A 112,142-nucleotide genomic window follows, 5' to 3' on the forward strand; every position below is an offset into this window, starting at 1 on the left:
ACGTGGGCAATTCTGTCATCTTTTTTGCCAGCTGTCCGCGCAACCACGGATCGTTACAGGCCGAGTTGTGGGAAATCGCGAGGAACAGCCCCGGATTGTCGACAGCTTGTTCGCGCGCGACCAGGTCATTGGCCATGCTCAACGCCTGCGCTGCTGCCAGGCCGGAATAGCGACCCGCGAGAACAAATTCCACTTCGCCCAGAAGCAGTTTCTGCAAGGCCTGCGTCAGGTTTGGCGTACGCACGAGGGTCAATTGCTGCTCGGCAAACGAGGCAAATTCCGAGGTCATACGAGACTTTTGCGACACAGCGCCGGGATGTCCGCGAAGGTCATTGGCATGGTTATACACCAGTGCAGAGTCTTTTCTGGTCCAGACCAAATAGTCATTTTTCAATAACGGCGGATGAATGTAATCGAGGGTTTCCAGCTCAGCCACGGTCAACGGCGCATCGGCGAGCATATCCATGCGTCCGCTGCGCACCTCGTCGAGCGCTTGCGACCGCTTGCCGGCGTAGAGCAATTCGACCTTGATCCCCATCTGCCCGGCCACTTCGTGCAACAGATCGGCACTGGCACCGATCAGATTTTTCGGATTTTCCGGATCTTGCCACAGATATGGCGGAGCGTCCGGGCTGCCGGTGACGATCAGGCGCTCGCACTTGCCTGCGGCAAACGACAGCCCTGGCAATAGCGCCAATCCCAGCAGCATCGACCCACCGAACACTCGTCCCACAACCCTCTCCTATCCCATCCGGTTTACAGAAGAATAAAAAAACCCGACCAAAAGGCCGGGCTCTTTATAAGTGAAGCGGCTGGATTAGACCAGCTTCTCCAGCTCGGGGATGGCTTCGAACAAGTCCGCCACCAGGCCGTAATCGGCTACCTGGAAGATCGGCGCCTCTTCGTCCTTGTTGATCGCAACGATCACTTTGGAGTCTTTCATGCCCGCCAGGTGCTGGATCGCGCCGGAGATACCGACGGCGATGTACAGCTGTGGCGCAACGATCTTGCCGGTCTGCCCGACCTGCATATCGTTGGGTACGAAACCTGCGTCGACTGCGGCGCGGGAAGCACCGACAGCAGCGCCCAGCTTGTCGGCCAGGGCATACAGGTGTTTGAAGTTGTCGCCGTTCTGCATGCCACGACCGCCGGAAACGACGATCTTGGCAGCGGTCAGTTCCGGCCGATCGGACTTGGCCAGCTCTTCGCCAACGAAGCTCGAAGTGCCGGCGTTGTGCGCAGCCGCTACAGCTTCAACAGCAGCCGAACCACCCTCGGCAGCAACAGGGTCGAAACCGGTGGCACGCACGGTGATCACTTTTACCGCAGCGTTCGATTGAACGGTAGCGATGGCATTACCGGCGTAGATCGGGCGCTTGAAGGTGTCAGCGCTTTCGACCGAAATGATCTCGGAGATCTGGTCAACGTCCAGCTGCGCAGCAACGCGCGGCAGGATGTTTTTGCCGTTGGAGGTCGCGGCAGCCAGGATGTGGCTGTAGCTTTTACCCAGCTCTGCAACCAGTGGCGCAACGTTTTCCGGCAACTGGTGCTCGTAGGCGGCGTTGTCCGCCACCAGCACTTTTGCCACGCCAGCGATTTTCGCGGCGGCTTCAGCCACGGCGCTCGCGCCTTGGCCTGCAACGAGAACGTGAATGTCGCCGCCGATTTTCACGGCGGCAGCCACGGTGTTCAGTGTGGCCGGAGCCACTACCTTGTTGTCGTGTTCAGCGATTACCAAGATAGTCATGGTCAGATTACCTTCGCTTCGTTTTTCAGTTTCTCGACCAGTTCAGCCACCGACTTGACCTTGATACCCGCGCTGCGTGCAGCCGGCGCTTCGACTTTGACGGTCTTGTTGGTGGAGGCGGTGGAAACGCCCAAAGCGTCCGGAGTCAGCACTTCGAGAGGCTTCTTCTTGGCTTTCATGATGTTTGGCAGGGACGCGTAACGCGGCTCGTTCAAACGCAGGTCGGTGGTGACGATGGCCGGCAGTTTCAGGGAAACCGTCTGCGCGCCGCCGTCAATTTCGCGGGTCACGGCAACGCTGTCGCCGGACACTTCGACTTTCGAAGCGAAGGTGCCCTGACCGTAACCGCTCAACGCGGCGAGCATCTGGCCAGTCTGGTTGTTGTCGCTGTCGATAGCCTGTTTGCCCAAGATCACCAGCTGAGGCTGTTCCTTGTCGACAACAGCTTTCAACAGTTTGGCAACGGCCAGCGAAGTCAGATCTTCAGCGGATTCGACGAGAATGGCGCGATCGGCACCCAGAGCCAGCGCGGTGCGCAGTTGCTCTTGAGCAGTGGCGGGACCAATGGAGACGACGACGATTTCAGTCGCAACACCTTTCTCTTTCAGGCGTACGGCTTCTTCCACTGCGATTTCGCAGAACGGGTTCATCGACATCTTGACGTTGGCGAGGTCAACGCCGGAATTGTCCGCCTTGACGCGAACCTTGACGTTGTAATCAACAACGCGTTTGACAGCTACAAGAACCTTCATGGATTCCTCGTTACTCTCCGGTGAAAAGAAAGCCGCCCGGGCGAACCTGGCGGTTGATACTCATCGGCGCAAGGGCACCTCTAAAAACGCCGGCATGAGTCAAGTGATTACTGCTCATGATCGTGATGACCATTCGTCGTTGGTGACCAACAGGTCACTGCACGTCACGGCGTGTAAACTGCGAGCCTAACTGCGCTGCGCGTCACCTTGTAATGCCATCGCCCTGTCTTTAGAGGTGCTCTTGAAACCTGCAGTCAGCCTACGGCGAGCGCAAAACCGACCGTATCTTGACCGGAACGCCTATTCCGGTCAATACGGCAAAATAGCCGTTCATAAGCCACGGTGACTTTGATTTCTCTGGGCTGGAGCTGATTCAAACAAACGTTTGTATTGGACGCTGTGAGTGGTGTAGATATAATGCGCCACCCAGAGAGAAAGGTGGCTATCGATGGTCCTGTTCTGCGCCCCGCGCAGCAATTCATGGATGCGACACCAAACCTCCAATTAGAAAAAAACTGTTGAGCCTTGAGTAGGAGATAGCCTGTGGAACGCGAATACATGGAATTCGACGTGGTCATCGTCGGTGCCGGGCCCGCTGGTCTTTCCGCCGCCTGCCGCTTGAAGCAGAAGGCCGCCGAAGCCGGTAAGGAAATCAGCGTCTGCGTGGTCGAAAAAGGCTCCGAAGTCGGTGCTCATATTCTGTCCGGCGCGGTGTTCGAACCCCGCGCCCTGAATGAACTGTTCCCGGATTGGAAAGCACTCGGCGCGCCGCTGAACACGCCAGTCACCCGCGACGACATCTTCGTGTTGAAAAATGCCGAGAGCGCGCAAAAGATTCCTGACTTCTTTGTGCCCAAGACCATGCACAACGAAGGCAATTACATCATTTCGCTGGGCAACCTGTGCCGCTGGCTGGCTCAACAGGCCGAGAACCTCGGCGTAGAAATCTACCCCGGCTTCGCTGCTCAGGAAGCGCTGATCGATGAGAACGGCGTGGTTCGCGGCATCATCACTGGCGATCTGGGCGTCGACCGCGAAGGCCATCCGAAAGACGGCCTGTACACACCCGGCATGGAATTGCGCGGCAAGTACACGCTGTTCGCCGAAGGTTGCCGTGGCCACATCGGCAAGCAGTTGATCAAGCGCTTCAATCTCGACAGTGAAGCCGACGCCCAGCACTACGGCATCGGTCTGAAAGAGATCTGGGACATTGACCCGGCCAGGCATCAGCCAGGCCTGGTGGTGCACACGGCCGGTTGGCCGATGGACATCATGGGCAGCGAAAACACCGGCGGATCGTTCCTGTATCACCTGGAAAACAATCAGGTGGTGGTTGGCCTGATCATCGATCTTTCCTACAGCAACACCTTCCTCTCGCCATTCGACGAGTTCCAGCGCCTCAAGCATCATCCGGTGCTCAAGCAGTATCTGGAAGGGGGCAAGCGCGTTAGCTATGGCGCTCGCGCAATCTGCAAAGGTGGCCTGAACTCGCTGCCGAAGATGGTCTTCAAGGGCGGCGCGTTGATCGGTTGCGACCTCGGCACGCTGAACTTCGCCAAGATCAAAGGCAGCCACACCGCGATGAAGTCCGGCATGCTCGCTGCTGAGTCTGTCGCCGAGGCATTGTTCGCCGAGAAGGATGGCACTGAAGAGCTGATCACTTACGTCGACGCGTTCAAAAAGAGCTGGCTCTACGAAGAACTGTTTGCCAGCCGCAACTTCGGCGCGGCGATTCACAAGTACGGCGCTATCGTCGGCGGCGGTTTCAACTGGCTCGATCAGAACATTTTTGGCGGTAAACTGCCGTTCACCTTGCACGACAACACGCCGGATTACGCGTGCCTGAAACTCGCGGCGGACTGCAAGAAGATCGACTACCCGAAACCGGACGGCAAGATCAGCTTTGACAAACTCAGCTCGGTATTCATCTCCGGTACCAACCACGAAGAAGAACAACCTTGCCACCTCAAGCTGACCGACCCGAGCATCCCGATCGGCAAAAACCTGCCGCTCTACGATGAGCCTGCCCAGCGCTACTGCCCGGCCGGCGTGTATGAAGTGGTCACCAGGGAAGATGGCGAGAAGCGCTTCCAGATCAACGCCCAGAACTGCGTTCACTGCAAGACCTGCGACATCAAGGACCCTGCACAGAACATCACCTGGGTGGCACCGGAAGGTGCCGGCGGCCCGACTTACCCGAACATGTAAGTTGAATGGCTGAACATCAAGGCTCCCGAAATCGGGGGCCTTTTTGTTGCCCGCCATTCAAGCAAAAACACAAATCCAATGTGGGATTATGGTGTTTCAGGCGACGCGCTCATCGCCGGGATTACGCTCAAAATAGCGCTTGTACTCGCGACTGAACTGCGACGTGCTCTGATAACCGACCCGATGCGCGACTTGCGCCACGCCCAAACCTTCTGCAACCAGCAATGTCTGCGCCTTGAGCAGCCGCAAACGCTTCAAATACTGCACCGGTGACAGCAGCGTGCTGCGTTTGAAGTGCTCATGAAAAGTCGACGCACTCATATTGGCGCAACTGGCCAGGGTCTCGACGTTCAACGGTTCGGTGTAATGTGCGTGCAGATGATTGAGCGACGCAGCGATCCGCGCAAACTGCCCCTGCTGCTCCACCAGCGCACGCAACACATCGGCTTGCGGCCCGCGGAGGGCCACAAACAGCAGCTCGCGCAAACGGGCCTGGCCCATGATCTGGCATTCCAGCGGATCGTGCAGACAGCGCAGCAACCTTTCGACGCAACCGCGCATGGCATCGTCAAGCACGGCCGAGGTCATGGACTCGGGCGTTTGCGCCTGGATATGGCGCCCCGGTGCCAGGCCCATGGCCAATACCAACTCCCCGAGCAACACGCGATCGATCGCGATGGAGACGCCAAGCATCGGCCCATCCGGAGCGGCGAAAGTCTCGCACTCGAAAGGCACCGGCAATGCCTGAATCAGATAATGCCCGGCGCCGTATTCCAGCGTGCGCGGCCCCAGGTACGCCAACTTGCTGCCTTGGGCGATGATGACCAGGCTCGGCTCATAGATCTGCGGCCCCCGCGCCACATCGCAGCTGGCACGCAACACTTGCACGCCGGGCAACGCGGTCGGCGCGAAGCCGTCGCGCGTGGTGAGCGGCTGAACCAATGAAACCAGGGTGGCGTTGGCATCGAGATGACGGGTCAACAACATGGAAAACTCTGCACTGAAAAAGTCGGGGTGAAGGCATGAAAGCATCATCGCAGGTCTGATGGCCAATGCGACCAATCGACGGCACATCCCGGAGGATTAGGCATGACACCCGTAGGAATCGCCATGGCCGACGCAGGAGATGGCGCCCAGAATTCACCGCCTCACCCGTCACTGCTTCTGCGAGGTTCACCATGTACACCGCTATCGGATATGCCGCCCAGTCGGCCACCACGCCCCTCGCCCCGATGAAATTCGAACGTCGCAGCCCACGCGCCGACGACGTGGCGATCGACATTCTCTACTGCGGCGTCTGCCATTCCGACATTCACCAGGCCCGCAACGAGTGGGGCATTGCCGTTTACCCGCTGATGCCCGGTCACGAGATCGTAGGCAAAGTTACCGCCGTCGGTGCGAACGTCACCCATCACAAAGTTGGCGATCTGGTCGGGGTCGGTTGCATGGTCGACTCCTGCCGCAGTTGCGAAGCCTGCCAGGCGAACCTGGAGCAGTACTGCCTCGAAGGTCCAACCCTGACCTACGCCACCCCGGACCGCGTGGACGGCAGCAACACCATGGGTGGTTATTCCGACAGCATCGTCGTCAGCGAGCATTTCGTCGTACGCATTCCAGAAAAACTCGACCCGGCCAGCGCCGCGCCGATTCTCTGCGCCGGGATCACCACCTATTCGCCGCTCAAGCATTACGGCGTCAAAGCGGGCGACAAGGTCGGCATCCTCGGCATGGGCGGCCTCGGCCACATGGGCATCAAGTTCGCCAAGGCCATGGGCGCGGAAGTGACGTTGTTCACTCGCTCGGCAAGCAAGGCTGAGGAAGGCCGTCGCCAGGGTGCGGACCACGTGATCGTGTCCACCGATGCCGAACAAATGAAGGCCGCTGCCGGTCATTTCGACTTCCTGCTCGACACCATTCCGGTGCAACACGACCTCAATCCCTACCTGGATACCTTGCGGTTCGACGGCGTGCACATTCTGGTCGGCTTGATCGAGCCGATTGAACCACCGGTCCACGCTGGCAAACTGGTGATGAGCCGTCGTGTATTGGCCGGTTCGCTGATCGGCGGGATTGCCGAAACCCAGGAGGTGCTGGATTTCTGCGCCGAGCAGGGCGTCACTTGCGACATCGAAATGCTCGACATTCGTCAGATCAACGAAGCCTACGCCCGCATGATTGCCGGTGACGTGAAGTACCGTTTCGTCATCGACATGGCGACACTGAAGGGCTGATCCTTCAAGCTATCTTCAGCCCCAGCTCCGCCGAAAGCCGGGCTGTGACCCCTTTGATCAGGGGGATCAGCTCGGCCATCTTTTCCAGCGGCATATAGGGCACGGTGCTGGCGATGCTGATGCCGGCGACGATGCGTTTGCCGGCATCGCGGATCGGCGCCGCCACACAGCGGATCGACGGTTCGTTGTCTTCCAGATCGAACGCGTAACCGCCCGCAACATACTCAACCATGCGCTGCTGAAACTGCTCCCAGGATTGTTCCGGATGCAGCGGCCAGAACTGATTTTTCCCACCTGCCGGCAGGCTGACTTCGTACAGTCGCTGCCATTCCTGCTGTGTGTCATCCAGCATCAACGCTTTGCCGATCCCGGTACGCGCCAGCGGCATGCGGTGGCCGACCCGCGAGCGCATTTCCGGGCCGTTGCGCCCAGGGTTCTTGTGCAGGTAAAGCACCTCGTCGCCTTCACGAATCGCCAGGTGAATGGTGTCGCCGGTCAGTGCCGACAACTCATCCAGATAAGGCCCGGCCAAGCTCACCAGCGGCAGTTCTTCACGCGCCTGAAAACCCAGCTCGATCAGCTTCGGACCCAGCAGATAGCCAACTTGCGGCACAACGCGCAGATAGCGTTCGTCCACCAGGCAACTGGCCAGACGATGGGTGGTGCTGCGCGTGGTGCCAATCAGCCGGGCGATTTCCTTGAGATCGCGAGCGCCACTGGCCACGGCCTGCACCACACCCAGACCGCGTAGCAGTGTCTGGGTGCCGGTCGGCGCGGCGTCCTTGGCTACTTTTGGGGCGTCTTCCTGCATATCCTGCCTTTACCGTTGAGCGAGTGAACGGGCGGCATTATGGTCGCCCGAAGGCTGCGACTACAACTTGATCCGTTCGACCTTCCCCACCAGCAACACGTAGGAAAGTGCGCCGATCAGCGCAAGCACCGAAATGTAGGTGATCGCCGGGGCAAACGAATCACCGGTGGCGAGGAAACCAATGACAATCGGCGTGGTAATCGCTGACAAGTTGCCGATGAAATTGAACACTCCGCCGGTCAGTCCCAGTAAACGCGCCGGTGCCAACGTGGACACCAGTGACCAGGTGATCGACGCCAGGCCGTTGCCGAAGAAGGCCAGGGCGAGGAATGCAATCACCAGGGGCGTCGATTCAACGAAGTTAGCGCCGATGATCGACGTGGAGATCAGCAAGCCACCGATGATCGGCAGTTTGCGCGCGAAGCCCACGGTGTAACCGCGACGGATCAAAAAGTCGGAAAAGAAACCCGAGCAGAGCACGCCGACGAAGGCTGCGAGAAACGGCAGCGACGCCAGCAGGCCGGACTTGATGAAGTCCATGCCGCGATATTTCACCAGATAGGTCGGGAACCAGGTCAGAAAAAACCACAGGGTCGAATTGAGGCAGAACTGGCCGAGGTAAATACCCCAGAGTTTGCGTTTACTGAGAACGATGCCGAGGTCTGTCCAGCTGAATTTTGCCTTAGCCTTGGCGGAGTCGGCCTGGATATCGACCAGCCCGCCGCCTTCACGGATCAGCTCGATTTCGGCGTCATTGGCACCCTTGAATTCCCGTGGCTCGCGGTAAACGGCGTACCAGATCACCGCCCAGAGAATGCCCACCGCACCGGTGCTGACGAATACCATGTGCCAGCCGTAATGGTGCTGCAACCAGGCCAGGACCGGCGTCAGAAATGCGAGGCCGACGAACTGCCCCGACGTGTAGAAACCGATCGCCGTGGCGCGTTCGCGCTCCGGAAACCAGGTCGTGACCACGCGGCTATTGATCGGATACGCCGGCGCTTCGAGCGCACCGACGGCCATGCGCAAAACAAACAATGCGATGAAACTGGCGGCGAAGCCGAGCATGACCGTGGCGATCGACCACAGCAATAAAGCGACGCTGTAGAGGATGCGTGGCGGAACGCGGTCAACCAGCCAGCCCCCGGGAATCTGCATGGCGGCGTACGTCCAGCCGAATGCAGAGAAAATCAGGCCGACGTGGATCGGGTCGATTCCCAGTTCGCTGGTCAGCGCCGGGGCGGCAATCGACAGGTTGCTGCGGTCCAGATAGTTGATGACCACGGTGATGAACAACAGCACCATGATGAAAAATCGCTTGCGGCTGGGCGCCACCAACGACGCCTGCCCGGTGAGGGTTTGCGGTTGCATGGGGTGTGCCTCTTTTTGTGTTTATTGAGGTCGATGAGAAATCGAGGGTTGACGCAAATCTCCCGTCCATGGGGATCCAGTGTGGGAGCGAGCTTGCTCGCGATAGCGGTTTTTCATTCAGCATTGACGTCGTCTGACACACCGCTTTCGCGAGCAAGCTGGCTCCCACAGGGGCTCAAAGATGATTCAAAGAACGATCACCACTCGGCAAAACTGCCATCGGCATGGCGCCAGATCGGGTTACGCCAACGATGACCGACGGCTGCGCGTTCGATCACGTACTCTTCGTTGATCTCGATCCCCAGGCCCGGGCCGTTCGGAATCTTCACGAAGCCTTTGTCGTAGTCGAACACCCGTGGATCCTTGACGTAATCCAGCAGGTCGTTGCTCTCGTTGTAATGAATGCCCAGGCTCTGCTCCTGGATAAACGCGTTGTAGCAAACCGCGTCCAGTTGCAGGCACGCGGCCAGCGCAATCGGACCCAGCGGGCAATGCAGCGCCAGCGCCACGTCGTAGGCCTCGGCCATGTTGGCGATCTTGCGGGTTTCGGTGATGCCGCCAGCGTGGGACGCATCCGGCTGAATGATGTCGACATACCCTTCGCTGAGCACGCGCTTGAAATCCCAGCGCGAAAACAGCCGCTCACCGAGGGCAATCGGGGTGCTGGTCAACGGCGCGAGTTCTTTCAACGCTTCGTAGTTTTCGCTGAGCACCGGTTCTTCGATGAACATCAGTTTGTACGGGTCGAGTTCCTTCATCAGCACCTTGGCCATCGGCTTGTGCACGCGACCATGGAAGTCCACACCGATGCCGACGTTCGGGCCCACCGCATCGCGTACGGCGGCGACATTGGCCAGAGCGAGGTCGACCTTTTCGAAGGAATCAAGGAACTGCAGCTCTTCGGTGCCGTTCATTTTTACCGCGGTGAAACCGCGTTCGACGGCCTCTTTCGCGGCGCGCGCGGTGTCCGCCGGGCGGTCGCCGCCGATCCATGAATAGACGCGAATCTTGTCACGCACCTGGCCACCCAACAGGTCACTGACCGACACACCCAAGGCCTTGCCCTTGATGTCCCACAACGCCTGATCAATACCGGCCAGTGCGCTCATGTGAATCGCGCCTCCCCGGTAAAAGCCGCCGCGGTACAGCACCGTCCAGATATCTTCGATATTGCGTGGGTCTTTGCCGATCAGGTAGTCGGACAATTCCTCAACAGCCGCGGCGACGGTGTGGGCGCGGCCCTCCACCACGGGCTCGCCCCAACCGGTCACGCCCTCGTCGGTCTCGACCTTGAGGAAGCACCAGCGCGGTGGAACGATGAAGGTGGTCAGTTTGGTGATTTTCATCTCGTGCCTCTTGTTATAAATGCAGCTTTATCAGATGCGGCGTTTGCAGCGCCAAAAATTCTTAGCGAAGGGCTTTCCAGGCAGCGACATAGGCCTCGGCATTGGTCGCCACTTGCTCAGGTGTCATGCCCGGTTTAAACAGACCGGAACCGAGGCCGAAGCCTTTAACGCCGGCATCGATGAACGCCTGCATGTTGTCCGGGGTGATGCCGCCGACCGGCGCCAGAATCGTTCCGGCCGGCAGTACCGCGAGCCAGGCTTTGACGACAGCCGGGTTCATCTGCTCGGCGGGGAACAGCTTCAGCACATCCGCGCCTTCGGCCAGTGCGGCGAATGCTTCGGTCGGCGTCGCGACACCCGGCGACAGATACAGCCCCGCCGCTTTCGCCGCGCGCAAAACCCTGGCATCGCTGTGCGGCATGACGATCACCTGGCCACCCGCCGCTTTCACCTGCTCGACTTGATCCGGCGTCAACACGGTGCCCGCGCCGATCAGGCAATCGGCGGGCAACGTACTGCGCAGGATGCGGATACTTTCGTACGGCTCAGGGGAATTGAGCGGCACCTCGATGACGCGAAATCCGGCGGCATACAGGACTTCTCCGATAGCCGCGGCCTCTTGCGGACGCAGGCCCCGCAAGATCGCAATCAGACCGTTTTGCGCCAGTGCTTGTTTGAGCATGTCAGACCTCCAGTCAGGTTTAACGGGATGTAGGTGCTGCGACCAGCCCGGCGGCCAGCGCCAACTGCCACAACCCGCGTTCGGTGGCTTGCTCGGCCAGGGTCACGCAGGCGAAACCGCAGGCGTCGAGCGCACGGCGGTAGCGAGTACATAATTGAGCGTTGCCGATCAGAATGATCGAGGGCAGATGCACGGTATCGCGGCGCCGACGCTGGACGGTGGCCAGGGCCAGCAGCTCATGGCCGATCATCAGGCCGGACAGGTAATCGGGCTGGGCAGCGGCACTCAGCTCACCGGTCAGACCCAGGCTGCGGGCGCTGAAAACCGTCGATAGCGGGCCGATCTCACCCTCTGCAGACAGGGCTGTTTGCACACCGCGATCGAAAGCATCGCCGTCGAAGCAAGCACCCCGTTGCTGGGTGCGCCCCAGAATGCTGTGCTCGCTGAGTACGGCGAAGATCTCGCCAGTCATGAAGGTATCGAAATGGACGATGCAGCCGTCGACGACTTCGACCCATTTCGAATGGCTGCCCGGCAGGCCGATCAACAGATCGGCGCCCGCCTCGGCGGCGAGATTCTGCAAAACGCCCAGCACCTGGGTTTCTTCGCCGCGCATGACATTGGGCAAACGCGAGCGCTGAATCACACCCGGCACGATGTGCACATCGACACCGCGAAGGCTACGAACTGTTTGTAAGGACTTTCCGAGATTGGCGACGTTTGCCGGCGTGTCGCAGTAAGCCGCTTCACGCCAGCCCTGAGCGCTGCCGACCATGCCGCAGGCGATCACCGGCAAATCCGGCTGCGCATACAGCCAGTCGCCGCACGCCTCATCGAACGCCAGTTCAAACCCGTCAGCGCACAGCCGACCGTTGATAACGCGCGCGGTTTTCGGCAGCTGCATGATCCCCGAAGACAGCGAACGCTGTTCGAGCACCTGGCCACCCTCGGCGAGTTTGTAAGCACGTAATGAGGTGGTCCCCCAATCGAGCGCGATTAATTGCGCCAGCATCGCTTCACCTGTTTTGTTTTTTGGTCAGTGAGTGAGCCGGACTATAAACCTGAACGAGGAAAAATCTCAATATATAAATGGCTATCCCACATAACGGGATAAAGACAATAAAAAGATCGCAGCCTTCGTCAGCTCCTACGTGTAGTGATGTCCGGCCGCAAGGCGGCGCAGAACAGATCGGTAGGAGCTGACGAAGGCTGCGATCTTTAAACGGCTGTCAAGTGCCGTTGGCAAACTCCCGCAACAACGCCCCGTCCATCCGATACCGCACCCACTCCTCCTGCGGCCTTGCGCCGAGGGACTCGTAGAAGTCGATTGCCGGTTTGTTCCAGTCCAGCACGCTCCATTCGAAACGCCCGCAGTCGTTGGCGCAGGCGATTTTTGCCAGATGGCGCAGCAAGGTTTTGCCCGCGCCGCCGCCGCGTTGTTCGGGAGTGATGTAGAGGTCTTCGAGGTACAGGCAATTGCTGCCGAGCCAGGTGGAATAACTGAAGAAGAACACGGCGAAGCCGATGGGCAGCCCGTCGCGCAGGCAAATCAGACCGTGAGCAGTGGCGCCCTCGCTGAAGAGGCTGCGTTCGATGTCGGCGACGCTGGCGATGACTTCGTGACGGGCACGTTCATAGTCGGCCAGCTCGGTAATGAACCCGAGGATCTGCGGCGCATCGCTGGGAGTCGCCGCGCGGATTTCGATGGTCATGGACGTGCCTTGTTCGATAAGTTGAAAACGCCATACTAAGTCGGCACTCGTCACTTGGGAAATCCTGTGCTTAGCGGGCTTTTGTGTGAGTTTTTTTTGTGGCGAGGGGCCTTGTGGCGAGGGGGCTTGCCCCCGTTGAACTGCGCAGCAGTCCGGTGTTTACCTCAAAAGATACCATGGCCTACTGGGGCGGCTGCGCAACCCCACGGGGGCAAGCCCCCTCGCCACTTAAGCGCGTTCACTGGGGACTGTCAGAAATTTTGTGTTCGGGCATACCCTGAGCGCATTACTCGAGCCCGCGCTGCCGGCAGGGCTAAACCTGGCGGTGGGTCGACCGCGCCAAGCCGGTTCAACAGGTTTGAACCGTTCGTCGATCCTCAGGCACCAATTCCGAATAGAGCCAACCAACGTCAAGTAAGGACATTTAATCAATGGAGACGACACGATGATCTTGTCCAGGCTGACCGCTCTTACATTCGCTACCCTTCTGTCCTCTGCCGCATTCGCTGCCAACACTGCTTCCGGCACCGGTCCGACCAACCCGGTTGGCGGCACTGGCTCTCCGGCCACTCAAAGCACGCCCGGTATGAACACCAACGGCACTGGCGTCGACAGCGGCCTGCCGCCGTCCACCGGTACCGATCCGCGGACGCAAGGCAGTGACCCTGGACGTCAGGGCGGCTTGAATACGCCGGACGCGACTCCCGACAATGCCGGCCCCGGCATCGGCTCGAAAACCACCACGGGTGGTTCGGGTTCAGAAGGTGGCGGTGCCAGCCAGTAATCGCCCACGCGAGTCCATGCACGACCTATCCACAGCCATGAGAGGTAACCATGAACGTTGATAACGACCTGGAAAAAGAAGTCTTGACCCGCTTGCTGCATGCTCACCCGAGCGGTTTGGGCAAGGAGGTCCTGGACAATTACCGGGGTGAGAAAGTCGTGGCCAGCGCCCTCGCCGACCTGCAGGGCCGAGGTTTGATCCAGCACGGCCATGTGACCTGCAACGAGGCAGGCGAGCATTCGCTGAACATGCCGATCAAGCTCAGTGCCGCCGGCGTTGAAGCAGCGCGCAAGCTGGACGCTGATAAATAGCACCTGACGGGTCGCAGCCGCCCGTGGCTGCGACCGCTTGAGTGGCCCACTTATTCTCGTTGAATTTCCGGCCTCTTCGCGAGCAAGCCCGCTCCCACAGATGATCGCGTATTTCAATTCATCGCGATCAACTGCAGGAGCGAGCTTGCCAGCGATGGCAATCCATCAAGCGCCGGATGCTTGTTTGACCAACGCATCAACCTCAGCAGCCACGGGCGCAGTCGCCGGCCCCCATCGGGTCACCGCCAACGCAGCAGCCGCATTCGCTCGCCGTGCCGCCTCAATCACCGGCAATCCGTGCGCCAAACCTGCGACAAATACCCCGGCATGCGCATCGCCCGCGCCGTTGCTGTCCACCGCCACCACCTTGAAGCCCGGCACATGCCGACGCTCATCGCGCTGGCTGATCCAGCAGCCCTGCGGACCGTCGCGAACCACCGACAGCGTATCACTCGGCAAAAGCCCGACCAGACGATCCAGAGCCCCGGCAATGTCCGAAGCGCCGGTAAACCGCAAGGCCTCGACACTGTTGCTGGTCCACACGTCGATGCGCGGCAGCAAGGCCTGCATCATCGGCGCAACCGGTGATTCCACCAGCGGGCCCGGGTCGAACACCACGTTGATTTCAGTCGGCAACGCCAACACCCAGTCCATCAGTGCTTGCGCCTTGCCTGCGTGAAGCAGGCTGTAGCCGCTGACGTAGACGTAGTCGCCCGCCTCCGCTGGCACACTGGCGAGGTCTTCGGCGGTCAACTCGCCTTCGGCGCCGATGTAGGAAATGAAACTGCGCTCAGCCGTCGCTTCCGTCACCGCGACGCACAGCCCAGTGTCCCGCTCGGCGCGGTGGGCAATGCCGACCTGGATACCTTCGGCGTGCATGGCTTCCCGCGCGAGGTCACCAAAACGACCGCTGCCGTGCCGACCGAGATAGACCACCGGCAAGCCATTGCGCCGGGCAGCGGCCATCACGTTGAAGCCGCCGCCCGCTTCGAAACTGGCCGATTGCGCCAACACATCGCCGCCGGATTGCGGCAGCTTATCCACCGCCATGACCAGGTCGATCATGACCTGGCCGGTGTGCAACATCTTAGGCATGAGCATTCTCGACCGCGGCGGCACGACGATCTCTCGCCCCGCCCAACACATAATAAATTCCGCCCGCCACCAGGAACGTCACGATCCAGCCCAAGCCGTTATGGCCCAGCCAGGAATCTGAGAGAAACCCGCGGAACCAGACGTTTTGTTCGGTGGTGCCGATGGTGGTGAAACTGAAACCCAGCACGATTGCCACTGCCCACGCGCCGAATGCACGCCATTCGACCCCGCCGCGATACCAATAGGCGCTGCTCGGACTGACGTCCAGCAGGTCGGTCGGGCTGTAGTAATGACGGTGAATCAGGTCGACAACAAAGATCCCGACCCATGCGGTGATCGGCACTGCCAGCAAGGAAATGAAGGTGATGAAAGGGCCGTAGAAGCTGTCGGCGATCAGCATGAAATAGATCGAACCGGCAAAGATCGCGGCGATGTCGACGACGACCGCGTAGACGCGTTTGACCTTCAGACCGAGGGTCAACGTGGTCAGGCCTGCGGAGTAGACCGAGAGGTTGTTCGACAGCAGCAAGCCGCCGAATGCGGTGATCAGGTACGGCACGGCCATCCAGGTCGGCAGCATGTCGCGGATCGCGATGATCGGGTCGGTGGCCGAGGCCAGGTCATTGTTACCCACCGACAGCAATCCGCCGAGGGTGATCAACAACACCAGCGGGATACCCGCGCCGAATGCAGCCGACGCGACAAGGCGTACGGCCTTGACGCTGCGGTGCTGATAACGCGACATGTCGGCGCCGGCATTCGCCCAACCGATCCCGGTGCCGGCCGCCATGGTCCCGACACCGATGATCATCGCGCTCAGCGGCGCCGGGGTGGCGTTGAACACGGCGCTCCAGTCGATGGTGGCGCAGAGGAAACCGCCGACCAGAATGTTCAGCGCACCGAACACGTAGGTCGCCCACTTCTGAATCACCAGCAGAGTCGCGTGACCAAGGCCGGAAACAGACAGAGTCAGCAGCACGAAGATCGCGATGAAGATCAACGTCAGCACCGGCGCACTTTTCGCTTCGACCGGCGAACCAAACAAAATCGAGCACAGCGATAGCAGGACAAAAGCCGCCGTGGTGGTGTTGACGGTTTCCCAACCCAGGCGCGACATCAGCGACACCAGGGTCGGGCCTATATTGCCGCGCACACCGAAAATCGCCCGCGACAACGTCAGGCTCGGCGCCCGCCCGCGACGGCCGGCAATCGAGATGATCCCCACCACCGCAAACGAACCCGCAGCGCCGAGGATCGCGACGATGATGGCTTGCCAGATCGCCAGGCCGCGAAAGGCTACCAGCGTGGCGCCCAGCGGCAGGCCGAGAATGGAGATGTTGGCGGCGAACCAGACCCAGAACAACTGCAGCGGATGACCGTTGCACTCCGCTTCCGGCACCGGCTCGATGCCACGGGTTTCCAGCTGCCCGGCAGATTGTCCGGTGGTTGATGAACTCATGAAAAATGCTCCTGTTGCCTTTTTTGTGGTTGTGGGCAATTGCGCAAGTCGCAGGATATCGGCGCACCCGGATTTATGTGGCGAGGGGGCTCGCCCCCGTTGGAGCGCGAAGCGATCCCCAGAACCGTGATGTCAAATCATCAGGCATCCTTGGGTACAGAGCGGACGACTGCTTCGCAGCCGAAGGGGGCGGTGCGACGTTTCGCCAAGCCCCCTCACCACAGGGAATCTGTGCAGCTTTGAAGTCAGCGTAGGTCCAGCAAGCCCTGCACCAACGGCTCCAACTCCAGCTCATTGACGGCTTTGACTTGCTCGATCATCTCGACCGGCCAACTCTCAAGACCCAGGCAGGCGCCAAGCATCGCGCCGAGAATCGCGGCGATGGTGTCGGTGTCACCACCGAGACTGGCCGCCATGCACAGCGCTTCGAACGCATTCATTTCGCCGACCGCCACTTGTTGGGCCAGGGCGAACGACACCACGACCGATTCCTGCGACGCCACCGAAGTGCCGATCACGTCGTACAGAAGATCCGCCAACAGTGCCTTGTCGCTGTCGATGCTGATGGTCCGCGCCCAACTGATGCGCGAAGCGATGCGCCCACCGGCAACCCAGTGGCCGTGACTCTCCGCTTGCTGCGCGATGTGCTGACCCAGGTTCAACGCTTCGCCCAGGTCCATGCCGTTGATCCCGGCTGAAACCACCGCGGCGACTGCCGCTGCGCTGGAAATACCCAGCGTGGTGTTGTGGGTGACCTGGCAGGCCTCGATTACAGCAGCGACGAACCGCTGCGGGTCAGCGACATCTGCCGCAATCCCCACCGGCGTAATTCGCATCGCCGCGCCATTGGTGGTGCCATAGCGCCCTGCTTCTTCGGGTGAATGGCCGGCGAGAATCATCTCAATCGCCCGCTTGGTCGATGGCCCGAGCAAGTCCTGTGAGCCCTTGGCTTGCATCGTGGCTTCCCACTCGATCAGGCGCTGAGCGAGCAGCGCAGGTTCGATCTTGCCCGCGCCATCGATCAACAGCTGGCCGACCAGAATCGCCTGTTCGGTGTCGTCGGTAATCGAGCCGGCAGGCATGTTGGTGGCGATTGGCTGATGGGGACCCGCGTCTTGCAGATCCCTGATCTCGCCGAACCGCGCCTTGATATCGGCGCGGCTCATCGATTGCGTCGGCATGCCCAGCGCATCGCCGAGGGCCAGACCGTAAAACGCGCCCAAGGCACGATTGAGCGCAGTCATTGAGGGGTTCCAAATTGCAGATGAAGGCGGAAGTGCACCGGATCGAGCAGGCTTTCGACCAGCTCCATGAATCGATTTTGCCGGTCGTAAGTGGTGCGCAAGGCTTTGAGGAACACCGTGCCCACCGGTCGCCCGAGCAACCTGGCGTCTTCTGCGTTCAAGGGTTCGGCGCCGATCCATTGATCGCCGCGCTCGCCGATGTAGCCATAGGCGGCCAGCGTGATGGTCAGGGAATTGTCGATGAGGCCCACGCGCGGCAAGCTATCCAGGCCTCCGGTGGCCGGCATCAGTGAACGTTCGAGGGAAACCAGCGTGCCGTCGTTGGCGCGGCGCCGACGATCGAGGGTAATGAACTGATCGGTGCCGAAACGCGAAAGCAGGTCGGGACGGGTGACCGCCTCCAGCCGCAGCACCTCGGTGTTGACCAACGCACCGCTGTCGGCGAGGGCCTGCGCCCAACCGCTGCGCTGATCGAGTGCCACGCCATCAAAGGTGACAATGGAACCGACCCCGCTTTGCGTCGCAATGTAGTTGCGCCGCTTCAATTCGGCGAGCGCTTCACGCAACGTGCCGCGGCTGACTTTGAATTCTTGAGCCAACTGATGCTCGCCGGGCAGCAGGAAACCGTCCTCCATGAGGCCGCTTTCGATGCGCCGGATGAGTTCGTCGACCACCCGTTGTTTCTTGTCAAACCGTACCTGTCTAATCATGTACAAAGTGAAGCTGAAACTCGGAGAGTGGGCAAGAAATATTTCAGGGAGGTGACGGGAGGAAGTGGGAGTTCGCGGGTGCGTGGTGGATCAGATTAGCAGCCATCGCGGGCAAGCCACGCTCCCACAGGATAGTGCATTCTGTGGGAGTGTGGCTTGCCCGCGATGGCGTCAGTACAGTCAGCGAAATCTCAGCGTTGCTTGAGGCGATCGATGACAACGGCAAGAAGCAGAATCGAACCCCGAATCACATACTGATAAAACGTATCGATGTTCTTCAGATTCATCGCATTTTCGATGATCGCCAGAATCAGCACCCCGGCAATCACATGGCGGATCATGCCAATCCCGCCGCTCAGCGAAACCCCGCCCAGCACGCAGGCCGAGATCACCGTCAGCTCGAAACCCTGGCCGATCATCGGCTGGCCCGAGGTCATGCGCGACGCCAGAATCACGCCGGCCAACGCACCGATCACGCCATGCACGGCGAAGATGATGATCTTGGTCCGGTCAACGTTCACCCCGGCCAGCAACGCCGCTTCCTGGTTGCCACCAATGGCCATGGTATTGCGCCCGTAGGTGGTGTAATTGAGCAGCCAGCCAAAAAACAGAAAGCAGACGATGGTGATCAGGATCGGCACCGGCACACCAAACAGCTGACCATTGCCGAAGACGAAGAACGATTCCTGCGATACGCCGACCGCTTTGCCATTGGCAAAAATGTAAGCCAGACCGCGCACGATCTGCATGGTCGCCAGCGTGGTAATCAGCGCATTGACCCGCAGCTTGGCAATCACGATGCCGTTGATCAGCCCGACAATCAGGCCCATCACCAGCGCCGCGCCGACACCCAGCAACACGCTGTCGGTATCGCGCATCACCACTGCGGCGACCACGCCGGCACAGGCAATCACCGAGCCCACCGACAAGTCGAAATGACCGGACGCCAGGCAATACAACATGGTGCACGCGGCAATCCCGGTCGTCGAAATCGCCAGGCCGAGGCCACGCATGTTCAGGGGCGAGAGGAAGTTGTCGATCAGCAAGGTGCACAGCACGAAGATCCCGACCGCTGCCAGCAGCATGACCCAGTCGTCGAGGAAACGCCGCAGGTCCAGTGGTTTGCGCGTGGTCGGCAGAGCGTTGTTTTGGGTTGTCATCATAGTCACCTTTCAGTTCGCCACGCCGTCAGCGCGGTGGCGTGGCAAAGCCAGTTGCAGCAGGTTGGATTCGTTGGCCTCGTCACGGGACAGTTCGCCGCGCATCGCGCCCTCGCAGAGCACCAGAATGCGATCGGAAATACCCATGACTTCCATCAGGTCGCTGGACACCACAATCACTGCGATGCCGCTTTCGGCCAGGTTGTGGATGATCTGGTAGATCTCGGCCTTGGCGCCGATGTCGATGCCGCGCGTGGGCTCGTCGAGCAGCAATACTTTCATCGGCATTGATAGCCAGCGGCCGAGAATGGCCTTTTGCTGATTGCCGCCGGACAGGTACATGATTTTCTGCGCAGCGTTCGGCGTCTTCACCTTCAGCGCCTTGATCTGCTTGTCGGCGTTGTCTTTTTCCCACAGGCCGCGCAGCAGGCAACCAAACGTGGAATGGGCGCCGCGTGCGCTGATGTTAATGTTCTCGGCGACACTGGAGAGCGGCATGATGCCCTCCTTCTTGCGGTCCTCGGGACACAGCAGAATGCCGGCCGCGATGGCGTCGCGCGGTGAACGCAGTTTGAGTTCATGACCACGCAATTCGAGGCGCCCGGCGCTGTTGCGCTCCAGACCGCTGAGCATGCGAAACAGTTCGGTGCGACCGGCACCGACCAGGCCAAACAGCCCGAGAATTTCGCCTTTGTGCGCTTCGAAACTGACCGGCTCGCGCAAGCCCGGCCCGAGCAGACCGTCGACCTTGAGCGCCACGGCGCCACGCTTGCGCGGGCGGTAATCGTAGATGTCCTGAATGTCCCGACCGACCATGCACGTGACCAGTTGATCGTGGGTCAGCTCGCTCATGTCCTCGAAAGTGCGTACGTAACGACCATCCTTGAACACCGTCACCGCGTTGCAAATGCGGAACACTTCCTCCATGCGGTGAGACACGTAGAGCACCACTTTGCCCTCGTCGCGCAAACGGCCAATGATCGCCATCAAGCGATCAATCTCCCGCGCCGACAAGCTGCTGGTGGGTTCGTCGAACGCAATAACGTGCGCGCCCCGGGACAACGCCTTGGCGATTTCCACCAGTTGGCGCTGACCGAGGGACAGCCGCCCTACTTTCTCCTGCGGATCGATTTCATCGGCAAGGCCCTTGAGACAAGCCAGCGCTTGCTGGCGCAGAACGCCGCGGTTGATCAGGCCGAAACTGGCCGGCAAATGCCCCAGAAAAAGATTTTCCGCCACGCTCATTTCCGGCACCAGGTGCAATTCCTGATGGATGACCGCCACGCCACTGCCGATGCTGTCGGCGGTGGATTTGAACGCCATGGTCTGCTCGCCGATCTGCAGATCACCGCTGCTTGGCGTGTAAGCACCGCCAAGGATTTTCAGCAGCGTCGATTTGCCGGCACCGTTCTCGCCCATCAAGGCATGAACCTGTCCCGGATGAGCGACGAAGCTGATGCCGTCCAGAGCTTTCACGCCGGGGAAGGTTTTCCCGATCCCGTTGAAGCGCAAGCTGCCTTCGGCGCTGTGCTGTTGTGTTTTCAGTTGCGCGTGCATAACCCACCTCTTCAAACAGATCAGGCAACCCCATCGCCGGGGCTGCCAGTGAAATCAACCGATCCTCAGTTCCACAGGCCGATCTTTTCCAGTTCCTGCTTGAAGTTCTCGCGGGTGATCAGCGTCACGTCGTCCATTGCCGTGTACTTGGGCGGCTCTTTGCCGGTGGTAACCCACTCGTACATCATCTCGGCGGTTTTGTAGCCTTCGATGTGCGGGCTTGGCAGCATCGAGCCGAAGAAGCCACTGTCGGGTTTTTTCAGTTCGCCGATGGCGTCGGTACCGTTGATGCCGATGCCGATTACGTTAGCCGCCTTGAACCCCGCACTTTCGGTAGCGCGCACGCCGCCCAGCACGGTGTTGTCGTTCATGCCGCCGATGATCAGGTTTTTCGCCGCGCCCGGCAGTTTCACCAACGCCGAGTTGGTGGCGTCCATGCTGCCCGGGACATCGAGGGTTTTGAGGGCCGAAAACAGAATGTGATCTTTCGGCATCCCGGCTTCTTCCAGGGCCTTGACCGAACCGTCGGTGCGCTTTTTGCCGGTGTCGAGTTCGTTGTAGGTATTGATCACCGCGTAGGTATCTTTCCAGTCCCAGCCGCGTTTTTTCGCTTCGGTCGCCATGGCGGCGCCTTGCTTCTGACCGACTTCGAACGCAGCCATGCCCAGGTACGGAACGTCTTCCATGAACTTGCCGCTGGCATCGACAAAACGGTCATCGACCGCAATCACCTTCAAACCGTTGAGCTTGGCCTTGGCCATGATCGCCGGGCCGAGGGAAACGTCCGGCGGGCAGATCACGAAGCCCTTGGCGCCATTGGCCGCGAGGCTGTCGATGGCCGAGAGAGTTTTCTCGCCGTCCGGTACAGCGATCTTGATGACGGTAAAGCCTTTGTCCTTGCCGGCCTTTTCCGCGAAAGCCCATTCGGTCTGGAACCATGGCTCTTCAGCCTGCTTGACCAGAAAACCGATCTTCACTTCTTCGGCCGCCAGCAGCGCACTGCTCAGGCTGACCGCAGTGACCGCCAGGGCGGCACAGCACAGGGAACGGATCCCACGACGACGATTCATAAGCTGACTCCTTGTTATTTTTTTTGAGCGTTTATTGTTGGAAAACCGGTGAAACCATCAAGCATGAAGCAAATAGTCATATTGTATGATGATTGGATTTCAGGCGTAGTTCCGCGCCGAAATTCCCTCGCGTCAGTCGTGGTACATGACCGAGCGTCCACCATCGAGGGTGATGCATGAGGCATTTATAAATGGCGCCTCATCACTGGCGAGGAAAACCGCAGTCATGGCCCATTCCATCGATTGCCCGATGCGGCGTGGCGGTCCAGGTCCAGGGCGCGCTGGTGTTCGATTTTCCCAGGGCACGACAAAAACCGGGCATCTGTCGATGTCCGGCCAAGTAGGGGTATGAAAAATCGCTGCATCACTTCACCTGTTTTGTTTTTTTAAGTGTGAGTGCGAGTAACTGAAGGGGCCGACTATAAACCCGACCGCCAAATAATCTCAATATATAATTTTGCTTCCCATATTTTGGGATTCAGTCGGCAAATCGATGACAGATTTTTCCTGCAACGTCGACCCGAATGGACAACAACGCGCCGTCCAGTGGGTGATCAAGCGGGCTGGCGGCACTGGTGATGTACAAGGTTTTCAGGTCGTCGCCGCCGAACACGCAACTGGTCGGGCGGCTAACAGGCAACTCGATCACTCGATCGACGTTGCCATCCGGCGCCAGCCTGAGCAGGCAACTGCCATCCCAGCGCGCATTCCAGATAAAGCCTTCGGCATCCATCGCCGAACCGTCCGGCCCGCCGCGCTCATGCGGGCCGAACCAGACCTGCGCGGCGTCGAGGCTGCCATCGGCGTTGATAAAATGCCGATAGAGCGTCTTGTCCAGGCTGTCGGCGAAATACAGCGTAGTGCTGTCCTCGCTCCAGAGCAGGGTGTTTGGAATGCCCAGTCCACGCAGTAATGGCGTGACGCGGGCATCCCGGTCAATGCGGAACAGGCCGCCCGAACGTTGCACGATCGGCAAATCCTCGCCGCTTTCACCAATGTTGTTTTGCATGGTGCCCAGCCACAGCCGACCTTGAGCATCGCAGCGGGCTTCATTGGCGCGGTTGGCGGGGTTCGGATCGGCGACGCAGAGCAGGGTCAGGCGCGGCTCCAGTCCTGGCGAATCGAGATCAAGGCGATAAACACCACTGCTCAACGTCACCAGTGCATCGCCGCTTTCGCAGGGAATGAACGCTGAGACATGCTCCGGCATCTGCCAGATTTGTACGTTGGCGTCGATCAACCGCAGCGCTTGGTTGCCGGCGATGTCGACCCAGTAGAGTGCCCCGGTGGGCGCGTCCCAGAACGGGCTCTCACCGAGGTGCGCCCGGTGTTCGGTGACTGCGGTCCACTCCATGAAACCTCCTGCGTTGTTCTGTTTTGATGGGGGGAGATTCGACGTTGTCAGCTGGCCTTTCTATCGGCCATGACTTTCGGGTAGAAACGTTTGATCGCCAGGTCCGCATTGTCGATCAGCGTCATGCATGCCCACACACCGCGTGCAGCATCCCGGGCGGCGATGGCGTCGGCCATGTCCTTGTGGATCGGCAGCGTGCGACGCAATTCGTCCGGATCGGCCGCCGACACTTCGAACGACACCGCCAGCAACGCGCCCAATGCGGGGACCATTTGTTCGATGAATTGATTGTGGCTGGCAGCGAGGATGCACTCGTGGAAAAACTGGTCGGCGCGGTTGTAATCGGCGCCGCTTTCCACTGCACGCTCCAGCGCGTTGTAAGCCTGAAGCACCGCTTGCACTTGCTCCACCGTCGCACGTTCGCAAGCCCAGCGCACGGCCATGGGTTCGATGGTGCGGCGCAGGTCCAGCAGATCGTCGACGAAGTTCTCCGGCAAACCGCTGCGAGACAGCCAGCCAACGACTTGCGGATCGAAGAGGTTCCAGCGCCGCACCGGCAGCACGCGCGTGCCGACTTTCGGGCCGACTTCGAGCATGCCTTTGGCAACCAGGGTCTTGATGGCTTCGCGAATGACCGTGCGGCTGACGCCGAGCTGTTCGCCCAGATCGGCTTCGACCTTGATGGTCTCGCCTGGCTTCACCTGGCCTGCCGCAATCCAGCAACCCAGCCAGTCAACCGTCGATGCATGAAAACTGCTGGACATGGGTACCCCAATGTAAGGACGGCACAAAGCCGTTCGCAATGGGTGTCCACGCTAATCATCATATGATTGGGTGTCAAATTGATTTTTCGGGATTATGCGCCGGGATCGAGACCGATCGGGAAGAACTCACCCCCGCTCCATAGGCCGAGCCAGCGCTGCCCATCGATCTCCCGACTCACTGCGATTTCGACCAACTGGTAAAAGACATTTCGATGAATGAGGGCTTCGAGATGGGTGCGGATATGCACATAAGGCGCCGGTTCCTGGGTGACAGGATCAGTCACCACGCGCATGGGGTGTTCGGCACCGGCTTCGGCGGTTTCGTCGACGTTGGTGGTGAACCGTAGAATCTGCTGTTCACCCTCGCCGTCTACTTCCACGGCAATCGCCACAAACGGTGCGTCGTCGACCTTGATGCCGACTTTCTCGACAGGGGTAATCAGGAAATAATCATCGCCATCGCGGCGGATGATGGTGGAGAACAGTTTAACCATTGGCTTGCGCCCGATCGGCGTGCCCAGGTAATACCAGGTGCCGTCGCGGGCGATGCGCATGTCGATGTCGCCGCAGAAGTCGGGATTCCACAAGTGCACAGGCGGCAAGCCCTTGGTTTTGGGGATTTGCCCCAACAGGTCGTTGGCTTTTTGCGCATCACTCATGGCGGACTCCTTTGATTTATCGGTCGCTGATCCCCAACAGGCTGCGAGCGTATTGCTCCAGCGGCGGACCCATCAGGTCTTCGGGCTTTTCATCGTGGAACGTCAGTAAACCGCCACGACTCTTGATACGTGCAGTATCAATCAAATACTGGGTGCTGGTCTCGATCAACATGATTTGAATGACGCCGGTGTCGACACCGAGTCGGTCCACGTATTCCTGATCCAGCCATTCATCCGTGTTGCCGATCCGGTCATCCGACTTGGCGAAACGCGTGTAGAGCAAGTAATGCGCACCCAGTGCTCGGGCTTCACCCATGGCCTGGTCGAGACCTTCCGGGGCGCGGGCGCGGCGGACCATCGGGAAATATTCGATAAAACCGTTGAACGCGGTTTCGGCGATGACGTTAGGTCGCGGATAGGGACTGCCCGGTGGGGCGAAAGCGCCTTGGGCGATGTAAACGAATGAATCCGGCTGAATACGCAGGTTGTTCACGCGACGGCTGTCACTGTGATCGAGCAGGCCCGCGTCGCTCATGTGATAGCGGGTCCCTTCGGCCATGTCGCTGACATTCATGCAGCCACCAAGTGCCAAAACGGCCAGCAGCAAAACCAGGCTACGCATCCTACCCTCCAGAGGCCGGTGACGGAAAACCGGCGAATGGCCATGGAATGCAGCTTCCGCGCCAGTCTTCAGGAGTGCGAACATTTGTGGCGATCAGCCGCCAATAATCTTCATGACGGTCGCACCTCCGGAAAACGCCACTTCCTGCTTGTCGCCCAAGGCTTTCATCAGAAGTCGTTGCAGCGCCGGCAGCGCCTGGTGACGCGGTTTGTCGAGAAGATCGCCGACATAGTGGCGATTGCTCGAAGACAGGCAGCCATGTAACCAGCCCGTAGACGACAGCCGCAGCCGCGAACAGGTCCGGCAAAATGGCACGCTCTCATTGGCGATCACGCCGAAATGGCCCTGCCCGGGAATTTCATAGCGAACCGCCGTTGCGTCGACCGGCGCATCGGCTTGCAGATATTCGTGATGATCGCCGATCAGGCTCAGCAACTGCTGCAGGCTGACAAACTGCTGCAGGAATGCATTGGAGTCGCTGGCCAGATGGCCCATGCGCATCAGCTCGATAAAGCGCAATTCATAGCCGCGCTCCAGGCAATAGTCGAGCAAGGGCATGACCTGATCCAGGTTCTGCCCGCGCAACGGCACCATGTTGACCTTGATTTTCAGCCCCGCCGCTTTGGCCTGGTCCATTCCGTCGAGTACAGTCGCCAGGTCCCCGCCGCGCGCAATGCTGCGAAATGCATCGGCATCCAGAGTGTCGAGCGAGACGTTGATGCGACGGATACCGGCGTCCACCAGCAACGGCAACTTCTTTGCCAGCAATTGACCGTTGGTGGTCAGGCTGATGTCTTCCAGCCCCATTTTGCCGACAGCCGTCATGAAGGCTTCGAGCTTGGGGCTTACCAGCGGCTCGCCACCCGTGATGCGCAACCGTTCGATACCAGCCGCTTCGATCAGGTACGCAACACCACGCGCCATGGCCTCGGCCGACAGTTCATCCTGCGCAGCGACCAGCCGCTTGCCGTTAGGCACGCAGTAGGTACACGCGTAGTTGCAGGCTGAAGTCAGACTGATCCGCAAGTTGCGAAAACGCCTGCCTTGACGGTCAACGATCATGGATCACTCCGGCAAAAGGGAATCGAACGGGTAAAACTTGACTCACAAATCAAGTTTTAGCAAGTCCTATGCCTGAGTATATTCCTGCGGTACTGCGCCATGTAGCAAAATCATGGCGCAATAAGGTCACTGAATGGCTCAGCTGCTCGGGGTATCGGTATCGCGCTTGCGCTTGTTGCCCATGCGCACGCCGATGTCCATCAGGAACTGGAAGAAGCCTTCCTGATCTTCTAGCACGTTGCTCCAGAAAGGCGAGTGATACAGCGCAACAGCGCCGTGTACCAATGCCCATGAAGCGCAGTAATGGAAATACGGCGGCACGTCTTCGAGCTTGCCCTCGCTGATCCGCCCTTTGATCAGCAGTGTCAGACGTTCGAAGTTGGAGGCACGGATCTTGTGCAACTCCTCGATCATCTCCGGTACCTGATTGCCCTTGACCACCTTTTCCTCGAGGCGGTCAAACAAACGGTAGCGTTGCGGATCACGCATGCGGAACTCGAAATAGGCCCGGGACAATGCTTCCTTGTCCTTGTCGACATCGGCCGAGTGCAACAGCTCGTTCAAATCCCGCTCGTAGTCGAGCATCAGGCGCAGATAGATCTCGGCCTTGGACTTGAAGTGCTTGTAGATCGTGCCTTTGCCGATACCCACGGCATCAGCAATCATCTCGACGGTGACACTGTCTTCACCTTGATCGAGGAACAGCTTGAGCGCGGTATCGAGAATTTCCTGCTCGCGGCGGCGAAACTCACGGACCTTACGAGGTTCTTTATGCATAAGAAAAGGTCTGATCGGGTCAAAATTCGAAGCCGCGTATTATGCCTAACTTGCGCCAAAATGCACGGATCATCCGACTATATCTGCGCCTGCTGGTCATTTCCTGCACGAATGACGGTTGATGAGAACAGTTCCGAAGCGCAGGTATTCCAAAATTGTTTAAAAAGCCGACCGGCTAAACTGGACTGCGCGCAATACTGATCAATACTTCAAATGTCGGCGGGGCATCTCCCCCAAGTGCCGCGACGATATTGGTGCCGACGGACCGCGTACCATTGTTTTACTCCTAATGGTCTTAACCCGGATTCACCCCCCAGAACCCGGGTTTTTTTTGCCTGCGATTCGGGGTCCAAAGCCCCGTAGGCGCTGCCGAAGACTGCGCTCTTTTTCCCGACGTTACGACGCCGTCCTGACATGCGCCAGGGGGAACAGCCGCTTGAAGTTTTCGGTGGTCTGCTCGGCAAATTGCTCGAAAGGCTCGCCCCGCAACATCGCCAGAAACTCTGCCACTTCGCGCACATATTGCGGCAGGTTCGGTTTGCCGCGATGCGGAATCGGCGCGAGGTACGGAGAGTCGGTTTCCACCAGCAAGCGATCGGCAGGCACTTTGCTCGCCACATCGCGCAAGGCATCCGCATTGCGAAATGTGACAATCCCGGACAGGGAAATGTAATAGCCCATGTCCAGAGCCGCCTTGGCCATGTCCCAGTCTTCAGTGAAGCAATGCAGCACGCCGGCCTGCGGCAATGCCGCTTCACGCAGCAGATTGAGTGTGTCGGACCGGGCTCCACGCGTATGGATGATCACGGGTTTGCCGGTCTGCTGTGCAGCCTCCAGGTGCAGGCGAAACGACTGCTGCTGCAAGTGCGCCGCTTCGGGCTCGTAGTGGTAATCGAGACCGGTTTCACCAATGGCTACGACTCGGGGATGATCGAGTTCACGCAGCAGCCAGTCCAGCGCCGGCGCAGCGCCGGGTTGCACATCCAGCGGGTGGACGCCAACGGAACAGTCGACATCGTCATAACGCTCGGCAAGCGCTTTGACGTCGGCAGCGTTGTCGACGCTGACTCCGATGCACAGAAAGTGTCCGACTCCGCGGCCACGGGCCGCATCCAGTGCAGCATCCAGGGAGCCGTCGTGGGCGGCGAGGTCGAGGCGATCGAGGTGACAATGGGAATCTACAAGCATAAGAAGACGGCAACTTACATCGTGTGAGTGGGACGGTCGGACTGCAGCGCTCCGGCCAGATGGGTTTCGATGCGACTGCGCGCAGTGTCGTCGCCATCGTTGAACTGCACGCCAACGCCGGCGGCCCGGTTACCTTGCGCACCTTTGGGCGTGATCCAGGTGACCTTGCCCGCCACAGGAATTTTTTCCGCCTCGTCCATGAGGTTCAATAACATGAACACCTCATCGCCCAACTTGTAACTTTTGTTGGTCGGGATAAACAGGCCACCGTTCTTGATGAACGGCATGTAGGCCGCGAAAAGAACGGACTTGTCCTTGATGGTCAGGGACAGAATGCCGTTGCGCGGCCCCTGATTGACGGCTTCATTCATGCTGACCTCCCGTGCAGATGCTTAAAGTCTAGTCACTTCTGGCCGGGCAGAGAAACCCATTGCACCAGCAACGCTTCCAGCAACAGTACCCGGTTGAGATTGGCCTTGCTCATGACTTTCTGACGCTGGGCGAGAATCCAGTCCTGAATGTTCAAGACCTTGTCCTGACCGGACTTCTGCGCCAGGTACTGAATGACCTTACGCATGTCGGCCAGCCCCAGCCCCTCTTCATCCTGGGTGAGTTGATAACGCAGGATCAGGCTCGACCAGTCGCAGAACCAGTCGAACAGCAACAACAGCGGGATTGCATTCCAGCCTTCAGCCAGTTGCGTTGGCGATTGTTGCTGTTTAAGCAATTTTTTCACGCCCTCGACCACCAGTGCGCGCTGTTCGCGCACACCCTGGGTCTGCAGATTGACTGCGGCGAGCGGCGAGCCGGCGGCCAGGGTGAGCAGCTCGACGCGTTCATCGTCCGAGCAGTCCGGCAGCGCTTTGGCCAGCCAGGCAAGGCTCATCGCTTCGCTCGGTAACGGACATGCCTGCTGCACGCAGCGGCTCTTGATGGTTGGCAGCAAACGACTGGTCTGGTGACTGACCAGCAACAAAACCGTATCGCCGGAAGGCTCTTCGAGGCTTTTCAACAAGGCGTTGGCCGCGTTGACGTTCATCGACTCGACCGGCTCGATCAGCACCACTTTGCGCCCGCCCATCTGCGCAGTCTGTACGACGAAACTCACCAGCTCGCGAACTTGATCGACCTTGATCGCCTTGTCGGCTTCTTCCGGTTCCAGAATGTAATTGTCGGGATGGCTACCGGCCTTGAGCAGCAGACAGGATTTACATTCGCCACAGGCATTTTGCGGCGTCGGACGCTGGCACAGCAGACTGGCCATCAAGCGTTCGGCCAGCGCACGCTTGCCAATCCCGGCCGGACCGTGCAGCAGATAGGCGTGTGCATGCTGCTTGCGCCCGGCAAATTGCTGCCATAGCCCGTCCTGCCATGGGTAGGATTCAGCCACGGGTCAGCTCCAGCGACAACCCGCGAACCCTGCCCAGACAGGCATAGGTCGAATCTTGTATTCGTTCTTCAAGGAATGTAAACATGGATTTCATATACGCTCGTCTAACAAAATGTACACCCTATGAATCCCCCCACCGAAGCATTTTTTGGAGCCTGAATTGCCAACCATCATCGGTCTTGCCGCCGTAGCCCGCTCAGGGAAAGACACCGTAGCTTCCATGCTGCTGGAGCACCCGGACGTCTCGACTTTTGCTCTGGCCGACCCTTTGAAAGCGGGATGCCAGGCACTTTTCGGCCTAACAGATGATGAGGCCTGGTCGGACGACTTCAAGGAGAAAGATATCCCGCTCTGGAGAGCGTCACCTCGCCAGATGTTCCAACGGGTTGGAACGGAATGGCTGCGAGATCATAACCCAGAGCATTGGCTATTACGTGCTGATCGGCAACTCAATCATTGCTCGTCAACCCCTGCTCCGACCCGATCTGTGAATACTGCCTCACCTGCTTCGCCAACATGGATGGCGGTCCAGGTGTTTTGGGGGCTTAGCGACGAGCAAACCTGGATTGCAGAAAATCGCGAAACAGTGGACCCCTTCTGGATGCTCACACCGAATCAAATGTTTTCACTTATACAAAAATATCTTGATCGAGACTTTCCAACTTACCAATTAACACGCAAGAGCCGCCCGGTTAAAAAACCAAAGTCAATATCTTGCGACATGTCCGGAAAATCGATCGTTGTAATAAAAGACATACGGTATGAAAACGAAGCCGAATTCTGGCGCAATCACAATGGAATCATTTGGCACATAACCAGAAAAAATGCGGCTGCAGTCAATTACCATTCTTCGGAAGAAGGGATCGACGTTCGAAAAGGCGATGTCGTCATAGAAAACAACGGAACTCTGGATGAACTGAGAGAAAAAACCGAGCGTACATGGAAAGCGCTCGCGGCGATCAAGTGATCAACTGCCAGAGATGAGCCATGACTTGCGAGGCCAGAATCACGCTTTGTGAGATTTAAGCAAGAAGCCATATGGGTCGCCCTTTGAGTATCAGCAGGAAGAAGCCTGCTCCGGTCTTCACTCATTTTGATAAGGAACGCCTCCCATGGCCCTGACTATCCACACCAACTACTCGTCCCTGTTGACCCAGACCAACCTGAACAAGACCAACAACGCCCTGGCCGTCAATCAGCAGCGCCTGGGCACTGGCTTGCGCATCAACTCGGCCTCCGACGATGCCGCAGGCCTGCAGATCGCTACTCGCCTGAGCGCCCAGACTAAAGGCATGGCCATGGCCATGCGCAACGTCAGCGATGCCTCCTCGCTGCTGCAGACCGCAGACGGCGCGTTCGGTGAAATGACTGACATCCTGCAACGAATGAAAGACCTCGCCACTCAATCGGCTAACGGAACCAACAGCGACGATGACCGCAAGTCGATGCAGGCCGAGTACGACGAACTGGGTAAAGAGCTTGGCAACATCATGGAGAACACCGCCTACGCCGGCGAAAAATTGTTCGGCAAGGACGGTACTACCGGAAAATTCGGCGCTGAAATCAAGTTCCAGATCGGCGCCACGGCCGGTGAGACGCTGGACCTGGACGTCAGCGCCGCAGCCGCAGCCCTGGCCACTAGCCTGGATGGATTGTCAAGTCAATACACCACCCCAAGCGGCACCCCGGGCGACGAAATTTCCACCGGCGACGCCGCCAACCTGAAAATCGCTGAATTGGCTGCTGCACTGGATGACGTTGGTGAATTGCGCGGCCAGTTCGGTGCCAACATCAACCGCCTGAACCACACCGCCAACAACCTGGCCAACATGAAAGACAACACCGAAATGGCCCGTGGCCGGATCATGGACGCTGACTTTGCCAGCGAAAGTGCGATGATGAGCAAAAACTCGATGCTGCTTCAGTCCGGCATCTCGATGCTCAAGCAAACCGCGCAAATGCCGAGCATGGTGATGTCGCTGCTGGGCTAAGCCGCACCTGAAGAACCCCAAAAAGCGCCCCCGCCAGCATCCGGGGGCGTTTTTTTGGCCGTGATAAACGAGCCGTAAGCCATGAACTTAGGAAAGTTCTTACATAAAAGCTGAAGTCAAAATGGAAGAATCCTACATCCAATCTGACAACTCTCCTGAGACCCGATGAATACACCCTCTGCGAACATCAAGACCGGCCACACGGAGCAACCGGCCTTTTTCTGCTCGGTGCTGTACAAGCTGACGCTGTTCAAGGGTGACGCAGCTCAGACTATCGACCTGGGGTTCTCAGGGGGCCGCCTGCTTGAGCGGCTGATCCAGGAACCCGGGCAGGTAATTGACCGCGAGACACTGGTCTCCCATGCCTGGAACAATCGCGTGGTCGGACCGGGGAGTCTGAATCAACAGATCTATACCTTGCGCAAGATTCTTGGGGACGAGAAGGATCGCCAGATCATCCAGACTGTTGCGCGACGCGGCTATCGGTTCAATCCCGCATTTGTGCTACCGCCGCAACCTGCCGATAATCACCCCGATGCCAGCGTGGAACCGCCGGTCGGGGACGCACCTGTAGTGGATGTACCTGTCGCGCGCCGAAACAATCGACGGAAGTGGGCGCTAGGCATCACCGCAGCGACGGTGCTAGTGGTCAACTTCTTCACAACCCTGCCGGCGCAATTCCTGGCCAGCCGCCAACAAGTCGGTAAGGACAGTGTGGTGTACGTGGAAAGCCAACAACCACTATTGCAGAAGCTGATCCAGCGCACCCATGGACTCAGCCAGCGGATACTTGATTTGAGTGACAAGCCGGTACAACTGGCAATCGTCGGCGGGGATAGCGGTTACTACCGTATCTACTGCACGCCGCAGGGCGGCGAGAGTCGTGCTATCCGCGTGCAAGACGATCAGATTGAAAACGTCAGTGACAGCCAACTGCGCAAGTGCATGGAATAACGCGCCAACGCTACAGCGCCTTGATGTAGTCCGCCGAACCACCTGAATAACTCACGTGATCATCACTGAACAGCTGGCGATACAAGCCCTCGGCCTGGTGCGTCAGCAGCAGCAATTCGATGCGCCGATTCGCCCCGTTCAACGGATCGTCGGGCAGTAGCGGCATCACGTCCGCCTGGGCGGAGACCTGTAACACCCCCGACAACGGTAGCCCTGCCGCCACCAATACCGAGCGCGCCTGTAACGCCCGTTCACCGGAAAGATTCCAGTTGTCATATGGGCCATTGTCGCGATACGGCGTGGCATCGGTATGTCCACTGATAATCAGCTTGTTCTCGACCCTGACCAACTCCTGGGCCAAGGTCGTCAACAAATTGCGAAAATGCGGGTTGAGGTTGGCACTGCCACGCTCGAACATGAAGCGCTTGGGGTCATCCTTAATCAGAATTCGCAGCCCTTGCGGCACCACATGCACCTCGACGTTAGCCAACGCATCAGCGCGCTCGGCCAGCAATCGCATCAACTCTGCCAATGACTGCAACCGCTCCTGGCTGTCGTACTGCTCGCTCTGCGATGCACCAGGCGTAAATTCCGGGACAGGGGGTTCGACCGACGCCGCCACGCTGTCATCCATCGGCTCCCGGTTGGTGCCGTCGAAGATGCCGGCGCCCAAGTCCAGAACTGAGGATTGGGTGTCACCAATCTGGGCCATACGCTCCGCGTCGGCTTGGGGCTGAATGATCCACAGCACCATGAACAGCGCCATCATTGCCAGAGTGAAGTCGGCAAAGGCGACTTTCCAGGCGCCGCTATGTTCCTCTTCATGGCCCCGCTTGCTACGGCGCTTGACGATGATCTGATCGCTTTTATCGTTACGCCGTCTCATTCAGCACCTCGTCCATCCTCGAAATTGGTGACCCATTTTTCCAGATGTTTGAAGGCCGGCTTGACGTCCTGCTCAATCAGCTTGCGTCCGGCATCCACCGCCAGCAGCGTCGGTTTGCCCGCGACATGGGCTACCAGAGTGGTGCGTACGCATTCGAGTGCCGACAGTTCGGTACGAATTCGCTGGGCCATGGCGTTACTCAAGGGCTCCATCAGGCAATAACAGAAGAAGATTCCAAGGAAGGTCCCCACCAGCGCCGCCGCCACATGCGCACCAATCTCGGCCACGGAACCGCCGATGCTGTCCATTGTGATGATGATGCCCAGAATCGCCGCCAGAATTCCGAACCCCGGCATCGCTTCGCCAACCTTGTGCAGCGAACGCGAAGGCAGCAGAAGGGCGTCGTGCATCGCGTCCAGTTCCTGTTCAAGAAAACCTTCAAGTTCGTGCGCGCTGATTTTGCCCATCGCCATCAAGCGAAAGTTATCGGCGATAAAGGCCATCAGGTTTTTTTCTTGAAGAATCAGCGGGTACTTGATGAACAACTCGCTCTGCTCAGGCTCTTCGATATGCGCGTCCAGGGTCTTGAGGCCACCCACTTCGACGGTTTCCAACAGCTCATACAACAGCATCAACAGTTCACGCTGAAACTGCTCGCCACGGCGCTTGAATGAGAAGACGCCCTTGATCTGAACGCACATTTCAATGAGCACCTCCTTGGGGTTGCCGAGGATCAGGCTGCCAAATGCCGCGCCTACCACAATCAACATTTCGGACGGTTGCCACAGCACACTCATCCCGCCACCGGCCATGGCGAAACCACCCAGCACACAGCCGATAATGATTAATGCTCCTAAAATTTTCTGCACGTTCTAGCTTCTCTTCGTTAAAAAGATGCGGGCCTTGTCAATGGCCTGCTTGCTCAATTGACATACACGGGCATCGCTGATGTCGAGCACCAGGCCGATTTCCTTGAGATTCAATTCATGTTGGTAATACAGCGTCAGCACCAAGCGCTCACGCTCGTCGAGATGATCCAGGGCCTGGGCCAATAGCCGCTCGCTGTGAACACGAGCCTCGACGCAACTGCCGTCATGGCCGAAATCGCGCTCACCATTGAGCAAAAGTGCGTCCAGGCTCTCGATCGCTTCGCCAGCTTCATCTTGCAGATGGGCCTGGTACTGGGCGGCGCTCAAACCAGTGGCCGCCAGCGCTTCGCTCTCGCGGGGCTGGCGTCCCAGTTGACGGGACAATTGACGCAGCAGATCGCGCACCTTGTGTGCTTTCTGCCGCACTTGCCGCGGCCGCCAATCCAGGCGACGCAGTTCATCCAGAATCGCGCCGCGCACCCGCAAGGCGGCAAAGCGGGCAAAATGCTCATCAGGCAGACCATAGCGGCGCAGACCTTCGAGCAGGCCCATCAAGCCGATCTGCTCCATGTCCTCGCGGTCCATCGCCTGGCTGGCTTGCAGGGACAGCTGATTGACGATGCGCTTGACCAGCGGCAGGTACTCTATTAACCACCTCTGTTCAGCGCCCGGCGCCAACAAAGGTGGCCCGGTGACGACCGGGTCGGGGCTATAGACGGCCAGAGAATCGTTCATGGCCTGGACTACTGCACCAGCAACTTGCTGACCAGTATGCTGCGAAACGGCAGGTCAAGACCCTTCGCGGCGAAGTCCTTGCTCAGATCGGCGTCCAGCCGAGCTTGCAGCTCGCTGATGGGCAACACCCGCAGCTCGGCAAACTTGAGCATCGACAGGGAGGCGATAACCGAATTACGCACCATCGGCTCGATCTGTTTGTAGGTACTGGCATGGGCGTTGACATCCACTTGCAGCGCCAGGTCGAGGACGAAGTAATGCTCGCGGTGTTCTCCCGGCAGGTTCACCACGATTTTCTCGATCGGGTAAAACGCGTATTCCGCGATCGTGTGCCGCACCACTTCTCCCGCTGTGGGTTCCAGCTTGGCGACACCGAGGTGGGCGCTGACATAGAGATAGCCGAACACGGCGCTTCCCAGCGTAATAACCGTGTTAATTCCCACAACCAATAAAATGACTCGCGACATTGAAATGACCATCTTTCAGTCCAAATAAGGTTCAGATTCGGGTTTTGCGCCTGAGCGCTACCGGCAGCTAGACCGTGACCAGCACATCGCCGGGGGCGTGTTTTTTCGAATGAATTTCGCCCGGCGCATCTTCGATGGCCTCAGCGATCTCACGCTCATGCCGTTGACGCGAAGAGTCGCGCCCCGAATGGCCTTGGGAGTCGCTGGAAATCTCCACGCTGACCTGCAACGTGTTTTGTTCTACCAACTCCTGGCGCAGGCGGTCGCTGGTGTGTAGCAGCAAGCGAGCAACATCCCCCTGGACGGCCGAAATCTGCACGCTCAAGCGGCCGGGTTCGTGGGTGATGAAAATTTCCAGACTGCCCAGCTCTGGCGGATCCAGGCGAATGGTCGCCTGTTGAAAGCGCTGCTGGACCTGTACCTGTACCGTCTCACGCAGGGCATGCAACATCTGCTCGCCCCAACGCGCCTGCGGTGCCGCTAACTTGAGACCACGTTCCAGCACCGGTGCCTGCGACGCCGTGGCACCCACCAAGGGCGCTGAGAGGGAAGTGACAGGAGGCGCCAGCGGCACGCCCTCACTGGCACTCATGGCGGGGACCTCGTTCGTACTCGGCAGTACCGCCGCAACGGCCTGGGGCGCCAGGCCAACCTGTAGCCACGCACCCAAAAGGCCCGTGGCCTTACGCTGGGGGGGCTGCGCAAGCACCTCTTGCGTTCCCTGCCATGCCTTGTCTGCAGCGACCTTGTGCTCTGACGGGTCGCCCGCTTCTTGCCCGAGGACCATCGCGCCGGCCACCATCGGCATACGCGACAGCAAGCGATCAACCCCTGGCATAGCGTCGGACAAAGCCGGTCGAGCATCGGAGTAGCCCCGAGCCTGCAACTGCACAGCCTGCTGGTTGAGCATCGCGCTCAACCATTGTTGGGGATCCACCCCTGTCTCGTCCGACTCCGGCACGGGTTCATCCGGTGCTGCACAATCGCACCATTGCTGCTGAGGTACAGGCTGCGGTTCTAACGGCAAGAACAACAGGTCGGCGATCCCGTCCGGCGGCTGCGCATCAGTTGGCAGGCCGGGCGGCAACTCGGCGGCCGAGCCAAACCCTGGACTTGAGGAAATCAACGGCACCATGGGCTAGCGCTCCCCCTGCGCACTGTCGACCAGCGAGTAAGCCTGGCGCCCTTCACCAAACTCGGTATGGCGATCAAGAATGGCCTTCAAGCGCATGCACTCATCGGTGCACGAACTGAGGACTTGCCCGTGCAGTTTTTTGAGCGGCGCCAACTCCACCAACGCTTTCTCAGTCAGTGCGCCTGCGTCCCGCAAACGCTGAAGACTTTGGGTAATAAGGGCATTCAGCTCGCCAATGCGCGCCCAGTCTTGCTTGACCTGGGCATCGGCAAGTGGCTGTTGCAGCTGTAAAAGACGACGCAAATCAGCCTCGGGCAGCATGGACGCCCTCCCAACCTTCGCGTATCTGCCCCAACAGGTGCAGGACCTCATCCAGACCAGAGAGTGACAATGAAACACTTACCTCCACCAAGCGATGCACGCAGTAGTCGTAAAGCCGTGACAGCCCTTCCACCATTTCCCCGCCGTTTTCGAAGTCCAGGATGTTGTTGAGTGCATTGATGATATTCATGCACTTCTCCAGCGATTGGCCCTTGAGTTCAAAGCGCTTGGCTTCTATGTGCCCGCGCGTTCGACTGAGTTCGTCCAGCAAGCCGTCGAACAACACAAGGACCAATTCATACGGGGAGGCCGAGCACGCGCGGATTTCCAGATCAACCGCGCGGTAGCTCTCATAGCTTTCATTCATGGGTGCCTCATCCGAACATGCTGAAGGTTTGTTCCATCGACGCCATGACCTGCGCCAGATTGGTGTATTGCTTGAGGTAGCGCTGGTAATGCGCCTGGTACTTGGTTTCCAGGTCTTCGTACTTTTCGTCGACCCGCTGCAACAGGGCGTTGAGGTTGTCTTTTCGCGCCTTCATCGAGCTGGTGCTGCCGCTGGTGTAAGTGGCGAGTTTTTTATCCAGGGTATCGAGCAGGTTGCCTTTGTCGGAGAACAGCTTTTCAAAGGCTTCGGGATTGGCATCGAGCATTTTTTCGAAAGACTTGGTGTCCAGTTTCAACTTGCCATCGGCGCCGGAGACGATGCCGTACTCCATCAACGTCACTCCGCCGAACGGTTCGCGCAGCACCGAGTTGATCATCGCTTTAATCGAGCGGATGCTCGAGTCACCCGCTAACGCCCCGCGCTCACCGTTCTCGCCACCGGAGCCGGTCAGCGTGTCAAACGTGGTGAGGATGTTGTTGATGGCGGTGATGAACTCGTTGAGCTTGTCCTTGGTGGCCGTCTGGTCGCGACTGATATCCACGGTCAGAGGCTTGTCGCCGGCGGCATGGGCCTTGGTGAAGGTCAAACTGACGCCGTCGATCGTGTCCTTGAAAGTGTTCGAACCTTGCTCCAGACGCATGCCACCGGCATCTGCGCCGAGGTAGACCACCGCGTTCTGCGCCTTGGACAGTTCCTTGGCGGAGCCAAGCGCACTTTCCAGCGGACTTCCGGTGGCATCGGTGCTCAATTCGATCCTGGAGTCGGCGCCGGTTTCTTCCGCGGTCAGCACCATGGTCACTTCGCCGCCGCTGCGAACCAGTGTCGCTTTGACGCCCTTGTTATCGGCGTGATTGTTAATCGCGGCGGCGAGTTCTTCCTGGCTCAATTCGCCATCGCCGTTGCCGTCGGCCGCAGCCAGGTCAACGTTGAACTCCACGCCGTTCTGCTTGATGGTCAGGTTACCGCCGTCGGCGGCATCGGTGCCCAAACCACTGAGTGCCACCTGATGACGACTGGCCAGTTGTTCAACAAAAAACTGATAGCTGCCCTCCTTGGCATTGGCGCCTACGGTGGCGCTGGCCATGCCTTCGGAACTGAAAGTGGCGGCGTTGATCACCATGCTTTTGTCAGTACCCTTGAGGCTTTTGACCGCAGCTCCCAATGCCTTGAGTGCAGTATCCAGCGCGGTCACGGCTGCCAGCTGAGCCTTGTACTTGGTCTCATTACGCTGGGCCTGTGCCAGCTCACGCTGTACTTCGTACTCGGCGAGCAGTTTTGCCTGGGACTGAATGTAAGCTGTATCAATTGCCATGTGAGAGATCTCCTTGATTAATAGATAGCAGGACCAATGCCAACCACTAACTAATTGTTTTATAAGTATTTTTTTAAAAAAATGCTGAAACAGACCTTCCGCTTTCAGCGGTCGGGCGGCGTCAGACGGAAGCGCAACTTCCGCCGACAAGGGGTGCGCCGAACCTGTTAATTCAAGGCGACCACGCGCAGTGATTTATTAACCGGGCGACAGCGAGAGATCAGGCAAAGGGAGGAATCAAGCGCAGGCAATGTCAGGTTGCTACTGCCGGTAGATTAGAGGCTGGGGTGGTAGATGCTTTCGGGTTGCTGGTTGAACAGCTGCTGCAAGATATCGCTGTGCATGGCTAACAATTTGCCATTGCGCTCATTAAGTGCGCGGCACCTCATCACCCGCTCCGTCAGGGTGCTCCAGTGCGTTTCCAACAAAGCACTGCGCTCCGGCGCCAGCAACGTGAACAACTGCTCCATCGACCTGGCGTCACCACTCAAACGCACGGCGTGCAATACCTTTGTACGGCGACGCGCGCGCAAGGAGGCGGCATCCACCAGGCTACTGATTTGCTGGTTGGCCAATTCAATTTGCGGGCAATCGCGAGCCATCAACCAGTCGTAAAGGTTGGTCATCAGCCCGGACATCTGCTCATAGCCACTGAGGTCTTCAGCCAGATCCTGTTCAATAACCCGCAGCAATTGCGCTCTTTGAGTCATCGGTCACTGCCGCGGTGATAGGTGAGTATGGCGGCGGCCAGACTGGCGCTGTCAGTGGCCAACTCGCCGTTGACCAGCGCGGCCTTGATCGCGGCCACTCTTTCCAGATCGACTTGGGGCAGTTCGCCGAGGGCAGACTGGATCTGCTGCAGTGCCGGTTTGACCGGCAGCGAACTCGTCACGGCGTCGGCCGGGCCGCTGAGATCGGTCGCTTGCGGGCTCAAGGCCTTGGTTTGGGAGGTATTGGGCAAGCCCATGTGAGGCTGTGGAATGATTTCCATGATGAGGTCCAGAGCGTAGTGATAGTTGACCAAGGCGACCCAACAGGTGACTGCCTTAAATCAAATGTGCGAAGAATATGATTTGTTACGACACCGCCTGATTACGCCACCAGGTCTGACTGGCCAGCCCGTCCTGGATTTTTTGTTCCTGGCGCGACAGTTCGGCCTGCCAGGCCAGTACCTTGCCCTCGATTACATGGGTCAGTACTTTCTCCTGCCGCATCGTCACCAGCAGTTCGTCTTGAATGCGCCGCAGGGTTTGTTCGGCCAGTTTCAACTCCCGTGTCTGCAAATTGGTCATGGCGTGCAGCGTGGCTTTGTACTGCTGCTGATTGTGGCGTTGCAACGGTGTCGTGGTGGCGCTGCTGAACCCGCACAAACGGGCCAGGCCGGCGATATTGTTGCGATAGCGCTGGCAGAGATTCTGTTGGTAGGTAACACGGGCCATGACCTGACGCACCTGAATCCCGCGCAAGTCGGCCAGGCGGCTCAATACTTCGATTCCTTGCTTCATCCGGGCGCCCTCATTTGACGATGCTCTGCAAGGTCGCCACGCACAGGGAGAGTTCAGCAATAGCCCCGACATCCTGGCGCAAAAACCGCTCCAGACTGGGTGCCAGCTTGACTGCACGATCGGTAGCCTGATCCATGCCGGGGGTGTAGCCACCCAACGGGATCAACTCCCTTATCCGCTCATACAGACCGGAATACTCCTTGAACGCCCGCGCAGCACGCTGATGCTTGTGGTCGACCACCTGGCTCATGCAGCGACTGACCGAGGCGGCGACATCAATGGCCGGGTAGTGGCCGACATCGGCCAACTTGCGTGACAACACAATGTGGCCATCGAGAATGGCCCGGGCACAATCGACTATTGGATCCTGCTGGTCATCGCCCTCGGCGAGTACGGTGTACAAGGCGCTGAGACTGCCGGTGGCGCTTTCGCCGTTGCCGGCGCTTTCGACCAACTCCGGTAACATGCCAAACACCGAGGGCGGATAACCCTTGGTCGCCGGCGGCTCACCCAAGGCCAAGGCAATTTCGCGCTGGGCCATGGCGTAGCGGGTCAGGGAGTCCACCAACAGCAATACATCGTTGCCCTGATCACGAAAGTATGCGGCAATGCTGTGGCACAATTCGGCGGCCTTGAGGCGCATCAAGGGTGACTCGCTGGCCGGTGCTACCACCACCACGGCCTTGCGCAAGCCTTCGGGGCCCAGGGAGTGCGTTATAAATTCCTGCACTTCGCGGCCGCGCTCGCCAATCAGTCCGACCACCACCACATCGGCCTTGGTTTGCCGGGTAATCATGCCCAGCAACACACTCTTGCCAACTCCGCTGCCCGCGAACAGCCCCACCCGCTGTCCCTTGCCCAGGGTCAACAATGCGTTGATGGCACGCACTCCAACGTCCAGCGGCTCGCTGACCGGCTGGCGTTTGAGAGGATTGACCTTAGGCAGTTCGACCGACAATGGGTCACGCCCGCTCAACTTGCCCAAGTCGTCCATCGGCTCACCCAGCCCGTTGACCACCCTGCCCAACCATGACTCGTCAATGTGCAGGGCCGCTTCATCGCGGGCGGCAAACACTCGTGACCCAGAACTCAGGCCAACGGGTTTCTTGAACGGCATCAGATAGGTGATCTCGCGATTGAAACCAACGACCTGCGCGTCCAGCAAGCTACCATCCGCCTGCTCGACATAGCAGCGCTGGCCGGTCACCCGCTGACAGCCCAAACTCTCGAGCAGCATGCCGGACATGCGTACCAGGCGCCCACTGACCTTGGCCAGTTGCACGGTCTCCAGCGAACGCAATGCCTCATCCAGCTCGAAGCGTTTGAGCATGACTCACTCCTCCATCAAGTGCAGGTGTTCGGACAACGTTTGCACGCAGGCGTCCAGGCGTTGCTGACATCCAACATCCACCTCGGCCTGGGTGCTGACAATGCGGCACTCTCCCAGCGCCAGCGACTCGTCCGCCACCAGACGCCAGGCCGCAGCCCGGTCGGGAGCCAAATCCTTGATCCGCGCGAACTCCTGCGGGTGCAACAGCACGTGCACGTCTTCGGGTTGCAGCGGCATGCCCGCCAAAGCTTCTTCGACCAACGTTAATAGTTGCGTTGGATTCAGGGTCAGCTCGCAGCGAATCACCTGTTCGGAGACCTTCTTCACCAGCGCCAGCAGTTCCTGGCGCCGCTTGAGCTCAAACTCAGCCATAAAACTGCGCAGCTTGCGATTCACCGACTCCAAGGGTTCGCTGGCTTGATCAAACGATTGGCGGCCTTCAAGCATGCCCTGGACCAGACCTTCACGACGCCCTTCTTCGCGGCCAACGGCAATCCCTTCGCGCTGACCTTGCTCTCGACCCTGGTTAAGGCCTTCCAGGTAGCCTTTTTCGTTGCCTTCCTGGAACCCGTCGGCCACGGCCCGCTGCAATGCGATAGGATCGTCGCTCCACTGCGGCGCTTCACGATCCGGCAACGGCGGAAACCGATAAGGCCGCCAATCAGTGCCCTTCGCATTTACCACTTTGATTGACACACGACAGCCCTCACTCGACGGTTTGCTCACGGAATAACTGCACGGCCAGGCCGCCTTCGGTAGCCATCTCGCGCACCACCCCCATGATTTCCTTGCGCACCTGCTCTACCCGGCTCAACGGTACCGGACCCTGACGGCGGTTCTGCGCTTCCATCTGCTGCATCTGACGCCGAGGCATGGCGCCCTGGATCGCCTTGACCACCGCGGGTTCGGCGCCTTTGAGCGCGACCACCCATTCACTGAGAGGAATGGCCTCAAGCAATGCCTGGAGCACCTCGTCGCTCTGGCGTGAGAGGATGAAAAAGTCATACATCTCATCCTCGATGCGCTCAACCAAGGCGTTGTCGTGAGCGCGCAGAAGTTCAAACATGTGATCGCGGTCGCCCTTGTAGCGGTTCATGATATCGGCGGCCTGCTTGACCCCGCGCACCTGGGAGCCCTGGCTGGAGAGCACCGACAGACTGCGCTCGATCAACAGCTCCAATTCCTTGATCACATCGCCATTGATTTCATTGAGGTTGGCGATCCGGTACAGCAACTCATCCTGACGCCAGCTTGGCATGCTTTCCAGCACCTCACTGGCCATTCCGGGGGGCAAGAAGGCGAGAAATACCGCTTGCATCTGCGCATGTTCCATGGCGATCAGGGTGCCAAACTGTTTGGGATCGACCCATTCGAGCCTGACCATTTTGGCGCGAATTTCCTCGCCGTAGATGCTGTCCAGCAGACCACGGGTGATCTCGTTGCCCAATGCCTTGCCTAACATGCCTGACAAGTAGCTACGCGAAGCCCCCTTGATGCTGCTCTGCTCTTTGTAGTCTTCGAAAAAACGGCTGATGACCTCCGACACCATGGGCTGCTTGACGTTGTTCAAGCGCGCCATTGCCTGACTGATGGTGACAATTTCTTCACGGGAGAAATGCCGCAACACACCAGCCGAAACGCTGTCCCCCATGCTCAACATGAGAATTGACGCCTGCTCGAGGGAGCTCATCGACCGATTCTGCGGCGTGCGTGCCCGCAATTCCTGCATGACGTCAGTTGTGCGAGGGGAAACTGGTTTCATTGCGACCTATCCATTGTTTGAGCACTTCCGATACACGTTCGGGATCGTTTTGAGCAAGCATCTGCAAATGCTCGACTTGCAACTCCAGGCCCGAGCCCGGCGCCGGGAGGCGAATTTCAGAGAGCGGATTGATGGCGCCAAGCGTATGGCCAAATGTGCTGTCCTTGCTCGAGGCCAGAGCTTGGGAGGACGGCTGATTGTCCAGATTCAGCGCCGCCTGTTCACCACCCTCCAGCGTTGCTGGCCCCTCGACACCTTTTATCAGGCGACCGAGTGCCGGACGTACCACCAAGAGCAACAACAGCAGGCTAACCAGAGCAACCACGCCAAGTTTGACCAAGTCATAGAACTGGTCGTTTTGCCACCAGTCCGGTTCAGTCCGGGTCAGATCGGTAGGCGCGAACGGGAAAACGCTCAAGGTCAACACATCGCCGCGCTCGGGGTTGAAGCCCACCGCGCTTTTGAGCATGGCCTCAAGCTGAGCCCGGGCCGACGGGGGCCAGCCGCCCTCTTCGGCGTCACTGGCATTCAACACCACGGCAATGCTTTGGCTACGCAGGTTGAAAGCAGAATGCTTGACGTGGGTGACGCTCTGGTCGTAATCGAGTTTGCGCGTGGATTCCTTGCGCACAGATGTCGCGCCCTTGTCAGCGGTCTGTGCTTCGCTGCCTTTGGCCGGTGCCTGGCCGCCGGCCGGTGGCACCGGGCGATTGCTCAAGGAGCCGGGAACACCAATGGCGAGTCGGTCGAGAACGCTTTCATCCTGCAGCACTTCACTGCGCAAGCGCGGGGAGTCACCAAACGCCTGGAGGGTTTCTTCCTTCTGGCTGAAGTCGATATCAGCCGTGACGCTGATCCGGTAGTTGCCCATGCCAAGGATCGGTGCCAGCACTTGCTCGACATTCGCCGAGGCTTTCTGCTGGTAGTCATCCACTACTTGCCAACTCTGCACCGGGCCGCCGCTGGCGTTGAGGCCACGGGACAACAGCACGCCGTACTGGTCGACCACGCTGACATCAGCCACCTGCAACCTGGGCACGCTATTGGCGACCAGATTGACGATTGCCCCCACCTGCTCGGGATTCAATTGGTAGCCGGAACTCATTTGCACCATGACCGACGCCTTGGCCGGGTCGCGATTGCTGACCACAAAAGAATTGCTTTCCTGCAAGGCCAGATGAACCCGGGCGTTATCGATGCCCTTGAGCGCCATGATAGTGCGTGCAAGCTCGCCTTCCAGACTGCGCTTCAAACGAATGTCCTGGACAAACTGGCTCGTGCCCAGTGGTTCATCCTTGTCGAACAAGCCGTAACCTACTGGCACCGCTACATGCACGCCCTTGGCGCTGAGCAGCATGCGCGCGCGACCCAACTCGGTTTCGCGCACCAGAATCTGGCCGCTCTGCGGGTGCAAATGGTAGGGGATCTGCTCGGCATCCAGCACCTGCATCACCTCCGCCGCCGGGTAAGGCTCGCCGGCGCCATACAATGGGCGCATCGCGCCCAGGTCACGCCACAGGTACATCACTATCCCCACCGCCAGCAAAGCGGCGGCCGCTGCCATTACCCCCAGCCCGATGCGCGGGTCCAGCTTCAGCCCACCCAGTCGGGACCTGACTTTATCGTTGATTTCTTGCAGCACGTTCAGCACTCACTTTCGGTTACAACGGCATTCTCATCACGTCATCGAATGCCGTGGTCAATTTGTTTCGCACTTGCAGCAAGGCACTGAAGGCCACACTGGCCTTTTGGCTTTCGATCATCGCGCCGGCCAGGTTGTCACTCTGGCCGCTGTCCACCGCCGCCATGGCGCGGCTGGCGATATGCTGCTGAGCATCCACTGCACGCATGGCTTCATCGAACGCCGTGACGATCCCGCCCTCGGGCATCGGGTGAAATAGCGCTGCCGGCTGGATGACCGGCTGTTGCATCAGGCTTTTGGCCTGTTCCATCTGATCTAGCAAATGTTGCTGGACGTTCATGATTGAACTCACAGGTATGTCTCCACGCAGGGGGAATGCCAAAAGGCTGAAACGTCAGAGCGCCGGTACTGGCACACCCTGCTCGCGCATCGCACTGAGGCGATAACGCAGCGCGCGCGGGGTCATGCCAAGGCTCTGGGCGGCCTTGGTTTTATGGCCGTTGAATTTACGGATGGTGTCGAGCACATGCTGGTATTCGGCCCACTTGCCAGTGGCACGCAGGGCGGTCTTGCCCTGCGTAGCTGCCATGTCCACCGAAGGCGCCGGGCACGTGGCCAAGCCCAGGTCATGGGGCTGGATAAACAGACCCTTGCGCAAAACCAGGGCCCGCTGCAGTGTGTTTTCCAGTTCGCGCACATTACCTGGCCAAGTGTGCTGCAACAGCGCCTGGCAGGCGGCCGGGGTCAACAGGCATTCTTCATGTTCGTGTGGCGCGTATTGGGTAATGAAACGCCGGGCCAGCGCCAGCACATCCTCGGGGCGCTCGCGCAGCGGGGTGATATGCAGGGGCAGCACGTCAAGCCTGAACATCAGATCTGCACGGAAACGCCCTTCGGCCACCTCGACCGATAAATCGCGGTTGGTCGCCGCGATCACCCGCACGTCGAGCTGCGTTTCGCGGGTGGCGCCAAGGCGCTCGACCCGTTGTTCCTGGAGCACCCGCAGCAGCTTTGCCTGCAAGCCCAACGGCAACTCGCCAATTTCATCGAGTAGCAGAGTACCTCCGTTGGCCAGCTCGAACTTGCCCGGCTGGGCACTGATGGCGCCGGTAAAAGCGCCTCGCTCATGACCGAACAACAGCGACTCGAGCATTTGCTCGGGAATCGCCGCGCAGTTGACGGCAATGAACGGTGCTTTGTCTCTGGCGGCAAACCGATGGATATAACGGGCCATCATTTCCTTCCCCGTGCCGGTTTCACCGGTAATCAGGATCGGCGCACGGGTCGCTGCAACGCGCTGGGCCATCGCCAGCAGGCGCCGGCCTGCCTGGGAACAGGAGACAAAACTTTCCTGGGCAGCCACAGCACCTTCCTGACGCAGCAACAAGGCACGGATCTGTGAGGCGCTGAACGGCGCCAGCAGGTAGTCCACGCAACCACTTTCCAACAAACCAGCGGCGCGATCCTGTTCGGCGTATTCGACAATCGGAATGACGCTGATATGCCGGGCTCGGCGAATCAGGGCGTCGGTCTGCAAGCGCAAGGTGTGAGTGGAAAAGGTGCTGACGAACACAAACACGACTGTGGCTTTGGCCAGTGAAGGGCCTTCCAGCTGCGCGCAACTTTCATAACAGGCGACTGGCCGATTCTGCTGTTGCAAACTTTCGATCAGTGTCTGATAGCCACTTTCCCGGGAATTGCCAATAACGATCACCCCCGATAGTTCTTTGCGAACTTTCGGCTCGACGATACTGTAGTTAAACACTTGATTTACCGGTCTCACGGTTTATACCTGCCATAGGGATCGCCACTTTCGAGCGTCGGAACAACCGTGCCCAAGTACCATTGAGTGCACTTGTACACAGTTCCCAACTGTTCACCGCGTGAATTTGCCTGGCCAGCCATAGACGACCAGGCACTTGGAAGCCCGCGTTCTTGCGATGAAAAAAACTCTAATCGCTGGGCCGGCACAGCGGAAATCAGTAATCCTCAAAACTGTTCAAAATTTCTCTCAAACGACGATTTGACACCTTTTGATTTAACAGCGAAGGCCCCGGTTTCTATACTCGCCGACTCTTAGCTGTTCACCCGTCTGCCTCGCCGTTTACCTCGCAGGCCACCCACGGGTCAATGATGATTCCAGGATTCGAATCACCTGCCCCAATCGCCAGGAACAGTTAGCAAGAATGCAAAACGGCGAAATTTCAGGAATACAGTACTCACCATGAATGGCCATAAGAAAGTTCTGCATCGGGTGCCTGCCGAGCAACTCACGTTTTTGAAACCGCAGAAACTTGGGCGGCACTACCATAAAATTCCGGCTTATATAAAGGAACTGACCGGCAAATACCCCGCCGTCATCAGTGATTACGTGCTGACCCATTACCGTATCAATATAGAACTGTGCGAAGTTCGTATAGACGAAAATTTCAGCGCTACGCCGGAATGCCGCTATCGCTCGGCAATCGGCAAGATCGGTTTCAGCATTGATCGGCCGTTGCTCAGCGAATTGCTGGAAAGTTATTACGGTGGCACCACCCTCCCCTCTCAGGACGCACCACCGGTGAGCACCTCGGAAGATCGCATGCGTGCACGGCTGGGTGTCGACATTGCGAAGATCTGGACGCGGATCATGCTCGGCGGCGTGGCGTTGCAGCACATTGACGCTTCAGTCAGTGCCTATGAAGAAATCCACTGGGGCTATCGCGTCGAATTTTCCTATCGCAGCCAGGCCAGCGGCAGCGTGTCCTGTATCTGTCTATACCTGGACGGCGCCGTCATTGACGAGCTCACTCGAAAGGTGAGCGATGCAAACCCTGCCACGGCTGCCGAACCCACGGTGCAGCGAATTCACGATCTGCCCGTACAACTTCACTGCATCCTGGCCAGAGCCCAAATGCCACTGGGCAGCGTGCTGGCCCTTCGGCCCGATGACATTGTGCTGATGCGGTTACTGGATCGCTGCGAAGTCCATATCAAACAGCAAAAGCTGTTCCACGGGGCCATTTCCGAAAGCGACGGTTCCCTGTTCCTAACTTCCCTGGATAGTGTGAAAAGCCAATGACCACCTCCGTTTCCGATGCCGCCTTCGACGACTTGCTCAACGACCCCGACCTGGGCTTTGAGGTCGAGACAACGCCAGCCGTTGCGGAGCCCATCGCCCCATCGCTGCCCCAGCAGGACTTGAAGTTTTTCGGCAATATTCCGGTAAATGTCACCCTTGAAGTCGCATCGACGGAAATCTCCCTGCGCGAACTGATGGACGTCGATGCGAGTAGCGTTATCGTTCTGGACAAGCTGGCCGGTGCCCCGCTGGACGTCAAAGTCAACGGAGCGCTGTTTGCCAAGGCCGAAGTGGTGGTAGTCAACGGCAACTACGGCCTGCGGATCGTCGAACTGAGTGGCTCGAACTTGAGTGACCTGGCCGGATGAACAGGTTCACGCGACACCTGATCGTCTGTCTGGGAATGCTGGCCCTGTCGCTTCCACAGTACGCATGGGCCGCGGGGGGAGATATTGCGCTCTTCAATCTCGATGACAGTGAAACCGGTCAGGTGTTGAGCATCAAGCTGCAAATCCTGATCATGATGACGTTGCTGGGCTTTTTGCCGGCCATGCTGATGATGATGACCTGTTTCACCCGCTTTATCATTGTCCTGGCCATCCTGCGCCAGGCCATGGGCCTGCAGCAAAGCCCACCCAACCAGATACTGATTGGCATCGCCCTGTGCCTGACGATGCTGGTGATGCGGCCGGTCTGGCAAGAGATCTACCATGACGCGTACGAGCCCTTCCAGAACGATGCCATCTCCATGGACCAGGGCCTGCAAGTAGCGAAGAAAAGTCTCAGCCGCTTCATGCTCGCGCAAACCCATAAAGCTTCACTGGAAACGATGGTCACCCTGGCCGGTGAAGAGCTGCCGGCCAACCTGGACGACCTGGACTTTTCCCTGTTGCTGCCCTCATTTGTGCTGAGCGAAGTGAAATCGGCGTTCCAGTTGGGGTTCATGATTTTCTTGCCGTTCCTGGTGATCGACCTTGTGGTCGCCAGTGTGCTGATGGCGATGGGCATGATGATGCTGTCGCCGATGATGATTTCCCTGCCGTTCAAACTGATGGTGTTTGTATTGGTGGATGGTTGGACGCTGCTGATGGGGACGCTGACGTCCAGTATCCAGCCGTTTGGGGGTGCCTGATGCTGACTCCTGAAATTGCCGCAGGCCTGGTCAGCAATGCGATCCTGATTACCGGGCTGATCGTTTGTGTGCTGGTGGTGCCAAGCCTTTTGGGTGGACTGGTAGTGAGCGTGTTCCAGGCGGCCACGCAAATCAACGAACAGATGCTGAGCTTTTTACCCCGGCTATTGATCACCCTGGGTATGCTGATTTTCGGCGGCCACTGGATAATCCGTACCCTCAGCGACCTGTTTGTCGAAACCTTCAAGCAAGCCGGTAAGCTGGTGGGTTGACCAGATGCCCGCCTCCGAACCCCTGATGCAAGCCAGCCAATACCTGCATGCACTGCAAGGCTACTGGTGGCCGTTCTGCCGGCTGATGGCGGTGTTCAGCACCGCGCCGCTATTCAATCACAAAGGCATGTCGCGACAGATTCGAGTGCTGCTGGCGTTGGTCGTGACGGGGGCTGTCGCCGGCGCGCTGCCGCCGGCGCCGGCCATTGACCCACTGTCTGCCCAAGGCGTGTTGACCGCCCTGGAACAGGTGGTCTTCGGGCTGATCCTCGGCCTATCCCTGCAACTGGTGTTCACCGTGTTCAGCGTGGCCGGTGAAGTGGTGTCGGCCCAAATGGGCATGAGCATGGCCCGCTATAACGATCCGGTTAACGGCGTGTCGTCGTCATCTATCGTTTACCAGCTGTACTTCCTCTTACTCGCGTTTCTGTTCCTTGCCATTGACGGGCACTTGCTGACCCTCAGCGTGCTGTACAAAAGTTTCATCCATTGGCCCGTGGGCAGCGGTTTGAACCATCAGAGTTTTGCGACCTTCGTGCAAGGCATCGCCTGGGTCTTCAGTGCCGCTGTATTGCTGACACTGCCCATGGTGTTCTGCATGGTGCTGGTGCAATTCTGCTTTGGCCTGCTCAACCGCATTTCGCCCTCGATGAACCTGTTTTCCCTCGGTTTCCCGATCACCATCCTGCTGGGGTTGTTGTGCATTTACCTGTCGATTCCGAATCTGCCGGAACACTACCTGCACCTGACCCGTGAACTGCTGGACACCATCGGGCTGATGATGCAGGAAAACACCGATGTCCAATAACAGCGCCCAGGAAAAAACCGAAGAGGCATCGGCGCAGAAGCTGCGTAAAAGCCGAGAAGACGGACAGGTCACGCGCTCAAAAGATGTGTCCACCGCGGTGTCGCTGCTGGCAACCCTGCTGATCCTCAAGTTCAGCTTCGTGAGCTTTTATGATGGGCTTCTGGAAAGCTATCGCCTGTCATTTGTGAACTTCAACTCCAGCGAAATCAGCCAGGAAGATTTGCGCCTGATACTGACCCACAACCTGGTGGTATTTATCAGGATGCTGCTACCGCTGCTGCTGACCAGCCTGTTGGTCATTGCGTTCTCGCTCGTGCCCGGTGGCTGGGTGTTTGCCGCGAAAAACTTCTACCCGAAGTTCAGTAAGCTCAACCCGATTACAGGACTCGCACGGATTGTCTCGGCGCAAAACTGGGTGGAATTGCTCAAGTCGCTGGCAAAAATCGCCCTGCTGGTTGCGGTGGGCTGGATGCTGGTCAGCGATGCCATTCCGCACTTGCTGGCGCTGCAACGGACAAGCTTGCCGACAGCCATAGGGGGTGCCTTCGCGCTGCTGTTCGACACACTGATAAGTTTGCTCGGAGTTTTCGTGGCTTTCGCACTGATTGATGTGCCCATCCAGAAGTACTTCTTTCTCAAAAAGCTGCGCATGACAAAGCAGGAGCGCAAGGAAGAACATCGCAACCAGGAAGGCCGTCCGGAAGTGAAAGCACGGATCAGGCAGATCCAGCGCCAGATGTCCCAGCGCCAGATCAGCAAAGTCATGAAAGACGCCGATGCAATCATCGTTAACCCGCAGCATTACGCGGTGGTGCTCAAGTACGACGTGCAGAAGGCCCAAGCGCCCTATGTGATTGCCAAAGGCGTCGATGACATGGCCCTGTACATCCGCAAAATGGCCGCGTCGCAAAACCTGGAAGTGCTGGAGATTGCACCCTTGGCGCGAGCGATTTACTTCACCACCCAAGTCAATCAGCAGATTCCCGCGTCGCTGTATGCCGCGGTCGCGCATGTGCTGACCTACATCCTGCAATTGAAGGCTTACAAAAGCGGGTTGCGTGCAAAACCGGAGTTGCCACGTAACCTGCCCATACCCGAACGCATGGCAAACAAGGCGTAATCATGAATCTACTGCACAACCTATTACCGACCTTGCGCAGCGGGCGCATCGGGATTCCGGTGGTCATCCTGTCGATCCTCGCGATGATCATTCTGCCCTTGCCGCCGGTGATGCTCGATGTCCTGTTCACCTTCAACATTGCCATGGCAATTCTGGTGCTGATGGTCAGCGTGTCATCGAAAAGTCCGCTGGATTTCTCGCTGTTCCCCACCATAATCCTGATCACCACCCTGCTGCGCCTTACCCTCAACGTAGCATCAACGCGCATTGTGTTGCTCGAGGGTCACACCGGCACCGGTGCCGCGGGCAAGGTCATCGAAGCCTTTGGCGAGGTAGTGATCGGCGGCAACTTCATCGTCGGCATGATCGTGTTCGTGATTTTGATGATCATCAACTTCATGGTGGTGACCAAGGGCGGTGAGCGGATTTCCGAAGTCACTGCGCGCTTTACCCTGGATGCCCTGCCTGGCAAGCAAATGGCAATTGATGCCGACCTCAACGCCGGACTGATTACCCAGGAGCAGGCCAAGCAGCGACGCCAGACCATCGCCAAGGAAGCAGATTTTTATGGTGCCATGGACGGTGCTTCGAAGTTTGTTCGCGGCGATGCCATCGCCGGCATTCTGATCCTGATCATTAACCTGTTCGGCGGTTTCGCCATCGGCATGTTCGTCTACGATCTGCCCGCTGGCCTGGCTTTCCAGCAGTACGCGCTGTTGACCATCGGTGATGGCCTGGTGGCACAGATTCCGGCCCTGCTGCTGTCGACAGCAGCTGCGCTGATCGTAACCCGGATTAATGAGTCGGCAGAGATCACCACCCAGGTGCGGCGCCAACTACTGGCCTCCCCGAGCCTGTTGTTTACCGTAGCCGGGATCTTGCTGGTGCTGGGCCTGGTGCCTGGTATGCCGCATTTTGCCTTCCTCGGTTTTGCAGCGGTTGTGGCGTTTCTGGCTATGTGCGTGATGCGATTTCAACCGCCAGCACAGGCAGATGAACTGGAGGCCGTGGATGCCCTGAACAGCGCCATGCAGCAGGAAGCCGCACAGGGCCTGGCATGGGAGGACATCCCGCATGTCGAGCGCTTGTCGGTGTCGCTGGGCTACAAACTGGTGGGCCTGGTCAACGAAGCTGCTGGTGCTCCATTAACCCAGCGCGTGCGCGGTTTGCGCCAGACGCTTTCGGAGTCCCTGGGTTTCCTCCTGCCGGAGATTCAGATCCGTGACAGCTTGCGCCTGAAGGCGGCCTACTATTCGATCCACATCAATGGCGAACAGCTCGACGGCGCCGAGTTGCATGCCGAGCGGTTGATGGCAATCCCATCGGCTGATTTATACGGTGAAGTGGACGGCATCCTCGGCATCGACCCTGCCTACCGCATGCCGGTGGTATGGATCCTGCCCACTGACAAAAGCCGGGCACTGAACCTGGGGTATCAGGTTATTGATTGTGCCGGGGTAATTGCCACACACCTGAACAAGGTCATCCGCGACAATCTGGCCGACATTTTCAAGCACGACGATGTCGACAGCCTGATGAAACGTTTGATCGAACAAGCCCCCAAGCTCGCCGAAAGCCTGAAAGCACAGTTGACCTATACCCAGCAGCATCGGGTGTATCGACAGTTGTTGGTGGAGAACATTTCCCTGCGCGATGTCGTAACGGTAGCCACGGCACTGGTCGAAAGTAGCGAAAGCACCAAGGACCCGGTGCTGCTGGCCGCCGATGTGCGCTACGCGTTGAGGCGCAGTATCGTCGCCAGCATTGCCGGGCGGCGTGAGGAGGTGAATGTGTTTGTGCTGGATAACGCTCTGGAAAATACTTTGCTCGGCGCACTGAGCATTGCCCAGCAGGCCGGCCCGGTTAGCCTGGACAGCGTCCCGGTGGAGCCCAACCTGCTCAACCAGTTGCAAAATGCGATGCCGGTAGTCAAGGAAAAACTACGCAAGGATGGCCATCCCCCGATACTGACGGTCATGCCGCAACTGCGACCATTGCTCGCACGGTATGCCCGAGTATTCAGTCCCGGCCTGCACGTGCTGTCACAGAACGAGATACCGGAAAACATCAGCGTCAACATCATCGGTACACTGGGATGACGGGCCGGCCTCGACACTGCGAGGCTGGCAACGCCATCGGATTCAGATCGGGGTGTCAGGGCGGGGCCAGATCAGCCACAGCCTTGACTTGAGCTTGGCAATCAATCGCGCATGATGGCTACGGACAGTCTGGGGACCCGCTAATGACATGCAGCCGTCTTCAGATATTCCTGCACCAAGGCAGGGAATATCTGCGACAAGAGCACCTCACCGGCGACTGCCCAACGATTGCGTACTGTGGAAGCGGTCTCAGGCCATCAGGCCCAGGACGGTGTGGCGAGAAATGTGGGACTGAGCCAGAATCATCTGCGCGACCCGCTTGAACTCCGCAGGGGATTCTCCGCGAGCGAACACACGACCGGCGAAGTCATGGGCCCAGCGCTTTTCTTCCTTGTTTTCTTGACGACCCAACTGGTCCAGTGCGTGGGCCTGCCGCTGGTTGAGCTGTTCGATCACGCCGTTAACACGTTGCAAACCTTGATTGGCGATGTGCAGCAACGGGCGGAAATCGATGCGCCCGTCCTCAGGCACGGGCAGCGGCGTACCCAGCAGGTTGTCTTCCTGACTGTGGATCGCGGTAAAACCGTCCTTGGCGAATAGTTTATCTTCGCCTTGAACCGAGATCTGCCCCTTGAGCTTGTTCCAGCGGGACTCGGGAGCCGAGAACCGCATGGCGCCATCTTCCCCCAGTTCGACATGCAATCCGGCCTGGGCCAGGCCGACATTGAAGCGGCGCAGGGTTTGCGTGTCACTCATCTCATCATCCAATACCACCGCCATCGGCCCCGGCAGATGGCGTCCGGCATTGAACAGCAGCGTTTCGCTGCCCGAAGCCTGTATGCCTTGCAGCGACTCCAGGCCCTTGATGCTGAAACGGCTGCGTTGCGGCTCCTCGAAGTTAACGGATAATTGCGCATCCAGGCTCGCGCCTGACAGGCGCGAGCGGCTGTCCAGCATCTCGTTGAGCCGGGTGACGGAACGGGCAATGCTCGCATTGGTCGGTGCAGTGTGGGCCGGACCATTGAGCGCGCGTTCCAGGTCACGCTTTAACTCACTCAAATGGGTGGCCAGCCGTCCCAGGTACACCCGGGCCAACTGTATGGACGATTGTTGTTGATTGAGCTCCAGCCCCCGGCTTGCCAGCGTGCCCTGTTGAACCGCTTGCTTCTTTGCCTTGGCCGGGTGGACGTCAGGCGCACGCCATTGAGCAGAGCCTTCGCGCGACTGCGGCCGGGGCCGCCGGTCAATATCGAATGAGGCGATGGCTGACCGCTCTTGAGTAATGCGCATCATGACTCCCGGAGTTACATCAAGTCGAACAGAGAAATGGTCGCCACCCGGCTATACACTTTCTGGCTGGCTTGCATCGCCAACTCATAGGCACTGACCTTGAGGAACGCGCCGCCCATGTCCAGATGCAAGAGATCACCCTGCACCTTCTGGTTGACCAGCGAGACATCTGCATTGGCCTCCGCCATCAGGGTCAGGGTGTTCTGTCGCCCGCCCATATCGGTAATCGCACCGAGGGTGTTGCCGTGGGTCACGTCCAACTGCTTCAGGGTGTCCTTGAGTTTCGCCAGGGTTGCCGGGTCCGAAGGTGCGGTCTTCAGGCTTTCGACCAGGGAGTGCAAATCGTTGAGCAGGTCAGCGTCAGGCCCCAGAATTTCCCTGGCGGTGACGTTGTCGCCAATCAGTACGCCGTTGCCCACTACTGCCTGGCGATGTTCATCATTGCCCGTCATCACGTACCGGCCGGTGACAGGGTCAAAGGTGACGGCCGGGCTGTCGGTGCGCGTGCCTGAAAACAGGTAATTGCCGGACTCGTCCTTGGCATTGAAAAAGCTGACGAGGCTGTCTTCCAGGCTCGATAACTGACTGGCGAACGCTGACATATCCTCATCGCTGTTACTGCCGCTGCTGGCCAGGAGCAGCAAGTCGCGGATGCTGCCCATTGCATCTGAACTCGATTGCAGATGGGTCTCCTGGATTCTGAGATTATCGGATACCTTGCCAATGTTGTCGTTGTATTGATTCAGGCCCGATTCCTCACGCAGGATGCGCATCAGCCGGGCAGCGGCGATCGGGTCATCCGAAGGCAGTTGAAGACGCAGGCCGGAGCCGATTTGCGATTGCAACCGGGCAATTGCTTCGGCATTGCGGTTCATGTTGCTGTGCATCATGGCACTGGTTTGGGCGTTGGAGATTCGCATCGCGGTAGACCTTTTGGTGGAGTCGAAAAAACGCGCTTCAAAAGGCCGCGATCATGGTGTCGAATAATTCGTTGGCCGTCTGAATGACTTTCATGTTGGCCTGCAACGCCTTGTTGTATTCCATAACGGTCTGAGCCTCTTCGGTGTCGCTCACTGCGCTGACGCTATCGCGCTGGCTCTGTGCCTGCTCGGCTACGGCGGTCGCCGACTTGAGGTCAGCCTGGTTCTGCCGGCTGGCACTGGCCACCTCGCCGAGCATTCCGCTATAGGCTTCGCCCAACGTGACGGAATTGCCGTCAATCGTGACCTTCAGGTTCTTGAGCTCGATCATTGCCAGAAGCACAGTATTGTTGCCCGGCTCACCGGCTACCCCGGAAAAAGCCAGCTCTTCGGGTTTCACATCATTCATCTGCAACAGCCCGGTAGCGCTGTCGGGGTTAAAACTGAGCAACGGCTTGCCAGGGTTGCCGGCCAGGTCATAGCCAGTGGCAAGGGTGTCATTGACCATAGTGGCCAAGGCGCCCGCCATTTCCTTGAGCTGCTGCTTGGCGGGCAATAGTTGGTTGTGCTCCACGTCATACAAGCCCCCGAAAGCGCCCCCCAGGTTGTCCTGTCGCAGCGGGAAACTGGTGCCGGCGAAACTCAGCGACACTTCCTGCTGACCTGCCGCGTTAGTGGTGACGGTTAGCTGGCCTGCCGTGTTGCCGGACACCAAGGGCTGGCCGTTGGGCAGCGATACGGTCAAAGATCCGTCCGCAGCCTCGTTGACCCGCACGTCGGCGTATTTGCTTAACTCGCCTACCAGCAATTCGCGATGGTCGCGCAGGGACGAACTGTCACCACCGGTGGATTGGGCTTCGACAATTTTCTGGTTGAGCAACGCCAGGTTGTTGGCCAGGCCGTTGATCTCGTCGCCCATGGCCGAGCGCTGTTTATGCAAGGCATCAATCTGATTGCTGATATTGGAAGTGAGGCCGTTGAAGCGCTGGGTGAGATTTCTTGTCTCCGCCAGGATCTGCTGGCGCAACGGAATGTCACCCGGCCGGTCGCTGGCCTCACTGAGGGCCGCGTAGAAGTTGTCCAAACCAATGCTTATATTCGAGCCTTCGCCGGCCATCATCCCTTCCAGGGAACTCAGGTAATCCTGGCCTGCCTGGTAGTAATTCATATCGGTAGTGGCGCGCCATAACTGCTGAGTCTTGAAATCGTCACTCATGCGCCGCACCGCAGTCACCGTGACTCCGCCGCCGACCTGCTGATCACTGGTGCCGGCGAGCGACCCCATGACCGTGGTCAAGCGGCTGTAGCCCGGAGTGAACATATTGGCGACGTTCTGTGCCGAGGTATTCAGGGCGATCTGGGCGGCTGCCATGCCCGAGTAGCCAATCTGGCTCATGATGCTCATGATTCAATCTCCTTGCGCACTATCCACATGTTCGGGGCGAAGGCCGCCGAGCGGAATGCGGGGGTGTGGTTGGCGGTGGAAGTCACCGCTTCAGGATCCAGAGCGACCGAATCAACCGAGGACTTAAGCGACTCCTGTAAACGCCCGTCCCGCACAAGCCCGGCCAGAATGCTGCGGGTGTATTGACGCGTCTCCTTGAAGGGAATGCGCTCAACCCATTGTTGTTCAGTGATCACGCCATGGCGCGGATCGCCATTGACCTTGAGCCATTCATCCACCCGGCCGGGGCCGGCATTGTAGGCAGCCAGCGCCAGGGCGGTAACTCCGTCATAGCGTTCGATCAGCGAGGTCAGGTAGGTCGTGCCCAAGCGTTTGTTGTAGGCCGGATCGGTGGTCAGGCGGTGCTCGCTGTAGGGCAGGTTGAGCCGCTCGGCCATCTCACGGGCAGTGCCTGGCATCAGTTGCATCAAGCCACGGGCGCCCTTGTGGGAGATCGCTGCGGTCTGCCCGCCAGATTCATGTGCGATAACCTGAGCGACCAAAGCCTTGAGCCCGGCCGCGCCACGCTCCAGACGTTCTACACCGCGTTGCCAGGTAGCCACGATCGGCGTCAGCAAGCTTTCACCAAGAGGCGGGGGTGCGGCGGCGGGCGGCAAATCATGGTGCGGCTTCTGGACGCCAGGCTGTGTTGACAGCGCATCACTGCGCGACAGTTGCCTGACCAGCATGCCAGCGATCCCCGACTCGCGGCGCGTGGCCAGGGTGTCCGCCAGCGCCTCATCATGAAATTCGCGCAGCGTGTCGGACTGCCGGCTCCGCGTGAAGCTGCCCTCGGACAACACGTCGCCGGCCTTGCGCATTTGCTTGAGGATCTGCTGCAAAAACATCGCCTCGAATTGCTCGGCGGCGGCCTCCAGACGCGCCTGCCGGGCCACGGCAGGATCCTGCGCAGTGGTCTGGGGCGCATTGCGGTGTTGTGAGATATTGATAATGCTCATAAGGAACGGCCTAAATCACAATCAGTTCGGCGTTCAATGCGCCAGCTTGTTCCAGGGACTGGAGGATGCTCATTACATCGTCCGGCGTCGCGCCAAGGCTGTTGACGGTCTTTATGATGCTGTCGAGGTCAGCCCCCTCGGGCCAGGCAAACATCGCGTTGCGCTCTTGGGTAACGTCAACGTCCGAGCGAGGCACCACGGTGGTCTCCCCGCGCGAAAATGCTCCCGGCTGGCTGACCTGAGGCGTTTCACTGATGGTTACGGTCAACGTGCCGTGGGACACCGCCGCCGCCTTGACGCGCACGCCCTGGCCGACCACCACGGTGCCGGTGCGGCTGTTGAACACCACTTTCGGACGGGACCTGCCCTCTTCCACGTCGATCATTTCAAGCATTGCCATGTAGTTGATACGCTGGCTGCTGGACACCGGAGCCCGCACTGAAACCTTAGTGGCATTCAGGGCCGTGGCGCTGCCTGCGCCAAATCGCCCCTCAACCGCCGCAGCGACTCTGCTGGCGGTCTGGAAGCTGGGTTGGCGGATGTTAAGCATGATGTCGCTGCGCTCGCTGAAGTCGCTGGGGATCATCCGCTCCATGGTGGCGCCGTTGGCGATCAAGCCAGTGTTGGCACTGTTGATCGCCACACTGGAGCCACTGCGCCCCTCAGCCTTGAGACCACCCACCACCAGCGCGCCTTGGGCCACTCCGTAGACTTCGCCATCTATCCCTGAAAGCGGGGTCATCAAGAGTTGCCCGCCTCGCAGGCTTTTCGCATCACCCAGGGATGAAACCGTTACGTTCACCGTCTGGCCCACGCTGTAGGACGGCGGAACGATGGCCGTCACCGTGACCGCCGCGACGTTTTTGAGCTTGGGGTCGACGTTGGGCGGCAGGTTGACACCAAACTGCTTGATCAGATTGGCCACTGATTGACTGGTGAACCTTACCTGGTTCTTATCCCCCGTTCCGTCCAGGCCCACTACCAGACCGTAGCCAATCAACTGGTTGCCGCGGATGCCTTCCACATCGACCAGGTCCATCAATGGTATGGCCCGAATCGGCGTCATATACAGCAACGCACCGGCCGCCATCAGGATGTTCAAAACGCATCGCATAAGAGGGGTTTCCACTCACATGGGGAATAACGGGTGGGTGAAAAAGCGTGATAACCAGCCCGCGGAATTGCTGTCATTGAGTACCCCGCGCCCAGCGTAAGAGATCCGGGCGTTGGCTACGCTCTGCGAGGACACCTGGTTATAGCGATTGATATCGTCCAGGCGCACAAGGCCAGCCAGGCGGATGAACTCGTCACCCTGGTTCAGCCGCAACGACTTCTCGCCCTTGACCAGCAAGGTGCCGTTGGGCAGCACCTTGTGTACCGTGACTGCAATGGCGCCACGCAAGGTGTTCTGTTGAGAGCTTTTCGCAGCCCCGTCAAAATCCCGCGAAGCTGCCGCCGATGTTTCCAGCTTGGGGTAGGCCTTGCCAAGGACAGTCGGCGCTTCAATGCCGATGCTTGAGTTCTTGCCAAAACTGGTCCCGGCACTTTTGCTCGACTGCGTGGATTCATCGAGCACAATGGTCAGGATGTCGCCCACACGCAAAGCCCTCTTGTCCTGATACAAGGAGCCTGCATAACCGCTACGGTAAAGCCCGCCGCCCTTGGCGGGCGGCAAGTTGTAATCCAGAGGCAGCGGCTCATAGGCGCTGGAGTCTTCGTCGGGCAACATTTCGACGAAACTCTGGCAACCGCACAGGCCCAATGTCAGCGACAGCAGGATAACGTTACGCATCAGCCTGCTCAGACCGTTTGATTGAGGAACTGCAGCATGCCGGACGAGGCATCCAGTACCTTGGCATTGGCCTCATAAGCACGCTGGATCGCCATCATCGCGACCATGGCTTCCACCACTTCGACGTTCGAACCTTCCAGCTGTCCTTGCTTGATCGTACCAAGCCCGTCCTCCCCGGCCACGCCTTCGACCGGCTCACCGCTGGACACCGTCTCCTTGTACAGGTTGCCGCCCAGAGCTTGCAGGCCAGACGGATTAGCGAAGTTGACGAGAGTGATTTGCCCCAGTTCCACCGGCTCGGTGCTGCCAGGCAAAATGACCGTGACGATGCCGTCCGTGCCGACCTTGAAGTTATTGTGGCCCACCGGCAGCTCAATCGCTGGCGACAGCGGCAAGCCCTGCGTATTGACCAGCAACCCCTCGCCGTTCATCTGCAGCTGACCGCTTTCGGTGTAGTAGATCTCGCCATTGGGGGCTTCTACCTGGAAGAACCCCGGACCGCTGATGGCCAGGTCCATGGGCTGGCCGGTAGCCTGGGTACTGCCCTCGGTGAACACCTTTTGCGTGCCGACGACACGTACCCCACTGCCCAATTGGATGCCCGAAGGTACGGTGTTGACCTCATCGGCCTGGGCGCCCGGCGGTACTTCAATGGTGTAGAACAAATCCTCGAACACCACCCGGTCGCTCTTGAAACCCGTGGTGTTGACGTTGGCCAGGTTGTTGGCCACGGTGGACATGGCTTTGTCTTGTGCAGCCAAGCCGGTTTTGCTGATCCAGAGTGCAGAACTCATGTTTATTTCCTGACGGGCATCAACTGCCGCGAATCATGCTGTTACCCGCCGTGGACAGGTCCTCGGCGGCTTTCATCATTTTGACTTGGGTTTCAAACAGCCGGCTCAAGCTCATGGTGCCGACCAGTTGATCGATTGCCGAAACGTTGCTGGACTCAAGAAACCCCGAGGCCAGGGTCACGTTTTCATCCACCGGCGCCGGTGCGCCGTCCCGGCTGACCAGTAGCCCTGCGGTATTTTTCTGCAACTGCGCCGCCGGCAGGTCCACCAGCTTGATCCGGTCGACTTCGACCATCAGTGGCTCGCCCTTGGGCAGTACCGAAATCCGGCCATCGACGGCTATGTGCAGCGTCTCGAATTCCGGCAGCTCGATGGCACCACCCTCGCCCAGCACGGCCCGGCCATTGATGGTCAATTGCATCCCGGCATCGACCTGCAGACTGCCGTGGCGGGTATAGGCCTCGCCGTCGGCGCCCTGCACAGCAATCAGCCCCGGGCCCTTGATCGCAAAGTCCATCTCCCTGCCCGTAGCCATCAGCGCCCCGGGCGCCATGCTCACTCCATTGCCCCCGCCCAGTGCCAGATGGCGGCTGTCGTAGCCATAACCCTGAACCTGCACATCGACCGCTTGCTCAAGGTCGGCACGAAAGCCGGGTGTGTTGACGTTGGCCAGGTTGTTGGAGCGCACGCCCAGCGCAGTCATGGTACGGCTGGCGGCGGTCATTGCCGTATATCCCAAACGGTCCATGGATCAGCCTCAGATCGCGCTGAACAGCACTTGCGTGAGTTCTTTGTCGGTGGACAGCACCTTGCTGTTGGCCTGGTAGTTGCGTTGACCTTCCATCAGGCCGACCAGTTGCTGAGTCATGTCGACGTTGGAGGTTTCCAGCGCGCCAGCCTTCAGGTCGCCGAACAAACCGCTTCCAGGAACCCCAATCAGCGGGTTGCCCGATTCACCAGTCGCGCTCCAGCGGGTCGCATCTTCGTTTTTCAAGCCGTTCATATTGGCGAAGTTGGCCATCACCACCTGCCCCTGGAGCAAACGCTCACCGTTGCTGTAAGTGGCGTAGACCTTGCCGTCGTTTTCGATCTTGACCCCGGTATTCTCTCCGGCTGCGTAGCCAGTCGGATCGTTGGTGGTCACGACAAAATCCGAAGCGTTCTGGGTGCTGCGGGCATAATCAATATCAATGCTCATCGTCTCGGCGCCCGCCAGCGCAAAGCTGATGTTGACTGGAGTCAACGGCGACACCAGGCCACCACTATTGTCGAATTCGATCGGTTCCGGGCCGCCCACCTTTTCGCCATCGACGTAGTAATGGACCGCCCACTCGTTGTCAGCGGTTTTCACGAAGTACTGGGTCAGGGAGTGCTGCTTGCCCTTGGAGTCGTAGATCGGGGTCGTCTGAGAGTCGGTGTAGGTGTCGATATCGTCCGGATCAAAAGGCACGGTGATCGGATCATTGTTGTCATCAAGGTTAGCCACGAATTTGATGGCATCGGTGGCCTTGGCTGGCAGGTTGGCGGTTTGCAGACGCAAGTCGCCCACGGTGCCTATCATCAAGTTGCCAGCAGCGTCCACCGGATAGCCTTGCAGGTATTGGCCAGAGGCATCCGTGAGGAAGTTATCGCTATCCTTGCCGAAAGCGCCGGCGCGGGTGTAGCTGATATCTCCGGAAGGACTGCGGGTGACGAAGAAGCCGCCTCCGGAAATCGCCAGGTTCAGCGCGTTACCGGTGGCTACGTGAGAACCACCAGTGCTCATGCTTTGTGTCAGCCCCAGCACGCCGACACCCATCGCCTGGGTACCCGAATACAGGCTGCCGAACTCGGTGCGGGAGGACTTGAACCCGACGGTGCCGACGTTGGCGATGTTGTTACTGATGGTATTGAGTTGTTCGGTGACCGCATTCAAGCCTGTCAGGGCAATGTTAAAACTCATGGCGTTGTCCTTGTGCAAATTGATTGAGGGAGCGTGGAGCGTCATTGCCCCGAGGCGGCATCATCAGGTTGGCGAACAATGACGCCTCGCTGAACTCGGTAATTTCATAGAACGGAACAGACCCGACCCCGGCCACATCGAGCACCGGACCATCAGCCCCCAGGCGGACGCTGTTGACCTTGCCCTTGACTTCCACCTCCAGGCTCTCGTCGCTGGCGGATTTGACTTCAATGTCGTATTTGCCCGGCTTGAGACCCAGGGCCACCGGATCGATTTCGAACTCCACGCGCCCCGGCTCGCTGGCGGGTAGCGGGATCTCCGTCTTCACGCCGTTGGCATCGGTGAGGATCGCCACCAACTCATTGGCACTGTGCTCAAGGTTGACTTCGGCCTGAACTGGCTGATCACTCAGGTCCAGTTCGTCAGCGCGCACTTTGACCGTCTGCCCCACCAGGCTTGCAGCGCTGAGGTATTGCAGGTTTTCCAGCAAGACCATGTTGTTCTGGGTCAACAGTGACATTTTCTCCAGACTCTGCACTTGGGACATTGAGGCGAACTGGCTGAGAAACTCGCTGCTGTCCACGGGCTTGGTCGGGTCCTGGTTACGAATCTGCGCCACCAACAATTGAATGAAGGTGTTTTGCATCTCGCTGGCATCAGATCTGGGCATAACCGGGTCGCGAGCCTGCCGGTTGCCGTAAGTATCGTTTTGCACCGCACTCATCAGGCTTCTCCCAGCTTGAGCAAACCTTGCTGCATGCTCTTGATTCGATTCAGGACTTCAACCCCGGTTTCAAAACTACGGGTGGCCGACATCATGTCGGTCATTTCCTCGATCTCGTTTATATCCGGGTAGAACACATGACCGCTGCGGTCGGCCAGTGGGTGGTCGGGCTCATAGCGTTTTTTTGCCTCGCGTCCGGCGGTCACCACATCCAGCACCTGCACATGCGCGCCGCCCATGCCGACACCGCGGGTCAACTGGTTGTTTTCATAGATGGCAGCAAACACTGGCTTACGCGCCTGGTAGACATCCTTGGCGTTAGCGGAAGCCGAATCGGCGTTGGCCAGGTTGCTTGCCACGGTATTCAGGCGCACGGTCTGCGCGTTCATCGCAGAGCCGGCAATCTGGTAAATCGCATCAAAAGCCATAGTCGTCAGCGTCCTTCTATTGCCTGCTTGAGGCCACGGAATTTCATGTTGAGAAACGTCAGGCTGGTCTGGAAATCCGAGGTGCTCTTGGAGAAGGCAGCCTGCTCCACACTCAGCTCAACCGTATTGCCGTCCTGGGATGGCTGGGATGGCACTCGGTATTGCAATTGCGCGTGGGTGCTGTCTCCGAAGCGCGGCACCGCATCGTGGCGCCGCATTTCACTGGCGAAATCCAGGTCGCGTGCCTGGAAGCCCGGCGTATCCTCATTGGCGAGGTTTGCCGCCAGAATTTCACTGCGCTGCATGTGCAACCCGAGAGCACGCATGTGCACACCCATCGCGTCTTCTATCCGTATACTCATTGCCAGACACCATTGATCAAGTTCAGCTCGATGCAGTGAGTGCAGGATCTGTGCCCAGACAAAAAATTTGCTCAACTGGCTGATTTATAAGGTTTTTATGAGCATTGAAAAGAACAACAGCACGCGCTTGCTTCCGCTTTCAGCGCGATGGACAGCCTTAGGAGGAAGCGTGGTTTCCGCACTCGCGCTTGTGTTGTCGCTGACGTCATCCCCTGCCATGGCAAGCGAGACACTGGCCGCCCAAATCGACCAAGCGGTCCAGCGACACCTGAGCCAACGCCTTGCGCGACAGGCCGAGCGCGAAGGCTGGCGCGGCATGCGCTGGAGCAAAAAAGGTGTGGTCCTGCCCAACGAGGTTCCTGGCCAGCCTTGCACCCTGCCCCTGCAAGTGCACGATGAAAACGACAAGCCTCCAGCCCTGACCCGACAGCGCCTCACCGTGCAGTGCCCCGGTTCGCAAGGCTGGAAGCTGGTCGTTACTACTCAGACCAACGTCTTCGTCCAGGCAGTGGTCACAACCCAGGTACTGGAGCGCGGGCAGGCCATCACTTCGGCGATGCTGGAGCAGCAGGAGGTCAACCTTGGCAAGCAACGCCGGGGAGTGATCGCATCAATTGAAGACGTCACAGGTCTCAGTGCCAAACGCCGCATCCGTGCGCAGCAAGTGCTCAGCACCGACATGCTCGTCTCCCCCTGGCTGGTACGTCGCGGTGACAAAGTCAAGGTCACCGCCCGCCAGGGCGAGATACAGGCAGCCATCCAGGGGCTTGCCATGGAAGATGGGCGTTTGGGCGCCGTGGTAAGGGTGAAGAATCCGGGGAGCGGGAAGATTATCGAGGCCAGGGTGACGGGGGCCAGGGAGGTTACCAGTACGCTCGAAGGGGAGCGGGCGTCCACTGAGATGGACAAACCCTGAACGCCCGCATTGCACTGGACGTCATCTCCCTACCTTTATTGCGCGCCTTACTGCATGGGGGTATTCGGCTCGACCGTTGAGTCAGGCTCGGCGGCAGGCGCAGGCACTTGCGGCAAGGCCTCGGGATCGGGATTTGGCGAAGCCGCCGGCATCGATTCTTCGTCATCCGCCGCCGGCTCTGCTCCGGCCGGTTGCGGGGCCGGGCTGGAGCGATAGTCGGCGCGGCGTTTGAGCTGGTACTCGCGCACCGCGTTGTTATGGGCGTCCAGGTCGTTGGAGAACACATGGCTGCCGTCACCGCGGGCGACAAAATACAGGCTGTTGCCTGCCACCGGATTCAGCGCCGCGTGGATCGCTTCGCGGCCGACCATCGCAATCGGCGTCGGCGGCAGACCGGAAATCACATAAGTGTTGTAGGGCGTCGCTTCCTTGAGGTGCGCGCGGGTCAGCTTGCCATTGTAGCGATCACCCAGGCCATAGATCACGGTGGGATCGGTCTGCAACAGCATGCCCATCTCCATACGACGCACAAACACGCCGGCGATCTGCCCACGCTCCTGGGGCACACCGGTTTCCTTTTCGACCAGCGAAGCCATGATCAGCGCCTGGTAAGGCTCGGTGTACGGCACATCGGCAGAGCGCTGCGCCCACTCTTTGGCAAGCACCTCATCGAGGCGATCATAGGCTTTTTTAAGCAGCTCGACGTCCGTCATGCCCCGCACGAAACGGTAGGTATCAGGGAAGAAACGACCTTCCGGGAAAATTCCGTTATGACCGAGCTTCTCCATGACCTGGCTATCGCTCAAGCCATTCAGGGTCTGTTCGAGTTTTGCCTCTTTGGCCAGGGCAGCGCGGACCTGATGGAAATTCCAGCCTTCCACCAGGGTCAGGCTGTACTGAACCATTTCCCCGCGCTTCCACAAATCGATCAGACCTTCGACGGTCATGCCGGGCAGCATGCGGTATTCGCCACTGTGCAAGGGTTGTTGGGCCAGATTGAAGCGCCAATACACACGCAGCCAAAACGAATCCTTGATGACGCCGTCGGCTTCAAGTCGGATCAGTGTGCGGTTCGGGGTCGTGCCTTTTGGCACTTCCAGCAGTTCTTCCTGGGCGACATTCAGCGGCTGTTCCAGCGCTGAATGAATTTTCCAGGCTGAAGCCCCCAACAACAACCCTGCCAGAACCAATCCGGTTTCCAGCAGCAGCAAGAATTTACGTCTCACGTATCAAGCATCCAATAGCGTACGGGCAATGGTTTGGAGTTTACGGGTGACCGGCCCAACCGGCCAGCTCAGTGCTGCAAAGGCGCGCACCGGCCAAATGCCATAAACGCTGTTGCAGACGAACACCTCATCGGCCCATTGCAGGTGTTCCAAGGAGATATCGGTGATTTGCGTCGGGATTCCCGATGACTTGGCTTGAAACAATAATTCCGCACGCATCACGCCGGCAACACCGCAGCGCTTGAGGTCGGCAGTGATCAGGACGCCATCGCGGACCAGGAACACATTGCTGAACACCCCTTCGATCACTCGCCCGGCCAGATCGAGCATCAGCCCTTCGGCATGCTCGGCATCTTGCCATTCGGCGCGGGCGATGACTTGTTCGAGACGATTCAGATGTTTGAGCCCCGCAAGCAGTGGTTGCCTGCTGAGGCGCGTCGCGCATGGAAAAAGACGCACGCCCTGCTCGGCGTTCGCCGCGGGATAGGCGGCAGGCGAATTGCCTTGCAAGATGCGACGGGCCTGTGCCGAGGGATCCGGCGCATAACCCCGAAGGCCATCACCGCGAGTGACAATCAGCTTGAGCACGCCATCGCTCAGGGTTCGGGCGTAGGTCACCAGCTCAGTGGCCATTGCGGCGTGATCGAGATTGAGCGCCAAACGCCGGCAACCTTCATGCAGACGCTCGAGATGCCGCTCCAGCAGCACCGCTTTGCCATTGCGCACAGCAATGGTCTCGAACAGACCATCCCCGTAAGCCAGGCCGCGATCCTTCAGCGACAGCGCATCAGCCGGCTGACCGTCGACCCAGCAGTCCATCAGCCAGCGAACCGGCGGAACACCAGCGAGCCGTTGGTCCCACCAAAACCGAAGGAGTTGGAGAGCACCACATCGATGTCCATATTGCGCGCCGTGTGCGGCACGAAATCGAGATCACAGCCTTCGTCCGGCTCATCGAGGTTTATGGTGGGCGGTGCCACCTGGCTGTTGATCGCCAGCACACTGAAAATGGCTTCAACCGCCCCCGCCGCCCCCAACAGATGGCCGGTCATGGACTTGGTCGAGCTGACGGCCAGTTTGTAGGCATGATCGCCGAACACCGACTTGATCGCGCAGGCTTCAGCGAGGTCGCCGGCCGGTGTCGATGTACCGTGGGCGTTGATGTACTGAACCTGATCACTGTTGATTTTGGCATCGCGCAGGGCATTGGTGATGCAGCGTGCAGCGCCTGCACCGTCCGCCGGCGGCGACGTCATGTGGAACGCATCGCCACTGGTCCCGAAGCCGATCAGTTCTGCGTAGATAGTCGCACCGCGCGCTCTGGCGTGCTCGAGCTCCTCAAGGACAAGAGCACCAGCACCGTCGGACAACACAAAACCGTCACGGCCCTTGTCCCATGGACGGCTGGCGCGGGTCGGCTCGTCGTTGCGGGTCGACAATGCACGGGAGGCACCGAAGCCGCCCATGCCCAGACCACAGGCAGCCATTTCGGCGCCACCGGCAATCATCACGTCGGCTTCGTCGTACATGATGTTGCGCGCCGCCATGCCAATGCAGTGTGTACCCGTGGTACACGCGGTAGCGATGGCGTAGTTGGGTCCCTGTGCCCCCAAGTGGATGGACAGGAAACCGGAAATCATATTGATGATCGAGCCTGGCACGAAAAACGGAGAGATCCGTCGTGGGCCGGAATCATGCAGGGTGCGGCTGGTTTCTTCGATATTGGTCAGGCCACCGATACCCGAACCCATGGCCACGCCAATGCGCTCACGGTTCGCGTCGGTGACTTCAAGACCTGCGTTGCGCACAGCCTGAAAACCTGCTGCCAGACCGTATTGAATGAACAGGTCGAGCTTGCGTGCCTCCTTGACCGACAGGTATTCCTCGACATTGAAGCCCTTTACCGAGCCGCCAAAACGGGTGGAATAGGCAGAAAGGTCGGTGTGTTCGATCAGACCAATGCCACTACGGCCAGCCAGAATGCCCTGCCAACTGCTCGGCACATCCGTGCCCAGTGGCGACAACATACCCATACCGGTGACTACGACGCGTCTACGCGACACAGCACTCTCCTTTTTCAAATGACGACTTTGCATCGGGCCTAAAGAAAAAACCGCACGCCATGATGGCAGTGCGGTTTTTCCATGACAGCTAGCAACGATTACAGGCAATTAAGCCTGGTGGGCAGTAACGTAATCGATTGCAGCTTGTACAGTAGTGATCTTCTCAGCTTCTTCGTCAGGGATTTCGGTCTCGAATTCCTCTTCCAGAGCCATCACCAGCTCAACGGTGTCAAGGGAGTCGGCACCCAGGTCTTCAACGAAGGAAGCATTGTTGATCACTTCTTCTTCTTTAACGCCCAGTTGCTCGGCAACGATTTTCTTGACGCGCTCTTCGATGGTGCTCATACCTTGTTTTCACTCCTAATGGACAAATTCAGGCAGCTGGCCAGTGGGTAAGTGTATAGAAAGCCTTTTCGGTTTTTCAACTGAAAGCTTCACTCCTCAAACCCTGATGCCCTCTGCCTATAAATAGATTGCAGCTTTATAACGGATTTTAGACAGCTCGTATGACATTTTTTTGAAACGATCCGTCACATTTAACTCATGTACATCCCGCCGTTCACCGGGATTGTAGCCCCAGTAACGTAAGCCGCACCGTCGGATGCAAGAAAAGCGACCACAGACGCGATCTCTTTGGCTTGCCCCAGACGGCCCAGCGGAATCTGCGTCTGCAAGGCTTCACGCTGCGCCTCGGGCAGTTCGCGGGTCATATCGGTGTCGATGAACCCAGGGGCCACCGAGTTTACCGTAATCGAACGCGAACCGACTTCACGCGCCAGGGCACGACTGAAACCTTCCAGGCCGGCCTTGGCGGCAGCGTAGTTTACTTGGCCTGCGTTGCCCATGGCACCCACAACCGAACCAATACTGATAATTCGTCCCCAACGGGCTTTGGTCATGCCCCGCAAAACACCCTTGGAGAGGCGGAACAGACTGTTCAGGTTGGTATCGACAACGTCATGCCACTCGTCGTCTTTCATGCGCATCATCAGATTATCGCGGGTGATACCGGCATTGTTGACCAGGATCGCCGGTGCACCGAACTGCTCCTGAATGCTCGACAACACAGCAGCGACTGATTCATCGCTGGTGACATTGAGTGCCAGGCCAGTGCCTTGGATACCGTTTTCCTTCAGGGTCGCTGCGATGGCTGCGGCGCCCGAAGCGGAGGTCGCGGTGCCGACAACGATGGCGCCCTGACGACCAAGTTCAAGGGCGATGGCCTGACCGATGCCGCGGCTGGCGCCGGTGACCAATGCAACTTTACCTTGCAGACTCATGCAAGTTTCTCCTGATTCAGGCCAGCGCTGCACGAGTGGCAGCGAAAGCGTCTGGGGTATTGAGGTTGGAAGTCGACACGCCTTCGGCGCAGCGCTTGTTCAGCCCGGCGAGCACTTTGCCCGGGCCGCATTCGACCAGTTGGGTCGCGCCCTTGGCAGCCAGTGCCTGGACCGATTCGACCCAGCGCACCGGCTTGTAGAGCTGCTCCAGCAAGTCGCGTTTGAGGGTTTCGAGATCGGCCGGTACGTCGGCGCTGACGTTTTGCACCACCGGAATCTGCGGGGCCTGCCAATTGATCGCAGCGATCGACTCAGCGAAACGCTCAGCTGCCGGACGCATCAATTCGCAGTGCGAAGGCACGCTGACCGGCAACGGCATGGCACGCTTGGCCCCACGTGCCTTGCAGCCTTCAATGGCGCGCTCGACGGCGGCCTTGGCGCCGGCGATCACCACCTGACCAGGCGAATTGAAGTTGACGGCGCTGACCACGTCGCCTTGCGCCGCTTCGGCACAGGCGGCCAACACGTCAGCGTCTTCCAGACCAAGGATGGCAGCCATGCCGCCCTGCCCGGCCGGAACCGCTTCCTGCATCAGCTGACCGCGACGCTCCACCAACTTCACGGCATCACCCAGACTCAGGCTGCCAGCGGCGACCAGTGCGCTGTATTCGCCCAGACTGTGACCGGCGACGTAAGCGGGACGCGCGCTCCCCTCGGCCAGCCACAGACGCCACAAGGCGATCGAGGCGGCCAGGATGGCCGGCTGGGTTTTATCGGTTTGATTGAGTTGCTCTTCCGGCCCTTGCTGGGTCAGCGCCCACAGGTCGTAACCGAGCGCATCGGAAGCTTCTTTGAATGTGTCGAGGACAATCGGATGTTGCGCGCCCAACTCGGCCAGCATGCCGAGGGACTGCGAACCTTGTCCTGGAAAGACGAATGCGAGGGAAGCAGACATGTAACAAGCCCCTAATGATCTTGTCGTCGTAGAAATGACGCCCCGCCGTTGGGGACGAAGAAAACTGACAGTTGGATGGCCAACCGATGAAAGCGGTCACATTTAAGCATTGTCCGACGAAAACGCCTAAAGCAACAAATCCTCCAGACGACCGTGAATTCGCTCGGGCAGGTTTTCCTGAATCTCGATCAACGCACGCGAAATCGCACTCTGAAAGCCCTGGACGCCTGCCGAACCATGGCTTTTTACCACAATCCCCTGCAGCCCCAGAAAGCTCGCACCATTGTGCCGAGCAGGCGCGAGATCGGCTTGCAGGCGTTTCATCAGCGGCAGCGCCATGGCGCCGACTACTTTTGAAGCAAAGTTTTTGTTGAACAGGGCGTCGATGCGCCCGGCGATCATGGTCGCCAGGCCTTCACTGGACTTGAGCAGGATATTGCCGACAAAACCGTCACACACCACCACATCCGCTTCGCCGCGGTACAACCCATCACCTTCAACGAAACCGATGTAGTTAATGCCCCGGGCGCTCTGCAGCAAGGTTGCCGCCAGTTTGACCTGCTGATTGCCCTTGATGTCTTCGGTACCGATGTTCAGCAACGCGACCCTCGGACGAATGATGCCCAAGGTCTGCGCCGCGACCGAGCCCATCACTGCAAACTGCAACAGATGCTCGGCACTGCAATCGACATTGGCACCCAGGTCGAGCAACTGGCAATAGCCCTTCTGCGTTGGAATAGCCGCAACCATGGCCGGCCTGTCGATGCCCGGCAAGGTCTTGAGCACGAACCGTGACAACGCCATCAACGCGCCGGTATTGCCGGCGCTCACACAGGCCTGAGCCTTGCCATCGCGCAGCAACTCAAGGGCCACGCGCATCGACGAATCAGGCTTGCCGCGCAAGGCCTGCGCGGGCTTCTCGTCCATGGTAATCACTTCAGCAGCCGGCATGATCGACAGGCGCGAGCGATCCACAGCCGACTGGCCGCAGAGCAATTCTTCAAGTATGGAAGGTTGACCGACGAGGGTCAGGTGCAGCGAGGGCGTAGCAGACAGGCAAGCAAGGCTGGCCTGAACAATGTTGCGGGGACCGAAGTCCCCGCCCATTGCGTCAATCGCGATGACTTGAGCGGACAAGGAATTACTCGTCAGCGCCCTTGTCGATCACTTTACGACCACGGTATACGCCTTCTGGCGATACGTGGTGACGCAGGTGAATTTCACCGGTGGTTTTTTCTACGGACAGAGTGCTTGCCGTCAGGGCGTCGTGCGAACGACGCATGTCACGGGCAGAGCGGGATTTTTTGTTCTGCTGAACAGCCATAATTGATTAACTCCTAAACGTTTGGGTCACGCTTTAACTGCGCCAATACACTGAACGGGTTGGACCGCGTTACCTCGTCCTCGCTCGGTTCGGGCTCATCGAGACCCGCCGGCTGCTGGCATTCTTCCGGATGATGAGCAGGCACAATGGGCAAGGCGAGCAAAAGCTCCTCCTCGATCAGTGACTGCAGATCCAAAGGATCTTCGCCCAGTTCCAGCACGTCATAACCTTTCGGCAACGACTGGGTATTCGCACCCTCCTTCACCACAGCGTAACTGCATTCACTGTGGATCGGCAGGGTGACCAGCTCAAGACAACGCTGGCAAACCATTTTGACTTCGGTGTCGATAAAGCTATGGATGACCACAGATTTACGTTCATCTCGTTCAAAAACAAATTTGGCCTGCACCTTACCGACAGTGTCGGAAAGCGGGTCGCAGAGTCTCTCCAAATCGGCCAGCAGCAGTTCACCTTGAAGGGTGGTGCCACGGTCAGCCAATTTGCGCGGGTCAACGTGAGGTGGAATCGGGTCATTCAACATAGGCGCAGCATTATAGGGATGCACCCGGCCATGTCAAAGGAAATTCAGCCCTGTCCGTCACCTGGAAGCGTCGCTAGAATTCGCCCCTGACCTTTGGAGATGCGCATGCTGCCTTTATTACTCGCTTCCAGCTCGCCCTATCGCCGGGAATTGCTGACCCGCCTCCAGTTACCGTTCATCTGCAGTTCGCCGGATATCGATGAAAATCATCGCCCGGGCGAGTCAGCCATTGAGCTGGTGAAGCGGCTGGCCAGAGAAAAAGCCCAGGCTCTGTCGGGCAGCCACACCGCACACCTGATCATCGGCTCCGATCAGGTCGCGGTACTCGATGGACGCATTATCGGCAAACCCCACACGTTCGAGAAGGCCCGCGAGCAATTACTCGCCGCAAGTGGCGCCAGCGTGACATTCCTGACCGGTGTTGCCCTGTTCAACAGTCAAACCGGCGCGTGCCAGGTTGATTACGCCCCGTTCACCGTACACATGCGTACGCTCGACACTGATCGCATCGAACGCTACCTGCGTGCCGAGGAGCCCTACGACTGCGCAGGCAGCTTCAAGGCCGAAGGGTTGGGTGTGAGTCTGTTTCGCGGCACCGAAGGCGCTGATGCCACCAGCCTGATCGGCCTGCCGCTGATTCGCCTGATCGACATGCTGTTGGCAGAGGGTGTGCAGATTCCGTGAAGATCAAAAGATCGCAGCCTCGTTGCACTCGACAGCTCCTGCCTGGACTGCACGCATCTTTAGGAGCTGTCGAGGACCTGGTAGCAGCTGGCGAAGCCTGCGTCCGAGTGCGCAGGCTTCGCCAGTTGCTACAAAAGGTTTGTGCAACAAAACCGACCAGGTCGGCCGGCTTGTTGTGACGCTATCAAGCAATTAGCGCAGCGACGGCCCGTGAAAGCCCATCCACATGGCCAGATGCTCGGCAACGCTGGCCCCGAGCTTCTTCGAGAAGCGGTCAAATGGCGATTCCTGCACGGTGAAGTCGACCAGTTCCTTTTCACCGATCACATCACGCGCCACCGAGCTGGCGTTGCCCAGGCCATCGATCAGCCCCAGAGGCAACGCCTGCTCGCCTGACCAGACGAGACCGGAAAACAATTCCGGATGCTCTTTGTCCTTCAGGCGATCACCGCGTCCTTTCTTGACGCTGCTGATAAACTGCTGATGCGTCGTATCCAGCACGCCTTGCCAGAACCGGGTTTCTTCCGGCTTCTGCGGCTGAAACGGATCGAGGAACGACTTGTGCTCGCCGGAAGTGTAAGTCCGACGCTCGACACCCAGTTTTTCCATGGTGCCCACGAACCCGTAGCCGGCCGCCGTCACACCGATCGATCCCACCAGACTCGCCTTGTCGGCGTAGATCTGATCAGCCGCGCTGGCGATATAGTAAGCGCCGGACGCACCGAGATCGGAGATCACTGCATACAATTTCGTGTCGGGATGCAGGCCGCGCAACCGGCGGATCTCGTCATAGACGTAACCCGACTGCACAGGACTGCCTCCCGGGCTATTGATGCGCAGAATGACACCCTTGACCTTCTCATCTTCAAACGCCGCCCGCAGGCTGCCGACGATATTGTCGGCGCTGGCCGGCTCCTTGTCGGCAATCATGCCGTTGATATCGATCAGCGCGGTGTAATGGGCACTGCGGCTGGCGGCTTTTTCCATGTCCATCAACGGCGTGAACAGCACCAGCGCACCAATCAGGTACACAAACGTCAGCAGTTTGAAGAAAATCCCCCAGCGGCGTGACCGGCGCTGCTCCTGCACGCTGGCCAGCAGAGTCTTCTCCAGCAGCTTCCAGCTCTTCTCGTCACCGGTCTCCGCGCTCGCCTTGGCGGGCGCTTTCCATTCGTCGGTCATGCCATGTACCCCAGCAAAAATCTATGAAGCCCGCTGACTCAGCCAGGCGTGCAATTCTGAAAAACGGTCGATAGCGAGTCGCGGCTCGAACAGCTTCAGGGCTTCGATCGACTGAGCGCCGTAGCTGACCGCCACCGAATCCATGCCGGCGTTGCGCGCCATCTGCAGATCAAAGGACGAATCGCCCACCATCAACGCCTGCTCCGGACGGACGCCGCAATGCGCGACAATCTGCTCCAGCATCAGAGGATGGGGCTTGCTCGCAGTTTCATCGGCGGCGCGGGTGATATCGAAATATTCTTCCCAGCCGTGCGACTTCAAGACGCGATCCAGCCCGCGCCGCGCTTTGCCGGTGGCTACCGCCAAGTGGTAACCGTTGGCGCGAAACGCTTCCATCGACTCCACCACACCTTCGAACAGCGGCGACGGAACAGCTTCGCAGGCGATGTAATGGTCGGAATAGTGCTGACGAAAAACCATCAGCTGGTCGTCGCCGATTTCCGGGTATAACGTGCGGATGGCTTCCGGCAACCCCAGACCGATGATGCCTTTGACGGCAAAATCATCGCGCAATTGAAAGCCCGAACGCTCGGATGCGACATGCATTGATTCGACAATCCGGCCGATAGAATCCGCGAGGGTGCCGTCCCAATCAAAAATCAGCAGTTTGTAATCAGATGGGTGCACTCAGGCGCTCCACGGTCTTGGCCCACATTTCATCGACCGGAGCCTGCAGCTTCAACTCGCCGCCGTCCGGCAGCGGCACCGTCAGCATGTAGGCGTGCAAGAACAGGCGCTTGCCGCCCAAGTCGCGAATTTCCTTGCTGAAACCTTCGTCGCCGTATTTGGTGTCACCGGCAATGCAATGTCCGGCATGCAAGGTGTGCACACGAATCTGGTGCGTGCGACCGGTAATCGGTTTGGCTTCGATCAGGGTGGCAAAGTCGCCAAATCGACGCAGGACCTTGAACACGGTTACCGATTCCTTGCCCTCCTCCTCGTCGACCTCGACCATCCGCTCACCGGAACGCAGATTACTCTTGCCCAACGACGCACGGACCTGCTTGATCGACGTGGCCCAGTTACCGCGAACCAGCGCCATGTAGCGCTTGTCGACGCCGTCGCCGCGCAATGCCGTGTGCAGGTGACGCAACATGCTGCGCTTCTTGGCGATCATCAGCAGGCCGGAGGTGTCACGGTCGAGACGGTGAACCAGTTCAAGCTCCTTGCAATCGGGACGCAACTGACGAAAGGCTTCGATCACCCCGTACGTCAAGCCGCTGCCGCCGTGAACCGCAATGCCGCAAGGCTTGTTGATCACGATCAACCCCTTGTCTTCGAAAATGATCGACGCTTCGAGGCGCTGCAACAGGCCTTGGGCCAACGGCACAGGTTCGTCGCGCTCGGGCACCCGCACCGGTGGCACGCGCACGATATCGCCTGCCTGCAGCTTGTATTCTGGCTTGATTCGACCTTTGTTCACTCGCACTTCGCCTTTGCGCAAAATGCGATAAATCAGGGTCTTGGGCACGCCTTTGAGCCGGGCGAGGAGAAAATTATCAATTCGTTGGCCGGCATATTCCGGCGAGACCTCAAGCAGTTGTACGCTGGGGGTCGAGGGGGCAGTAGTCGTCATGCCGCGGATGATATCAATTTTTTATGGAATTGAAGCACTTAATCATTGCTGCTATAGTCGCGAACGTCGCCAAAAGCGGCCTGGACAGCGGACCAACGGTCAAAAACCGACCCTGACCAATGCAATTCACCAGGACGCGAGGCCGTCCTACGGGGCTTTCGCTACGTAACGGTGGAGTTTGCAGGTGTAACGAGCGCAGGTGACATGAGGCCTGAATCACGCCGCAAAGCAGAGTTTTCACTCGCTTGGCGAGCCCATATTCACGGCCAGTTCACAAAGTGCAGTCATCTGTGAATGACCCCGAGCGAATGTTTCGGAAACAACGCCTAAATTAGCCATGATGCGTGACCTCCCTTTTCGGAGCTCACGGTAAATGCCAACCCGCTGCGGATTCTGCGCGCGGCAGCACCCGAATTATCAGGGATACGTGTAGGGTGGAGATGCACAACCGCTGGACTGTGTAGCACTAGGCTTTTTCAAGACGCTTCATCTCGTCCACAGCCGCCGGTTGATTCCTCCTCCTGACTGAGTGCTTAAGTAGCCACAGCAAGCAGGACGCGTACGTCGCGATGAAGGCCCACATTGGCCGGACTTCGCTGGACACGGGAATGGCCAACCACTCCCGACGCACCTGACACCGACCGTGAGAAGTCGTGTGTGCCGAACGCCGTTTCCGGCAGCCCGGAAACCGACGGTACTACATGAAAAGAATGCTGATTAACGCAACTCAACCCGAAGAGTTGCGTGTTGCACTGGTAGATGGCCAACGCCTCTACGACCTGGACATCGAATCCGGTGCACGCGAGCAGAAGAAGGCCAACATTTATAAAGGCCGGATTACTCGCATCGAACCAAGCCTTGAGGCTGCCTTTGTCGATTTCGGCTCTGAGCGCCACGGCTTCCTGCCCCTCAAAGAAATCTCCCGCGAATACTTCAAGAAAGCCCCCGAAGGCCGCGTCAACATCAAGGACGTCCTGAGCGAAGGCCAGGAAGTCATCGTTCAGGTTGAAAAAGAAGAACGTGGCAACAAGGGCGCCGCCCTGACCACCTTCATCAGCCTGGCGGGTCGCTACCTCGTACTGATGCCGAACAACCCGCGTGCCGGCGGCATCTCCCGTCGCATCGAAGGTGAAGAGCGCAACGAATTGCGTGAAGCCCTGAACGGTCTGGTTGCACCGGCCGACATGGGTCTGATCGTGCGCACTGCCGGCCTTGGCCGCAGCAGTGAAGAAATGCAGTGGGACCTCGATTACCTGCTGCAGCTCTGGACCGCCATCAAAGAAGCGTCGCTGGATCGCTCCGCGCCATTCCTGATCTATCAGGAAAGCAACGTGATCATCCGCGCCATCCGCGATTACCTGCGCCAGGATATCGGCGAAGTGCTGATCGACAGCGTTGAAGCCCAGGACGAAGCCCTGACCTTCATCCGCCAGGTAATGCCGCAGTACGCCAGCAAGATCAAGCTGTACGAAGACAGTGTTCCGCTGTTCAACCGTTTCCAGATCGAAAGCCAGATCGAGACCGCATTCCAGCGCGTTGTCGAACTGCCTTCCGGTGGTTCCATCGTTATCGATCCGACCGAAGCACTGGTGTCCATCGACATCAACTCGGCGCGCGCCACCAAAGGCAGCGACATCGAAGAAACCGCCCTGCAGACCAACCTTGAAGCCGCCGAAGAAATCGCCCGTCAGTTGCGCTTGCGCGACATTGGCGGCCTGATCGTCATCGACTTCATCGACATGACCCCTGCCAAGAACCAGCGTGCCGTGGAAGAGAAAGTCCGCGAATGCCTGGAAGCCGACCGCGCTCGCGTGCAAGTCGGTCGCATCTCGCGCTTCGGCCTGCTGGAAATGTCCCGTCAGCGCCTGCGCCCTTCCCTGGGCGAAAGCAGCGGCATCGTCTGCCCGCGTTGCAACGGCACCGGCATCATCCGTGACGTCGAATCGCTGTCGCTGGCCATCCTGCGCCTGATCGAAGAAGAAGCCCTGAAAGACCGTACCGCTGAAGTTCGCGCGCAAGTGCCGATTCCGGTCGCCGCTTTCCTGCTCAACGAAAAACGCAACTCGATCACCAAGATCGAACTGCGCACTCGTGCGCGCATCGTCATCCTGCCGAACGATCACCTCGAAACGCCGCACTTCGAAGTTCAGCGTCTGCGCGATGACAGCCCGGAAGCCGGGATCAATCAGACCAGCTACGAAATCGCAGCCGCCGCTGCCGAAGTCGAAGAAGTTCAGCCAGCTGCCGCGACCCGCACCCTCGTTCGCCAGGAAGCGGCGGTCAAGACTGCACCGGCCCGCGCCAACGCACCGGTTCCGACCGAAGTGGTCGCTGCCCCGGTTGCTGCACCCGCCGTTGTGCCGGAACCAAGCCTGTTCAAAGGCCTGGTGAAGTCACTGGTTGGTTTGTTTGCGTCCAAGGAAGAGCCTGCTGCTCCGGTTGCGGTTGAAAAACCGGCGGCTACCGAGCGTCCGGCCCGTAACGAAGAGCGCCGCAACGGTCGTCAGCAGAGCCGCAACCGTAACGGTCGCCGCGATGAAGAACGCAAGCCTCGCGAAGAACGTGCACCCCGTGAAGAGCGCGCACCGCGCGAGCCGCGTGAAGCCCGTGAAGCCCGTGAAGAAACGCCAGCCGTTGCTCGCGAAGAACGCGCGCCACGTGAAGAGCGCGCACCCCGCGCCCCTCGCGAAGAACGCGCACCTCGCGCGCCCCGTGAAGATCGCAAGCCACGTGGCGAGCGTGAAGAGCGCGTGCGTGAGCTGCGGGAACCGCTGGATGCCGCGGCACCAGTCGTCGCTGCCACCGCTGAAGAACGTCCAGCGCGTCAGCCTCGTGAAGAACGTGCACCACGCCCGCCGCGTGAAGAGCGTCAACCGCGTGCCGAGCAAGCCACTGCCGCCGTTGCTGAAGAAGAGCTGACCGGTAATGAAGAGCAACTGCCGGAAGACGGTCAGGAAGGCGCCGAAGGCGATCGTCCACGCCGCCGTTCCCGTGGCCAGCGTCGTCGCAGCAACCGTCGCGAGCGTCAACGCGATGCCAATGGCAACGTGATAGAAGGGTCGGAAGAATCCGAATCCGCCGAAGGCGAAACGGACGAAAACCGTGTAGCTCCAAGCGCCGCCGATCTGGCCGCAGGCCTCGCAGTTACCGCTGCCGTCGCCAGCACCGTGATCAGCGCTCCGGCTGAAGCACAGGCCAACGAGCAAGCTGAACGCGCCACGGCCGCCACACTGGAGACTGCTCCGGTTGAAGCGCCGGTGGTTGAAGCAACCACGCCAGTCGAAACCACCGCAGCTCCGGAAATTGAAGTAGCACCGGTCCGCCCACCACAGCCTCGATTCGGAGCGGCCGCAGAGCCTGCTGTCGATGCCGAACCTGCGGTTGCCGCCGAGCCGGTTGTTGAATCCGTGACTGAAACTGCTGGCGAAGTTCGCGAAGAGCAGACCGCGTTCAACTGGGTTGCCGAGCCAGCTGTTGAAGAAACGCCAGCTCCAGCGCCAGCCGCCGAGAGCCAGACGCCTGAAGCAATCGTCTCGGAGCCCGTGGAAGCTGCCGCCGAACCGGCGCCAGTCGTTGAAACTGCGCCGGTCTTCGAAACTGCGCCGGTCGTTGAAGCGGCTCCGGTCGTTGAATCGCCAGCGCCGGCGATTGCAGAAGTGGTCGCTCCGACCGTTGAAGCTACTCCGGTCAGCGCCTTGACGCCGAGCGGTCGCGCGCCGAACGATCCGCGCGAAGTGAAACGCCGCAAGCGTGAGGAAGAGCGCCTGCAGAAGGAAGCCGAGCTGGCTGCCGCTGCTGCTCCGGTTGAAGCGGCTGTCGCTGCCGAACCTGCCCCGGTTGTTGCTGAAGTTGTCGAGGCTGCTCCTGCCCCGACTGCCGAAGCTGCCGCCGAGCCGGTTGAGTCCGCGATTGACGAAGCTCCGCGCTCCGTTCAGGAAGCCGTCGCGCAACACGAGCAAGCCCTGGAAAAGGAACACGAGCCTAAACCCCTCGCCTGATTCCATCGGCCACTAAAAAGCCCCGCCTGGTTCGCCCAGGCGGGGCTTTTTTATGTCGGCTTTTTAACAGATGAACCGCGTTATCGTTCTTCGCGGGCAAGCCACGCTCCCACAAGTGCGACACAAATGGCTTGCCCGCGAAGGCGATCTGTTAGGCGAAGACCAACGCAGCAGGCACATCCACATCCCACAACACTCCGGGATCTTTCACCGGCACCTCAACCACCTGCGCCTGCGCAAACAACGGCCTCGCCCCACGATCGCCGGACAACGCCATCAGCCCCGGCCCGGAAGTGCGACCGAATCCCACCGGATGTCCAAATACACCTTCGTTCACCGGCACGCTGATCGCGTCATCCGCCATCCCTGCCAGCACCTGCTCGACCGATGACGGCAGGACAAACGGCATATCCCCCAACACAATCAGCCAGCCACCCAGCTGGGGACACGCCGCCACCCCGGCGGCGATGCTGTCGCCCATGCCCGTCGATTCGATCAGCACAATCTCGAAACCATAAGCCTGCGCCATTCGAATCAATTGCGGGCGATCCTTGGTCGTCACCAGCACGCGGTTCTCCAAAGTCGCCGGGACGCTCATCAGCACATGCTCAATGACGGAGTGAACCGACCCGTCACGCCCGACACAGTCCGCCAGCAATTTATCCTTGTCGGCGCCGGCGACTTCGCGATAACGGCTGCCCTGCCCCGCCGCCAGCACGATCACGCCAATGGGTTGGCTCATACGCGCTCCTGTAACGGCTTTTTCTGCTTGAGCTCGACGCCGTTCTTGATCGCCACGATTTCGGCCAGCAACGACAAGGCGATTTCCGCCGGGGTGTGGCTGCCAATATGGAGGCCGATCGGGCCATGCAAGCGCTCGATAGCCTCTGCTGACAAGCCTAGCTGAGCCAGGTTGTCGCGCCGCTTCAGGCTGTTGACCCGGGAACCCAGGGCACCCACGTAAAACGCCCTGGAATCGAGTGCGGTCAGCAACGCCATGTCGTCCAGGCGCGGATCGTGGGTCAGCGCAACAATGGCCGTGCGTTCGTCGGTCTGGATATTGAGCACCGCTTCGTCCGGCATGCCGGACACAAAACGGCCGTGCTGTTGCTCCCAGCCGTAGACGAATTCGGTGCGCGGATCGCAGATCAATACTTCGAAATCCAGCAAACGCGCCATTTGCGCCACATAGCGCGACAGCTGTCCCGCGCCGATCAACAACAATCGCCAACGCGGACCGTAAATGGCGCGCAGGGTATTGCCATCAAAACTCAATGAATCGGATTTGTCCGCGGCCGACAGCGTCACTTCACCCGTCGCCAGCTCCATCGAGCGCGCGACGATTTCATGGGCCTCGCAGCGTGCCAGCAATTCGGCGACCCAAGCTGGATCACCGACGCGTTCTTCGGTCAGGCGCAAGGTGCCGCCGCACGGCAAACCAAAGCGTGCGGCCTCTTCCCGGGTCACGCCGTAAGTGATCAGTTGCACCGGCGGCCCCTGGGCCGGCAGGCGACCATCGTGCAGACGGGCGATCAGATCATCCTCGACGCAGCCACCGGACACTGAGCCGATCACCACGCCGTCTTCGCGCAAGGCCAACATGGCGCCAGGTGCCCGGGGCGCGGTGCCCCAAGTCTGAACCACGCTGTATAACACCACTCGCTGCCCGGCGCGGCGCCATGCGAGGACGCTGCGCAGGACGTTCAGATCGACGCTGTCCATCAGGCGTCAGCCTTCTGCCAGCCTTGTAACTGATAACGCACCGGCAGGTCGCGAATGCGCTTGCCGGTCGCTGCGAATATCGCATTGCACAGGGCTGGCGCAATCGGTGGCACGCCCGGTTCTCCGACGCCGCCCAACGGCACGTCCCCTGGCGGGGTAACCAGATGCACGGCGATTTCTTTCGGTGCCAGGGACATCCGTGCCACCTCGTACATGTGGAAGTTGTCCTGCTGAACCTTGCCGTCCTTGAAGCTGATTTCACCCAGCACCGCGTTGCCCAGGCCCATCACGCAGGCGCCCTCGAATTGTGAGCGAATGCGTTCCGGATTGATCTGCGGACCGCAGTCCACTGCGATGTCAGCCTTGTGCACGATCAGCGTGCCGTCATCCTGAACCTCGACTTCCATCACCGCCGCCACGTAAGTGACGAAGCTGTAATGTACCGCCAAACCAAGGCCGCGGCCCTTGGGCAACTCACGCCCCCAACCGGCGGCTTTGGCAGCGGTTTCCAGGACGGTGCGCATGCGCCCGGTATCAATTGGATAACGCTCCGGCGATTCACCGTAGTTCCACTCTTCGCTCAACGTACGCGGATCGATCTGACGGTCCGGCCCGAGCAGCTCGATCTGATACTTCAGCGGGTCCTGGCCGGCCTTGTGCGCCAGCTCATCGACAAAACTCTGAATAGCAAAACCGTGGGGAATGTTCGACACCGAGCGATACCAGCCGACCCGCGTGTGGACCGCGGCTTCGGGGTTTTCCAGACGCACATTGGGGATGGCATAAGCCATGTTGGTGAACCCCATGCCCAGTTCGAACGCCGCTTCGTGATTCATGCCTGGCGCGAACAGCGCGGTAATGCTCGGCGCTACCGTGCGGTGCAGCCAACCGGAAGGCAGTCCGCCCTTGTTGAGGCTGGCTTTGAGGTATTCGGCCGATACCGTGTGGAAATAGGAACAGTGGATATCGTCTTCACGGGTCCATTGCACCCGCACGGCCTTGCCAGGAAATTCCTTGGCGAGAATGGCCGCTTCAATGACGAAGTCCGGCTTGGACTTGCGACCGAAGCCGCCGCCCAGCAAGGTTACGTTGACAGTGACTTTATCGAACGCAATACCCAGCCGTTCGCTGATGCGCTCGCGGGTGACTTGCGGGGCCTGACTGGGCGCCCAGGCTTCGCATACGCCGTCCTTGAAACGGGCGACGGCGACCATCGGCTCCATCGGTGCTTGCGCCAGGTGCGGCAGGTAATAGGAAGCTTCGAGCGTGCTGTCGGCGTCCTTCATGGCCGCGTCGATGCTGCCCGTGTTGCGCACCACTTTGCCCGGTTTGAGCGACGAAGCTTCGAGTTCCTTGCGGTAGGCAACCGAGTCGTAACTGGCGTGAGGGCCATCGTCCCACTCGATTTTCAGCGCGTCGCGCCCCTTGATCGCCGCCCACGTATTGCTGGCCACTACGGCCACGCCGCCCAGCGGCTGGAACTCGGACGGCAGCGGACGACCTTCGATTCGCACGACTTTGAGCACACCCGGGACTTTCAGCGCAGCGCTGTCATCCAGCGTTTTGACCTTGCCGCCGTACACCGCCGGCCGGGCAATGGCGGCGAAGAGCATGCCTTCAAAATGCACATCGGCGCCGTACACCGCGCGACCGTTGACGATGTCGGCGCCGTCGATAGCGCGGCTGCTTTCCTTGCCGATATAGCGCAATTCCCCCGGTTGCTTGAGGCGCAGGCTGTTGCTGGCGGGCACCGCCAATGCACCCGCCGCAGCGGCCAGCTCGCCATAACCGAGTTCGCGCCCGGAAGGCTGGTGGATCACTTTATGCAATTGCGCGCGGCATTCGCCGATCGGGACCTTCCACTGCTCGGCGGCTGCCTGTTCCAGCATGGTCCGCGCGGCCGCACCGCAGCGACGCATCGGCTCGTACCAGTGGCGCATGCTGCGCGAACCGTCGGTGTCCTGATTGCCGAACCGCACTTCATCGCCCGGTGCCTGTTGCACCTTGACCAGCGCCCAGTCAGCGTCCAGTTCATCGGCCACCACCATGGTCAGGCTGGTGCGTACGCCCTGGCCCATTTCCGAACGATTGCAAACGACCGTTACCGTGCCGTCAGCGGCGATGCTGACATACACCTTCGGATCATCGATCCAGCCATTGGGCATGCCGTCGGCGCCGTACTTCTTTTCCTTTTCGTCAGCGAATGCGTCCTGCCAGCCCCAACTGGCAGCGAGCACCAGCGCGCCGGTCGCGCCTGCGCCTTTGAGAAAGCCACGGCGGCTGAGGTTGTTCAGGGCGAAGTCATTCGGTAAGCGGCTCATGCCTTGGCCTCCTTCAAATGCGTGGAGGCCTGGCGGATGGCGGTCTTGATGCGGTTGTAGGTGCCGCAACGGCAAATGTTGCCGACCATCGCTTCTTCGATCTGCGCGTCGCTGGGGTTCGGGTTGGTTTTGAGCAGGGCCGTTGCCGACATGATTTGCCCGCCTTGGCAGTAACCGCACTGGGCCACGGCAGTGTCGAGCCAGGCTTGCTGGACGACTTTGCCGACCGGGTCTGCGTGGAGATTTTCAATCGTGGTGATGTTCTGGCCAACCGCCGAGCCGATAGGCGTGATGCAGCTGCGCGCGGGGGCGCCTTCGATGTGAATCGTGCAGGCGCCGCACAGGCCCATGCCGCAGCCGAATTTGGTACCGTTATAACCGGCGACATCACGGATTGCCCAGAGCAGCGGCATGTCCTCGGTGACATCGAGTTGATGGTCTTGGCCATTAAGTTTGAGGGTAATCATGGGCACGCCCGCATCGAATTTCGGTTATAGGGTCGAGCTATCTGCCACGTGGGTATTGCGTTTGGCACCACGCAGACCGGCTCAGGCTAATACGGCTCTCTTGTGCGGACGACAACGTCTACACCGGGCCTTTGGTGGAGCAAATGAATGCATCGTTAGGGCACTAAGTTAACCCAGCGTTAACAAAAAAACCCTGCACAATTCCCATCGTGCAGGGCTTTTTATCACTCTTGAAAGCGTAGTCGCTCAATACCGATTGGGCTCCATTTCGAGCTCAACCTGAAAACGCTGCGAAATATCTTTTTGAATACGCTGAGCCAAATCAAGCAACTGCAGGCCGGTAGCGTTGCCGTAGTTGACCAGCACCAGCGCCTGCAATTTGTGCACACCGGCGTCCGCCTCGCGAAACCCTTTCCACCCGGCGCGTTCGATCAGCCAGCCCGCAGCAATTTTCATTTGCCCGTCCGGTTGCGCATACGCAACCAGATCCGGGTATGCGCTTTTGAGCTGGGTGACCAGCGCGGCTGGCACCAGCGGATTTTTGAAGAAGCTGCCGGCATTGCCGAGCACGGCCGGATCAGGGAGCTTTTCGTTGCGGATGCTGCAGATCGCCTGACTGACATCAGTGGCCGTTGGATGCTTGATGCCTTGCTCGGTCAAACGCTGACGCACCGGGCCGTATTCCAGGTGCAGTTGCGCAGCGCGACTCAGCGCGAAACGCACCCGCAGAATCAACCAGCGTCCCGGTTGTTGCTTGAACAGGCTGTCGCGGTAGGCGAAGTTGCACTCTTGTAGCGTGAAATCGCGCAGCTCGCCGGTCTGTCGATCCAGCGCGGTCAAACCGGCGAATATGTCCTTGATCTCCACCCCATAAGCGCCGATGTTCTGCATTGGCGCAGCGCCGACGGTGCCGGGAATCAGGCTGAGGTTTTCCAGCCCTGACAACCCTTGCGCCAGTGTGTGCTGAACAAACGGGTGCCACGGCTCACCCGCTTCGGCTTCGATCACGACCTTGCGGCCGTCGTCACTGAGGATGCGGATACCGCGCGTCGCCATGCGCAACACCAGCGCCTGAACGTCTGCAGTCAGCAGCAGGTTGCTGCCACCGCCGATCACCAGCAACGGCACATCGTGCTGCGCCGCATAGGCCAGCGCTTCGCGAACGTCGGCATCGCTGCGGGCTTGGGCAAACAACCGGGCCTGAACGTCGACGCCGAAACTGTTGAAGGGTTTCAGCGAGACCTGCGGTTGTACCTGCAAACTCATAAGCGTCCCTTCAATTCGACAACCAGCAAGTCGCTCGCACGCTCGATCAGGTCCAGCACTTGCTCAAAGCCTTGATCGCCGTCGTAGTACGGGTCCGGGACTTCATCACGTTCTGACTGATATCGACGCAGGAAAAGATCAAGCTCCGCCCTGCCCTTGGTCGGTTGCAGGGCCTTGAGGTTGCGCAGGTTGCTGTTGTCCATCGCCAGAATCAGGTCATAGCGGGCGAAATCGGCGCGAGTGACTTGCCGGGCGCGCTGGGCGGAAAGGTCGTAGCCGCGCACTCGGGCCGCGGCCTGACTGCGTTTGTCCGGCGCCTTGCCGACGTGCCAGTCACCGGTGCCGGCGGAGGCGACTTCGATTTGGCCGGCCAACCCCGCTTCACGCAATTTATGCCGCAGCACGCCTTCCGCCGTCGGCGACCGGCAGATGTTGCCCAGACACACAAACAAAACCCGCATCAGGCCTCCAGCAGGCGACGAACGCGCTCGAGGTCTTCAGCAGTGTCTACCCCGGTTGGCGGCGCGATCAAGGCGTCGGCGACGTGAATGCGCACGCCGTGCCACAGGGCACGCAGCTGTTCCAGCGATTCGGTATTTTCCAGCCAGCACGGCCCCCAGTTCACGAAGTCCTGAAGGAAACCGGCGCGGTAGGCATAGATGCCGATGTGGCGACGATACGGCACGCCTTCCGGCAGCACTTCGCGATTGTTCGCGAAAGCATCACGCGCCCACGGCAGGGTCGCGCGGCTGAATGTCAGCGCCAGGCCATTGAGGTCGCTGACGACCTTGACAACGTTGGGGTTGAACAGGGTTTCGACGTCTTCGATCGGCTCGGCCAGCGTGGCCATGCGCGCTTCGGTGTGGGTGGCCAGGTTGGCGGCGACCTGGTCGATCACACCAGGAGGAATCAACGGCTCGTCGCCCTGAACGTTGACCACGATGGCATCAGGCGCCAGACCCAGCTTGGCCGCGACCTCAGCCAAACGATCTGTGCCGGAATTGTGATCCTCCCGGGTCAGCACAACTTCGGCGCCAAATCCTTTGCAGGCCTCGACGATGCGCACGTCGTCGGTGGCAACGACCACGCGTTCAGCACTGCTTTTGCGAGCCTGCTCCCAGACGTGCTGGATCATCGGCTTGCCGGCGATCAACAGCAGCGGCTTGCCCGGCAGGCGGGTCGAGGCGTAGCGCGATGGAATGACGACAGTAAAGGCTGTGGTCATTTATCCAGGCGCTCGTCAGTGGTCAGGGTGCGCGCTTCGGTTTCCAGCATCACCGGGATGCCGTCGCGAATCGGGTACGCCAGACCTGCGCCTTTGCTGATCAACTCGGTTTTGTCGGCGCTGAGCTTGAGCGGGCCTTTGCAGACCGGGCAAGCGAGGATATCGAGCAATTTGGTGTCCATGAGCATTCCCTGGATAAAGACGTTATTAAGGCAAGAGACGGGCCGGCAAAAGGCGCATCAGCTGCGTATCGAACCAGGCCACGAAGGCTGGCGACGGTGCAGCATCGACCGCCAGGTACCACCAATCGGCGGCAGCAAAGGTGCGGCACTTCACCGCGTCCTTTTCGGTCATCACCAGCGGCAATGACGGCGTGAAGTTCAACGCCTGGGCGCTGTATTCGGCGTGGTCGGCAAACGCGTGCGGGACTGGTCGCCAGTGTAGCGTTTCAAGGGTCGCGAAGAAACGCCGGGGATTGCCGATCCCGGCCACGGCATGCAACGCCTGGCTTGGGGGGAAGTGATCCAGTGGACGGCGCTCGCCACTGCGCAGGTTGACGAGTTCGGTGGGTTGCAGCTGAAAAGCGAAGCCGTCATCACGATCTTCGGCAGCGCCGTTATAAAGCACAGCGTCCACGCTCTGCAGGCGCTCGGCGGGCTCACGCAACGGGCCGGCGGGCAAGCAGCGTTTGTTGCCAAGTCCGCGCGCTGCATCAATCAGTACCAGCTCCAGATCACGAGCCAGTCGGTAATGCTGCATGCCGTCGTCGGAGAGGATCAAGTCCAGCGGCTCGCTCGCCAGCAAGGCCTGGACAGCGCGGCTGCGATCGGGATCGATCATCAACGGGACGCCGGTGCGCTGCACGATCAACAGCGGTTCGTCGCCAGCCACCGAGGCGCTGTGCCCGGCTTCGACCCGCCACGGCAGCTGCGGCGGGTTGGCGCCGTAGCCGCGACTGACCACGCCGACCCGTAAACCGCTGCGCTGGCAGTGCTGGATCATCCACAGAATCAACGGCGTCTTGCCGGTGCCGCCGACGGTGATATTGCCAACGACAATCAGCGGCACCGGCGGCTGATAAATCTGCCCCTCACCCGCCAGAAAGCGCTGACGCTTGCTCATTACCACACGGCGGTACAGCCACTCCAGCGGCCGTAGCAGCGTCAGGGCCGGATGGCCCCGGTACCACGCGGCGAGCAAGCGATCGGACATGGCCATCAAGGTGCCGGCGGCGCCGCCTCGACTGTGGTCATGCGCAGGTGACTGAAGCCAAGTTTGCCGGCGGCGTCCATGGCGGTGATCACCGATTGGTGCTGAGTCTTGCCATCGGCGCTGATGGAGAGTGGCATCTGGGTGTCACCGTCGGATTCTTTCTGCAGGGCGTCCATCAGCGTCGTCAGATCGTTTTTGGGCAGCACCCGGTCATTCACCGAGAACGCGCCTTCAGCACTGATGGCCACATCGAGGCGTTTGACCTGCTGGTCTTCGGCAGGCGAACCGCTGACCGCTTCCGGCAAATCGACGCGCAGTTGGGTTTCCCGGGTAAACGTAGTGGTCACGACGAAAAACAGCAGCAGAATAAACACCACGTCGATCAGCGACGCGAGGTTGATGTCCACAGTCTCCCGTTGCTTGCGGCGGAATTTCACGCTTTGCCCCCGTTCAGGTCCACGTCACGATCACCCTGCACAACCTCTACCAGTTTGATCGCTTCCTGCTCCATGCCCACCACCAGTTCATCGACCCGGCGTTGCAGGAATCGATGAAAGAAGACAGCAGGAATACCGACCATCAGGCCCGCTGCCGTGGTGATCAGAGCCTTGGAAATACCCCCGGCCAACACCGCCGCGTTAGTGGTCATCCCCGTGCCCATGAACGCGCTGAAAATGTCGATCATGCCCAGCACCGTACCGAGCAAACCCAGCAACGGCGCCATGGCGGCGATGGTGCCGAGGGCATTGATGTAGCGCTCGAGCTCGTGAATAACCCGGGCTGCGGCCTCTTCAATGCACTCCTTCATGATCTCGCGACCGTGTTTGGAGTTGGCCAGGCCGGCGGCCAGAATCTCGCCCAGTGGCGAGTTGGCACGTAATTCCTTGAGTTTGTCTTTATTGAGCTGTTTGTCCTTGATCCAGACCCAGACTTGCCCCAGCAAGTGCTCCGGGGTCACGCGACTGGCACGCAGGGTCCACAGGCGCTCGGCGACGATCGCCATGGCCGCGATGGAACTCAAAATGATCGGCAGCATCATCCAGCCGCCGGATTTGACCAATTCCCACACAGTGACAGTCCCCTCGAAAAAGTGCGCCACTCTAACATAGGGGGTGAGCACACCGAAGACCGGGATGTCGCATCCGGTCGGGCGTGGATCACCTCGGTTTAATCCCTGGAGCGCCAGAAACGCTGTTCATGACGCATGGTCCACGGCGGTTCGAAGCGCCCGAGCAGCAGACGAATGGCGCCTTGCGCGGCACTGTCATGGATGGCCATGCCGCGTTTTTGATAGCGCGCGATCACGGTTGGATGTGGGTGGCCGAACGAATTGCCGTTGCCTCGAGAAATCAGCACTGCTCTGGGTTGCAGCGCGGCGAGCAGTGTCGGGGAGGACGAACTGCGGCTGCCATGATGCGGCGCCTGCAACCATTCGGTAGGAACGGCGAGTGCACTGTCGAGCAATGCGCGCTCGGCCGCGGTGTCGATGTCGCCGGTCAGCAGCATGCGCTCGCCGTTGGCTTCTATCTGCAGGACGCAGGATTTCTGGTTGCTGTCCGAGGCAGACGTCCACTGCCATAGCTCGAACCTGACCTCGTCCCAGCTCCAATGCCGACCGCTTTCGCAGGCCAGGGCGCCGAGTTCAGCGGGCAGCGCCAAGGGGTCGCCACTGATGACCTGCGTAACGGGAAGCCCTTTGGCGACTGCACGTACGCCTCCAGCGTGATCGGCATCGGCATGACTGATCAGCATCAGGTCGAGTTTATTCACGCCGAGCTTGCGCAGCGTTGGCAGCACCACCCGTTCACCGAGGTCGAAATCACCGAAACGCGGTCCGGTGTCGTACAGCAACGTGTGATGACGCGTCCTTACCAAAATCGCCAGCCCCTGGCCAACGTCCAGTTGCCAGATATCTGCAATACCTTCATCCAGCAGCGGGCGCGGTGGGAATACCAGCAAGAGCAACAGCGGCCAACCCAGTGGACGCATGGGCACGCCGCGAGGCATCAACAGCAGGACTGCGCCGAATGTAGCCACTGCCCAAACCCAAAGCGCAATGGCTTCGGGCACCCACGCCGGAACCTGTCCGGCCACCGGTTCGAGGCCTTTGAACAGCCAGTCGATCAACCCGCCCGCCAGCCACAGCAACCCTTCGCCCACGTAGGGGACCGGCAGTAACAATGTGCCGAGCAGTGCCGGAGGGAGAATCACCAGACTGACCCACGGTACGGCAAGCAAATTGGCCAGAGGGCCGCTGACGCTGATCGGCAAGCCGAGTATCAACAGCACCGGGCACAGACCGATCGCGATGAGCCACTGCGCGCGGGTCCAGGTTTGCCACCATCGCCAGGGGCCCAATCGCCCGCCGAAGGTGAAGATCAAAATCGCCACGGCGCCAAAGGACAGCCAGAACCCCGGTTGCAGACTTGCCAGCGGATCCATCAGCAACACGCCATTGAGCGCCAGCAGCAGTGGCCACCATGCGCCGAGGTCACGAAAGCGCAGACGCCACAACAGCACCAGACCAATCATCACGCAAGCACGGCGCACGGGGACATCAAAACCGGCGAGCACGCCATAACCCAGCGCTGCGGCAAACGCCAGCCCACACGCCCACGGCAGCCAGGGCAAGCGGTTGGGCCACAGCCCATAACGCGCCAGACCGGCGATCAACAGGTACACAACGCCCGCCAGCATGCCGACGTGCTGACCGGAAATCACCAGCAGATGCACGGTGCCGGTGTCCTGCAATATCTGCCAATCCTCGCGAGCCAGCCCGCCGCCATCGCCCAACACCAGCGCCGCCAACGCGCCGTTGCGCCCCTGCGCATCCACGGCTTGCAGGCGCTGGCGGATCCCGTCGCGCCAGGCCCATCGAGCTTCACTGAGTCGCTGGCCATCCTTGACGGTCCCCGTGGCGCCGATGCGCTGCGCGAGTAACCAGGCGTCGTAATCGAAGGAATGCGGATTGAGCAAGCCGGCAGGCCGCTTCAGTTTCACCGCCAGCCGCCAGCGTTCGCCACTGTTGACGGGCGGACCGTCATACCAGGCGATACGCATGCGCTGTGGCACCTGCGAATGGCGCGACCGGGCATCCGCAAGTTCAAAACGCACAACACCTTCACTGATCTGCGGCAACCCGATAACCCGGCCTTCTACCCAGCGAGTTTCTCCATCAAGGCTGACTGGTAGTCGATCCTGCAGTGCCCAGTGTGCGTTCGCGCAGGCCCAACTGAAGCCAAACGCGAAAAATGCACAGGGGTACGCCCTGAAGGGCAGCGCCATCAAACCCACCAACGGCAGCAGCGTGCAAAACCAGACCGGTGGTAATTCCGGTAAAAATCGCAGGGTCAGCAAACCTGACGCCAGCGCTATCATCCCTGTGCGCATACGCCCGTCCTTGAGACTCCCTCCAATAGGGATAGTCGGCGCATGGCACGAGCGTCGTTATTAATTGTCACAAAGTCTGAATGGGCGACTCCTAGAATCCAGACATACTTGCCGCCTTAACCGACCGAGAAGCCTTATGCCCCGGCGCTTATTCAAACGCTACATGCCCGACCCGACGAGTATCAAGGAACACAAATCCTTACGCTTTCTCGGCACGTTGCTGCATGATCCAAACCTCTGGCACCTCAATCGCCACTCCGTTGCCCGCGCCATGGCGGTGGGGTTGTTTGCCGCGTTTCTGCCGATTCCTCTGCAAATGCTGGTAGCAGCGGTGCTGGCGATTATCGTGCGCGGCAACATGCCGATCGCGGTGAGCCTGGTCTGGCTGACCAATCCGATCACCATGCCGGCGGTGTTTTTCTGTACCTACCAGACGGGCGCCTGGTTGATGGATGTGCCAGCTCGTCATCTGCCCGACGAGTTGACCTGGGAATGGATCAGCGGCCAGCTCTCGACCTTGTGGCAGCCGTTTTTGCTGGGATCGGTGGTAGTGGGACTGGTGCTGGGCGTGCTGGCCTACTTTCTGGTGATGATGTATTGGCGCTGGTGGGTCAGTCGCCAGTGGGCGCGCCGAAAGAAAAGACGCATGCGCTGAAATGGAAAAAGGCCTCCTTGTCGCAGGCTGTGTGAAAACCTAGCAATCTGCCGCCGGGTTTAAGAAAATGCCCGTATCGCAAGATACGGGCATTTTTCTTATGCGCTACATCCAAGGTGAAGATCGTACGCAGGGCACTCTGTTTCCAGTCTCACTGGACGAACTCATTCCCGAAGACCATCTGGTTCGGGTGATCGAGGCGTACATTTCTCTGCTGGACCTTGAGCAACTCGGGTTCGACAAAGCTGCTCCCAAAGCAACCGGGCGCCCTTCGTACCATCCCGGCGACCTGCTTAAACTCTATCTTTACGGCTATTTCCAACAAATTCGATCCTCCAGGCGGCTGGAAGCGGAGTGTCAGCGCAACGTCGAGGTCATGTGGATGTTGGGCCGATTAGCTCCGGACTTTAAAACCATCGCCGACTTCCGGCGCGACAACAGCGCAGCTTTTGTCGCGACATGCCGTGCGTTTGTTCGATTTTGTCGGGGAGCCGGCCTGATTGCTGGCGAGTTGGTGGCCATCGATGGCAGCAAGTTCCAGGCCGTGGCTTCGAACCGAAAACAGATCACCCCTAAAAAGCTCCAACAGCGCGAGGCAAAGCTCGACAAGCGTATTGCGCACTATCTGGCTCAGCTTGATGAAGCTGATCGCGGCGAGCACAAAGAAGCTATTGATCGTTCTGCTGTGCAGACGGCGCTTGAGAAACTGAAGATAAAAAAGGCCAATAACCAGACCTGCCAAGTGCTGATGCAAGCTCAAGGTCTGGTGCAGCATGTGGTGGGTGAGTCCGACGCGCAAAAAATGCGCACCCCTTCAGGCTCGCGTATTTCCTATAACGTTCAAAGTGCGGTTGACGCAAAACACTGCCTGATCGTGCACCATGAAGTGACTCAGGAAGGAACCGATAACCGCCAACTGGAGCCGATGGCCAAGGCTACCCAAGAGGCGCTGGAGCAGGCCAAACTCAGTGTCGTTGCTGATGCGGGTTACTCCAACGGCAGTCAATTCCAGGCATGTGAAGACGCTGGCATCACTCCCTATGTCCCGCCAAACCGAGCCGTTAATACCAAGGGTGATGAAGAGCAAAACTTTGATCGCACACTCTTCCATTACCACGAAGAAAGTGACAACTATCAATGCCCAAACGGCAAGATACTCACGCTTAAAGCCCTCAACAAAGGAGACCGGGTCTATCACGCCGCCGTCGACGACTGCACTGTTTGTCCGCTGAAAAACCGATGTACCAAGGCCGAACGCCGATACGTCACGCGTCATGCCCACGAAGCCGCATTTGAACGAATGGAACGGCGCATGAAAGCCAATCGAGACATGATGAGCCAGCGGCGATCTATCGTTGAGCATCCGTTTGGGAACCTGAAGCAATGGTCTATGGGCAACGCCAGGTTTTTACTGCGTCAACTGAAAGGCGCTCGAACGGAAATGGCGCTTGCGATACAAACGTACAACCTGAAAAGAGCCATAAACGTGCTGGGTGTGCGGCGAATGATGGAATTGATGGGCTGAAAAGCCCTTTTTTGCTTTTCAAAACCGGAAAAGCAAATGCCCCGACAAGTTGGGGCATTTGCTTTTGACCGGCACAGGCTGCGTTTTCACACAGCCTGTTGTCGGGAGGCCTTTTTTTGGCTCGTGTTTTGGTTCGAACAGCTTCTAGGTACGCATTCCCCGGCCGCTCACCAGCAGTCGCGCGCACCCTATATACAAAACCACCGTCGCCACCAGCATGAACGTAATCGCAACGCTGATACGGATATCCGAAACCCCGAGAATCCCGTAGCGAAACGCATTGACCATATGCAACACCGGGTTCGCCAACGACACCGTTTGCCAGAACGGCGGCAGTAACGAGATCGAATAGAACACCCCGCCCAGATACGTCAACGGCGTCAGCACAAAAGTCGGAATGATCGAAATATCATCAAAGTTGCGCGCAAACACCGCGTTGATGAAGCCCAATAGCGAGAATATCGTCGCCGTCAGCACCACCACCAGAATGGTCACGCCCAAGTGGTGCACCTGCAGCTCGGTAAAAAACAGCGACAGCAGCGTCACGATGACCCCGACCATCAAGCCGCGCAGCACGCCGCCCAAGGTGTAGCCGATCAGAATGGTGTGCGGCGACACTGGCGACACCATCAATTCCTCTATGGAACGCTGGAACTTGCTGCCGAAAAAACTCGACACCACGTTGCCGTAGGAGTTGGTAATCACCGACATCATGATCAGGCCCGGCACGATGTATTCCATATAGGTGAAACCACCCATGTCACCGATCTGCCGACCAATCAGGTTGCCGAAGATCACAAAGTACAGAACCATGGTGATCGCCGGCGGCAGCAGGGTTTGCGGCCAAATGCGGGTGAAGCGCTTCACTTCACGGTAGACGATGGTATTGAGAGCAACGAGGTTGGGTTGCAGCTCGGAACTCATACCGCCACCTTCGACAGATTTTTCTCCACCAGTGACACGAACAACTCCTCAAGGCGATTGGTTTTGTTACGCAAGCTCAACACTTCGATGTTCTGCTGCGCCAGTTGGGTGAACAGCGCGGTGATGCCCATGGCCTTGTCGACCTGCACTTCCACGGTGTGGCTGTCCAGCAGTCTGGCCGGATAACCGAGCAACTGCGGTGCTGCACTCAAGGTGTTTTTGATGTCGAGCAAAAACGTCTCCACATGCAACTGGCCAAGCAGCTGTTTCATGCTGGTGTTTTCGACGATGGTGCCGTGGTCGATGATGCCGATGTTGCGGCACAACTGCTCAGCCTCTTCCAGATAATGCGTGGTGAGGATGATGGTGATGCCTTTCTGGTTCAGTTCGGTGAGGAAGGTCCACATGGAACGACGCAGCTCGATGTCCACGCCCGCTGTCGGTTCGTCGAGGATCAGCAGACGCGGTTCGTGAACCAGCGCACGCGCAATCATCAAACGACGTTTCATCCCGCCGGACAGCGAACGCGAAGGCAGATCGCGCTTGTCCCAGAGCCCCAGTTGAATCAGATACTGCTCGGCGCGCTCTTTGGCGATTTTCGGCGGGATGCCGTAGTAACCGGCCTGAGTCACGACGATGTCGAAGGTCTTCTCGAACTGGTTGAAATTGAATTCCTGCGGCACCACGCCAATGGCGCGTTTGAGCTGCGCAGGGTTCTTGTCCAGGTCGTGACCAAAGATATTCACCGTTCCGCTGGTCTTGTTCACGAGGGTCGAGAGAATGCCGATGGTCGTGGATTTGCCAGCGCCGTTAGGGCCGAGCAAGGCGAAAAAGTCACCTTCGGCGACGTCCAGATCGATACCACTCAAGGCCTGGAAACCGTTGCCGTAGGTTTTGGTTAGCTGCCGGATGGACAGAGCGGAACTCATATCGGATTTACGCACCAAGAAGGGAAGAAAGGGATAAATAAGGGCGGGCGGCGGGCATTGCAACCGTGGCTCGTGAGCGCAATGGTGCTTCGCGCCACCGCACAAGTACAGTCAAGCGTGTCGATAGTGAGTATTAAGTCAACGCGGTCATGACGGCTTTGCGATACGCCGGACGCTGTTTCAGCCGGGCATACCAGGCTTGCAGATGCGGCTGTGGAGTGCGCTCGATCGGCATCTCGAACCAGGCATAAATGAAGCTGCCCAACGGGATATCACCCATGCCGATTTCTGCGCCCGACAGATAAGGCCGGGTCGCCAATGCCTGATCAGCCATCGACAGCAGACCCTCACATTCCTTGATTGCAGCCTTGATCGCCGGCCAGTCCTGTTGCTCCTGCGGCGTGCGCAAGACACCCCAGAACACCGTGCGGAACGGGCCGGCAAAACTTGAAGTGGTCCAGTCCATCCACTTGTCGGCGGTGGCGCGAGCTTGCAGATTTGCCGGATACCAGGCCGTGCCGCTGGCGTGTGTAGCCATCAGGTACCGCACAATGGCATTGGACTCCCAGAGTACAAAACCATCGTCCTCGATAACCGGCACGCGACCGTTGGGATTCATCGCGCGATACTCGGGCGTATCGACTACACCAAAAGCGCCGCCCGCATCGACGGCTTCATAGGCGAGCCCCAACTCTTCGGCGGCCCACAGCGGTTTTCTGACATTCGATGAATTCTTGCGACCCCAGATCTTCAGCATGACCGCCTCTTTATGAATAAATGCGCAGGCAGCATACGCCGGATCAGGCGCGACTCAAATCACTCTGGATATCGCCCGGAAGTACGGGCGACTCGTCGCTGAACAGATGCGGGTAGCACTTTTGCAGGTGTTCGAAAAAGAACGTTTCGGGGACATCGGTGAACTGACCATGATCGATCAGGTATTCCATCAATGGCTCGCCGTCGCGATTGAACGGATGGAAAACGCTGTCGTGAATGCCGTCGAATTCCAGCGGCGCGACATTAAACAGCTCGCACAGCCCCCGATTGAACGCCGGGGTCGCCTTCACCCAGCGGCCGTTCAGGTACAGCTCGGTATAACCGTGCATGGCAAACACGTCACTCCTGAGCAGTTCGAGCAAACGCGGGGTGGATAAATGATTGCGCACATCCGCCAGGCCAATCCTTGCAGGGATCGCGCAGTGTCGGGCCGCACCTGCCAGCAAAGTTGCCTTGGGTACGCAATAACTCTCCCCGGCCGCGAGCGCATAACTGCCACATAAGGTGTCCGGGTCACGACTAAAGGTATAAGGGTTGTAACGCACGGCCTCGCGCACGGCGTAATAAAGACTGATCGCCTGCTCGACAGGGTCGCGAGTATGGCCACGATACTTTTCAGCGAACTCCACCACCGCGGGGTGGTCACTATCGATGAAGCGGCCTGGACTCAGATACTCGTGCATCAGAACAATCTCCTGGGGATGCCCCGAGTCTAGCGGCAGGTTCAGCACACAGATAACGGCGTTTCAGCCAAACATGGGCGCATTGGCGCTTGCTTGATGAATGAAATGGTCAGTCGCCAGTCCTACAAAATTCATCACGGTTTTCCCACGATTTCTATCACCCTGCTCTGACCACCCTGTTTTACGGACGCCGTCTAAGCTCTGAAGGCTGGTTTTGCTCTGATTCACGGAGGATTAAATATGCTGCTGTTGTGGATACTTGTTCTGATTGTCGGAATAGCTTATTTGGCCCACCGCCGCATTGCCCCGCTGCCCGCCTTGTGTATCGTTGCCGTTTACCTGGTCGCGATGGGTGCCTTCAGCCGTGCGCCGGGTTGGCTGCTGCTGATTTTCTGGATCCTGATCGTCGCGGTGGCAGCACCCTTGTTGTTGCCCGATCTGCGCCGCAAATATTTCACTGCGCCGTTGTTCAGCTGGTTTCAAAAAACCCTGCCGCCAATGTCGCAGACTGAACGCGATGCCATCGATGCCGGTACGGTGTGGTGGGACGGCGAATTGTTCAGCGGACGTCCGGACTGGGACAAATTGCTGTCCTACCCGAAAGTGCAGTTGACCGAAGAAGAACAGGCGTTCATCGACGGCCCGACCGAAGAACTCTGCGCGATGGTCAGCGACTGGCAGATCGGCCAGGACATGGACCTGCCTGCAGAAGCCTGGACGCACATCAAGGACAACGGCTTTTTTGCGCTGATCATTCCCAAGGAATTCGGTGGCAAGGGCTTCTCCGCTTACGCCCACTCACAAGTAGCGATGAAACTGGCCACCCGCAGCGGCGACCTCGCCTCCACCGTGATGGTCCCCAACTCCCTCGGCCCGGCCGAACTGTTGCTGCATTACGGCACTGACGAGCAACGCAACCATTACCTGCCACGACTGGCCCGCGGCGACGACATTCCGTGCTTTGCCTTGACCGGCCCGCTGGCCGGCTCCGATGCCGGCGCGATGCCCGACACCGGGATCATTTGCCGAGGCGAATGGGAGGGCGAAGAAACCCTCGGCCTGCGTCTGAACTGGGAGAAGCGTTACATCACACTCGGCCCAGTGGCCACCCTCCTCGGCCTGGCGTTCAAGGCATACGACCCTGACCACCTGCTCGGTGACACGGAAGACCTCGGCATCAGCCTGGCATTGATCCCGACGGATACCGCCGGTGTTGAAATCGGGCGTCGGCATTTGCCGCTGGGCGCTGCGTTCATGAACGGCCCCAACTCTGGCAAGGACGTGTTCATCCCGCTGGACTTCCTCATCGGCGGCCAGGAAATGCTCGGCAAAGGCTGGATGATGTTGATGAATTGCCTGTCCGTAGGGCGTTCGATTTCGTTGCCGGCGGTGGGTACCGGAGCGGCGAAGTTCACCAGTCTGGTGACTGGCCAATACGCGCAGATTCGTGAACAGTTCAACGTGCCATTGTCTGCATTCGAAGGTATTCAGGAAGCGTTGGCGCGTATCGGTGGCAACGCCTGGATGATGGATGCGGCGCGGATGTTGACCGCCAATGCAGTGGATCTCGGTGAGAAACCGTCGGTGCTGTCAGCCATCCTCAAATATCACCTGACTGAGCGCGGCCGCGAATGCATCAGCCACGCCATGGATGTCCACGGCGGCAAGGCGATCATCATGGGGCCCAATAACTATCTGGGCCGCAGCTGGAACGGTGCGCCGATTTTCATCACCGTCGAAGGCGCGAACATTCTCTCGCGAAATCTGATGATCTTCGGCCAGGGCGCGATCCGTTGCCATCCCTTCGTGCTCAAGGAAATGGCGCTGGCCGGTCGTGAAGACAAGGATCAGGCACTCGTCGAGTTCGACGGTCTGTTGCTCAAGCACATCGGGTTCGCCGTCAGCAATGCCGCCAGCACGCTGGTGCTGAATCTCGGTTTCGGTCACTTTGAAAGCGCACCCGGCAACAAACTCAGCCAGGGTTATTTCCGTGCCCTCAATCGCCAGGCTGCAGCGTTCGCCATGCTTGCCGACCTGAGCATGATGCTGCTGGGTGGTGAACTGAAACGCCGCGAGCGTTTGTCAGCTCGTCTGGGCGATGTGCTCAGCAACATGTACCTCGCCTCTGCGGCGCTCAAGCGCTACCACGATCTTGATTCTCCGGAGCACATGGCACCGCTGTTTACCTGGGCCATGGAAGAGAGCCTGGGTCAGTCGGAGCGCGCACTGGACGAACTGCTGACGAATTTTCCGAACAAGGTGCTGGGGTGTCTGTTACGGGTGATCGTGTTTCCGTTCGGACGTCGTCACAAAGGCCCGTCCGACAGACTCGATGCCGAAGTGGCAGCCGTGATTGGCCGCGCCAAGGGAGATCCGACCCTCGAGGAGCTGCTTGCCGGTTGTTACCGTCCTCAGTCTGCAGATGACGCTGTCGGTGCACTGCAACAGGCGTACAACCAGTTGAACGCTGCCCAGCCGTTGCAGAAAAAGCTGCATGTCGGGCTAAAAAGTGGCCAGGTCAAACCGAATGCCGGCGAACATGCTATCGATGCGGCGCTGGAAGCCGGGGTATTGCAGCCCGTCGAAGCGCAAACCCTGCGCAACGCCGAAGCGGCGCGGCGCAAGGTGATCGACGTCGATGATTTCGACAAAGAGGAGCTGGCGCTGGCTGACGGTAAAGTCCGCTGATCCCGGCCACCATGTAAAAAAGGGCGCCGGAGCTTTATACTTCCGCGCCCGTTTTGCTCTTGAGGACTTATCTCGTGTCCAACATCGTTGCCGATCATCTCGTTTTGCTCGACCACCTGCGCAGCATCCTGGTCGCCGTAGGTGAGGCCGATCAGGTTCCCGAAGAAAGCCATGCCTTGTTTCTGGAGCGCTTCGACGAACTGCGCGCCCTGCTGCCGGTCGACCCGATCGAAAGCCAGTACCTGGGCCAGGACATCCTGTGCCAGGTGATTACCCGTTATCCGCAAATCGCGCACCTGGTTCCGCGCGACCTGCTGTGGTATTTCGCCGGCGACTGCCTGCACTACATGCCTGATGAGGAAATCGCTTTGTATCAGGCACTGGAAGAACGCCGTTTTGAAGCCGAGCAGAACGACGAACCGTTCGACTGGAATCAGGAGAAGCAGCTTCTGGCAATGTCGGAAGACGATAGCAAGCACTGATCCCGGATCACGAACGGACAAGGCCCGCATGATTGCTCATGCGGGCCTTTTTTTGTGTTTGCTTCAAGCCAGTTAGGGCCGGCCCCCTCGCGAAGGCGCGAGCTAAAGCAACCCATCACTCGGCAATTCGATCCTGGCTTCATATAATGAAACAAGATCTTTAATCAGGGCATGGAATATGACGCTTCGCCTGTTTTTCCACAGTGACGATCTGAAAGCTAATGTGGAAGTTCTGGAATGCACCCCCTACGAGGACGAGTTCGCTGTGGTCTTGCGCGCCACACTTTTCCACCCCCAAGGTGGCGGGCAGCCCTGCGACACCGGCTGGATTGGCGATAGTCAGGTGCTCCGTGTGCTTCAGGATCCGGACCGGATCATTCATTTCGTTGACCGCCCGGTGGATATCGGCATGGCCCTGATTCGCGTGGACGAGCAGCGTCGCCGGTTCAATACGCGAATGCACTCCGCCGGCCATCTGATTGGCCATTTCGTTCAGGCTCTGGGCTGGATGCCGATCAAGGCACACCACTGGCCAGGTGAAGGACGCCTTCAATTCAAACCGACGGACTCCGCACAGGAGGTAGATCCGATCAAGGTTCAGGAGAGTATCGATCAATGGATGGCTGATGATCTGCCGCGCTTGATCTCCCTGCGCGAAGGCGCCCGGGAAGTAGGTTTTGGCGACTTGCCAGCATATGGCTGCGGCGGCACCCATGTACGCAGCTTGAAAGATTTGGGCGCGGTGACCATCTATTCCATTTCGCAAAAGAAAGGGATGCTGTCAGTTCACTACAGCATGGACTGAGCAATCAGGCCGCTTCGCACCGTCATTGCCTGATACCGATAGAGCCGGCATTCGCAGGCTTGGTTGACCTCTTAGCCAGTGGAACTGGCGATTCAGACGGCGGGCATCTGATCTGTCGATCTAAACCAGCACCCACGCAAACGGCCCGCGCAGTCAAGCTGACGGGCCTTTTCGGCTTTAGTCGGCTAAATCGCACGCGTACAAAAACGCCGCTCAATGAGCGGCGTTTTTGTGAAATTGGAGCGGGAAACGAGACTCGAACTCGCGACCCCGACCTTGGCAAGGTCGTGCTCTACCAACTGAGCTATTCCCGCAAATGGCGTCCCCTAGGGGACTCGAACCCCTGTTACCGCCGTGAAAGGGCGGTGTCCTAGGCCACTAGACGAAGGGGACACGCTGCCCGGAACACATGGTGTGTGTTTCGGTGCCCAGATCCACATCCGAAGATTTGGTTCTGGTTTCACTCAGCCCCGCCCGAAAGCAACGCTGTTTAAAATTGGAGCGGGAAACGAGACTCGAACTCGCGACCCCGACCTTGGCAAGGTCGTGCTCTACCAACTGAGCTATTCCCGCATTGGCGTCCCCTAGGGGACTCGAACCCCTGTTACCGCCGTGAAAGGGCGGTGTCCTAGGCCACTAGACGAAGGGGACACACGTACAACATTCACTACTTACCGCGTTTCGCTGTGTGCTTTACGCTGTAAGTGGCGCGCATTCTATGGATGGATTGAGGGGTCGTCAACCCCCAGATATAAATTTATTTAAATCAATGACTTCGCTTGCTTTAGGGCACTAATGTGTTTTACCGCCACCCTGAGTTGACGACTATATTCTGGTGACTGGCAAGGCGTTATAGTCCATCCGCTGTAGATGGTGGCAAAATGCAATTTTTACGTGGTGCTTATATAAGCCTGACCCCGGCCGATACAAGAGTAACTGCCGGTTCGACTCGCCGAGCGGTCCTATGCGGCCCAATGCCGAGTCACTACACTCGCACGCGAACCCTATAAAGAGGTCTTACCGGTGACACCACTCATGATCACCCTGCTAGTCGTAGCCGGGATCGCGCTCTTGATCGCCATTGGCTACATCAACCATGTGGTGGAAAACAACAAGCTGGAAAAGGCCCGCACCAAGGTCGAACTCAATGACCGCTTGCGCCGCTGCGGGGAGATTACCGAAACCTTCCCCGGGCAACTGATGACCCCGGCGCTCAAGCTCCTGTTGACCCGCCTGGAACTGAACGTCTGCCAGCGCCTGCTGAATCTGGAAAAATCCAGCGCCAACCTCAAGGCGAGAATCAGCGAACTCAACACCCTGGTCGCTCAAGGAGAGTCGATTCCGGTCAACAATCCCCCGGCGCCAATCCAGACAGAAGCCAAAGCCAAAGACGTACGGTTCCTTCTGGAAGCGCTTCACGGGCAGATCACCCGCGCCGCACACGACGGTTTTTTGCCGACCAATGAAGCCAAACGCTGGGTGCGCGAAGTTCGGCACATTCTGGTCCTGCTGCACATCGAGTTCTTCAACAACCTTGGCCAGCAGTCCCTGCAACAGAACCAGCCTGGCCAGGCGCGCCTGGCATTCGAACGCGGCGTGCAATACCTGCGCAAGCAACAGGAACCGCAGCTTTACGCCGAACAGCTGGAGTATCTGGAAAAACTCCTCGCGCGCGCTAATGCGCAAGTGATGGACGAAATTGCGCCGATTGAAGGCGAAGTGAACCAGCTCACCGAGGGCCTCAAAGAGGTCGACGCGGCGGCCGACTGGAAGAAGAAAGTGATTTACGACTGATCTGCCGCATGTGCAAGAAGCCACCTCAACCGGTGGCTTTTTTGTGCCTCAGAGCCTGAAGTGCCCCACCATCCCTTTCAACTCGACACCCAACTGCGCGAGCTCGATGCTCGACGCCGCATTCCCCTGCATCGCTAACGAAGATTGATCAGCGCTGGCACGAATGCTGGTCACGCTACGGTTGATCTCCTCGGCCACTGAACTCTGCTCTTCGGCAGCCGCAGCGATTTGCTGGTTCATCTGCTGAATCAGGGAGACGGCCGCGGCAATGCTGCCCAGCGCACTTTCGGTCTGCAGCGCGTCACTCACCGCCAGCTTCACCAACTCGCTGCTGCTCTGGATCTGCTGCACCGACGACCGGGCCGCCGATCGCAAGGCGCTGACCAAGCGCTCAATCTCTTCGGTAGATTGCTGGGTTCGTTTGGCCAGGGCTCGCACCTCATCGGCAACGACCGCAAACCCCCTGCCCTGCTCGCCAGCCCTGGCTGCCTCGATCGCAGCATTAAGTGCCAGCAGGTTGGTCTGCTCCGCCACACTCTTGATGACGCCAAGCACCGTGCCTATGTTCTGAATCTCTGCACTGAGGCTTTCGATGCTGGAACTCGCCGATGACGCCGAATTCGCGAGCAGTTCGATCCGTGCCATGCTCTGACGCACCACGGCTTGACCGCTTTCGACCTTGCCATCTGCTGTCTGCGCAGCGGTGGCAGCCTCTTCGGCGTTACGGGCGACATCATGCACAGTGGCCGTCATCTGATTCATCGCCGTCGCCACCTGTTCGGTTTCTTCCTTCTGGCTGCTGACTTCGAGATTGGTCTGCTCGGTGACGGCCGACAGCGACTGCGCCGAACTGGCCAGCTGTTCGATCCCGGACTGCAAACCACTGACAATCCTGCTCAGCCCTGCCCCCATCTGTTGCATGGCCTGCATGAGCTGGCCAATCTCGTCGCGGCGCGTCACTGCAACCGTCCCGCTCAAATCGCCGGAAGCAATCTGCTGCGCAACACCAATCACGCTTCGCAACGGCGCGACGATCAGTCGGGTGATGACCCATGCAGCAAGCAACCCGACCAGCAGCGCCAAGGCCGAAGAGCCGATGATCAGCACGGAGTTTTTCTGCAATTCGGCCTGCATCGCCTGGTCTTCGGCTACATAAGCCTGATCAACTCGGGCCGTCACCTGTTGAGCGCGCTGATGCAGCTGCGCATGGACGATTTTTTCCTGAGCCAGCAGGCCGGTGTATTCCGCGAGTTTCTCACTGAAACCGCCAATGTGCCCGACCACCTCGTTGAGCACGGTTTGATAACCCTCGTCCTTGACCATGGCTTTCAATAGTTCAGCCTGGGTGAGCGCCTGTTCAGCCTGCTCGATTTTGCCTTGCGGGGCACTGTCATCACCTTTGCGGCTTTGGTCCAGGCGCACGCGCGCTTCGTTCATGGCCTGCAACATCAGGCGCGCAACCTGGCTGACCTGACTGGCTTGATCAATGAACTGGCTGCCGTCTCTGCCCCCGGATTCCTTCAGGGTGTAACCGCCGTCATCAGCGAGCCCGGCCTGCAGCACGTCCAGGTTATTAGCCACGCTCGACACAGACCAACTGGCCATCTCAAGCGCAAGGTCCTTGGCCTGGCTCAACGAAACAAATTCGTCGAAGGCCTGGCGATACGCGATCAGCGACTGCTCGACATCATTCATCACGGGTATGTTGACTGCAGAGGAAGACCTGAGCTCATTGGCCAGGACGCCCAGCGCGCCTACCCCTTCATGCAGAGCAGTAACTGTCTTCGCGTTACCGCGCAGGGCGTATTCCTGCTCCAGCAGTCGTACTTGAACCAGGCCACTGTTGAGCGACGACATCTTTTTCAGCCCATCGAAACGCACGCTGATGGTTTGCAGGGACCACACGCCGATGGCGGCCACCAAGGCTGTCAACAGCAGCACCAGGGCAAACCCGACTCCCAGTTTTTTCGCCATACCGAGGTTGGCAAAATTTCCTTGCGCGGCCGAAATCATTGCACGTGCCCCCTGAAATAGTCAGATGATGCAGATTCGCAACGCACCGGAATCGGCACAAGTCTCTGGCGCTGCAATAATGGCAAAAAGCTACGCCGCCGTCGTTTTCAGAACGCTCGAGGTCGATCCACAGAGGTGGCCTGAAAGAATGCGCGAGCGCGAGGATCGCAGGCACAGGTCACGTTGATACGCTGCCACTCACCGCCCTCGCTTGTAGGGCTGAAAGATGTCTGTGACGACAACGACACACCAAAGCGCCGTGCCAGTGAATTCACCTCCGCGTAGGTGCACTTGCGTGAACGTGCCCAGATGAACAGCCCGCCCGGTTTGCCGAAGACCTCCCACTCGGCGTCCTCAAGCATCTGCAAGGCGGCTGCACGGTCAGTGTTCAAACGCAGGCGCAGCCGCTGTACCAATTTGCGGTAAGCACCGCTGGCCAGCAAGCACGTCAGTACCGCCTCGCTGAATGCTGAAGTGCCCAGACTGCTTATGGATTTTACATTGGCCAGTTTCGCGATCACCTCGGGACTGGCCACTATGAAGCCGACTCTTAACGAGCTGCTGAGTGTCTTGGAGAAGCTGCCGACGTAAATTACGCTGGCATCCAGCGCCGCGAGCCGCACACCCGGACCGCTGTGCAAGTCGGCATAGACGTCGTCTTCGATCAACACCAGACCATGGATTTTGGCCAGTTGAACAACTCGCTGCGCCACCGCTGGCGCCAGGCTGCTACCGGTTGGATTGTGATGAAAGCTGTTGATGAACAGCGCCCGGGGCTGGTGGTTCACCAACAATGCTTGCAGCATTTCGACGTCAGGCCCGCAAGGTGTGCGTGGCACTTCGAGAACTGTGACGCCGTGCAGCTTCAACAACTCGAACAGTACTGGATTCCCGGGGCTTTCCAACACCACACAATCGCCTGGATCGAGCAACGTACGGACGATCAGATCGAATCCTTGGCTCGCGCCCGCGACCGTCATCATGCTGTCCTCGTTAGCGGCGATATCCAGCAAGCTCAAGCGCTTGATTATCTGCTGACGCAGGGCCGGCAGGCCAAGCGGCGAGTTGTAGTCGAAGACGGCGGCCATGTCGGAACGACTGACCTGGCGGATCGCATAGCTGAGATCATCAGTTTCGCGCCAGCTGTGCGGTAAACCGCCATAACCCAGCGTCAGCCTATCCGTGGCGGCAAGCAGCCCTGCATCAGCACCTCTGAGCCAGGATGCATCCGAGGCAGCCGCTGGCGCCGCGACAATGAAAAAGCCCGCGCCGTGGCGCGCGCCCAGCACACCTTGAGCCACCAGCCGATCACAAGCCTCCACCACACTGGACTGACTGAGCAGATTGATTCTGGCGATTTGCCGCGCCGAAGGCAGACGCGTTCCCGGAGACAGCTCGGTCTGGCGAAGCCAGAATGCGAGTGCGTCGGCGATTTGTTGCACGACCGGCACCAATGCCTGTCGATCGATTCTCAATTCCATGAGCATGCAACTCCTGTTCGTTTGGCGGGGAGCAGTTAATCACAGGAGCGGTCGACGGGCTGTGCGACAACGCCGACAAAACGCGGATTTCTAACCATTTGAAACACAATGCGGGCGCTTTCAGGGGCAGAAAAAAACCGCTCAAAGACTGGGTTATCCTACAGCTTGATGGAGTGTCAGAACGCCGTGACGCCGCCATCTACCGCCAGCGAATGACCGGTGGTAAACGCCGCCGCGTCGCTGCACAGGTACAACACCGCGCCGGCAATTTCTTCGACCTTGCCAATCCGGCCCACCGGATGCATCGCGTTGGCAAATTCACCTTTTTTCGGGTCAGCCTCATAGGCACGACGGAACATGTCGGTGTCGATCACCGCCGGGCATACCGCATTGACGCGGATTTTTTTCTTCGCGTACTCGATGGCCGCCGATTTGGTCAGACCGATCACGGCGTGTTTGGAAGCGGCGTAAATGCTCATCTTTGGCGCAGCCCCGAGGCCCGCCACAGAGGCGGTGTTGACGATGGCACCACCGCCCTGGGCCAACAACAAGGGCAACTGATATTTCATGCACAGCCAGACACCTTTGACGTTGACGCCCATGATGGCGTCGAATTCGTCGACAGTGCCGTCGGCCAGTTTGCCCTTTTCGATTTCGATGCCCGCATTGTTGAACGCATAGTCGAGACGGCCGTAGGCATTCACCACATCGGCCATCAGATTTTTTACATCGCTTTCCAGAGTGACGTCGCAGCGGACGAAAGTGGCGTCCCCGCCCGCCGTACGAATCAGCGCAACCGTGCCTTCACCACCGGCAGTATCGAGGTCAGCGACCACCACCTTCAATCCCTCGGCGGCAAATGCCTGGGCGGTCGCGCGGCCAATGCCATTGGCCGCGCCTGTCACAACGGCAACCTGACCGGAAAACGTCATGCTCATGGGGTTTGTCCTCAAGGAAGATGTTGAATGTCCAGGTGCTCAGTCTAGGCGCACGGTGTCACCGTGCGGCAGCACTATCAGAAGACCGGTTGGGCGCCCATGAGTGGCGGTGATGGAAGTGCCAGGATCATCATCACTGCACTGGATAAACCTGCATTCGCCGTATCGGCCAGACTTGCAGCATTGACCCTGAAGGGCTATCAACAAGGCTTCATTCATCTTGAGCGCCTGTCATGACAAACCCGATCAACCGCCAGTTCCTGCTCGCCAAACGTCCCGTCGGCGCGGCCACCCGCGAGACGTTCACCTATCAGGAAGTACCCGTCGGCGAACCGGCGACCGGGCAGATTCTGGTCAAGAATGAATACCTGTCCCTGGACCCGGCGATGCGTGGCTGGATGAACGAGGGCAAGTCCTACATCCCGCCGGTCGGCCTTGGTGAAGTGATGCGCGCATTGGGCGTAGGCAAAGTCGTGGCATCGAACAATTCAGGATTCGCGATCGGCGACTACGTCAACGGCGCGCTCGGCGTGCAGGACTACTTCCTCGGCGAGCCCCGTGGCTTTTACAAGGTAGACCCCAGGCTGGCGCCGCTGCCGCGCTACTTGTCGGCGCTGGGCATGACCGGGATGACCGCTTACTTTGCGCTGCTTGACGTTGGCGCACCGAAGGAAGGCGATACCGTGGTGCTTTCGGGCGCAGCCGGTGCGGTTGGCAGCATTGCCGGGCAGATTGCCAAAATCAAAGGTTGCCGGGTGATCGGCATCGCAGGCGGCGCGGAAAAATGCAGATTCCTGATCGACGAACTGGGTTTTGACGGCGCTATTGATTACAAGAGCGAAGACGTTCACGCCGGCCTGAAACGCGAATGTCCGAAAGGCGTCGACGTGTATTTCGACAATGTCGGCGGCGATATTCTTGACGCGGTATTAAGCCGGCTGAACATGAAGGCACGCGTGGTGATCTGCGGCGCTATCAGCCAGTACAACAACAAGGAAGCGGTCAAGGGGCCGGCCAATTACCTGTCCCTGTTGGTCAACCGGGCGCGGATGGAAGGCTTCGTGGTCATGGATTACGCCGCACAATTCGCCGCAGCCGGGCAGGAAATGGCTGGCTGGATGGCCAAGGGGCAGCTCAAGAGCAAGGAAGATATCGTCGAAGGACTGCAGACGTTCCCGGAGACGCTGATGAAATTGTTCAGCGGTGAGAATTTCGGCAAGCTGGTGTTGAAAGTCTGACTCGGGATGGAATTCGGATCATCCCCATAGGGGAGCAGCAGGCTCTCTCCCCTATGTATTTTCACCGGCTGATCAGGCCAGTTCAGCCACAACGTTCGCCAGCGCCTTCGCCGGGTCTGCCGCCTGACTGATTGGACGCCCGATCACCAGATAATCGGAACCGGCGTCCAATGCCTGGCGAGGCGTCAAAATGCGCCGTTGATCGTCCTGCGCGCTGCCCGACGGGCGAATCCCCGGCGTCACCAGTTGCAGCAAAGGATGCGCGGCCTTCAATGCCTGGGCTTCCAGCGCCGAACACACCAGACCGTCCATCCCGGCCTTTTCTGCCAGGGCTGCCAAACGCAGCACTTGCTCCTGCGGCTCAATATCCAGACCGATACCGGCCAGGTCCTCACGTTCCATGCTGGTCAGCACGGTCACCCCGATCAGCAGAGGTTTCGGGCCGCTACGCTGATCGAGTACTTCACGGCAGGCAGCCATCATGCGCAAACCGCCGGAGCAATGCACGTTGACCATCCACACACCCATTTCCGCCGCCGCTTTTACCGCCATGGCGGTGGTGTTCGGGATGTCGTGAAATTTGAGGTCCAGGAATACTTCGAAGCCCTTGTCACGCAGGGTGCCAACGATTTCCGACGCACAGCTGGTGAACAGCTCCTTACCGACTTTGACCCGGCACAGTTTCGGGTCCAACTGGTCGGCCAGTTTAAGTGCGGCGTCACGGGTGGGGTAATCCAGGGCGACGATGATTGGCGTCTGGCAGGCGGACATGTGCGGGCTCTCAGGCAGGATGAAATCGGCGCGCATTGTAGCGGAACCAACGCGGCTGCGGGACCCGATGATCGGTGAATCGTCGGCGCCCAACCAAGACTGGCTTTTGCGCCGACTGTGTCGAGCCCTATTCCTCAGGGGCGGCGATCATCAACCCGCGCCTGGCTCTTGCTCCAGTCGGTCAACAGGCTGTAAGCCACGGCCAGCAACGTCGGACCGATAAACAGGCCGATGAAGCCGAACGCAATCAAGCCGCCAAATACGCCAAGCAAGACGATGACCAACGGCAAATTGCCGCCGCGACTGATCAGATAAGGCTTTAGCACGTTGTCGACGCCGCTGATGATGAACATGCCCCAGCAGCCGAGAAATATCGCCAGACCATAATCACCCTTCCAGGCCAACCACGCCGTGGCCGGGATCCACACCAACGGTGGCCCCATTGGAATCAGGCTCAGCAAAAATGTAACGATGCCAAGCACCAGTGCACCCGGTACGCCGGCAATCAGGAAGCCGATCAGCGCCAGAACCGCCTGAGCAGCGGCAGTACCGATGACCCCGTTCACTACCCGCTGCACAGTGCCGGCGACCAGTTCAATGTAATACCCGGCGCGATCACCGATCAGTCGCTGCAGCAGACCATGGACGAACGCCGCCAGTCGCGGCCCGTCGCGGTAAAAAAAGAATACGAACACGATGCTCAACGTCAGCTCGAGAATGCCGCCGCCAATTTGTGCACTGCGCGCCAGCAGCCAGTTCCCGACCTGTCCCAGATAGGGTTTGAGCGAGACCATCATCGCCGCACCCTGTTGATCAATGCTGTTCCAGATGCCGACGATCCGCTCCCCCACCAGCGGAATGCCGCCCAGCCAGGAAGGCGCCTCGGGCAGGCCGTCGACCTGCACATCCTTGATGAAGGCAGTGGCATCGCGTACATGGTCCGCCAGGTTGAAACCCAGCCAGACCAACGGCGCCGCCACCAATATCATCCAGCCCATGGTCAGCAGCGCTGCCGACAGAGACTCCCGGCCGTTGAGCCAACGGGTCAGCAGGCGCATCAATGGCCAACTGGCAAACGCCAGCACAGCCCCCCAAAACATGGCCGACCAGAACGGCGCCATTACCCAGAAGCTCGCGCCAAACAGCACCAGGAGCAGGATTTGCACCAACAGCCGATCGTTATTGATCATCCGGTTCTCGAAAAAAGTCAGTCAGAAGGAGTAGGCGAACACGACTGGCGTGTTCGCCCGCTACAGCTTAACGCAACAGCTCGATGCGCAAGCCAGAGCCTTCGACACTGCCTGTTTCCATTCGCGCTGCCCGCACGCCCTTCCCTATCAACGCCTGACGCCAGGCCTCGGCGTTTGGCCCGGAAACAGCCACGCGCAAGGCCGTGTCCAGATTCAGAGCGCGCGAGAGCAAGCGCAGCCAAGTGTCGTCCGGGGCCTGCGTGAGTTTGGGTAAATCCAGCTCGCCGGTACTTTTGAGCTGGCGCAACAAAGTGGCGGAGGTTGGCAGCAGATCACCCAGCGGCGCTGCCGCGTCGAACTGCTCGACATGCAGATAAGCTTTGCGATTGCCGCGGGTGATCCCGTACAGCGCCACCAGCGTGTTGTCCTGCGGAGCAGCCAGTCGCAGCAGCAGGTAGGCCTGTTGATCGTCGGCGCCATAGAGTTTGGCATTGCTGAACACATCGTTGGCCCAGAGGCTGCTCTCGCCACAATCACGCGCCTGACACCAGAACAGCAACTGCGCACCCTGGGTTTGCAGTGCTTCGCGAGCCGCAGTGAATGCCGCGTTTGAAGAATGCTCCGGCGGTAACTCGTAAGTCACCGATGTGGCTTGACCGCGGGCGCTGACCTGTCCGTCGAAACGCAGCTGCCCGCTGATCTTGCGGATCGAACCCAAGGGGTAGATCCGCTCGAGTTCAGCCGCCGGACGATAGTCGACAATTTGCGCATCGGCCATACGCGGCACGATCGGCAAGTCCTGACTGCCAGGTACATCGGCAGCAAACAATAGAGGGCTGAGACTGCACAACGCCATAACACCGAGTAATCGCATGGGCAGGTTCATCGGATCAGCATGGCCTGGGCACCTTGGATGACGCTGGTGTCATCGATGCGGTTCGGTATCAGCCCTCGCTGCACCGTCTTGAAATACCTGTGTTCCTTGTTGTCGACACTTAAGGCAAGCCCCGTGCAGGGCAGGCTGAGTTTCTCGAGCACGATAGAGACCTTGTGGCCATTCGGGGTCGCAGCGGTGTAGAGATCTATCATGGTTGTCTCCCATTTCAACCTGCCCAGCCTCGACAGTTGCCTCGCTCAAGTCAAGGAACGGCGAAAAAGCGATTGAAACAGTCTGCGACAAGCTTGGCACCGGGGTCATCATTCAGGTGCAGATGATGGCCGCCTGGCAGTTGTTCCCGGGTGAAGGGAAGCCGGTCGAGCAACTCGGGATGTTTGGCCAGCATGCCATCTGCAGCGACAACAAGGGTCGCCGGGCAACTCACACGTCC

Annotated in this window: 117 protein-coding genes, 4 tRNA genes and 2 pseudogenes (2 of these 123 running past the window's edge); 26 read left to right on the forward strand and 97 right to left on the reverse strand. The window is 59.1% G+C overall.

All coding sequences use genetic code 11. The features are described from left to right. From ACYZT1_RS18025 to ACYZT1_RS18035, 3 genes are all read right to left on the reverse strand, one after another. Nucleotides 1-709, reverse strand: the 5' portion of a protein-coding gene (locus ACYZT1_RS18025) for a substrate-binding periplasmic protein (RefSeq protein WP_462019276.1). The gene continues 86 nt to the left of window position 1, outside the view; only the first 709 of its 795 coding nucleotides appear in the window; the start codon lies at nt 707-709; its stop codon lies off the left edge, out of view. Between the two features lie 108 nt (nt 710-817). Continuing rightward, on the reverse strand, nt 818-1,747 hold the full coding sequence (locus ACYZT1_RS18030; RefSeq protein WP_462016021.1) for an electron transfer flavoprotein subunit alpha/FixB family protein: 930 nt from the start codon (nt 1,745-1,747) through the stop codon (nt 818-820). A 2-nt stretch (nt 1,748-1,749) separates the two neighbouring features. Further along, the gene (locus ACYZT1_RS18035) at nt 1,750-2,499 is read right to left on the reverse strand and encodes an electron transfer flavoprotein subunit beta/FixA family protein (RefSeq protein ID WP_462016022.1); all 750 of its coding nucleotides are present in this window, start codon (nt 2,497-2,499) and stop codon (nt 1,750-1,752) included. Here ACYZT1_RS18035 and ACYZT1_RS18040 point away from each other — a divergent pair. Beyond that, on the forward strand, nt 2,498-2,689 hold the full coding sequence (locus ACYZT1_RS18040) for a hypothetical protein (RefSeq protein ID WP_462016023.1): 192 nt from the start codon (nt 2,498-2,500) through the stop codon (nt 2,687-2,689). The genes ACYZT1_RS18035 and ACYZT1_RS18040 overlap by 2 nt on opposite strands. 353 nt (nt 2,690-3,042) lie before the next feature. Beyond that, nucleotides 3,043-4,707: an electron transfer flavoprotein-ubiquinone oxidoreductase gene (locus tag ACYZT1_RS18045; RefSeq protein WP_462016024.1), complete on the forward strand. Its 1,665-nt coding sequence runs from the start codon at nt 3,043-3,045 to the stop codon at nt 4,705-4,707. Between the two features lie 96 nt (nt 4,708-4,803). Here ACYZT1_RS18045 and ACYZT1_RS18050 read toward each other — a convergent pair whose 3' ends face one another. Then, on the reverse strand, nt 4,804-5,694 hold the full coding sequence (locus ACYZT1_RS18050; protein ID WP_462016025.1) for an AraC family transcriptional regulator: 891 nt from the start codon (nt 5,692-5,694) through the stop codon (nt 4,804-4,806). A 191-nt stretch (nt 5,695-5,885) separates the two neighbouring features. Here ACYZT1_RS18050 and ACYZT1_RS18055 point away from each other — a divergent pair, with 191 nt between their 5' ends. After that, nucleotides 5,886-6,938, forward strand: a complete 1,053-nt coding sequence (locus tag ACYZT1_RS18055) for an NAD(P)-dependent alcohol dehydrogenase (protein ID WP_462016026.1) — start codon at nt 5,886-5,888, stop codon at nt 6,936-6,938. A 4-nt stretch (nt 6,939-6,942) separates the two neighbouring features. On the opposite strand, the gene ACYZT1_RS18060 is transcribed toward ACYZT1_RS18055, so the two are convergent. The 6 genes from ACYZT1_RS18060 to ACYZT1_RS18085 form a co-directional block, all read right to left on the reverse strand. Then, a complete protein-coding gene (locus ACYZT1_RS18060) occupies nt 6,943-7,749 on the reverse strand; it encodes an IclR family transcriptional regulator (protein ID WP_462016027.1) in 807 nt (268 codons plus the stop codon). Between the two features lie 60 nt (nt 7,750-7,809). Then, entirely contained in the window at nt 7,810-9,120 is a 1,311-nt protein-coding gene (locus ACYZT1_RS18065; RefSeq protein ID WP_462016028.1) for an MFS transporter, read from the reverse strand. A gap of 197 nt (nt 9,121-9,317) precedes the next feature. Further along, a complete protein-coding gene (dgoD, locus tag ACYZT1_RS18070; protein ID WP_008152275.1) occupies nt 9,318-10,466 on the reverse strand; it encodes a galactonate dehydratase in 1,149 nt (382 codons plus the stop codon). Between the two features lie 61 nt (nt 10,467-10,527). Next, entirely contained in the window at nt 10,528-11,148 is a 621-nt protein-coding gene (locus ACYZT1_RS18075) for a 2-dehydro-3-deoxy-6-phosphogalactonate aldolase (RefSeq protein WP_462016029.1), read from the reverse strand. A gap of 19 nt (nt 11,149-11,167) precedes the next feature. Further along, complete coding sequence (locus ACYZT1_RS18080; protein WP_462016030.1) at nt 11,168-12,160, reverse strand: 2-dehydro-3-deoxygalactonokinase; 993 nt, start codon at nt 12,158-12,160, stop codon at nt 11,168-11,170. A gap of 217 nt (nt 12,161-12,377) precedes the next feature. Further along, the gene (locus ACYZT1_RS18085) at nt 12,378-12,860 is read right to left on the reverse strand and encodes a GNAT family N-acetyltransferase (protein WP_462016031.1); all 483 of its coding nucleotides are present in this window, start codon (nt 12,858-12,860) and stop codon (nt 12,378-12,380) included. Between the two features lie 445 nt (nt 12,861-13,305). On the opposite strand from ACYZT1_RS18085, the gene ACYZT1_RS18090 reads away from it, so the two are divergent. Together ACYZT1_RS18090 and ACYZT1_RS18095 are read left to right on the forward strand one after the other, a co-directional pair. After that, nucleotides 13,306-13,644, forward strand: a complete 339-nt coding sequence (locus tag ACYZT1_RS18090; RefSeq protein ID WP_462016032.1) for a hypothetical protein — start codon at nt 13,306-13,308, stop codon at nt 13,642-13,644. A 50-nt stretch (nt 13,645-13,694) separates the two neighbouring features. Then, nucleotides 13,695-13,955: a hypothetical protein gene (locus tag ACYZT1_RS18095; protein ID WP_462016033.1), complete on the forward strand. Its 261-nt coding sequence runs from the start codon at nt 13,695-13,697 to the stop codon at nt 13,953-13,955. Between the two features lie 165 nt (nt 13,956-14,120). On the opposite strand, the gene ACYZT1_RS18100 is transcribed toward ACYZT1_RS18095, so the two are convergent. The 17 genes and pseudogenes from ACYZT1_RS18100 to ACYZT1_RS18180 form a co-directional block, all read right to left on the reverse strand. Next, nucleotides 14,121-15,050 (reverse strand): PfkB family carbohydrate kinase, encoded by a 930-nt coding sequence (locus tag ACYZT1_RS18100; protein ID WP_462016034.1) that lies wholly within the window; start codon nt 15,048-15,050, stop codon nt 14,121-14,123. Continuing rightward, nucleotides 15,043-16,509: a purine-cytosine permease family protein gene (locus ACYZT1_RS18105; RefSeq protein WP_462016035.1), complete on the reverse strand. Its 1,467-nt coding sequence runs from the start codon at nt 16,507-16,509 to the stop codon at nt 15,043-15,045. The genes ACYZT1_RS18100 and ACYZT1_RS18105 overlap by 8 nt, the downstream gene beginning before the upstream one ends. 245 nt (nt 16,510-16,754) lie before the next feature. Next, nucleotides 16,755-17,753 carry an ADP-ribosylglycohydrolase family protein gene (locus ACYZT1_RS18110; protein ID WP_462016036.1) on the reverse strand — a complete coding sequence of 333 codons (999 nt, stop codon included), beginning with the start codon at nt 17,751-17,753 and terminating at the stop codon, nt 16,755-16,757. Then, nucleotides 17,750-18,463, reverse strand: coding sequence for a GntR family transcriptional regulator (locus tag ACYZT1_RS18115; protein WP_462016037.1), 714 nt, complete (start codon nt 18,461-18,463; stop codon nt 17,750-17,752). The genes ACYZT1_RS18110 and ACYZT1_RS18115 overlap by 4 nt, the downstream gene beginning before the upstream one ends. A 191-nt stretch (nt 18,464-18,654) precedes the next feature. Beyond that, entirely contained in the window at nt 18,655-19,623 is a 969-nt protein-coding gene (gene araH, locus ACYZT1_RS18120; protein WP_462016038.1) for an L-arabinose ABC transporter permease AraH, read from the reverse strand. 12 nt (nt 19,624-19,635) lie between these two features. Then, nucleotides 19,636-21,180, reverse strand: coding sequence for an L-arabinose ABC transporter ATP-binding protein AraG (gene araG, locus ACYZT1_RS18125; RefSeq protein WP_462016039.1), 1,545 nt, complete (start codon nt 21,178-21,180; stop codon nt 19,636-19,638). 65 nt (nt 21,181-21,245) lie between these two features. Next, on the reverse strand, nt 21,246-22,250 hold the full coding sequence (locus tag ACYZT1_RS18130; protein WP_462016040.1) for a substrate-binding domain-containing protein: 1,005 nt from the start codon (nt 22,248-22,250) through the stop codon (nt 21,246-21,248). Nucleotides 22,251-22,382: 132 nt separating this feature from the next. After that, nucleotides 22,383-22,540 (reverse strand): annotated as a pseudogene (locus tag ACYZT1_RS18135) (SDR family oxidoreductase); the annotation flags it as partial. Nucleotides 22,541-22,728: 188 nt separating this feature from the next. After that, a complete protein-coding gene (locus ACYZT1_RS18140) occupies nt 22,729-23,604 on the reverse strand; it encodes an SMP-30/gluconolactonase/LRE family protein (RefSeq protein ID WP_462016041.1) in 876 nt (291 codons plus the stop codon). 47 nt (nt 23,605-23,651) lie between these two features. Continuing rightward, a complete protein-coding gene (locus tag ACYZT1_RS18145) occupies nt 23,652-24,368 on the reverse strand; it encodes a FadR/GntR family transcriptional regulator (protein ID WP_462016042.1) in 717 nt (238 codons plus the stop codon). Nucleotides 24,369-24,460: 92 nt separating this feature from the next. Then, nucleotides 24,461-25,027 carry a DUF1285 domain-containing protein gene (locus ACYZT1_RS18150; RefSeq protein WP_462016043.1) on the reverse strand — a complete coding sequence of 189 codons (567 nt, stop codon included), beginning with the start codon at nt 25,025-25,027 and terminating at the stop codon, nt 24,461-24,463. A gap of 16 nt (nt 25,028-25,043) precedes the next feature. Then, nucleotides 25,044-25,649, reverse strand: a complete 606-nt coding sequence (locus ACYZT1_RS18155) for a DUF4823 domain-containing protein (protein ID WP_462016044.1) — start codon at nt 25,647-25,649, stop codon at nt 25,044-25,046. 93 nt (nt 25,650-25,742) lie between these two features. Continuing rightward, nucleotides 25,743-26,711 (reverse strand): GTP 3',8-cyclase MoaA, encoded by a 969-nt coding sequence (locus ACYZT1_RS18160; RefSeq protein WP_462016045.1) that lies wholly within the window; start codon nt 26,709-26,711, stop codon nt 25,743-25,745. Between the two features lie 138 nt (nt 26,712-26,849). After that, nucleotides 26,850-27,488, reverse strand: coding sequence for a TetR/AcrR family transcriptional regulator (locus ACYZT1_RS18165; RefSeq protein WP_008031613.1), 639 nt, complete (start codon nt 27,486-27,488; stop codon nt 26,850-26,852). Nucleotides 27,489-27,884: 396 nt separating this feature from the next. After that, nucleotides 27,885-28,676: a TatD family hydrolase gene (locus tag ACYZT1_RS18170; protein WP_462016046.1), complete on the reverse strand. Its 792-nt coding sequence runs from the start codon at nt 28,674-28,676 to the stop codon at nt 27,885-27,887. A 14-nt stretch (nt 28,677-28,690) separates the two neighbouring features. Next, nucleotides 28,691-29,047, reverse strand: a complete 357-nt coding sequence (locus tag ACYZT1_RS18175; RefSeq protein WP_462016047.1) for a PilZ domain-containing protein — start codon at nt 29,045-29,047, stop codon at nt 28,691-28,693. Nucleotides 29,048-29,079: 32 nt separating this feature from the next. Further along, nucleotides 29,080-30,066, reverse strand: coding sequence for a DNA polymerase III subunit delta' (locus ACYZT1_RS18180; protein ID WP_462016048.1), 987 nt, complete (start codon nt 30,064-30,066; stop codon nt 29,080-29,082). 160 nt (nt 30,067-30,226) lie between these two features. Here ACYZT1_RS18180 and ACYZT1_RS18185 point away from each other — a divergent pair, with 160 nt between their 5' ends. The 3 genes from ACYZT1_RS18185 (at nt 30,227) to ACYZT1_RS18195 (ending at nt 33,011) form a co-directional block, all read left to right on the forward strand. After that, nucleotides 30,227-31,033 carry a deoxynucleotide monophosphate kinase family protein gene (locus tag ACYZT1_RS18185; RefSeq protein ID WP_462016049.1) on the forward strand — a complete coding sequence of 269 codons (807 nt, stop codon included), beginning with the start codon at nt 30,227-30,229 and terminating at the stop codon, nt 31,031-31,033. Between the two features lie 145 nt (nt 31,034-31,178). Beyond that, nucleotides 31,179-32,057 (forward strand): lateral flagellin LafA, encoded by an 879-nt coding sequence (lafA, locus tag ACYZT1_RS18190; RefSeq protein WP_462016050.1) that lies wholly within the window; start codon nt 31,179-31,181, stop codon nt 32,055-32,057. Nucleotides 32,058-32,222: 165 nt separating this feature from the next. Further along, on the forward strand, nt 32,223-33,011 hold the full coding sequence (locus tag ACYZT1_RS18195; protein WP_462016051.1) for a winged helix-turn-helix domain-containing protein: 789 nt from the start codon (nt 32,223-32,225) through the stop codon (nt 33,009-33,011). Between the two features lie 10 nt (nt 33,012-33,021). Here the strand turns inward: ACYZT1_RS18195 and ACYZT1_RS18200 are convergent, their stop codons facing one another. The 17 genes from ACYZT1_RS18200 to ACYZT1_RS18280 form a co-directional block, all read right to left on the reverse strand. Beyond that, nucleotides 33,022-33,897: an OmpA family protein gene (locus ACYZT1_RS18200; protein ID WP_462016052.1), complete on the reverse strand. Its 876-nt coding sequence runs from the start codon at nt 33,895-33,897 to the stop codon at nt 33,022-33,024. Further along, complete coding sequence (gene motA, locus ACYZT1_RS18205) at nt 33,894-34,766, reverse strand: flagellar motor stator protein MotA (RefSeq protein WP_462016053.1); 873 nt, start codon at nt 34,764-34,766, stop codon at nt 33,894-33,896. Before motA ends, ACYZT1_RS18200 begins: the two co-directional genes overlap by 4 nt. A gap of 3 nt (nt 34,767-34,769) precedes the next feature. Beyond that, a complete protein-coding gene (locus ACYZT1_RS18210; RefSeq protein ID WP_462016054.1) occupies nt 34,770-35,501 on the reverse strand; it encodes a FliA/WhiG family RNA polymerase sigma factor in 732 nt (243 codons plus the stop codon). An 8-nt stretch (nt 35,502-35,509) separates the two neighbouring features. Further along, entirely contained in the window at nt 35,510-35,908 is a 399-nt protein-coding gene (locus tag ACYZT1_RS18215) for a flagellar basal body-associated FliL family protein (protein WP_462016055.1), read from the reverse strand. Nucleotides 35,909-36,035: 127 nt separating this feature from the next. Next, nucleotides 36,036-37,103: a flagellar hook-length control protein FliK gene (locus ACYZT1_RS18220; RefSeq protein ID WP_462016056.1), complete on the reverse strand. Its 1,068-nt coding sequence runs from the start codon at nt 37,101-37,103 to the stop codon at nt 36,036-36,038. Nucleotides 37,104-37,106: 3 nt separating this feature from the next. Further along, entirely contained in the window at nt 37,107-37,424 is a 318-nt protein-coding gene (locus ACYZT1_RS18225) for a hypothetical protein (RefSeq protein ID WP_462016057.1), read from the reverse strand. Next, nucleotides 37,408-37,791: a flagellar export chaperone FliS gene (gene fliS / locus ACYZT1_RS18230; RefSeq protein ID WP_462016058.1), complete on the reverse strand. Its 384-nt coding sequence runs from the start codon at nt 37,789-37,791 to the stop codon at nt 37,408-37,410. The genes ACYZT1_RS18225 and fliS overlap by 17 nt, the downstream gene beginning before the upstream one ends. A gap of 7 nt (nt 37,792-37,798) precedes the next feature. Then, nucleotides 37,799-39,124, reverse strand: a complete 1,326-nt coding sequence (fliD, locus tag ACYZT1_RS18235) for a flagellar filament capping protein FliD (RefSeq protein WP_462016059.1) — start codon at nt 39,122-39,124, stop codon at nt 37,799-37,801. Nucleotides 39,125-39,399: 275 nt separating this feature from the next. After that, a complete protein-coding gene (gene flgN, locus ACYZT1_RS18240; protein WP_462016060.1) occupies nt 39,400-39,834 on the reverse strand; it encodes a flagellar export chaperone FlgN in 435 nt (144 codons plus the stop codon). Continuing rightward, nucleotides 39,831-40,115, reverse strand: a complete 285-nt coding sequence (gene flgM, locus ACYZT1_RS18245) for a flagellar biosynthesis anti-sigma factor FlgM (RefSeq protein WP_462016061.1) — start codon at nt 40,113-40,115, stop codon at nt 39,831-39,833. Before flgM ends, flgN begins: the two co-directional genes overlap by 4 nt. Nucleotides 40,116-40,200: 85 nt before the next feature. Next, nucleotides 40,201-40,629 carry a flagellar FliJ family protein gene (locus tag ACYZT1_RS18250; RefSeq protein ID WP_462016062.1) on the reverse strand — a complete coding sequence of 143 codons (429 nt, stop codon included), beginning with the start codon at nt 40,627-40,629 and terminating at the stop codon, nt 40,201-40,203. 10 nt (nt 40,630-40,639) lie between these two features. Further along, nucleotides 40,640-41,959 carry a flagellar protein export ATPase FliI gene (gene fliI / locus ACYZT1_RS18255; protein WP_462016063.1) on the reverse strand — a complete coding sequence of 440 codons (1,320 nt, stop codon included), beginning with the start codon at nt 41,957-41,959 and terminating at the stop codon, nt 40,640-40,642. 3 nt (nt 41,960-41,962) lie between these two features. After that, nucleotides 41,963-42,655: a flagellar assembly protein FliH gene (gene fliH, locus ACYZT1_RS18260; RefSeq protein WP_462016064.1), complete on the reverse strand. Its 693-nt coding sequence runs from the start codon at nt 42,653-42,655 to the stop codon at nt 41,963-41,965. Nucleotides 42,656-42,665: 10 nt separating this feature from the next. Then, a complete protein-coding gene (locus tag ACYZT1_RS18265) occupies nt 42,666-43,721 on the reverse strand; it encodes a FliG C-terminal domain-containing protein (RefSeq protein ID WP_462016065.1) in 1,056 nt (351 codons plus the stop codon). After that, nucleotides 43,693-45,363 carry a flagellar basal-body MS-ring/collar protein FliF gene (gene fliF / locus ACYZT1_RS18270; protein ID WP_462016066.1) on the reverse strand — a complete coding sequence of 557 codons (1,671 nt, stop codon included), beginning with the start codon at nt 45,361-45,363 and terminating at the stop codon, nt 43,693-43,695. The genes ACYZT1_RS18265 and fliF overlap by 29 nt, the downstream gene beginning before the upstream one ends. A 19-nt stretch (nt 45,364-45,382) precedes the next feature. Further along, a complete protein-coding gene (locus ACYZT1_RS18275) occupies nt 45,383-45,715 on the reverse strand; it encodes a flagellar hook-basal body complex protein FliE (protein ID WP_462016067.1) in 333 nt (110 codons plus the stop codon). 42 nt (nt 45,716-45,757) lie between these two features. Beyond that, nucleotides 45,758-47,128 carry a sigma-54 interaction domain-containing protein gene (locus ACYZT1_RS18280; protein ID WP_462016068.1) on the reverse strand — a complete coding sequence of 457 codons (1,371 nt, stop codon included), beginning with the start codon at nt 47,126-47,128 and terminating at the stop codon, nt 45,758-45,760. Between the two features lie 459 nt (nt 47,129-47,587). On the opposite strand from ACYZT1_RS18280, the gene ACYZT1_RS18285 reads away from it, so the two are divergent. From ACYZT1_RS18285 to ACYZT1_RS18315, 7 genes are read left to right on the forward strand one after another with little or no spacing between them, the layout of a single operon-like run. Next, entirely contained in the window at nt 47,588-48,427 is an 840-nt protein-coding gene (locus ACYZT1_RS18285) for a FliM/FliN family flagellar motor switch protein (RefSeq protein WP_462016069.1), read from the forward strand. After that, a complete protein-coding gene (gene fliN, locus ACYZT1_RS18290; protein WP_462016070.1) occupies nt 48,424-48,795 on the forward strand; it encodes a flagellar motor switch protein FliN in 372 nt (123 codons plus the stop codon). The genes ACYZT1_RS18285 and fliN overlap by 4 nt, the downstream gene beginning before the upstream one ends. 35 nt (nt 48,796-48,830) lie before the next feature. Beyond that, the gene (gene fliP / locus ACYZT1_RS18295) at nt 48,831-49,559 is read left to right on the forward strand and encodes a flagellar type III secretion system pore protein FliP (RefSeq protein WP_462019277.1); all 729 of its coding nucleotides are present in this window, start codon (nt 48,831-48,833) and stop codon (nt 49,557-49,559) included. Beyond that, nucleotides 49,559-49,831, forward strand: coding sequence for a flagellar biosynthetic protein FliQ (locus ACYZT1_RS18300; protein ID WP_462016071.1), 273 nt, complete (start codon nt 49,559-49,561; stop codon nt 49,829-49,831). Before fliP ends, ACYZT1_RS18300 begins: the two co-directional genes overlap by 1 nt. A gap of 4 nt (nt 49,832-49,835) precedes the next feature. After that, nucleotides 49,836-50,639, forward strand: a complete 804-nt coding sequence (gene fliR, locus ACYZT1_RS18305; protein WP_462016072.1) for a flagellar biosynthetic protein FliR — start codon at nt 49,836-49,838, stop codon at nt 50,637-50,639. Next, nucleotides 50,629-51,759 carry a flagellar type III secretion system protein FlhB gene (gene flhB / locus ACYZT1_RS18310; protein WP_462016073.1) on the forward strand — a complete coding sequence of 377 codons (1,131 nt, stop codon included), beginning with the start codon at nt 50,629-50,631 and terminating at the stop codon, nt 51,757-51,759. The genes fliR and flhB overlap by 11 nt, the downstream gene beginning before the upstream one ends. Nucleotides 51,760-51,761: 2 nt before the next feature. Further along, complete coding sequence (locus ACYZT1_RS18315) at nt 51,762-53,858, forward strand: flagellar biosynthesis protein FlhA (RefSeq protein ID WP_462016074.1); 2,097 nt, start codon at nt 51,762-51,764, stop codon at nt 53,856-53,858. Between the two features lie 249 nt (nt 53,859-54,107). Here ACYZT1_RS18315 and ACYZT1_RS18320 read toward each other — a convergent pair whose 3' ends face one another. Genes ACYZT1_RS18320 through flgB form a run of 12 tightly spaced genes read right to left on the reverse strand, consistent with a single transcriptional unit; the run spans nt 54,108 to nt 64,513 of the window. Further along, nucleotides 54,108-55,148: a hypothetical protein gene (locus tag ACYZT1_RS18320; protein ID WP_462016075.1), complete on the reverse strand. Its 1,041-nt coding sequence runs from the start codon at nt 55,146-55,148 to the stop codon at nt 54,108-54,110. 14 nt (nt 55,149-55,162) lie between these two features. After that, the gene (gene flgL / locus ACYZT1_RS18325; RefSeq protein WP_462016076.1) at nt 55,163-56,068 is read right to left on the reverse strand and encodes a flagellar hook-associated protein FlgL; all 906 of its coding nucleotides are present in this window, start codon (nt 56,066-56,068) and stop codon (nt 55,163-55,165) included. A 37-nt stretch (nt 56,069-56,105) separates the two neighbouring features. Then, nucleotides 56,106-57,473, reverse strand: a complete 1,368-nt coding sequence (gene flgK, locus ACYZT1_RS18330; protein WP_462016077.1) for a flagellar hook-associated protein FlgK — start codon at nt 57,471-57,473, stop codon at nt 56,106-56,108. Further along, nucleotides 57,470-58,471, reverse strand: coding sequence for a lytic transglycosylase domain-containing protein (locus tag ACYZT1_RS18335; protein ID WP_462016078.1), 1,002 nt, complete (start codon nt 58,469-58,471; stop codon nt 57,470-57,472). Before ACYZT1_RS18335 ends, flgK begins: the two co-directional genes overlap by 4 nt. A gap of 10 nt (nt 58,472-58,481) precedes the next feature. Beyond that, the gene (locus tag ACYZT1_RS18340; protein ID WP_462016079.1) at nt 58,482-59,585 is read right to left on the reverse strand and encodes a flagellar basal body P-ring protein FlgI; all 1,104 of its coding nucleotides are present in this window, start codon (nt 59,583-59,585) and stop codon (nt 58,482-58,484) included. A gap of 15 nt (nt 59,586-59,600) precedes the next feature. Then, a complete protein-coding gene (gene flgH / locus ACYZT1_RS18345) occupies nt 59,601-60,263 on the reverse strand; it encodes a flagellar basal body L-ring protein FlgH (RefSeq protein WP_462016080.1) in 663 nt (220 codons plus the stop codon). A gap of 8 nt (nt 60,264-60,271) precedes the next feature. Beyond that, nucleotides 60,272-61,057, reverse strand: a complete 786-nt coding sequence (flgG, locus tag ACYZT1_RS18350) for a flagellar basal-body rod protein FlgG (RefSeq protein WP_462016081.1) — start codon at nt 61,055-61,057, stop codon at nt 60,272-60,274. 19 nt (nt 61,058-61,076) lie between these two features. Beyond that, nucleotides 61,077-61,805: a flagellar basal body rod protein FlgF gene (locus tag ACYZT1_RS18355; RefSeq protein WP_462016082.1), complete on the reverse strand. Its 729-nt coding sequence runs from the start codon at nt 61,803-61,805 to the stop codon at nt 61,077-61,079. 9 nt (nt 61,806-61,814) lie between these two features. Next, nucleotides 61,815-62,999: a flagellar hook protein FlgE gene (flgE, locus tag ACYZT1_RS18360; protein ID WP_462016083.1), complete on the reverse strand. Its 1,185-nt coding sequence runs from the start codon at nt 62,997-62,999 to the stop codon at nt 61,815-61,817. Then, complete coding sequence (locus tag ACYZT1_RS18365; RefSeq protein WP_462016084.1) at nt 62,989-63,723, reverse strand: flagellar hook capping FlgD N-terminal domain-containing protein; 735 nt, start codon at nt 63,721-63,723, stop codon at nt 62,989-62,991. The genes flgE and ACYZT1_RS18365 overlap by 11 nt, the downstream gene beginning before the upstream one ends. After that, entirely contained in the window at nt 63,723-64,151 is a 429-nt protein-coding gene (gene flgC / locus ACYZT1_RS18370) for a flagellar basal body rod protein FlgC (RefSeq protein WP_462016085.1), read from the reverse strand. The genes ACYZT1_RS18365 and flgC overlap by 1 nt, the downstream gene beginning before the upstream one ends. Before the next feature lie 5 nt (nt 64,152-64,156). Beyond that, nucleotides 64,157-64,513 (reverse strand): flagellar basal body rod protein FlgB, encoded by a 357-nt coding sequence (flgB, locus tag ACYZT1_RS18375; RefSeq protein WP_462016086.1) that lies wholly within the window; start codon nt 64,511-64,513, stop codon nt 64,157-64,159. 169 nt (nt 64,514-64,682) lie between these two features. On the opposite strand from flgB, the gene flgA reads away from it, so the two are divergent. Continuing rightward, nucleotides 64,683-65,429, forward strand: coding sequence for a flagellar basal body P-ring formation chaperone FlgA (gene flgA, locus ACYZT1_RS18380; protein ID WP_462016087.1), 747 nt, complete (start codon nt 64,683-64,685; stop codon nt 65,427-65,429). Between the two features lie 47 nt (nt 65,430-65,476). On the opposite strand, the gene mltG is transcribed toward flgA, so the two are convergent. From mltG to ACYZT1_RS18425, 9 genes are all read right to left on the reverse strand, one after another. Continuing rightward, the gene (gene mltG, locus ACYZT1_RS18385) at nt 65,477-66,655 is read right to left on the reverse strand and encodes an endolytic transglycosylase MltG (protein ID WP_462016088.1); all 1,179 of its coding nucleotides are present in this window, start codon (nt 66,653-66,655) and stop codon (nt 65,477-65,479) included. 3 nt (nt 66,656-66,658) lie between these two features. After that, the gene (pabC, locus tag ACYZT1_RS18390) at nt 66,659-67,474 is read right to left on the reverse strand and encodes an aminodeoxychorismate lyase (RefSeq protein WP_462016089.1); all 816 of its coding nucleotides are present in this window, start codon (nt 67,472-67,474) and stop codon (nt 66,659-66,661) included. Further along, nucleotides 67,474-68,718: a beta-ketoacyl-ACP synthase II gene (fabF, locus tag ACYZT1_RS18395; RefSeq protein WP_462016090.1), complete on the reverse strand. Its 1,245-nt coding sequence runs from the start codon at nt 68,716-68,718 to the stop codon at nt 67,474-67,476. Before fabF ends, pabC begins: the two co-directional genes overlap by 1 nt. 108 nt (nt 68,719-68,826) lie before the next feature. After that, entirely contained in the window at nt 68,827-69,063 is a 237-nt protein-coding gene (gene acpP, locus ACYZT1_RS18400; protein ID WP_462016091.1) for an acyl carrier protein, read from the reverse strand. 191 nt (nt 69,064-69,254) lie between these two features. Further along, nucleotides 69,255-69,998 (reverse strand): 3-oxoacyl-ACP reductase FabG, encoded by a 744-nt coding sequence (gene fabG, locus ACYZT1_RS18405; protein WP_462016092.1) that lies wholly within the window; start codon nt 69,996-69,998, stop codon nt 69,255-69,257. A gap of 16 nt (nt 69,999-70,014) precedes the next feature. Beyond that, a complete protein-coding gene (fabD, locus tag ACYZT1_RS18410) occupies nt 70,015-70,953 on the reverse strand; it encodes an ACP S-malonyltransferase (protein WP_462016093.1) in 939 nt (312 codons plus the stop codon). A 126-nt stretch (nt 70,954-71,079) separates the two neighbouring features. Next, a complete protein-coding gene (gene plsX, locus ACYZT1_RS18415) occupies nt 71,080-72,090 on the reverse strand; it encodes a phosphate acyltransferase PlsX (RefSeq protein ID WP_462016094.1) in 1,011 nt (336 codons plus the stop codon). A 4-nt stretch (nt 72,091-72,094) separates the two neighbouring features. After that, nucleotides 72,095-72,277, reverse strand: coding sequence for a 50S ribosomal protein L32 (rpmF, locus tag ACYZT1_RS18420; protein WP_008152339.1), 183 nt, complete (start codon nt 72,275-72,277; stop codon nt 72,095-72,097). A 13-nt stretch (nt 72,278-72,290) separates the two neighbouring features. Continuing rightward, nucleotides 72,291-72,818 carry a YceD family protein gene (locus ACYZT1_RS18425; protein WP_462016095.1) on the reverse strand — a complete coding sequence of 176 codons (528 nt, stop codon included), beginning with the start codon at nt 72,816-72,818 and terminating at the stop codon, nt 72,291-72,293. Nucleotides 72,819-72,923: 105 nt separating this feature from the next. On the opposite strand from ACYZT1_RS18425, the gene ACYZT1_RS18430 reads away from it, so the two are divergent. Further along, a complete protein-coding gene (locus ACYZT1_RS18430; RefSeq protein WP_462016096.1) occupies nt 72,924-73,502 on the forward strand; it encodes a Maf family protein in 579 nt (192 codons plus the stop codon). Nucleotides 73,503-73,694: 192 nt separating this feature from the next. Here the strand turns inward: ACYZT1_RS18430 and ACYZT1_RS18435 are convergent, their stop codons facing one another. From ACYZT1_RS18435 to rluC, 3 genes are read right to left on the reverse strand one after another with little or no spacing between them, the layout of a single operon-like run. Continuing rightward, nucleotides 73,695-74,684 (reverse strand): S49 family peptidase, encoded by a 990-nt coding sequence (locus ACYZT1_RS18435; RefSeq protein ID WP_462016097.1) that lies wholly within the window; start codon nt 74,682-74,684, stop codon nt 73,695-73,697. 21 nt (nt 74,685-74,705) lie between these two features. Beyond that, a complete protein-coding gene (locus ACYZT1_RS18440; protein WP_462016098.1) occupies nt 74,706-75,371 on the reverse strand; it encodes an HAD-IA family hydrolase in 666 nt (221 codons plus the stop codon). Next, nucleotides 75,358-76,320: a 23S rRNA pseudouridine(955/2504/2580) synthase RluC gene (gene rluC / locus ACYZT1_RS18445; RefSeq protein WP_462016099.1), complete on the reverse strand. Its 963-nt coding sequence runs from the start codon at nt 76,318-76,320 to the stop codon at nt 75,358-75,360. The genes ACYZT1_RS18440 and rluC overlap by 14 nt, the downstream gene beginning before the upstream one ends. A gap of 701 nt (nt 76,321-77,021) precedes the next feature. On the opposite strand from rluC, the gene rne reads away from it, so the two are divergent. After that, nucleotides 77,022-80,318: a ribonuclease E gene (rne, locus tag ACYZT1_RS18450; RefSeq protein WP_462016100.1), complete on the forward strand. Its 3,297-nt coding sequence runs from the start codon at nt 77,022-77,024 to the stop codon at nt 80,316-80,318. A gap of 151 nt (nt 80,319-80,469) precedes the next feature. On the opposite strand, the gene ACYZT1_RS18455 is transcribed toward rne, so the two are convergent. The 12 genes from ACYZT1_RS18455 to ACYZT1_RS18510 form a co-directional block, all read right to left on the reverse strand. Continuing rightward, nucleotides 80,470-81,060, reverse strand: a complete 591-nt coding sequence (locus ACYZT1_RS18455; protein ID WP_462016101.1) for a nucleotidyltransferase family protein — start codon at nt 81,058-81,060, stop codon at nt 80,470-80,472. After that, nucleotides 81,057-82,040: an XdhC family protein gene (locus ACYZT1_RS18460; RefSeq protein ID WP_462016102.1), complete on the reverse strand. Its 984-nt coding sequence runs from the start codon at nt 82,038-82,040 to the stop codon at nt 81,057-81,059. Before ACYZT1_RS18460 ends, ACYZT1_RS18455 begins: the two co-directional genes overlap by 4 nt. Next, entirely contained in the window at nt 82,040-84,361 is a 2,322-nt protein-coding gene (locus ACYZT1_RS18465; RefSeq protein ID WP_462016103.1) for a molybdopterin cofactor-binding domain-containing protein, read from the reverse strand. Before ACYZT1_RS18465 ends, ACYZT1_RS18460 begins: the two co-directional genes overlap by 1 nt. Beyond that, nucleotides 84,358-84,828 carry a (2Fe-2S)-binding protein gene (locus ACYZT1_RS18470; RefSeq protein ID WP_462016104.1) on the reverse strand — a complete coding sequence of 157 codons (471 nt, stop codon included), beginning with the start codon at nt 84,826-84,828 and terminating at the stop codon, nt 84,358-84,360. Before ACYZT1_RS18470 ends, ACYZT1_RS18465 begins: the two co-directional genes overlap by 4 nt. A 246-nt stretch (nt 84,829-85,074) precedes the next feature. Continuing rightward, entirely contained in the window at nt 85,075-86,094 is a 1,020-nt protein-coding gene (murB, locus tag ACYZT1_RS18475) for a UDP-N-acetylmuramate dehydrogenase (RefSeq protein WP_462016105.1), read from the reverse strand. Continuing rightward, nucleotides 86,091-86,555 carry a low molecular weight protein-tyrosine-phosphatase gene (locus tag ACYZT1_RS18480; protein ID WP_462016106.1) on the reverse strand — a complete coding sequence of 155 codons (465 nt, stop codon included), beginning with the start codon at nt 86,553-86,555 and terminating at the stop codon, nt 86,091-86,093. The genes murB and ACYZT1_RS18480 overlap by 4 nt, the downstream gene beginning before the upstream one ends. After that, a complete protein-coding gene (gene kdsB / locus ACYZT1_RS18485) occupies nt 86,555-87,319 on the reverse strand; it encodes a 3-deoxy-manno-octulosonate cytidylyltransferase (protein ID WP_462016107.1) in 765 nt (254 codons plus the stop codon). The genes ACYZT1_RS18480 and kdsB overlap by 1 nt, the downstream gene beginning before the upstream one ends. Next, nucleotides 87,316-87,501 (reverse strand): Trm112 family protein, encoded by a 186-nt coding sequence (locus tag ACYZT1_RS18490; protein WP_007945752.1) that lies wholly within the window; start codon nt 87,499-87,501, stop codon nt 87,316-87,318. The genes kdsB and ACYZT1_RS18490 overlap by 4 nt, the downstream gene beginning before the upstream one ends. Before the next feature lie 25 nt (nt 87,502-87,526). Next, on the reverse strand, nt 87,527-88,537 hold the full coding sequence (gene lpxK / locus ACYZT1_RS18495) for a tetraacyldisaccharide 4'-kinase (RefSeq protein WP_462016108.1): 1,011 nt from the start codon (nt 88,535-88,537) through the stop codon (nt 87,527-87,529). Next, nucleotides 88,537-88,968, reverse strand: a complete 432-nt coding sequence (locus tag ACYZT1_RS18500; protein WP_462016109.1) for an ExbD/TolR family protein — start codon at nt 88,966-88,968, stop codon at nt 88,537-88,539. Before ACYZT1_RS18500 ends, lpxK begins: the two co-directional genes overlap by 1 nt. Continuing rightward, nucleotides 88,965-89,600 carry a MotA/TolQ/ExbB proton channel family protein gene (locus tag ACYZT1_RS18505; protein ID WP_462016110.1) on the reverse strand — a complete coding sequence of 212 codons (636 nt, stop codon included), beginning with the start codon at nt 89,598-89,600 and terminating at the stop codon, nt 88,965-88,967. Before ACYZT1_RS18505 ends, ACYZT1_RS18500 begins: the two co-directional genes overlap by 4 nt. Before the next feature lie 98 nt (nt 89,601-89,698). Next, a complete protein-coding gene (locus ACYZT1_RS18510; RefSeq protein WP_462016111.1) occupies nt 89,699-91,921 on the reverse strand; it encodes a DNA internalization-related competence protein ComEC/Rec2 in 2,223 nt (740 codons plus the stop codon). 136 nt (nt 91,922-92,057) lie between these two features. Between ACYZT1_RS18510 and ACYZT1_RS18515 the strand changes: the two genes are divergently transcribed. Together ACYZT1_RS18515 and ACYZT1_RS18520 are read left to right on the forward strand one after the other, a co-directional pair. Then, nucleotides 92,058-92,576: a DUF2062 domain-containing protein gene (locus tag ACYZT1_RS18515; RefSeq protein ID WP_462016112.1), complete on the forward strand. Its 519-nt coding sequence runs from the start codon at nt 92,058-92,060 to the stop codon at nt 92,574-92,576. A 100-nt stretch (nt 92,577-92,676) separates the two neighbouring features. Continuing rightward, entirely contained in the window at nt 92,677-94,101 is a 1,425-nt protein-coding gene (locus ACYZT1_RS18520; protein WP_462015231.1) for an IS1182 family transposase, read from the forward strand. Nucleotides 94,102-94,245: 144 nt separating this feature from the next. Here the strand turns inward: ACYZT1_RS18520 and ACYZT1_RS18525 are convergent, their stop codons facing one another. The 4 genes from ACYZT1_RS18525 to ACYZT1_RS18540 form a co-directional block, all read right to left on the reverse strand. After that, on the reverse strand, nt 94,246-95,025 hold the full coding sequence (locus ACYZT1_RS18525) for an ABC transporter permease (protein WP_462016113.1): 780 nt from the start codon (nt 95,023-95,025) through the stop codon (nt 94,246-94,248). Next, nucleotides 95,022-95,954 carry an ABC transporter ATP-binding protein gene (locus ACYZT1_RS18530; protein WP_462016114.1) on the reverse strand — a complete coding sequence of 311 codons (933 nt, stop codon included), beginning with the start codon at nt 95,952-95,954 and terminating at the stop codon, nt 95,022-95,024. The genes ACYZT1_RS18525 and ACYZT1_RS18530 overlap by 4 nt, the downstream gene beginning before the upstream one ends. Before the next feature lie 133 nt (nt 95,955-96,087). Further along, on the reverse strand, nt 96,088-96,711 hold the full coding sequence (locus tag ACYZT1_RS18535) for a glutathione S-transferase family protein (RefSeq protein ID WP_462016115.1): 624 nt from the start codon (nt 96,709-96,711) through the stop codon (nt 96,088-96,090). Nucleotides 96,712-96,754: 43 nt separating this feature from the next. Then, a complete protein-coding gene (locus ACYZT1_RS18540; protein WP_462016116.1) occupies nt 96,755-97,414 on the reverse strand; it encodes a transglutaminase-like domain-containing protein in 660 nt (219 codons plus the stop codon). Nucleotides 97,415-97,654: 240 nt separating this feature from the next. Between ACYZT1_RS18540 and ACYZT1_RS18545 the strand changes: the two genes are divergently transcribed. The 3 genes from ACYZT1_RS18545 to ACYZT1_RS18555 all read left to right on the forward strand — a co-directional run bounded on the left by ACYZT1_RS18545 (nt 97,655) and on the right by ACYZT1_RS18555 (nt 101,389). Continuing rightward, nucleotides 97,655-100,102 (forward strand): acyl-CoA dehydrogenase, encoded by a 2,448-nt coding sequence (locus ACYZT1_RS18545; RefSeq protein WP_462016117.1) that lies wholly within the window; start codon nt 97,655-97,657, stop codon nt 100,100-100,102. Nucleotides 100,103-100,176: 74 nt separating this feature from the next. Next, a complete protein-coding gene (locus ACYZT1_RS18550) occupies nt 100,177-100,584 on the forward strand; it encodes a PA2817 family protein (RefSeq protein WP_462016118.1) in 408 nt (135 codons plus the stop codon). A gap of 178 nt (nt 100,585-100,762) precedes the next feature. Further along, complete coding sequence (locus ACYZT1_RS18555; protein ID WP_462016119.1) at nt 100,763-101,389, forward strand: alanyl-tRNA editing protein; 627 nt, start codon at nt 100,763-100,765, stop codon at nt 101,387-101,389. A gap of 238 nt (nt 101,390-101,627) precedes the next feature. Here the strand turns inward: ACYZT1_RS18555 and ACYZT1_RS18560 are convergent. From ACYZT1_RS18560 to ACYZT1_RS18575, 4 genes are all read right to left on the reverse strand, one after another. Beyond that, nucleotides 101,628-101,703 (reverse strand) — tRNA-Gly (locus ACYZT1_RS18560). 3 nt (nt 101,704-101,706) lie between these two features. Further along, nucleotides 101,707-101,782: transfer RNA gene (locus ACYZT1_RS18565), tRNA-Glu, on the reverse strand. 104 nt (nt 101,783-101,886) lie between these two features. After that, nucleotides 101,887-101,962 (reverse strand) — tRNA-Gly (locus ACYZT1_RS18570). A gap of 2 nt (nt 101,963-101,964) precedes the next feature. Then, nucleotides 101,965-102,040 (reverse strand) — tRNA-Glu (locus ACYZT1_RS18575). A 384-nt stretch (nt 102,041-102,424) separates the two neighbouring features. Here ACYZT1_RS18575 and ACYZT1_RS18580 point away from each other — a divergent pair. Then, on the forward strand, nt 102,425-103,183 hold the full coding sequence (locus ACYZT1_RS18580) for a hypothetical protein (protein WP_462016120.1): 759 nt from the start codon (nt 102,425-102,427) through the stop codon (nt 103,181-103,183). A 48-nt stretch (nt 103,184-103,231) separates the two neighbouring features. On the opposite strand, the gene ACYZT1_RS18585 is transcribed toward ACYZT1_RS18580, so the two are convergent. The 4 genes and pseudogenes from ACYZT1_RS18585 to ACYZT1_RS18600 all read right to left on the reverse strand — a co-directional run bounded on the left by ACYZT1_RS18585 (nt 103,232) and on the right by ACYZT1_RS18600 (nt 107,615). Further along, nucleotides 103,232-104,113, reverse strand: a complete 882-nt coding sequence (locus ACYZT1_RS18585) for a methyl-accepting chemotaxis protein (protein ID WP_462019278.1) — start codon at nt 104,111-104,113, stop codon at nt 103,232-103,234. Nucleotides 104,114-104,140: 27 nt separating this feature from the next. Beyond that, nucleotides 104,141-105,196, reverse strand: a pseudogene (locus tag ACYZT1_RS18590) (methyl-accepting chemotaxis protein); the annotation flags it as partial. A gap of 107 nt (nt 105,197-105,303) precedes the next feature. Continuing rightward, a complete protein-coding gene (locus tag ACYZT1_RS18595) occupies nt 105,304-106,677 on the reverse strand; it encodes an aminotransferase-like domain-containing protein (RefSeq protein WP_462016121.1) in 1,374 nt (457 codons plus the stop codon). Between the two features lie 176 nt (nt 106,678-106,853). Further along, on the reverse strand, nt 106,854-107,615 hold the full coding sequence (locus ACYZT1_RS18600; RefSeq protein WP_462016122.1) for an SDR family oxidoreductase: 762 nt from the start codon (nt 107,613-107,615) through the stop codon (nt 106,854-106,856). Nucleotides 107,616-107,678: 63 nt separating this feature from the next. Between ACYZT1_RS18600 and ACYZT1_RS18605 the strand changes: the two genes are divergently transcribed. Both ACYZT1_RS18605 and ACYZT1_RS18610 read left to right on the forward strand, forming a co-directional pair. Next, nucleotides 107,679-107,852, forward strand: coding sequence for a hypothetical protein (locus ACYZT1_RS18605; RefSeq protein ID WP_462016123.1), 174 nt, complete (start codon nt 107,679-107,681; stop codon nt 107,850-107,852). Next, nucleotides 107,849-108,853 (forward strand): NADP-dependent oxidoreductase, encoded by a 1,005-nt coding sequence (locus ACYZT1_RS18610; RefSeq protein ID WP_462016124.1) that lies wholly within the window; start codon nt 107,849-107,851, stop codon nt 108,851-108,853. Before ACYZT1_RS18605 ends, ACYZT1_RS18610 begins: the two co-directional genes overlap by 4 nt. Nucleotides 108,854-108,925: 72 nt before the next feature. Here ACYZT1_RS18610 and pyrF read toward each other — a convergent pair whose 3' ends face one another. The 5 genes from pyrF to ACYZT1_RS18635 all read right to left on the reverse strand — a co-directional run. Beyond that, on the reverse strand, nt 108,926-109,624 hold the full coding sequence (gene pyrF, locus ACYZT1_RS18615; RefSeq protein ID WP_462019279.1) for an orotidine-5'-phosphate decarboxylase: 699 nt from the start codon (nt 109,622-109,624) through the stop codon (nt 108,926-108,928). Nucleotides 109,625-109,758: 134 nt separating this feature from the next. Continuing rightward, a complete protein-coding gene (locus tag ACYZT1_RS18620) occupies nt 109,759-110,814 on the reverse strand; it encodes an AI-2E family transporter (protein WP_462016125.1) in 1,056 nt (351 codons plus the stop codon). 67 nt (nt 110,815-110,881) lie between these two features. Continuing rightward, nucleotides 110,882-111,688, reverse strand: coding sequence for a DUF4892 domain-containing protein (locus ACYZT1_RS18625; RefSeq protein WP_462016126.1), 807 nt, complete (start codon nt 111,686-111,688; stop codon nt 110,882-110,884). Between the two features lie 8 nt (nt 111,689-111,696). Beyond that, nucleotides 111,697-111,903, reverse strand: coding sequence for a thioredoxin domain-containing protein (locus ACYZT1_RS18630; protein ID WP_462016127.1), 207 nt, complete (start codon nt 111,901-111,903; stop codon nt 111,697-111,699). Nucleotides 111,904-111,953: 50 nt separating this feature from the next. Next, on the reverse strand, nt 111,954-112,142 hold the end of the coding sequence (locus ACYZT1_RS18635) for an alpha/beta hydrolase (RefSeq protein ID WP_462016128.1). The gene runs 663 nt beyond the window's last position; the window shows 189 of its 852 coding nt (coding positions 664-852); its start codon lies beyond the right edge, outside the window; it ends in the stop codon at nt 111,954-111,956.

It is taken from the genome of Pseudomonas sp. PB3P13 (genome assembly GCF_054897735.1).

Excerpts from the sequence above, each read along its gene's own strand:
- ACYZT1_RS18030 (WP_462016021.1), bottom strand. The coding sequence starts at position 1,747 with ATGACTATCTTGGTAATCGCTGAACACGACAACAAGGTAGTGGCTCCG.
- ACYZT1_RS18040 (WP_462016023.1), top strand. The coding sequence starts at position 2,498 with ATGGATTCCTCGTTACTCTCCGGTGAAAAGAAAGCCGCCCGGGCGAAC.
- ACYZT1_RS18035 (WP_462016022.1), bottom strand. The coding sequence starts at position 2,499 with ATGAAGGTTCTTGTAGCTGTCAAACGCGTTGTTGATTACAACGTCAAG.
- ACYZT1_RS18050 (WP_462016025.1), bottom strand. The coding sequence starts at position 5,694 with ATGTTGTTGACCCGTCATCTCGATGCCAACGCCACCCTGGTTTCATTG.
- ACYZT1_RS18055 (WP_462016026.1), top strand. The coding sequence starts at position 5,886 with ATGTACACCGCTATCGGATATGCCGCCCAGTCGGCCACCACGCCCCTC.
- ACYZT1_RS18060 (WP_462016027.1), bottom strand. The coding sequence starts at position 7,749 with ATGCAGGAAGACGCCCCAAAAGTAGCCAAGGACGCCGCGCCGACCGGC.
- ACYZT1_RS18065 (WP_462016028.1), bottom strand. The coding sequence starts at position 9,120 with ATGCAACCGCAAACCCTCACCGGGCAGGCGTCGTTGGTGGCGCCCAGC.
- dgoD (WP_008152275.1), bottom strand. The coding sequence starts at position 10,466 with ATGAAAATCACCAAACTGACCACCTTCATCGTTCCACCGCGCTGGTGC.
- ACYZT1_RS18075 (WP_462016029.1), bottom strand. The coding sequence starts at position 11,148 with ATGCTCAAACAAGCACTGGCGCAAAACGGTCTGATTGCGATCTTGCGG.
- ACYZT1_RS18080 (WP_462016030.1), bottom strand. The coding sequence starts at position 12,160 with ATGCTGGCGCAATTAATCGCGCTCGATTGGGGGACCACCTCATTACGT.
- ACYZT1_RS18085 (WP_462016031.1), bottom strand. The coding sequence starts at position 12,860 with ATGACCATCGAAATCCGCGCGGCGACTCCCAGCGATGCGCCGCAGATC.
- ACYZT1_RS18090 (WP_462016032.1), top strand. The coding sequence starts at position 13,306 with ATGATCTTGTCCAGGCTGACCGCTCTTACATTCGCTACCCTTCTGTCC.
- ACYZT1_RS18095 (WP_462016033.1), top strand. The coding sequence starts at position 13,695 with ATGAACGTTGATAACGACCTGGAAAAAGAAGTCTTGACCCGCTTGCTG.
- ACYZT1_RS18100 (WP_462016034.1), bottom strand. The coding sequence starts at position 15,050 with ATGCCTAAGATGTTGCACACCGGCCAGGTCATGATCGACCTGGTCATG.
- ACYZT1_RS18105 (WP_462016035.1), bottom strand. The coding sequence starts at position 16,509 with ATGAGTTCATCAACCACCGGACAATCTGCCGGGCAGCTGGAAACCCGT.
- ACYZT1_RS18110 (WP_462016036.1), bottom strand. The coding sequence starts at position 17,753 with ATGACTGCGCTCAATCGTGCCTTGGGCGCGTTTTACGGTCTGGCCCTC.
- ACYZT1_RS18115 (WP_462016037.1), bottom strand. The coding sequence starts at position 18,463 with ATGATTAGACAGGTACGGTTTGACAAGAAACAACGGGTGGTCGACGAA.
- araH (WP_462016038.1), bottom strand. The coding sequence starts at position 19,623 with ATGACAACCCAAAACAACGCTCTGCCGACCACGCGCAAACCACTGGAC.
- araG (WP_462016039.1), bottom strand. The coding sequence starts at position 21,180 with ATGCACGCGCAACTGAAAACACAACAGCACAGCGCCGAAGGCAGCTTG.
- ACYZT1_RS18130 (WP_462016040.1), bottom strand. The coding sequence starts at position 22,250 with ATGAATCGTCGTCGTGGGATCCGTTCCCTGTGCTGTGCCGCCCTGGCG.
- ACYZT1_RS18140 (WP_462016041.1), bottom strand. The coding sequence starts at position 23,604 with ATGGAGTGGACCGCAGTCACCGAACACCGGGCGCACCTCGGTGAGAGC.
- ACYZT1_RS18145 (WP_462016042.1), bottom strand. The coding sequence starts at position 24,368 with ATGTCCAGCAGTTTTCATGCATCGACGGTTGACTGGCTGGGTTGCTGG.
- ACYZT1_RS18150 (WP_462016043.1), bottom strand. The coding sequence starts at position 25,027 with ATGAGTGATGCGCAAAAAGCCAACGACCTGTTGGGGCAAATCCCCAAA.
- ACYZT1_RS18155 (WP_462016044.1), bottom strand. The coding sequence starts at position 25,649 with ATGCGTAGCCTGGTTTTGCTGCTGGCCGTTTTGGCACTTGGTGGCTGC.
- ACYZT1_RS18160 (WP_462016045.1), bottom strand. The coding sequence starts at position 26,711 with ATGATCGTTGACCGTCAAGGCAGGCGTTTTCGCAACTTGCGGATCAGT.
- ACYZT1_RS18165 (WP_008031613.1), bottom strand. The coding sequence starts at position 27,488 with ATGCATAAAGAACCTCGTAAGGTCCGTGAGTTTCGCCGCCGCGAGCAG.
- ACYZT1_RS18170 (WP_462016046.1), bottom strand. The coding sequence starts at position 28,676 with ATGCTTGTAGATTCCCATTGTCACCTCGATCGCCTCGACCTCGCCGCC.
- ACYZT1_RS18175 (WP_462016047.1), bottom strand. The coding sequence starts at position 29,047 with ATGAATGAAGCCGTCAATCAGGGGCCGCGCAACGGCATTCTGTCCCTG.
- lafA (WP_462016050.1), top strand. The coding sequence starts at position 31,179 with ATGGCCCTGACTATCCACACCAACTACTCGTCCCTGTTGACCCAGACC.
- ACYZT1_RS18195 (WP_462016051.1), top strand. The coding sequence starts at position 32,223 with ATGAATACACCCTCTGCGAACATCAAGACCGGCCACACGGAGCAACCG.
- ACYZT1_RS18200 (WP_462016052.1), bottom strand. The coding sequence starts at position 33,897 with ATGAGACGGCGTAACGATAAAAGCGATCAGATCATCGTCAAGCGCCGT.
- ACYZT1_RS18210 (WP_462016054.1), bottom strand. The coding sequence starts at position 35,501 with ATGAACGATTCTCTGGCCGTCTATAGCCCCGACCCGGTCGTCACCGGG.
- ACYZT1_RS18220 (WP_462016056.1), bottom strand. The coding sequence starts at position 37,103 with ATGGTGCCGTTGATTTCCTCAAGTCCAGGGTTTGGCTCGGCCGCCGAG.
- ACYZT1_RS18225 (WP_462016057.1), bottom strand. The coding sequence starts at position 37,424 with ATGCTGCCCGAGGCTGATTTGCGTCGTCTTTTACAGCTGCAACAGCCA.
- fliS (WP_462016058.1), bottom strand. The coding sequence starts at position 37,791 with ATGAATGAAAGCTATGAGAGCTACCGCGCGGTTGATCTGGAAATCCGC.
- fliD (WP_462016059.1), bottom strand. The coding sequence starts at position 39,124 with ATGGCAATTGATACAGCTTACATTCAGTCCCAGGCAAAACTGCTCGCC.
- flgN (WP_462016060.1), bottom strand. The coding sequence starts at position 39,834 with ATGACTCAAAGAGCGCAATTGCTGCGGGTTATTGAACAGGATCTGGCT.
- flgM (WP_462016061.1), bottom strand. The coding sequence starts at position 40,115 with ATGGAAATCATTCCACAGCCTCACATGGGCTTGCCCAATACCTCCCAA.
- ACYZT1_RS18250 (WP_462016062.1), bottom strand. The coding sequence starts at position 40,629 with ATGAAGCAAGGAATCGAAGTATTGAGCCGCCTGGCCGACTTGCGCGGG.
- fliI (WP_462016063.1), bottom strand. The coding sequence starts at position 41,959 with ATGCTCAAACGCTTCGAGCTGGATGAGGCATTGCGTTCGCTGGAGACC.
- ACYZT1_RS18265 (WP_462016065.1), bottom strand. The coding sequence starts at position 43,721 with ATGAAACCAGTTTCCCCTCGCACAACTGACGTCATGCAGGAATTGCGG.
- ACYZT1_RS18285 (WP_462016069.1), top strand. The coding sequence starts at position 47,588 with ATGAATGGCCATAAGAAAGTTCTGCATCGGGTGCCTGCCGAGCAACTC.
- fliN (WP_462016070.1), top strand. The coding sequence starts at position 48,424 with ATGACCACCTCCGTTTCCGATGCCGCCTTCGACGACTTGCTCAACGAC.
- fliP (WP_462019277.1), top strand. The coding sequence starts at position 48,831 with ATGCTGGCCCTGTCGCTTCCACAGTACGCATGGGCCGCGGGGGGAGAT.
- ACYZT1_RS18300 (WP_462016071.1), top strand. The coding sequence starts at position 49,559 with ATGCTGACTCCTGAAATTGCCGCAGGCCTGGTCAGCAATGCGATCCTG.
- fliR (WP_462016072.1), top strand. The coding sequence starts at position 49,836 with ATGCCCGCCTCCGAACCCCTGATGCAAGCCAGCCAATACCTGCATGCA.
- flhB (WP_462016073.1), top strand. The coding sequence starts at position 50,629 with ATGTCCAATAACAGCGCCCAGGAAAAAACCGAAGAGGCATCGGCGCAG.
- ACYZT1_RS18315 (WP_462016074.1), top strand. The coding sequence starts at position 51,762 with ATGAATCTACTGCACAACCTATTACCGACCTTGCGCAGCGGGCGCATC.
- ACYZT1_RS18320 (WP_462016075.1), bottom strand. The coding sequence starts at position 55,148 with ATGCGCATTACTCAAGAGCGGTCAGCCATCGCCTCATTCGATATTGAC.
- flgL (WP_462016076.1), bottom strand. The coding sequence starts at position 56,068 with ATGCGAATCTCCAACGCCCAAACCAGTGCCATGATGCACAGCAACATG.
- flgK (WP_462016077.1), bottom strand. The coding sequence starts at position 57,473 with ATGAGCATCATGAGCCAGATTGGCTACTCGGGCATGGCAGCCGCCCAG.
- ACYZT1_RS18335 (WP_462016078.1), bottom strand. The coding sequence starts at position 58,471 with ATGAGCATTATCAATATCTCACAACACCGCAATGCGCCCCAGACCACT.
- ACYZT1_RS18340 (WP_462016079.1), bottom strand. The coding sequence starts at position 59,585 with ATGCGATGCGTTTTGAACATCCTGATGGCGGCCGGTGCGTTGCTGTAT.
- flgH (WP_462016080.1), bottom strand. The coding sequence starts at position 60,263 with ATGCGTAACGTTATCCTGCTGTCGCTGACATTGGGCCTGTGCGGTTGC.
- flgG (WP_462016081.1), bottom strand. The coding sequence starts at position 61,057 with ATGAGTTCTGCACTCTGGATCAGCAAAACCGGCTTGGCTGCACAAGAC.
- ACYZT1_RS18355 (WP_462016082.1), bottom strand. The coding sequence starts at position 61,805 with ATGGACCGTTTGGGATATACGGCAATGACCGCCGCCAGCCGTACCATG.
- flgE (WP_462016083.1), bottom strand. The coding sequence starts at position 62,999 with ATGAGTTTTAACATTGCCCTGACAGGCTTGAATGCGGTCACCGAACAA.
- ACYZT1_RS18365 (WP_462016084.1), bottom strand. The coding sequence starts at position 63,723 with ATGAGTGCGGTGCAAAACGATACTTACGGCAACCGGCAGGCTCGCGAC.
- flgC (WP_462016085.1), bottom strand. The coding sequence starts at position 64,151 with ATGGCTTTTGATGCGATTTACCAGATTGCCGGCTCTGCGATGAACGCG.
- flgB (WP_462016086.1), bottom strand. The coding sequence starts at position 64,513 with ATGAGTATACGGATAGAAGACGCGATGGGTGTGCACATGCGTGCTCTC.
- pabC (WP_462016089.1), bottom strand. The coding sequence starts at position 67,474 with ATGGACTGCTGGGTCGACGGTCAGCCGGCTGATGCGCTGTCGCTGAAG.
- acpP (WP_462016091.1), bottom strand. The coding sequence starts at position 69,063 with ATGAGCACCATCGAAGAGCGCGTCAAGAAAATCGTTGCCGAGCAACTG.
- fabG (WP_462016092.1), bottom strand. The coding sequence starts at position 69,998 with ATGAGTCTGCAAGGTAAAGTTGCATTGGTCACCGGCGCCAGCCGCGGC.
- fabD (WP_462016093.1), bottom strand. The coding sequence starts at position 70,953 with ATGTCTGCTTCCCTCGCATTCGTCTTTCCAGGACAAGGTTCGCAGTCC.
- rpmF (WP_008152339.1), bottom strand. The coding sequence starts at position 72,277 with ATGGCTGTTCAGCAGAACAAAAAATCCCGCTCTGCCCGTGACATGCGT.
- ACYZT1_RS18425 (WP_462016095.1), bottom strand. The coding sequence starts at position 72,818 with ATGTTGAATGACCCGATTCCACCTCACGTTGACCCGCGCAAATTGGCT.
- ACYZT1_RS18430 (WP_462016096.1), top strand. The coding sequence starts at position 72,924 with ATGCTGCCTTTATTACTCGCTTCCAGCTCGCCCTATCGCCGGGAATTG.
- ACYZT1_RS18435 (WP_462016097.1), bottom strand. The coding sequence starts at position 74,684 with ATGACCGACGAATGGAAAGCGCCCGCCAAGGCGAGCGCGGAGACCGGT.
- rluC (WP_462016099.1), bottom strand. The coding sequence starts at position 76,320 with ATGACGACTACTGCCCCCTCGACCCCCAGCGTACAACTGCTTGAGGTC.
- rne (WP_462016100.1), top strand. The coding sequence starts at position 77,022 with ATGAAAAGAATGCTGATTAACGCAACTCAACCCGAAGAGTTGCGTGTT.
- ACYZT1_RS18455 (WP_462016101.1), bottom strand. The coding sequence starts at position 81,060 with ATGAGCCAACCCATTGGCGTGATCGTGCTGGCGGCGGGGCAGGGCAGC.
- ACYZT1_RS18460 (WP_462016102.1), bottom strand. The coding sequence starts at position 82,040 with ATGGACAGCGTCGATCTGAACGTCCTGCGCAGCGTCCTCGCATGGCGC.
- ACYZT1_RS18465 (WP_462016103.1), bottom strand. The coding sequence starts at position 84,361 with ATGAGCCGCTTACCGAATGACTTCGCCCTGAACAACCTCAGCCGCCGT.
- ACYZT1_RS18470 (WP_462016104.1), bottom strand. The coding sequence starts at position 84,828 with ATGATTACCCTCAAACTTAATGGCCAAGACCATCAACTCGATGTCACC.
- murB (WP_462016105.1), bottom strand. The coding sequence starts at position 86,094 with ATGAGTTTGCAGGTACAACCGCAGGTCTCGCTGAAACCCTTCAACAGT.
- ACYZT1_RS18480 (WP_462016106.1), bottom strand. The coding sequence starts at position 86,555 with ATGCGGGTTTTGTTTGTGTGTCTGGGCAACATCTGCCGGTCGCCGACG.
- kdsB (WP_462016107.1), bottom strand. The coding sequence starts at position 87,319 with ATGACCACAGCCTTTACTGTCGTCATTCCATCGCGCTACGCCTCGACC.
- ACYZT1_RS18490 (WP_007945752.1), bottom strand. The coding sequence starts at position 87,501 with ATGGACACCAAATTGCTCGATATCCTCGCTTGCCCGGTCTGCAAAGGC.
- lpxK (WP_462016108.1), bottom strand. The coding sequence starts at position 88,537 with ATGGCCATGTCCGATCGCTTGCTCGCCGCGTGGTACCGGGGCCATCCG.
- ACYZT1_RS18510 (WP_462016111.1), bottom strand. The coding sequence starts at position 91,921 with ATGCGCACAGGGATGATAGCGCTGGCGTCAGGTTTGCTGACCCTGCGA.
- ACYZT1_RS18515 (WP_462016112.1), top strand. The coding sequence starts at position 92,058 with ATGCCCCGGCGCTTATTCAAACGCTACATGCCCGACCCGACGAGTATC.
- ACYZT1_RS18520 (WP_462015231.1), top strand. The coding sequence starts at position 92,677 with ATGCGCTACATCCAAGGTGAAGATCGTACGCAGGGCACTCTGTTTCCA.
- ACYZT1_RS18525 (WP_462016113.1), bottom strand. The coding sequence starts at position 95,025 with ATGAGTTCCGAGCTGCAACCCAACCTCGTTGCTCTCAATACCATCGTC.
- ACYZT1_RS18530 (WP_462016114.1), bottom strand. The coding sequence starts at position 95,954 with ATGAGTTCCGCTCTGTCCATCCGGCAGCTAACCAAAACCTACGGCAAC.
- ACYZT1_RS18535 (WP_462016115.1), bottom strand. The coding sequence starts at position 96,711 with ATGCTGAAGATCTGGGGTCGCAAGAATTCATCGAATGTCAGAAAACCG.
- ACYZT1_RS18540 (WP_462016116.1), bottom strand. The coding sequence starts at position 97,414 with ATGCACGAGTATCTGAGTCCAGGCCGCTTCATCGATAGTGACCACCCC.
- ACYZT1_RS18545 (WP_462016117.1), top strand. The coding sequence starts at position 97,655 with ATGCTGCTGTTGTGGATACTTGTTCTGATTGTCGGAATAGCTTATTTG.
- ACYZT1_RS18555 (WP_462016119.1), top strand. The coding sequence starts at position 100,763 with ATGACGCTTCGCCTGTTTTTCCACAGTGACGATCTGAAAGCTAATGTG.
- ACYZT1_RS18580 (WP_462016120.1), top strand. The coding sequence starts at position 102,425 with ATGATCACCCTGCTAGTCGTAGCCGGGATCGCGCTCTTGATCGCCATT.
- ACYZT1_RS18585 (WP_462019278.1), bottom strand. The coding sequence starts at position 104,113 with ATGCAGGCCATGCAACAGATGGGGGCAGGGCTGAGCAGGATTGTCAGT.
- ACYZT1_RS18595 (WP_462016121.1), bottom strand. The coding sequence starts at position 106,677 with ATGGAATTGAGAATCGATCGACAGGCATTGGTGCCGGTCGTGCAACAA.
- ACYZT1_RS18600 (WP_462016122.1), bottom strand. The coding sequence starts at position 107,615 with ATGAGCATGACGTTTTCCGGTCAGGTTGCCGTTGTGACAGGCGCGGCC.
- ACYZT1_RS18610 (WP_462016124.1), top strand. The coding sequence starts at position 107,849 with ATGACAAACCCGATCAACCGCCAGTTCCTGCTCGCCAAACGTCCCGTC.
- pyrF (WP_462019279.1), bottom strand. The coding sequence starts at position 109,624 with ATGTCCGCCTGCCAGACGCCAATCATCGTCGCCCTGGATTACCCCACC.
- ACYZT1_RS18620 (WP_462016125.1), bottom strand. The coding sequence starts at position 110,814 with ATGATCAATAACGATCGGCTGTTGGTGCAAATCCTGCTCCTGGTGCTG.
- ACYZT1_RS18625 (WP_462016126.1), bottom strand. The coding sequence starts at position 111,688 with ATGCGATTACTCGGTGTTATGGCGTTGTGCAGTCTCAGCCCTCTATTG.
- ACYZT1_RS18630 (WP_462016127.1), bottom strand. The coding sequence starts at position 111,903 with ATGATAGATCTCTACACCGCTGCGACCCCGAATGGCCACAAGGTCTCT.